At 74.8% G+C, this 115,343-nt stretch carries 83 protein-coding genes (2 of these 83 running past the window's edge); 36 read left to right on the plus strand and 47 right to left on the minus strand.

What is annotated here, in order from left to right; translation table 11 throughout:
* On the minus strand, positions 1-1,914 hold the 5' portion of the coding sequence (locus rosag_RS09510) for a DUF5916 domain-containing protein (protein WP_284349864.1). The gene continues 696 nt to the left of window position 1, outside the view; the window shows 1,914 of its 2,610 coding nt (coding positions 1-1,914); the start codon lies at positions 1,912-1,914; its stop codon lies beyond the left edge, outside the window.
* Positions 1,915-2,160: 246 nt separating this feature from the next.
* Here rosag_RS09510 and rosag_RS09515 point away from each other — a divergent pair, with 246 nt between their 5' ends.
* Positions 2,161-3,006 (plus strand): HipA family kinase, encoded by an 846-nt coding sequence (locus rosag_RS09515; protein ID WP_284349865.1) that lies wholly within the window; start codon positions 2,161-2,163, stop codon positions 3,004-3,006.
* Between the two features lie 5 nt (positions 3,007-3,011).
* Positions 3,012-3,416 carry a DUF3037 domain-containing protein gene (locus rosag_RS09520; RefSeq protein ID WP_284349866.1) on the plus strand — a complete coding sequence of 135 codons (405 nt, stop codon included), beginning with the start codon at positions 3,012-3,014 and terminating at the stop codon, positions 3,414-3,416.
* Positions 3,417-3,446: 30 nt separating this feature from the next.
* Here rosag_RS09520 and rosag_RS09525 read toward each other — a convergent pair whose 3' ends face one another.
* The 3 genes from rosag_RS09525 to rosag_RS09535 form a co-directional block, all read right to left on the minus strand.
* Positions 3,447-3,728, minus strand: coding sequence for a DUF4342 domain-containing protein (locus rosag_RS09525; protein ID WP_284349867.1), 282 nt, complete (start codon positions 3,726-3,728; stop codon positions 3,447-3,449).
* Positions 3,729-4,196: 468 nt separating this feature from the next.
* Entirely contained in the window at positions 4,197-4,511 is a 315-nt protein-coding gene (locus rosag_RS09530) for a GNAT family N-acetyltransferase (RefSeq protein WP_284349868.1), read from the minus strand.
* A 51-nt stretch (positions 4,512-4,562) separates the two neighbouring features.
* Positions 4,563-6,581 (minus strand): gamma-glutamyltransferase family protein, encoded by a 2,019-nt coding sequence (locus rosag_RS09535; RefSeq protein ID WP_284349869.1) that lies wholly within the window; start codon positions 6,579-6,581, stop codon positions 4,563-4,565.
* Between the two features lie 147 nt (positions 6,582-6,728).
* Between rosag_RS09535 and rosag_RS09540 the strand changes: the two genes are divergently transcribed.
* The gene (locus rosag_RS09540; RefSeq protein WP_284349870.1) at positions 6,729-6,989 is read left to right on the plus strand and encodes a hypothetical protein; all 261 of its coding nucleotides are present in this window, start codon (positions 6,729-6,731) and stop codon (positions 6,987-6,989) included.
* Complete coding sequence (locus rosag_RS09545; protein ID WP_284349871.1) at positions 6,986-7,531, plus strand: DinB family protein; 546 nt, start codon at positions 6,986-6,988, stop codon at positions 7,529-7,531. Before rosag_RS09540 ends, rosag_RS09545 begins: the two co-directional genes overlap by 4 nt.
* A gap of 250 nt (positions 7,532-7,781) precedes the next feature.
* Here the strand turns inward: rosag_RS09545 and rosag_RS09550 are convergent, their stop codons facing one another.
* A complete protein-coding gene (locus rosag_RS09550) occupies positions 7,782-8,645 on the minus strand; it encodes an SDR family oxidoreductase (protein ID WP_284349872.1) in 864 nt (287 codons plus the stop codon).
* A gap of 88 nt (positions 8,646-8,733) precedes the next feature.
* Between rosag_RS09550 and rosag_RS09555 the strand changes: the two genes are divergently transcribed.
* Complete coding sequence (locus tag rosag_RS09555; protein ID WP_284349873.1) at positions 8,734-9,144, plus strand: winged helix-turn-helix transcriptional regulator; 411 nt, start codon at positions 8,734-8,736, stop codon at positions 9,142-9,144.
* Positions 9,145-9,354: 210 nt separating this feature from the next.
* Here the strand turns inward: rosag_RS09555 and rosag_RS09560 are convergent, their stop codons facing one another.
* Both rosag_RS09560 and rosag_RS09565 read right to left on the minus strand, forming a co-directional pair.
* Positions 9,355-9,894: a hypothetical protein gene (locus rosag_RS09560; protein ID WP_284349874.1), complete on the minus strand. Its 540-nt coding sequence runs from the start codon at positions 9,892-9,894 to the stop codon at positions 9,355-9,357.
* 103 nt (positions 9,895-9,997) lie between these two features.
* Complete coding sequence (locus rosag_RS09565) at positions 9,998-10,915, minus strand: hypothetical protein (protein WP_284349875.1); 918 nt, start codon at positions 10,913-10,915, stop codon at positions 9,998-10,000.
* A 259-nt stretch (positions 10,916-11,174) separates the two neighbouring features.
* On the opposite strand from rosag_RS09565, the gene rosag_RS09570 reads away from it, so the two are divergent.
* On the plus strand, positions 11,175-11,876 hold the full coding sequence (locus rosag_RS09570) for a deoxynucleoside kinase (protein ID WP_284349876.1): 702 nt from the start codon (positions 11,175-11,177) through the stop codon (positions 11,874-11,876).
* 133 nt (positions 11,877-12,009) lie between these two features.
* Here rosag_RS09570 and rosag_RS09575 read toward each other — a convergent pair whose 3' ends face one another.
* The 3 genes from rosag_RS09575 to rosag_RS09585 are packed head-to-tail and all read right to left on the minus strand — an operon-like array spanning position 12,010 to position 15,414.
* Entirely contained in the window at positions 12,010-13,563 is a 1,554-nt protein-coding gene (locus tag rosag_RS09575) for a phospholipase D-like domain-containing protein (protein ID WP_284349877.1), read from the minus strand.
* A 4-nt stretch (positions 13,564-13,567) separates the two neighbouring features.
* Positions 13,568-14,878 carry an alkaline phosphatase family protein gene (locus rosag_RS09580; protein WP_284349878.1) on the minus strand — a complete coding sequence of 437 codons (1,311 nt, stop codon included), beginning with the start codon at positions 14,876-14,878 and terminating at the stop codon, positions 13,568-13,570.
* A gap of 8 nt (positions 14,879-14,886) precedes the next feature.
* Positions 14,887-15,414: a methylated-DNA--[protein]-cysteine S-methyltransferase gene (locus rosag_RS09585; protein WP_284349879.1), complete on the minus strand. Its 528-nt coding sequence runs from the start codon at positions 15,412-15,414 to the stop codon at positions 14,887-14,889.
* Between the two features lie 125 nt (positions 15,415-15,539).
* Here rosag_RS09585 and rosag_RS09590 point away from each other — a divergent pair, with 125 nt between their 5' ends.
* Positions 15,540-16,535, plus strand: coding sequence for a DUF4349 domain-containing protein (locus rosag_RS09590; RefSeq protein ID WP_284349880.1), 996 nt, complete (start codon positions 15,540-15,542; stop codon positions 16,533-16,535).
* A 172-nt stretch (positions 16,536-16,707) separates the two neighbouring features.
* Here rosag_RS09590 and rosag_RS09595 read toward each other — a convergent pair whose 3' ends face one another.
* Both rosag_RS09595 and rosag_RS09600 read right to left on the minus strand, forming a co-directional pair.
* Entirely contained in the window at positions 16,708-17,847 is a 1,140-nt protein-coding gene (locus tag rosag_RS09595; protein WP_284349881.1) for a hypothetical protein, read from the minus strand.
* Between the two features lie 95 nt (positions 17,848-17,942).
* The gene (locus tag rosag_RS09600) at positions 17,943-19,865 is read right to left on the minus strand and encodes a diguanylate cyclase domain-containing protein (protein WP_284349882.1); all 1,923 of its coding nucleotides are present in this window, start codon (positions 19,863-19,865) and stop codon (positions 17,943-17,945) included.
* Between the two features lie 334 nt (positions 19,866-20,199).
* Here rosag_RS09600 and rosag_RS09605 point away from each other — a divergent pair, with 334 nt between their 5' ends.
* Positions 20,200-20,637 (plus strand): hypothetical protein, encoded by a 438-nt coding sequence (locus tag rosag_RS09605; protein ID WP_284349883.1) that lies wholly within the window; start codon positions 20,200-20,202, stop codon positions 20,635-20,637.
* A gap of 265 nt (positions 20,638-20,902) precedes the next feature.
* Here the strand turns inward: rosag_RS09605 and rosag_RS09610 are convergent, their stop codons facing one another.
* Both rosag_RS09610 and rosag_RS09615 read right to left on the minus strand, forming a co-directional pair.
* Positions 20,903-21,394 (minus strand): hypothetical protein, encoded by a 492-nt coding sequence (locus rosag_RS09610; protein ID WP_284349884.1) that lies wholly within the window; start codon positions 21,392-21,394, stop codon positions 20,903-20,905.
* Between the two features lie 107 nt (positions 21,395-21,501).
* Positions 21,502-22,629: an NAD-dependent epimerase/dehydratase family protein gene (locus rosag_RS09615; protein ID WP_284349885.1), complete on the minus strand. Its 1,128-nt coding sequence runs from the start codon at positions 22,627-22,629 to the stop codon at positions 21,502-21,504.
* Between the two features lie 112 nt (positions 22,630-22,741).
* Between rosag_RS09615 and rosag_RS09620 the strand changes: the two genes are divergently transcribed.
* From rosag_RS09620 to rosag_RS09660, 9 genes are all read left to right on the plus strand, one after another.
* Entirely contained in the window at positions 22,742-23,938 is a 1,197-nt protein-coding gene (locus rosag_RS09620; protein ID WP_284349886.1) for a dipeptidase, read from the plus strand.
* A gap of 122 nt (positions 23,939-24,060) precedes the next feature.
* Entirely contained in the window at positions 24,061-25,200 is a 1,140-nt protein-coding gene (locus rosag_RS09625; RefSeq protein ID WP_284349887.1) for an alpha/beta hydrolase family protein, read from the plus strand.
* Between the two features lie 176 nt (positions 25,201-25,376).
* Complete coding sequence (locus tag rosag_RS09630) at positions 25,377-26,066, plus strand: hypothetical protein (RefSeq protein WP_284349888.1); 690 nt, start codon at positions 25,377-25,379, stop codon at positions 26,064-26,066.
* Between the two features lie 91 nt (positions 26,067-26,157).
* Positions 26,158-28,773, plus strand: a complete 2,616-nt coding sequence (locus rosag_RS09635; RefSeq protein WP_284349889.1) for a protein kinase domain-containing protein — start codon at positions 26,158-26,160, stop codon at positions 28,771-28,773.
* A gap of 96 nt (positions 28,774-28,869) precedes the next feature.
* Positions 28,870-30,228: a hypothetical protein gene (locus rosag_RS09640; RefSeq protein ID WP_284349890.1), complete on the plus strand. Its 1,359-nt coding sequence runs from the start codon at positions 28,870-28,872 to the stop codon at positions 30,226-30,228.
* Between the two features lie 190 nt (positions 30,229-30,418).
* A complete protein-coding gene (locus rosag_RS09645; protein WP_284349891.1) occupies positions 30,419-32,719 on the plus strand; it encodes a protein kinase domain-containing protein in 2,301 nt (766 codons plus the stop codon).
* 36 nt (positions 32,720-32,755) lie between these two features.
* Positions 32,756-34,570 carry a GAF domain-containing sensor histidine kinase gene (locus tag rosag_RS09650; protein WP_284349892.1) on the plus strand — a complete coding sequence of 605 codons (1,815 nt, stop codon included), beginning with the start codon at positions 32,756-32,758 and terminating at the stop codon, positions 34,568-34,570.
* A 123-nt stretch (positions 34,571-34,693) separates the two neighbouring features.
* The gene (locus rosag_RS09655; protein WP_284349893.1) at positions 34,694-35,371 is read left to right on the plus strand and encodes a response regulator; all 678 of its coding nucleotides are present in this window, start codon (positions 34,694-34,696) and stop codon (positions 35,369-35,371) included.
* A gap of 276 nt (positions 35,372-35,647) precedes the next feature.
* A complete protein-coding gene (locus rosag_RS09660; protein WP_284349894.1) occupies positions 35,648-38,752 on the plus strand; it encodes a serine/threonine-protein kinase in 3,105 nt (1,034 codons plus the stop codon).
* Between the two features lie 443 nt (positions 38,753-39,195).
* On the opposite strand, the gene rosag_RS09665 is transcribed toward rosag_RS09660, so the two are convergent.
* Both rosag_RS09665 and rosag_RS09670 read right to left on the minus strand, forming a co-directional pair.
* On the minus strand, positions 39,196-40,656 hold the full coding sequence (locus rosag_RS09665) for a sensor histidine kinase (protein ID WP_284349895.1): 1,461 nt from the start codon (positions 40,654-40,656) through the stop codon (positions 39,196-39,198).
* Positions 40,656-42,029: a sigma-54-dependent transcriptional regulator gene (locus tag rosag_RS09670; protein WP_284349896.1), complete on the minus strand. Its 1,374-nt coding sequence runs from the start codon at positions 42,027-42,029 to the stop codon at positions 40,656-40,658. The genes rosag_RS09665 and rosag_RS09670 overlap by 1 nt, the downstream gene beginning before the upstream one ends.
* Before the next feature lie 150 nt (positions 42,030-42,179).
* Between rosag_RS09670 and rosag_RS09675 the strand changes: the two genes are divergently transcribed.
* On the plus strand, positions 42,180-42,743 hold the full coding sequence (locus tag rosag_RS09675; protein ID WP_284349897.1) for a Uma2 family endonuclease: 564 nt from the start codon (positions 42,180-42,182) through the stop codon (positions 42,741-42,743).
* A gap of 14 nt (positions 42,744-42,757) precedes the next feature.
* Here rosag_RS09675 and rosag_RS09680 read toward each other — a convergent pair whose 3' ends face one another.
* The 14 genes from rosag_RS09680 to rosag_RS09745 form a co-directional block, all read right to left on the minus strand.
* Positions 42,758-45,220 (minus strand): ADOP family duplicated permease, encoded by a 2,463-nt coding sequence (locus rosag_RS09680; protein WP_284349898.1) that lies wholly within the window; start codon positions 45,218-45,220, stop codon positions 42,758-42,760.
* Between the two features lie 45 nt (positions 45,221-45,265).
* Positions 45,266-47,695: an ABC transporter permease gene (locus tag rosag_RS09685; protein WP_284349899.1), complete on the minus strand. Its 2,430-nt coding sequence runs from the start codon at positions 47,693-47,695 to the stop codon at positions 45,266-45,268.
* Positions 47,696-47,697: 2 nt separating this feature from the next.
* Complete coding sequence (locus tag rosag_RS09690; RefSeq protein ID WP_345784833.1) at positions 47,698-48,369, minus strand: ABC transporter ATP-binding protein; 672 nt, start codon at positions 48,367-48,369, stop codon at positions 47,698-47,700.
* 106 nt (positions 48,370-48,475) lie between these two features.
* Positions 48,476-49,504: a serine/threonine-protein kinase gene (locus rosag_RS09695; RefSeq protein WP_284349901.1), complete on the minus strand. Its 1,029-nt coding sequence runs from the start codon at positions 49,502-49,504 to the stop codon at positions 48,476-48,478.
* A 179-nt stretch (positions 49,505-49,683) separates the two neighbouring features.
* Positions 49,684-52,095 carry an ABC transporter permease gene (locus rosag_RS09700; protein WP_284349902.1) on the minus strand — a complete coding sequence of 804 codons (2,412 nt, stop codon included), beginning with the start codon at positions 52,093-52,095 and terminating at the stop codon, positions 49,684-49,686.
* Positions 52,096-52,424: 329 nt separating this feature from the next.
* On the minus strand, positions 52,425-54,848 hold the full coding sequence (locus tag rosag_RS09705) for an ADOP family duplicated permease (protein WP_284349903.1): 2,424 nt from the start codon (positions 54,846-54,848) through the stop codon (positions 52,425-52,427).
* 10 nt (positions 54,849-54,858) lie between these two features.
* The gene (locus tag rosag_RS09710) at positions 54,859-57,282 is read right to left on the minus strand and encodes an ABC transporter permease (protein WP_284349904.1); all 2,424 of its coding nucleotides are present in this window, start codon (positions 57,280-57,282) and stop codon (positions 54,859-54,861) included.
* Positions 57,283-57,319: 37 nt separating this feature from the next.
* The gene (locus tag rosag_RS09715; RefSeq protein WP_284349905.1) at positions 57,320-59,725 is read right to left on the minus strand and encodes an ABC transporter permease; all 2,406 of its coding nucleotides are present in this window, start codon (positions 59,723-59,725) and stop codon (positions 57,320-57,322) included.
* A gap of 11 nt (positions 59,726-59,736) precedes the next feature.
* Positions 59,737-60,492: an ABC transporter ATP-binding protein gene (locus rosag_RS09720; RefSeq protein WP_284349906.1), complete on the minus strand. Its 756-nt coding sequence runs from the start codon at positions 60,490-60,492 to the stop codon at positions 59,737-59,739.
* A 114-nt stretch (positions 60,493-60,606) separates the two neighbouring features.
* Positions 60,607-61,851, minus strand: coding sequence for an efflux RND transporter periplasmic adaptor subunit (locus tag rosag_RS09725; RefSeq protein WP_284349907.1), 1,245 nt, complete (start codon positions 61,849-61,851; stop codon positions 60,607-60,609).
* A gap of 180 nt (positions 61,852-62,031) precedes the next feature.
* Positions 62,032-62,583: a DNA/RNA non-specific endonuclease gene (locus rosag_RS09730; RefSeq protein WP_284349908.1), complete on the minus strand. Its 552-nt coding sequence runs from the start codon at positions 62,581-62,583 to the stop codon at positions 62,032-62,034.
* A 317-nt stretch (positions 62,584-62,900) separates the two neighbouring features.
* A complete protein-coding gene (locus rosag_RS09735) occupies positions 62,901-65,312 on the minus strand; it encodes a S9 family peptidase (protein ID WP_284349909.1) in 2,412 nt (803 codons plus the stop codon).
* Positions 65,313-65,392: 80 nt separating this feature from the next.
* A complete protein-coding gene (gene ung, locus rosag_RS09740; protein WP_284349910.1) occupies positions 65,393-66,076 on the minus strand; it encodes a uracil-DNA glycosylase in 684 nt (227 codons plus the stop codon).
* A 240-nt stretch (positions 66,077-66,316) separates the two neighbouring features.
* The gene (locus tag rosag_RS09745; protein WP_284349911.1) at positions 66,317-67,585 is read right to left on the minus strand and encodes a dicarboxylate/amino acid:cation symporter; all 1,269 of its coding nucleotides are present in this window, start codon (positions 67,583-67,585) and stop codon (positions 66,317-66,319) included.
* A 128-nt stretch (positions 67,586-67,713) separates the two neighbouring features.
* Between rosag_RS09745 and rosag_RS09750 the strand changes: the two genes are divergently transcribed.
* The 4 genes from rosag_RS09750 (at position 67,714) to rosag_RS09765 (ending at position 73,094) form a co-directional block, all read left to right on the plus strand.
* Positions 67,714-68,493 carry a sulfite exporter TauE/SafE family protein gene (locus tag rosag_RS09750; protein ID WP_284349912.1) on the plus strand — a complete coding sequence of 260 codons (780 nt, stop codon included), beginning with the start codon at positions 67,714-67,716 and terminating at the stop codon, positions 68,491-68,493.
* Entirely contained in the window at positions 68,472-69,977 is a 1,506-nt protein-coding gene (locus tag rosag_RS09755) for a DASS family sodium-coupled anion symporter (RefSeq protein ID WP_284349913.1), read from the plus strand. The genes rosag_RS09750 and rosag_RS09755 overlap by 22 nt, the downstream gene beginning before the upstream one ends.
* 282 nt (positions 69,978-70,259) lie before the next feature.
* Entirely contained in the window at positions 70,260-71,327 is a 1,068-nt protein-coding gene (locus tag rosag_RS09760) for a hypothetical protein (protein ID WP_284349914.1), read from the plus strand.
* Between the two features lie 240 nt (positions 71,328-71,567).
* Positions 71,568-73,094, plus strand: a complete 1,527-nt coding sequence (locus rosag_RS09765; RefSeq protein ID WP_284349915.1) for a protein kinase domain-containing protein — start codon at positions 71,568-71,570, stop codon at positions 73,092-73,094.
* A 372-nt stretch (positions 73,095-73,466) separates the two neighbouring features.
* On the opposite strand, the gene rosag_RS09770 is transcribed toward rosag_RS09765, so the two are convergent.
* The 7 genes from rosag_RS09770 to rosag_RS09800 form a co-directional block, all read right to left on the minus strand.
* Positions 73,467-74,330, minus strand: a complete 864-nt coding sequence (locus tag rosag_RS09770; protein ID WP_284349916.1) for a HEAT repeat domain-containing protein — start codon at positions 74,328-74,330, stop codon at positions 73,467-73,469.
* A complete protein-coding gene (locus rosag_RS09775) occupies positions 74,327-75,982 on the minus strand; it encodes a HEAT repeat domain-containing protein (RefSeq protein WP_284349917.1) in 1,656 nt (551 codons plus the stop codon). The genes rosag_RS09770 and rosag_RS09775 overlap by 4 nt, the downstream gene beginning before the upstream one ends.
* A gap of 134 nt (positions 75,983-76,116) precedes the next feature.
* The gene (locus rosag_RS09780) at positions 76,117-77,148 is read right to left on the minus strand and encodes a hypothetical protein (RefSeq protein ID WP_284349918.1); all 1,032 of its coding nucleotides are present in this window, start codon (positions 77,146-77,148) and stop codon (positions 76,117-76,119) included.
* On the minus strand, positions 77,145-77,906 hold the full coding sequence (locus rosag_RS09785; RefSeq protein WP_284349919.1) for an RNA polymerase sigma factor: 762 nt from the start codon (positions 77,904-77,906) through the stop codon (positions 77,145-77,147). Before rosag_RS09785 ends, rosag_RS09780 begins: the two co-directional genes overlap by 4 nt.
* A 61-nt stretch (positions 77,907-77,967) precedes the next feature.
* Positions 77,968-78,201: a DUF3072 domain-containing protein gene (locus tag rosag_RS09790; protein WP_284349920.1), complete on the minus strand. Its 234-nt coding sequence runs from the start codon at positions 78,199-78,201 to the stop codon at positions 77,968-77,970.
* Positions 78,202-78,320: 119 nt separating this feature from the next.
* Positions 78,321-81,800, minus strand: a complete 3,480-nt coding sequence (locus rosag_RS09795; RefSeq protein WP_284349921.1) for a CPBP family intramembrane glutamic endopeptidase — start codon at positions 81,798-81,800, stop codon at positions 78,321-78,323.
* A gap of 68 nt (positions 81,801-81,868) precedes the next feature.
* On the minus strand, positions 81,869-82,735 hold the full coding sequence (locus rosag_RS09800; protein ID WP_284349923.1) for an aldo/keto reductase: 867 nt from the start codon (positions 82,733-82,735) through the stop codon (positions 81,869-81,871).
* A 118-nt stretch (positions 82,736-82,853) separates the two neighbouring features.
* Here rosag_RS09800 and rosag_RS09805 point away from each other — a divergent pair, with 118 nt between their 5' ends.
* On the plus strand, positions 82,854-83,660 hold the full coding sequence (locus rosag_RS09805; protein ID WP_284349924.1) for a nitrilase-related carbon-nitrogen hydrolase: 807 nt from the start codon (positions 82,854-82,856) through the stop codon (positions 83,658-83,660).
* 198 nt (positions 83,661-83,858) lie between these two features.
* Here the strand turns inward: rosag_RS09805 and rosag_RS09810 are convergent, their stop codons facing one another.
* Complete coding sequence (locus tag rosag_RS09810; RefSeq protein WP_284349925.1) at positions 83,859-85,034, minus strand: pyridoxal phosphate-dependent aminotransferase; 1,176 nt, start codon at positions 85,032-85,034, stop codon at positions 83,859-83,861.
* A 132-nt stretch (positions 85,035-85,166) separates the two neighbouring features.
* Here rosag_RS09810 and rosag_RS09815 point away from each other — a divergent pair, with 132 nt between their 5' ends.
* Together rosag_RS09815 and sugE are read left to right on the plus strand one after the other, a co-directional pair.
* On the plus strand, positions 85,167-86,051 hold the full coding sequence (locus tag rosag_RS09815) for a hypothetical protein (RefSeq protein ID WP_284349926.1): 885 nt from the start codon (positions 85,167-85,169) through the stop codon (positions 86,049-86,051).
* A 428-nt stretch (positions 86,052-86,479) separates the two neighbouring features.
* Positions 86,480-86,800 (plus strand): quaternary ammonium compound efflux SMR transporter SugE, encoded by a 321-nt coding sequence (sugE, locus tag rosag_RS09820; protein WP_284349927.1) that lies wholly within the window; start codon positions 86,480-86,482, stop codon positions 86,798-86,800.
* A 10-nt stretch (positions 86,801-86,810) separates the two neighbouring features.
* On the opposite strand, the gene rosag_RS09825 is transcribed toward sugE, so the two are convergent.
* Complete coding sequence (locus rosag_RS09825; RefSeq protein WP_284349928.1) at positions 86,811-87,506, minus strand: PEP-CTERM sorting domain-containing protein; 696 nt, start codon at positions 87,504-87,506, stop codon at positions 86,811-86,813.
* Between the two features lie 141 nt (positions 87,507-87,647).
* On the minus strand, positions 87,648-89,009 hold the full coding sequence (locus tag rosag_RS09830) for a dipeptidase (RefSeq protein WP_284349929.1): 1,362 nt from the start codon (positions 89,007-89,009) through the stop codon (positions 87,648-87,650).
* A 132-nt stretch (positions 89,010-89,141) separates the two neighbouring features.
* Between rosag_RS09830 and rosag_RS09835 the strand changes: the two genes are divergently transcribed.
* The 6 genes from rosag_RS09835 to rosag_RS09860 all read left to right on the plus strand — a co-directional run bounded on the left by rosag_RS09835 (position 89,142) and on the right by rosag_RS09860 (position 95,707).
* Complete coding sequence (locus rosag_RS09835) at positions 89,142-89,393, plus strand: hypothetical protein (protein ID WP_284349930.1); 252 nt, start codon at positions 89,142-89,144, stop codon at positions 89,391-89,393.
* 110 nt (positions 89,394-89,503) lie between these two features.
* Entirely contained in the window at positions 89,504-90,190 is a 687-nt protein-coding gene (locus rosag_RS09840) for a DsbA family oxidoreductase (RefSeq protein ID WP_284349932.1), read from the plus strand.
* Between the two features lie 282 nt (positions 90,191-90,472).
* Positions 90,473-90,820, plus strand: coding sequence for a PadR family transcriptional regulator (locus rosag_RS09845; RefSeq protein ID WP_284349933.1), 348 nt, complete (start codon positions 90,473-90,475; stop codon positions 90,818-90,820).
* Positions 90,817-93,519, plus strand: coding sequence for an ABC transporter permease (locus rosag_RS09850; RefSeq protein ID WP_284349934.1), 2,703 nt, complete (start codon positions 90,817-90,819; stop codon positions 93,517-93,519). Before rosag_RS09845 ends, rosag_RS09850 begins: the two co-directional genes overlap by 4 nt.
* 225 nt (positions 93,520-93,744) lie before the next feature.
* On the plus strand, positions 93,745-94,311 hold the full coding sequence (locus rosag_RS09855; RefSeq protein ID WP_284349935.1) for a sigma-70 family RNA polymerase sigma factor: 567 nt from the start codon (positions 93,745-93,747) through the stop codon (positions 94,309-94,311).
* A 10-nt stretch (positions 94,312-94,321) separates the two neighbouring features.
* Complete coding sequence (locus tag rosag_RS09860; RefSeq protein ID WP_284349936.1) at positions 94,322-95,707, plus strand: carboxypeptidase-like regulatory domain-containing protein; 1,386 nt, start codon at positions 94,322-94,324, stop codon at positions 95,705-95,707.
* 18 nt (positions 95,708-95,725) lie between these two features.
* Here rosag_RS09860 and rosag_RS09865 read toward each other — a convergent pair whose 3' ends face one another.
* The 3 genes from rosag_RS09865 to rosag_RS09875 form a co-directional block, all read right to left on the minus strand.
* Positions 95,726-97,873 carry a tetratricopeptide repeat protein gene (locus rosag_RS09865; protein WP_284349937.1) on the minus strand — a complete coding sequence of 716 codons (2,148 nt, stop codon included), beginning with the start codon at positions 97,871-97,873 and terminating at the stop codon, positions 95,726-95,728.
* Between the two features lie 81 nt (positions 97,874-97,954).
* Positions 97,955-99,724: a serine/threonine-protein kinase gene (locus rosag_RS09870; RefSeq protein ID WP_284349938.1), complete on the minus strand. Its 1,770-nt coding sequence runs from the start codon at positions 99,722-99,724 to the stop codon at positions 97,955-97,957.
* A 102-nt stretch (positions 99,725-99,826) separates the two neighbouring features.
* Complete coding sequence (locus rosag_RS09875; protein ID WP_284349939.1) at positions 99,827-101,557, minus strand: protein kinase domain-containing protein; 1,731 nt, start codon at positions 101,555-101,557, stop codon at positions 99,827-99,829.
* 177 nt (positions 101,558-101,734) lie between these two features.
* Between rosag_RS09875 and rosag_RS09880 the strand changes: the two genes are divergently transcribed.
* From rosag_RS09880 to rosag_RS09900, 5 genes are all read left to right on the plus strand, one after another.
* The gene (locus rosag_RS09880) at positions 101,735-103,852 is read left to right on the plus strand and encodes a YfbK domain-containing protein (RefSeq protein ID WP_284349940.1); all 2,118 of its coding nucleotides are present in this window, start codon (positions 101,735-101,737) and stop codon (positions 103,850-103,852) included.
* Positions 103,853-104,103: 251 nt separating this feature from the next.
* Positions 104,104-104,607, plus strand: a complete 504-nt coding sequence (locus tag rosag_RS09885; protein WP_284349941.1) for a cupin domain-containing protein — start codon at positions 104,104-104,106, stop codon at positions 104,605-104,607.
* 283 nt (positions 104,608-104,890) lie between these two features.
* Positions 104,891-106,942 (plus strand): Ig-like domain-containing protein, encoded by a 2,052-nt coding sequence (locus tag rosag_RS09890; RefSeq protein ID WP_284349942.1) that lies wholly within the window; start codon positions 104,891-104,893, stop codon positions 106,940-106,942.
* Positions 106,943-107,287: 345 nt separating this feature from the next.
* On the plus strand, positions 107,288-109,309 hold the full coding sequence (locus tag rosag_RS09895) for an Ig-like domain-containing protein (protein ID WP_284349943.1): 2,022 nt from the start codon (positions 107,288-107,290) through the stop codon (positions 109,307-109,309).
* Between the two features lie 293 nt (positions 109,310-109,602).
* Positions 109,603-111,105, plus strand: a complete 1,503-nt coding sequence (locus rosag_RS09900) for an Ig-like domain-containing protein (protein WP_284349944.1) — start codon at positions 109,603-109,605, stop codon at positions 111,103-111,105.
* A gap of 413 nt (positions 111,106-111,518) precedes the next feature.
* On the opposite strand, the gene rosag_RS09905 is transcribed toward rosag_RS09900, so the two are convergent.
* The 4 genes in view from rosag_RS09905 to rosag_RS09920 are tightly spaced (at most 33 nt apart) and all read right to left on the minus strand, a layout consistent with a single transcriptional unit that may run on beyond the window.
* Positions 111,519-111,968 carry a hypothetical protein gene (locus rosag_RS09905; RefSeq protein ID WP_284349945.1) on the minus strand — a complete coding sequence of 150 codons (450 nt, stop codon included), beginning with the start codon at positions 111,966-111,968 and terminating at the stop codon, positions 111,519-111,521.
* A gap of 33 nt (positions 111,969-112,001) precedes the next feature.
* A complete protein-coding gene (locus tag rosag_RS09910; protein ID WP_284349946.1) occupies positions 112,002-113,201 on the minus strand; it encodes a hypothetical protein in 1,200 nt (399 codons plus the stop codon).
* Between the two features lie 2 nt (positions 113,202-113,203).
* On the minus strand, positions 113,204-114,055 hold the full coding sequence (locus rosag_RS09915; RefSeq protein ID WP_284349947.1) for a CsgG/HfaB family protein: 852 nt from the start codon (positions 114,053-114,055) through the stop codon (positions 113,204-113,206).
* Positions 114,055-115,343 carry the 3' portion of an Ig-like domain-containing protein gene (locus rosag_RS09920; protein WP_284349948.1) on the minus strand. It continues 823 nt past the right edge of the window, so the window shows 1,289 of its 2,112 coding nt (coding positions 824-2,112); the start codon falls outside the window, past its right edge; its stop codon occupies positions 114,055-114,057. Before rosag_RS09920 ends, rosag_RS09915 begins: the two co-directional genes overlap by 1 nt.

Consider the following 115,343-nt stretch of genomic DNA (forward strand, 5'->3'; position numbering starts at 1 on the left):
GTCGTAGACGCCGCCGAAGCCGCCCACGTTGGTCCCGAAGTGGCCCCACATCATGTTCTTGAACTGCAGGTGCCAGTTCGTGTTCAGGTTCCGCTGCAGCGCGAGCCCGTCGGTCGTCCACGAGCCCATCGCGTTGAAGTTGAAGAACGCCATCCGGAACAGCGCCGTCGGCTGCTGGATCTGGTAGGCGAACCAGTTGCGGAACAGCTGCTCGTCGGCGCGCTGCTGGAACCCGAGGTCGTTGATCTCGAAGCCCGGCGAGTAGCGCTGGTAGACCGACTGAAAGCGCGTGCGCCCGCCGCCGAACTTGCTGAACGAGACGCGCTGCGCGTCTCCGACGAGGCTCGTGCGGTTCGGGTCGAGCGTGACGTCGTCGTCCGGGCGCTGGTAGCGGTGCACGCCGTCGCGCTGCAGCGCCGTGATCGCGTCGCGCGTGCCGGCCACGTGGCTCCCCGACAGCGACGTGTGCAGCTCGTAGTTGCGCTTGAAGAAGCGGTAGCGGAAGTCGAGGCCGCCCGTGTACGCGTTGCGGCGCAGGAAGCGCGCGGTCAGCGTGTCCACGTCGCGGTTCACCGCCGTGATCATGGCGCCGAAGTCGCCCTGCCCCTTGTTCAGGTCCTGCTGCGCGCGCGCGGCGAAGTAGTTGGTGCCGGGCTCGATGGTGCGGTCGCGCGTGCCGACCTCGCGCTGCGTCACCGCGTCCAGCACCCCGATCGACAGCCCGCTCGGCAGCCGGCCGGTGATCTTCGCGGCGCCGAGGATGGTCGTGTTGAGCGGGCTGGAGGCGTCGCCGTACGAGCCGCCGAGCTGCGGCGAGCGCCCGATGCGGCGCGAGTAGAACAGGCCGCGGCAGCCCGTGTCGATGTCGTTGCAGGAGTTGCGGAAGGTGAAGATGCCCGCGCCCTCCAGGAAGAACGGGCGCCGCTCCTCGAAGAACTGCTCGAACGCGCCGAGGTTGAGCACCGCGGGGTCGGCCTCGACCTGGCCGAAGTCCGGGTTGATGGTCGCGTCCACCGTGAGGTTCGACGTCAGGCCGTACTTCAGGTCCGCGCCGATGGCCTGCTCCTGCGGGTGCGTGTAGCCCGCGTTCGTGCCCGGGCGCGCCTGCGTCACGTTCTTGGTGACGACGTACGGCGAGACTTCGAGACGGCGCGGCGTCGCGAAGCCCGCGAAGCCCGAGATCTCGCCGGCCTGCGACACGTAGCCCTGCACGTCGCGCCGGTACAGCGGCCAGCTGATGCGCTGCCCGGTGCGCGCGACGTCGCGCACGATCAGGAGGCCGAACGTGTGGGCGTCGCCCTTCGGGAAGCGCAGCTGCGACAGCGGGATGCGGAACTCGGCCACCCAGCCGGCGGAGTCGACGCGCGCCGCGCCGTCCCACACCGCGTCCCACGTCACGTCCTCGGTGGCGTCGTTGTAGACGTAGAAGTCGCGCTTCACGCCCGCCGGGTTGAGGATGAACTGGTAGGCGGTGCGGCGGTCGTGGTAGCTGTCGATGACGAGCTTCAGCTGCTCGCTCTGCGTGCGCACGTCGCGGCGGCTGAGCAGCGAGATGATGCTGTCGGGCGCGGGGTCGAACATGCGCGCGCCGACGTAGAGGTACTTGTCGTCGAACAGCACGCGCACCTCGGTCTTGAAGCGCGGCACCGCCGCCGGCGTCGGCTCGTACTCGAGGAACTGGTCGATGACCTGCGCGCCGCGCCACGCCGCGTCGTCGTCGCGCCCGTCGATCGTCGGCGCGCGCTCGGCGCGGCGCGCGATGGCGGCCCGCGCGGTCGCCCGCGACTCGCCCGCGTCGGCGGCCGGCGGCACCGGCAGCTCGCGGCTCACGGGACGCGTGGGGGTGTTGGTCTGCGCGCCGGCGGCGCTCGCGAGCAGCAGGGCGGCGAGCGCGGCGACGCGGCGGGGCGACACGACGGCCTGGAGGGAGGACCGGGTGGGACGACGCATGGCAGGGGTTGAGCGGGCGCTCCCGCGCGCATCCGGAAGGGACGCGCGCCCGGAGGCGCGACCGAGCGTTGGGACAGCGGCGCTCCCCAAAGGGTTTGCACGCGGGTTCCGCCGATGGGTCAGCGCGATGTCAACGAATCGTTCGCGGATCGCGGTCACGGACTCCGACTGGCGCCTACACGTGAGCCCGCGGGCGCGTTACTCTGCGGCGTGCCGCTCCCCGCCCTCGTCGCCACCCGCTACGTCCAGCCCCTGCGCGAGGGGGGCTCGCTGCCCGCGGTGGTGGACACGGCCGACGACGGCGGGCTGTGGGTCGCGAAGTTCCGCGGCGCGGGCCAGGGCGCGCGCGTGCTGATCGCCGAGCTGGTGGTGGGCGGGCTCGCGCGTGCGCTGGGCCTTCCGGTGCCGGAGCTCGCGCTGCTCGAGCTGCCGCCCGAGTTCGGCCGCATGGAGCGCGACTCCGAGATCCAGGAGCTGCTGCGCAAGAGCGTCGGGTGCAACATCGGGATGCGCTACCTCGACGGCGCGTTCAACTTCGACGCGATGGCCGCGGGCGACCTGATCGACGCCGACCTCGCGGCGCGCATCGTCTGGTTCGACGCGTTCGTGACGAACATGGACCGCACCGCGCGCAACCCGAACCTGCTCGTGTGGCAGCGGAAGCCGTGGCTCATCGACCACGGCGCGGCGCTCTACGTGCACCACGACTGGCGCGGCGTGGACGAGGCGCGCACGCGCGCGCCCTTCCCGCTCGTGAGGCAGCACGTGCTGCTGGCGAGGAGCGGCGACCTCGCGGCCGCCGACGCCGCGCTCGCGCCGCAGGTGACCGAGGCGCTGCTCGCCGGCGTGCTGGCCGACGTGCCCGACACGCTGTTCGACGATCCGTCGGGCCCCGTGGGCGCGGGTGAGCTGCCGGGCGCGGAGGCCGCGCGCGCGCGCTACGTGGAGTACCTCACGACGCGCGTGCGCGCGCCGCGCGCGTTCGTCGAGACGGCGATCGCCGCGCAGGCCGACGCGCGCCGCGCGCCGCCGCAGCGGCTGCAGGCGCGCCGGTGAGCCCCGTGTCGCATCACGCGTCGCCTCCGGCCACCTGGGTGGCGTACGACTTCGCGGTGCTGCGCGCGGTCGCGCATCCGCACCTCGGCACCTTCGTGCCGGTGGGCGTGGTGGTGCACGCGCGCACGGCGGAGTACCTGGCGCTGCGCACGCTGCGCGACGCGGCGGCGCTCCGCGCGCGCGTTCCCGACGTGGACTCGGAGCTGCTGGCGCGCTACCTGGACGCGTGCGAGGCGGTCTGCCGCGGCGACGCGGCGGCGGGCCCGGTCGCGCTGGCGCCGCCGTCGGAGCGCTTCCACTGGATCACGGCGCCGCGCTCGGACGTGATCCAGTCGTCGCCGGTGCACGGCGGGCTGTGCGATGACCCGGCGCGCGCGCTGGAGCGGCTGTACGCCGAGTACGTGGGCTGACGCCGCCTGACGGCGCCAGCGCCGCCGCGCTCAGTGCGGGATCGGCGCCGGCGGCCCGGCGTCGCGCTCGACGACGATCGTCCAGCGCGCCGCCATCGCGGCGATGCTGCCGATGGTCGCCCAGAGCGGGAGCAGCAGCGCGCCGACGATGCCCGCGGTGAGCGGCACGTCGAGCACGGTGCGCCCCTCGCTGTTCTTGATGACGATGCGCCGCACGTTGCCGGCGCGGATGATGTTCTTGACCGTCTGCAGCAGCTCGCTGCCGGTGGCCTGGATCTCTTCGATGATGGGGGGGCGCTGGCCGGTCGTCATCGCATGCCTCGGGTCGGGTCGGTCGGGGACGTGAGGGCCCTACGGACGGGGGCGGGCGGAGTTGCAAGCAGGGCCCTGCGGGCTGCGGACTGCGGTTCCAGGGCCGCTCGGGACGCGTCGGCCCGCCGGATCCTCCAGCCTTTGGAGAGGATGCGGATGCTCCGGATGGGAACGGATCATTCGGATCGCTCCTCGCGGGTGCACGGCACATCGCCGCCGCGAGGAGCAGATCCGGAGCCTGACCGTTCCAGATCCGGAGCATCCGCACCCCTAGGTCGCCGACCCGTGCCCGGCCCGCCGGACCCGAACGGCAACGGCAGCAAGGATGAAGTCCGAGAAGATCGGATAAGAGCGGATGGCTCCGTGTGGCGGCGAGGGATCTCGCGCTCCACCGGAGCCATCCGTCGTTATCAGACCTTATCAGATCTTCATCCTTGCCAATGCCGTTCGCGGTTCGGGTCCGGCGCGTCACCGCACCCGGATGTCCCGCTCCTCCGGATGCGCCTCCAGCCACGCGTGCACGAACGGGCACGAGGGGATCACGTGCTGCCCCTCGCGGCGTGCGTGCGCGAACGCCGCCCGCACCAGCGCCTCGCCCACGCCGTCGCCGCGCGCCGCCTCCGGCACGTACGTGTGCTGCAGGTCCAGCACGTCCGGCCCCGCGTGCACGTACGCCAGCTCGGCCTGGCCGTCGGGCGTGTCGGCGACGAAGCGGTGGGACTGGGGCTCGTGCCGCACGGCGGGCGTGTCGGCGGGCGTGTCGGCGGGCGTGGCGTCGGTCATGAGAGAACGGCGAGGGGGGTGATCGGCGCGGTCACCACGCGTCACCACGCGTCACCACGCGATGCCGTGGTCCTCGCCGTGGTGGGCGGACGCGCCCCAGAGCGTGCGGTGCTTGCGGTCGAACCAGATCGCGTTGATCGGCCCGTTCGTGCGCGACTCGAACTCGAGCGTGTAGCCCATGTTGCGCAGCGCCGTGCGCACCGGGTCCGGCGTCGAGCTGTTGACCAGGATGCGCCCCGGCCGCGACTCGTGCGCGCCGAACGAGCTGCGCATCTGGTACGTGTTGACGTTCGGCGCCTCCGCCGCCTGCTGCGGGGTCATCCCCCACTCGACGACGTTGAGGAAGTACTGGAGCAGGTTCTGGTCCTGCGAGTCGCCGCCCTGCACGGCAAACGCGAGGAACGGCACGCCGTCCTTGAGCGCGAGCGTCGGCGTCAGCGTCACGCGCGGCCGCTTGCCCGGCTGGATGACGTTGAACGGCCCGTCCTCCTTCGCCGTGACGAAGCTCTGCGCGCGCTGCGACAGCCCGATCCCCGTGCGCCCCGCGATCACCGCCGGCACCCAGCCGCCGCTCGGCGTGATCGACACCACCCAGCCGCTCGTGTCGGCGGCCTCGATGGAGGTCGTGCCGGCGTGGAACTGCGCCGTGAACGCCGAGTCGTGCGTCGCCATCTCCGTCGCGAACGCGCCGGCTTCGTCCTTCGCAGCGTTCGCGTCCTCCTGCGGCACCACGCGGTCCTGCTGCCCGCTGCGCTTCAGCGTGTCCGGCGCCGGCTGCACCGTCCACCGCGCGAGCAGGTCGCGGTACGGGTTCGTGCCGCCCTGGAACGGATACGGATCCCCCGGCTTGATGGTCGAGTCGTTGCGCGCCCAGTCGATCTGCGCGTAGCGCTGCTTCGCGTACTCCTTCGACAGCAGCCCCTGCGTCGGCGGCGCGGGCTCGTACGACGGATCGCCGTAGTAGAAGTCGCGGTCCGCGAACGCGAGGCTCATCGCCTGGTACACCGCGTGGATGTAGCGCGGCGAGTTGTAGCCCATCGCCTTCAGGTCCGCGTTCTCCAGGATGTTCAGCGCCTGCAGCATCGCCGGGCCCTGCTGCCAGATCGGGAGCTTGTAGACCTCGATCCCCTTGTAGCTCACGCTCACCGGGGTCTCGATCTTCACCTTCCAGCTGGCGAGGTCCTGCAGCGTGAACAGCCCGCCCTCCTCGCGCGTGCCGCGCACCAGCTCCTGCGCGATGTCGCCCTTGTAGAAGCGGTCGTACGCCGCGTAGATCGCCGCCCTGCGGTCCTTCCCCGCGCGGCGCGCGGTGCGCTCGGCGTCGACCAGCTTGCGGAACGTCGCGGCGAGGTCGGGCTGCCGGAAGATCTCGCCCGGCTCCGGCGCCTCGCGGCCACCGGCGAGCGGCGCGTCGCGATGCGGCAGCATGATCGTCGGCGCGACCTTCCACTTCTTGATCTCGTTCTTGTCGCTCTCGATCTTGTTCGCCGTCTGCGCGTCGATCGCGTAGCCGTCGGCCATCTCGATCGCGGGCGCGAGCACCTGCTCCAGCGTCATCGTGCCGTACTCGGCGAGCATCGTCATCAGGCCGCCGGGCGTGCCGGGCGTGACCGCCGCCAGCGGCCCGTACTCGGGCGGATAGCGATAGCCCTTCGACCGGTAGTACGCCGCGGTCGCCCCGCTCGGCGCGACGCCGAGCGCGTTGATGCCGATGACCTTCTTCGTCTTCGGGTTGTAGATCAGCGCCTGCGTCTCGCCGCCGCACGACAGCGTGTCCCACATCGTGCACGTCGCCGCGAGCATCGCGGCCGCCGCGTCCACCGCGTTGCCGCCGCGCTGGAACATCATCGCGCCCGCCGTCGCCGCGATCGGCTTGCCCGTCACCGCGACCCAGTGCCGCCCGTGCAGCGGCGGCTTGTTCGTGCGGCGTGGCGGCAGCGGCCACTCGGCCGACGTCGCGCGCTCGGGCGCGGGGCGGTCCTGGGCGGCGAGGACGGCGGGCGTGAGCGCGGGGAGGGCCAGCGCGAGGGCGAGGCGGAGGCGCGGGAGCGGACGCGAGAGCGGCGGCATGGCGGCGGAAGTGGGGGAGCGCGGCGGGCCGGGACGTCGGTCGGAAGGTATCGCCGGACCACGCGACCGGAACGCGGGCGCTCTGGACGCCCCGGCCCACGCGCGCGAGGTTGGGACGGCCACCGCCGCTGTCACGCCGAGGGAGCCATGGAAGAGTCGCTCACGCCCGTGCCGGATCCGTCCGGCGCGCTCGTCCCGCCGGGGAACCGGCCGCCCACGACGACCACCACCGCGCTGCTGCCGAGCCCCGAGCCGGGCCCGCGCCGCCTCCCGCCGGCCGAGCGGTCGCGCTGGCAGCGGCTGCTCGCCAGCACGAAGGCGCTCGTGAACGCGGTCCTCGACCTGACCGACGACGCGGTGGACCGCGTGGCGGAGACGGTGGGGCTGCGGCGGGGGCCGACGCCGTGACGCCGGCGAGGAGCACGGCGACGAACGCCGCGAAGAAGACGCCCGCCGCCAAGGCGCCGCCCGCGCCGTTCGATCCGGCGGCGGCGCTGCTGGAGGCGTTCGCGACCAGCGACCGGATCAACCACTACCTGCTGGCGCACCTGCCGGCGGAGGCGTGGGCCGCCGCGCCCCCGGGCGGGAAGGGGCGCACGATCGCCGCGATCGTCGCCCACATGCACAACGTGCGGCTGATGTGGCTCAAGGCCGCCGGCGCGGCCGCGCTCCCGGCACCGCTCGACCGGGCGACCGTGACGCCCGCGCAGGCCGCCGACGCGCTCGCCGAGAGCCGCGCCGCGCTGGCCGACGTGCTGGCCGCGGCGCTGGCGGGCGACGGCCGGGTGAAGGGCTTCAAGCCCGACGTCGTCGGCTTCTTCGGCTACCTGGTGGCCCACGACGCCCACCACCGCGGCCAGATCGCGATGCTCGCGCGGCAGGTCGGCCACCCGCTCCCGCAGTCGGCGATGTTCGGGATGTGGGAGTGGGGGAGTCGGGGGAAGGACTGACGGCAGCTGCGTGCTGCGTGCTGCGTGAACGGCCTCGGGACGCGTCAACGCGCCGGGGCCGTTCGGCCTTTGGGGAGGCTACGGATGCTCCGGATGAAACGGAGCCTTCGGATCGCTCCGCGTCGCGGCGACGCTCCCTGCGCCCAAGCGGAGCGATCCGTTTCATCCGTTCAGGTCCGGAGCATCCGTATCCCTCCCAACGGGCACAGGGGGTTCGGCGCGAGGGCGCAGGTCACGCCACCCCCGGCGGTCACACCGTCGTCGCATGCGCGGCGAGCGCCTCGGCGACCGCCGTCGCCAGCGGTGTCGTCGGGCGGCCGATGAGGCGCGACAGCTGCCGCGAGTCGTCGAACAGCGCGCCCCGCGCGGCGGCGGCGTCCCACCCCGCGATGGCCTGTGCGAGCCGCTCCGGCAGGCCGAAGCTCGTCAGCGTCGCCGCGTACTCGGCCGGCGGCAGGTCGCGGTACGGGATGTCGCGCCCCGTCTGGCGCGAGAGCTCGGCGGCCAGGTCGGGGAGCGTCCAGGCCTCGTCGCCGGCCAGCTCGTAGGTCCGCCCCTCGTGCCCGGTGCCCGCGAGCACCACCGCGGCCGCCTCGGCGTAGTCCGCGCGCGTGGCCGACGAGATCCGCGCCCCGTCCGCGCTGCCGAGGAGCGCCCCGCCGGCGAGCGCGCCGGGGATCGCGCCCGTGTAGTTCTCCGTGTACCAGCTGTTGCGGAGGATCGTGTACGCCACGCCCGACGCCTTCAGGTCGGCCTCCGCGGCGCGGTGGTCGGCCGCGAGGTCGATCGGCGAGTCGTCCGCGCGGAGGATGCTCGTGTAGACGACGCGTCCCACGCCCGTGCGCCGGGCCGCCTCGATCACCGCGCGGTGCTGCGCGACGCGCTTGCCGGGCACCGTCCCGGAGACGAGGAGCAGCGTGTCGACGCCGGGGAGGGCGCGGTCGAGGGTCTCGGGCCGATCGTAGTCCGCCTCGCGGACGGCGACCCCGAGGTCCGCGGCCTTCGCGGGCGTGCGGACGAGGGCCACGAGGTCGGCCGCAGGGACCTTCCCCTTGAGCGAGTCGAGGACGAGGCGGCCGAGGTGGCCGGTCGCGCCCGTGATGGCGATGGTCATGTGACGTGTCTCCGGGTGAGGCGAGAGGTGACCCGGAGCAGCCTAGGCGCCTTGCTTACTTTTCGTAAGTACGTACATTTCTGTAAGTATGGCGACCTCCTCCACGACGTCCGACGCCCCGGCCACGCTCTCGGCGCAGCTGCAGCGCGGCGACCTCCTCGCCGTCGACTGCCCGTCGCGCGAGGTGCTCAAGCACGTGACCAGCCGCTGGGGCGTCCTCGTGCTGATGACGCTCGAAGGGGGCACGCACCGCTTCAGCGAGCTGCGGCGCACCATCGGCGGCGTGAGCGAGCGCATGCTCGCGCAGACGCTGCAGTGGCTGGAGGGCGACGGCCTGGTCGACCGCGTCGCCTACGAGGTGGTCCCGCCGCACGTGGAGTACAGCCTGACGCCCCTCGGCCGCGAGGCGGCGGAGCGGGTGCGCGCGCTGGCGGACTGGATCGAGACGAGCCTGCCGCGCATCACGGAGTCGTGGAGCACGCGCGAGCTGGACGGTTAGTGCTCCGTCTGCGGAACTGCAAACGGCAGCAAGGATGAAAGTCCGACAAGATCTGATAAGTGCGGATGGCTCCGGTGTGGCGCGACCGACATCGCACCCACGCGGAGCCATCCGTCGTTATCCGATCTTGTCAGATATTGTCCTTGCAATTGCCGTTCGGCGTTCGAGTCCGGCGCGTCGATGCAGGTCCGCAGCACGCCGCACGCAGCGTCAGTAGTTCCGCTGCTGCTGCCGCGCCTTCACGGCCGCGACGAAGCGCTCGCCGTCCTCCGGCGTGAAGCGTGCGCCGCTCTTGCCGTCGCCATCACGGTCCGTGTTGCCGTGGCCGCTCATCGAGAACTTCGTGTTGCCCTTGCTCTCGAACTGGATGCGGCCGTCCTCGTAGCGCACGTTCTCGACGTCCTGCACCGGCACGCGCACCACGAAGCCCATCGCGCCGCCGACGATCTTGCCGACCGAGCTGCCGATCAGGTTCCCGATCGCGCCGGCCTCCTTGTCCACCGACGAGTCGACCTGCGCCTTCACCGACTGGCGCAGGCTGTCGGAGAGCTGGAAGCGCACCGTGTCGCCGACGAGCATCAGCACCACGGCGCCGTCGGTGCTCGTGACCGACACGTCGCCCTCGCCGAGTTGCACGGCGCGCGCGGTGTCGCCGCTGGCGAACGAGACGCCGCCCTCGTCGTGGTCGCCGAACGAGCAGGCGGCGAGGGCGATCGGCAGCGCGAGGAGAGTGAGGCGAGCGAGGCGCATGGTCGGTTCGGTGGAAGGGGTGCGGCCTATCGTACTCCACGCACTACGCCCCCGCCACGACGTTGGTGTCGTGACGGGGGCGTTCGACCTGCCGAGCGTGCGTTCAGCGCGCGGCGGTTCGCTTCGCGACGGTGATCTGCTTGATCATCCCGTGCGCGACGTGCGGCTTGCCGTCCTTCTTGTCGGGGAGGAAGCAGAGCAGCGCGTAGTCGCCCGGCGTGAAGTCGGCCGTGAACTGCATGCCGCGCCCCTTCGCGAGGCCCGTGGCGCCGCCCACCAGCTCCATCGGCGGCGGGCCCTGCATCCCCGTCTCGACCCACTTGAGCGCCTCGGCGGCCGTCTTGCCGGGCAGCAGGCGGGCGATGAACGCCTCGTGGAACTGCTCGGCCTCGTTGACGATGCGCACCGTCTGGCGGCCCGCCGTGAGTGGCGCCGAGAAGGCGAAGTCGTAGTCGCGCAGCGTCATCGTGACGTCGGCCTTCGGCTCGGCCGCGGGCGCCGCGTTCGGCGTCACGGTGAGCGCCTTGTACATCCCCTTCGCGCTGTGCGGCACGCCGTCGGCGGCGGGGATGTGGCAGACCACGACGTAGTTGCCCGCCTCGAGGTTCACGGTGCCGTCGGCGAGCGCGCCGGGCATGCCCATCTGCGGGCCGCCCATGTCGATCGCCCACGCCGGCGGCGGCGCCTCGCCCTTGGCCAGCGCCTGCATCGCCTGCATGTAGTCGCCCACCGTCTTCCCCTGCTCGAGCTTCACGAACCAGACGTGGTGCAGCTCCTTGCCCGCGTTGACGATGCGGAAGGTCGTCGGGCCGGCGGGAATGCTGGCGGGCGCCTCGAACGCGTAGTCCATCGTCTTGATGGTGACGACGCGCGGCGCGCCGCCGCTCTTCGCGACGCTCTTGGTGACGCGCGCGGCGGGCGTCGCGGACGCGAGGGAGGGAGCGGCATGCGTCGAGTGCTGCGCCATCGCGGCGCTGGGCAGCAGGGCGCACAGGCCGAGCAGCAGGGCGGGCTTCCGCATCGGAACGATCTCCTGGGTGCTGAAGGAACGGCGACGGTCCGGCGGGCGCGTCTCGCACGCGGCGCCGCGGGCCGATCGATGGGTCGGGTGACACGCCAATCATCGCCGCGCCGCGGCGCGCCCGAATGGGTACAACGACCCAGCGTCAAGACCTTGCCGCGGCCGCGGGCGTCGGCGAGCGTTCGCGCGTGCCGTTCCTCCGCCGCCCCTCCCCCGCCCACCCGCGCGCGTCGCGCGCCCGACCCGCTCGGATGCGCGCATGCTGATCGGCGTCGCCGGCATGGTGGGCGCCGGCAAGAGCACGCTCACGCGCGCGCTGGCCGCCCGCTTCGGCCTGCAGCTCGCGCCCGAGAGCATCGGCGACGAGAACCCGTGGCTGGAGCCGTTCTACGCGCGCGGCGAGGAGTCGCGCCGCGAGTACGCGCTGCGCCTGCAGCTGCACTTCCTCGCGACGCGCTTCGAGAGCATGCGCCGCATCCGCGGCATGGGCGGCAGCTGGGTGCTGGACCGCACCTGGTACGAGGACGCGGAGGTGTTCGCGCGCGGCCTGTTCGACGAGCACCTCATGAGCGCCGTCGAGTGGGAGCTGTACCAGCGGCTGTACGGTGAGCTGCTGCACTCGCCCGCGGCGCGCCCGCCGAAGCTGCTCGTGTACCTCCACGGCCCGCTCGACGTGATCGTCGCGCGCATCGCGCGCCGCGGCCGCGCGGCGGAGAAGGACACGGACGTGGAGTACTGGGCGCGCCTGCACCGCCGCTACGAGCGGTGGATCGCGGGCTTCCGCCGCTGCCCCGTGCTGGCGATCGACGTGCGCGACTACGACCTGTTCGCCGATCCGGACGCGATCGAGGCGGTGGCGGCGCGCGTGCGGCGGCGGCTGGAGCCGGACCTGCCGCAGACGGAGCTCTGGCCACCCGCCGAGCCGGCACGCGCGAGCCGTGCACTGGAAACCGCGCGATAGGGCGGAGGACGGAACCGCGGAAGACAGAACGGCGGAAGACGATGAAGCGTGAAACGATGAGGCGGACCCTTCGAGCTTGACGCTTCAAGCCGAGAGGTCCGCCTTTCCGTTTCACGCCCTTCCGTCCTCCGCTTCATCGTTCTCCGCCGTTCCGTCCTCCGCCGTTCCGTCCTCCGCCGTATCGTTCCGCCGGCGCGCGCGACAGCGCCCACGCCCTCCCCAGCAGCCCGATCGCCAGCCACGCGCCGAGCGCCGCGAGGGGCAGCGCGACGACCCACGGCCAGAGCACCGCGACGACCGCCAGCGCGAGCAGCGCGCCCGCGACGCCCGCGAACAGCGACGCCTCCGCGCGCCCGAGCACGCGCGTGCCGGCGATCGCCGCGCTCACCGCGTTGCCCAGTCGCAGTGCGCCGGCCGCCGCGCGCCCCACGCTGCCGTGGCCGCGCCGCCCGCGGTGGCGCCGCTCGCGCCGGTGCCGCGGTGCGCCGTCCGCGGGCGCGAGCGCGAGACGGCGCACGGGCGTCAGGCGCTGCTCGAGCACGACCTCCGTCGCGTTCCCGAGGTCGGTCGCGAACGCGTGCGCCATCGCGTCCGCGAACTCCGCGTCCTCCACCACGACGTCCAGCTCGTAGTTCCCGAGCCAGCTCGCGAGGTTGAGGTTCGTCGAGCCCACGCGCGCCCAGCGGCCGTCCGACACCGCGGTCTTCGCGTGCAGCATCGGGCCGTTCCACTCGTACACGCGCACGCCGCCCTCCAGCAGCGGGCGGTAGCCGGCGCGCGACAGGGGGCGCAGCAGCGGGATGTCGGTGCCGCCCGGCACCAGCAGCCGCACGTCCACGCCGTCGCGCGCCGCGGCCAGCAGCGCCTGCACGTACGGTGGCGTGCCCGCGAAGTACGCGTCGGTGAGCCAGAGCGACTCGCGCGCCGCGGCCGCGATCAGCTGGTCGAGGCGCAGCAGCCCGCCGGTCCACGGCTCGCCGGCCACCACGCGCACCGCCATCCCGCCCGCGTGCCCACCACGCGACGACGTCGCGTGCGCCTTCATCGGATCGTGCGGCAGCGGCGGCCCGCACGCCGCCCACACGCGCCCGAACGCGCGCTCGACGTCGGCCACCGCGGGCCCGCGCAGCGCGACGCCCGTGTCGCGCCACGGCGCCACGCCGGCCGCCGCGTCGCCCTCCCACATGCGCCCCACGCACAGCCCCGTGACGAACGCGACCTCGCCGTCCACCGTCAGCGTCTTGCGGTGGTCGCGCGTGATCCAGTCGAACGGGCGCGCGAGCCGCGGCGGGTTGAACACGCGCACCTCGACGCCCGCGTCGCGCAGCCGACGCCAGTAGCGCCGCGACGTCTTGCCGACGCCCCCCAGCCAGTCGTACAGCACGCGCACCGCGATGCCGTCGCGCGCCCGCGCGATCAGCGCGTCCGCGAAGCGCGCGCCCGTCGCGTCGTCGTGGATGATGTAGCTCTCGAAGTGCACGTACCGCTCGGCCGCCGCGATGGCGGCCAGCCACGCGGGATAGTTCTCGCCCGCGTCGCGCAGCAGCCGCACGGCGTTGCCGTGCACCAGCGGGGCACCCACCGCGCGCGTGAACGCCTGGTCGAGCAGCGTGCGCTCGCCCGCGTCGCGCGCGCCGAGCATGATGCGCCCCTCGCGCGCGTCGCCGCTCCGCAGGCGCCCGGGCATCGCGCTACGGCGCCTCGGGGCCGCTGCGATGCGCCGCGCGCAGCACCGCGTCGTCGCCGTCGCCGCCGGGCACCGGCCGCACGCCCAGCAGCCGCGCGAGGAACGGATAGACGTGCACGTTGCGGAACGCCGGCAGCTCGCCGAGCGGGCGCACGTTGGGCCCGGCGGCGAGGAAGATGCCGTCGAGGCCCGGCGCGGCGGCCGGATCCCACCCGTGATCGCCCGGGTTGATGCGCACGTTCGGCGGCACGGGGCGCGCGGTGACGAAGTGCCCCGGTCCCGCGAGCACCACGAGGTCGCCCGCGCGCGGCTGGTCGCGCAGCGCCCACTCCACCGGCGTCTCGCGGCGGCGCCACACGCGCGCCGGTACGCCCGACGCCGCGAAGCCGCGCTGCAGCGCCGCGTACGTCGCCTCCAGACGTGCCGCGTCGCCGTCGAACCAGAGCGCCATGTACGGGCCGTTGTCGACCGCGCGGACGTGCGTCATGTCGGCCCACCGCGAGAGGTCCACCACCGGCTCCGCCGCCAGCGGCAGCATGCCGTGGTCGGAGAGCACGACGACGTTCACGCGCGCCGCCACCGGCGACGCGGCGACGCTGTCGAGCAGGCGTCCGACCGCGCGGTCGGCGGCGGCGACGGCGCTGTCGGTGGCCGCCGCGGTGGGGCCGTTGCGATGGCCGATCTGGTCGACCGAGGGCACGTACACCGCGACGAAGCGCGGGCGCGTCGCCGCGGGCCGCCGCAGCCACGCCGCGATCGAGTCGACCTTGGTCTCGGTGGAGATGCGGTCGTCGTACGGCTGCATCACCGTGCTCGCGCGCACGCCGTCGGCGGTGGGCGCGGCGGAGCCCGGCCAGAAGAACGTCGCCGCGCGCACGCCCTGCCGCTCCGCCGTCGCCCACAGCGGCTCCGCCTGATACCAGCGCGCCTCGCCCGGTGCGACGGAGTCCTTGCTGACGTACATCGCGTGCAGCGCGGGGTCCCACATCTTGTTCATCACGAGCCCCGAGTGCCCCGGCACGCGCCCCGTCACCATCGTGAAGTGGTTGGGGAACGTCAGCGACGGGAAGCTCGGCGTGAGGGCGCGCGCGCGCACGCCGCGCGCCGCGAGGCGCGCGAGGTTCGGCAGCGGCAGCCCGCGCTCCAGGTACGTGCGGCCGAAGCCGTCGAACGAGAGCACGACGACGATCGGGCCCGCGGTGTCGGCGGCCGCGCGCGCGGAGGGCGCGGGCGTCGGGGCGGGCGTGACGCCGCGCGCGCACGCGGCAGCGGCGGCCGCGGCCAGCGTCAGTGGGAGGAGTCGGCGTGCGCGCATCACGACGCTCATCCCAGCGACAGCGCGAAGCCGCCGAAGCCGCCGTCGGCGCGGTTGCGCACCGCGTCCTCGTGGCGGAGCAGCCAGCGCTTCCGGTCGAGCCCCCCCGCGTAGCCGGTGAGCGAGCCGTCGGCGCCGACGATGCGGTGACACGGCACGACGATGCCGAGCGGGTTGCGGCCGTTCGCCGCGCCGACGGCGCGCGTCGCGTTCGGGTCGCCGAGCGTGCGCGCGATCGCGAGGTACGTGGTCGTCTCGCCGAACGGGATCTCGCGCAGCGCCGCCCACACGCGCTGCTGGAACGGCGTGCCCACGGGCGCCATCGGCAGGTCGAACGTCGTGCGCGCGCCCGCGAAGTAGTCGCCGAGCTGCGCACACGCCTCGGCCAGCACGCCGGGGCCGGAGGAGACGCGCTCCCAGCTCGCGTGCACCGCCGACGGCGCGGCCCCCATGGCCACGCGCGTGAGCGCGTCGCCCTCGGCAGTGAGGAGGATCGGGCCGAGCGGAGTGTCGAGCCAGGTGTAGCGAGTGGGCATGCGGGAAATGTAAGGGCGCGGGCCGCCCCGGTCGCGCCGCGGTGTGCAAGAACGCGCATGACGGTCGTCTCACGAGGAGCGGGGCCGTCGGCCGCCGCGCCGCCACCCTCCGACCGAGCGTCCGCATGTCGCACGTCCTCCGAACCTTCCTCGCCTTCCTCCTCTGCGGCGCGGCGCTGGCCTGCGGCGACAAGAGCACGTCGCGCGGGACGCGCGGGGAGGCGGCGCAGCTGCAGTCGACCGTGCGCGACGCCGCGCCGACCGCGGCGCCCTCGGCACCGCCGCCGCCGCCGGCCGAGGTGCCGCTCGTGGGCGAGGCGGGCGGCGTGGCGGGCAGGGTCGCGGGCGACGTCGCGAACGTCGCGCCCGAGCGTCGCGCCGCGCGCCCGGAGGCGATGCCGGCCCCCGCGCCCGCGGGCGCTCCCGGCGCCCAGATCGCATCCAGCGACACCGCGTCGGCCGCGCCGGCGATGCTGATCCGCACCGGCCAGGCGTCGATCGAGGTGGACTCGCTGGAGCCCGCGATCGCCGCCGTGCGAGCGCTCGCGCAGCGGATGGGCGGCTACGTCGCGAACACGTCGCTCGCCGCGGGCCGCGAGCAGGTGCGCGCGGCGACGCTGCAGCTCAAGGTGCCGTCGGCGCGCTTCGACGCGCTGGTGGGGGGGCTCGCGCCGCTGGGCCGCGTCGAGATGGTGAACGTGAGCGCGGAGGACGTGGGCGAGGAGTACGTGGACGTCGCGGCGCGCGTCGCCAACGCGCGGCGCCTGGAGGCGCGGCTGCTGACGCTCCTGGAGCGCAGCGCCGCGCGCCTGAGCGACGTGCTGTCGGTCGAGCGCGAGCTGGCGCGCGTGCGCGAGGAGATCGAGCGCGCGGAGGGCCGGATGCGCTTCCTGCGCACGCGCGTCGCGCTCAGCACGCTCGACGTGACGGTGCACGAGCGCGCGCCGATCCTCCCGGGCGCGCCGTCGCGCAACCCGCTGCTGGAGGCGCTGCGGCAGGCGTGGCGCAACTTCGTCGCGGTGCTCGCGTTCGGGATCGCGTCGCTGGGCGTGCTGATCCCGCTCGGCGTGGTGGCGCTGGTGGTGTGGCGCTTCGTGCGGGCGCGGAAGGCGAATCCCTGAGAGCTGCGGGCTGCGTGACACCGTGATGTCGTCCCGATCCTGAGCGCAGCGAAGGAGAGGGACCTGGCATGCGCCACACGCGGGATGCTCCTCGGCGTGGAGAGCGGATCCCTTGCTGCGCTCGGGATGACACTTCAACGGCCCACACGCAGCACGATGCACGAAGCCGTCGTCAGCAGCGCCCCGCCACCGGCAGCTCCCGCCCGTCGATCTCCGCCGAGCGCCCGCTCGCGTCCGGCCGGATGCGGAAGTAGCGCGTGAGCGCGTAGCTCGTGCCGGTGCCCTGCCAGCGCGCGCGCACCACGGGCGCGCCGGCCAGCAGCACGACGTCCCACGCGCCGCGGCGCGCGACGCTGCCGCCCATGTCGACGTCCGGCGTCGACGCGAGGTCGCTGGCGCCGTACTCGATGCGGCCGTCGGCGCACAGCGCCAGCCGCACGCGCCCGCCCACCGTCGCGCCGCGGCCGGCCGCCTGCTGGCTCAGCGCGTACACGCGGCCGCCCACCGCGCGTGCCAGCGTGGCCGCGGCCGGGCTGCCGCCCGCCTCGCGCACGAGCGGCGTGCCGGGGCGCGCGTAGCCGCTCTCCGGGCCGCGGCCGGCGAACACGAGGTACTCGCCGCGGCGGACGGCCGTCACGTCCACGCCCTGCGCGGGTGCACCGTCGGCCGGCCAGAGACGCAGGCGCACCGCCCCGCCCTGCACCGTGCCGCGCAGCAGCAGCCGGTTCTCGACCGTCGTGCGGCCCGAGAAGTAGCCGCGCGACAGCACCGTGACCGTGCCGCTCACCGCGCCGCCCGCGACCTGCAGCTCGACGACCTCCTGCGACGTGCCGTCGTCGGACGTCGCCTCCCACCGGCCGGCGAGGTCGCGCACGGCACCGGCTGCCGCACCCGTCGTCGACGATGGCATGTCCGCGACCTCCGCTGGCGCCTCGCCGCGGCGCGCCATCGGCAGCGTCACCGTCGGCTCGCCGGGCTGGACGACCGTCAGCAGCAGCACGCCGTCCTGCAGCCGCCCCGTCATCGTGCCGTTCTCGCGCGACGCGGCGACGCCGCCCAGCGACTCGACGACGAGCGTGCCGCCCTGCACGCGGCCCGTCAGCGGCGCGGTGCGCCCGGAGAGCGAGAAGGTGCCCGTGACGCGCCCGGTCGCGCGGTCGTGGCGGAGGTCGAGCTGCGCGGTCTGGTCGCCCTCCGCGTAGACCCAGCGGCCGCCGAGCGCCTGCGCGCGCAGCGGGGAGGCGTCTAGCGATGCGGCCAGCGCGAGGCAGGCGCAGGCGAGGACACGGAGCGCGGCGACGAGTCGGCGCATGGCCGACCTCCGGGCAGGGGACGCGGCGGGACCCGCCCGCGAACGTACGACCGTCCGGTCAGGTCACGCAACGCATTGCGCAACGCGTCCCGGGCTCAGCCCGCCCGGCGCGTGCCGCCGCCCGGCTTCGCGGCGTAGAGCGCGTTGTCCGCGCGCGCCAGCGCCGCCGCCAGCGTGTCGCCCGCGCGCACCGTCGTCCCGCCGACGGTGCTGCGGAGCGCGTACCCACGGCCGTTGGCCTCACCGCGCGCGTTCTCGGCGTCCAGCGCCTCGTGGATGCGCTGCGTCAGGAGGTTCACGTCGCGCCACGCGACGGCGTCCGGCCCCGCGGGCGCGTAGATCGCGAACTCGTCGCCGCCCAGCCGCGCGATCGCGTCGCCCGCGCGCATGGTGCGGCGCAGCACGCTCGCCACCGTGCGCAGCGCCTCGTCGCCCTCGCCATGGCCGAAGGCGTCGTTGATCCCCTTGAAGTCGTCGAGGTCGAGGTAGAGCACGACGTCCGGCTGGCCGCTCACCGCGGCCTCCTGCAGGCGGCGACGCACGCCCTCCTCCAGCCCGCGGCGGTTGAGGAGCCCCGTCAGCGGATCGCGGTGCGCCTCCTCGCGCAGGCGCACCTCGGCGCGCTTGCGGGCCGTGATGTCGCGCACGATGACGACGAGCGTGTCCTCCTCCCCCTCGAGCGGGAACGCCTGCAGCCGCACCCACTCGGCCGGCGTGCGCCCGGCGCTCGTGCGCCGCTCGTCCTCGAACGGACGGCCGTCGGCCAGCACGCGCCGGCCGATCGCGAGGAAGCCCGAGCTCCCCGCGTCGGGATAGAGGCCGAGCAGCGTGCGCGCCCCACCCGCCGCGCGCGGCGCGCCGAGCAGCCGCGCGCCGCTGGCGTTGAGCTCCAGCACCTCGAAGTCGTGCACCTCCCCGCCGATGCGCACCGCGCGCAGCAGCAGGAAGGCGTCGCGCATCCCGGCCATCGCCGCGCGGAAGCGCGCGTCGCGGCCGCGCAGCGCGCGCTCCGACGCCAGTCGCTCGGTGATGTCGTCGACGACCGCGAGCCGCGCGGCGCGTCCCGCGTAGTCCAGCGCGTGCGTCGTCACGAGGACGTCGCGCACCTGCCCGTCGCGCCAGCGGTGGCGCCACTGCCCCGCCGTGATGACGCTGCTGCCGGCGCCGCGCGCGGACGCGGTCACGCGCTCCGCGTCCTCCGGCGGACGCACGTCGGTGATGCGCCGCGCCAGGAACTCCTCCTCGCTCCACCCGTACTGCGCGGTCGCGGCGGGGTTCACGGCCAGGAAGCGCAGCGTCTCGACGTCGTACACCCACGCGGGGCGCGGCAGCGCGGTGAACAGCGCGCGATAGCGCGTCTCGCTCGCGGCGCTGGTCAGCAGCGCGGCGCGCATCGACTCACGCCGCGCGACCTGCCGCCGCACCAGCCGGCCGAGCAGCACGACGGCCCAGGCGGCGGTGGCGAGCGCCAGCGCGAGCGCGAGCACCGTGTGCGTGCGCGCGGCGCGCGTGCTCGCGTCGTGCACCGTCATGCGCGCCAGGAGCAGCCGCTGCTCCTCGGCGGCGAAGCGGTCGAGGAGCGCGCGGATGGTGTCGGCGTCCGCGAGCCCGGCGTGCGTGCGCACGATCGCGACGGCGCTGTCGCGCGCGCCGGCCCGCGCCAGCGCGACGGTGTGCGCGAGGCCCGCGAGGCGCCGCGGCACCACGCGCTCCAGCGTGTCGAGGCGGTGCTGCTGCGCGGCGTTGTCGGTGGTGCGGCGGCGCAGGTCGGCGAGCGCGCCGATGGCCGCGCGGTCGGCGTTGGCGCCGGCGTGCAGGTACGCGGGGTCACCCACCAGCAGGTAGCCGCGCTGCGCCGTCTCCGCGCGATCGACGGCCGTCCCGGTGGCGGCGGTGACGGCGAGGACCTCCCGCGTGTGCCGCACCCACGCGTTCGCGTCGTCGATGCGCGCGATGTCGCCCATGGCGATCCAGCCCGCGAGGCCCACCATCGCGGCCGAGGCGGCGAGGCCCGCCATGGCGCCCCGCCAGCCGCGCCACCGCAGGCCCGGGCGCGGAACGGCGCGCGGCACGGCCCAGGAGGGCGGCAGCGGCTCGGACGACGGGAAGTCGGGGGGCGGGGACGACGGATTCACGGGAGCGGCGCGTTGATCAGAGACGACGTGGCTGGGCCTGCCGCAACGCCCCACGTGGCGTCCCCGCCCCCTCGCGAGACCACGGTCGCGCGGCGCCCGCCGGGCACGATGCTCGCCTCCTGGCGACGCCAGCCGGACCTCAGCACCCCGATCCCTGACCACCCATGCGAGGCACGCGACCCCGCGATCGAGCAGAGACCCGCCGACGGAGCCGACCATGCACGCGCCACCGTACGAGCCCTATCACGCCAGCCCCGAGCGGCCGCGCGACCGCTCCCCCATCGACTCGGTGCTGCGCAGCCCGCGCGGCCGCCCGCTGCTGCTCGCCCTGGGAGCGCTGCTGCTCCTCCTGCTGATCGCCGTCGTCTGGTACGGCAACCCGGAGAATCGGGCGCGCCGCGAGCTGACCGAGGCCAACGCGCGCATCGTCGAGAAGCAGCGCGAGGTGGACGACGCGCGCCGCCTGCTGGAGCAGCGGCTGGTCGAGCTGCGCGCGGTCCGGGCGCAGGCCGACGTCCAGGCGACCGTCTATCGCGGGGTACTGGAGCGCGAGGGACGCCCGGTCGTGCGCGACACGATGGCCGTGGGCGGCGAGGTGGTGCTGCCGCCGGTGGCGGACCCGAACACGGCCCCGGCGGGGCGTCGGACGCCGTAGAGCGCTGCGGACTGCGGACTGCGGACTGCGGACAGCGGGCTGCGGATCTCGACCCCGGGACCCGTCCGTGCGCAGGACCCGAACCGCGAACGGCAGCAAGGATGAAGTTCGGATAAGATCCGATAACGACGGATGGCTCCGCGTGGCGGCGAGGTTCCTCGCACTCACACGGAGCCATCCGCTCTTGTCCGATCTTCTCAGACTTTCATCCTTGCTGCAGTTGCAAGGGCAACGGAGGGCTCGGAATCCGCAGCCCGCCGTGTGGTCAGGCGGAGTCGCTCAGGTCCCCGCACGCCGCCACGGTGTTCATGTCGCCCGGCGTGGCGTAGATGCGCACGTTGTAGGTCTTGGCCTCGTCGAGCGCCATCGACAGCTTCGCCGACGCCTGCGCGGTCCCGGTGCCGCTGACGGTGAAGTCCGGATAGGCCCCGGCGCTCCCGAACATGGGGCCCGCGCCGCCGCACTTGCCCTCGAACACGCGCCACGAGTGCGTCGCGTTGGGCGTCAGGCCGTTGAGGTTGATCGTGATCGTGCTCTGCCCGTTGAGCACGGCCGCGCGCCCCTGGCCGGTGATCGAGCCGTAGCCGCTCGTGCCGGCGATGCCGGCCTTCCAGTCCTCGCCCTTCTTCGTGGGCGACTCGACGTCGACGTCGATCTTGCCGGTCACGGGATCGGTCCGGGTCCGGATGCACGCGCCCGCCAGCAGGGCGGCGCACACGACGGCCAGACGGGACGGGCTCGGTAGACGATGCTGCATGACGCGACCTCCTCAGGCTCTCAGGCGGCGCGAATTCACCGCCGAGCGCCCGTGGAGGCAACTTCGGGACCCAGAGGCCGGGCCGGGCCGTAGCTCGGCGAGGTGCGTCAGCGCGCGCCGCGCGCCTTCCACGCGGCCAGCGCCGCGACCTCCTGCTCCGGCTTGATGGCGAAGCGCGGGCTCGCGCGGCGCGCCTCGGGCACCGTCGGCCACCACGCCAGCGTGTCGCGCACCGTCTCGGCGAGCGGCCGGAACGCGAGCCCCGCGGCCTTCGCGCGGTCGTTGCGCACGTGCGTGTGCCCGTAGTCGTTCCCCTTCAGCATCACCCACGGGATCGCCTCCGTGATCCCCTGCTGCTCGAGGAACGCGTAGTCGTCGACCCACACGAAGCGCGACGTGGAGTCGAGCGCCGCCGCGGCCTGCGTCAGGAAGTCGCCGAACGTCAGCCCGTTCGCCGGCCCCGCCGCGTTGTAGATCCCCGAGCGCCCGTCCTCCACCAGCCGCACCATGAACGCGGCCAGGTCGCGCACGTCGACGATCTGCACCGCGTCGTCGCGGCGCCCCGGCGCCAGCGTCTCGCCGCCGCGCGCCAGCCGCACGGGCCAGTACGGGAAGCGATCCGTCGTGTCGCCCGGCCCCACGATGTACGTCGGCCGCACGACGACCCCACGGTCGCCGAACGCGTCGAGCGTGATGCGCTCGCACCGTGCCTTCGCCACGCCGAACGTGGCCGAGCCGTCCTTCGGATCCTCGGCCTCCGTCCTCACCGGGACCGACTCGTCGACGCCGCGCGCGAGGTACGGGTAGTAAACGCCCGTGGACGACGTGAACAGGTAGCGGCCGACGCTGTCCTTCAGCAGCGCGGTCGACTGCCGCACGTAGTCCGGGTTCGTGGCCGAGTCGTCGATGACGGCGTCCCACTTCCGCCCGCGCAGCGCGTCGAGCTGGCCGTTGCGGTCGCCCACCAGCCGCTCGACCGACGCCGGCAGGTCGGCGGTGCGGCGGCCGCGCGTGAAGATCGTCACGCGGTGCCCGCGCGCGACGGCGTGGCGCACCAGGTGCGGCCCGATGAAGCCCGTGCCGCCGAGGATCAGCAGGTCCATCGGGCGGCCGGCACGCGTGGCGGCGCTGGCAGCGGGCGACGCGGCGGTGCCCGCGGCACGCGCGCAGCCGGCGACGAGCGCGCCACCGAGGGCGCCCGTCGTGACGCGGAGGAAGTCGCGGCGAGTGGTCATGCGCGGATCATACGCGCCGCCGCGACCGTCGGGCAGCGTGGCCTCACGCCGTGCACCGAACGTTGACGCCCGTCGTTGACGGCGGGCGTGCGCCGCGGGATCGTTCCGCGCCATGCCCCCATCCACCGCCCGCCGCGTCCGCGTCGTCTCGCTGTCCGTCCTCGCGCTGCTCGCGATCGTCGCCGTCGCGGCGCTCGCCATCGGTCCCGGCCAGGTGGAGCGCGGCATGAACCGCGTCGACGCGTCGCGGGCGGGCCCCGTGTCCGACGCCGCGCGCCGGCTGCACGACTCGCTCCTCGTCGCCGACCTGCACTCCGACCTGCTGCTCTGGCACCGCGACCCGCTGGCGCGCGGCACGCGCGGCCACACCGACGTGCCGCGCCTGGCCGACGGCAACGTCGCACTGCAGGTCTTCTCGACGGTCACCAAGACGCCGCGCGGCATCAACTACGAGCGCAACACGGCGGAGACGGACAACATCACGCTGCTCGCGCTGCTGCAGCGCTGGCCGTCGCCGACGTGGCGCTCGCTGCGCGCGCGGGCGCTGTACCAGGCGTCGCGGCTGCGCGACGCGGCTGCGCGCTCGCACGGCCGGCTGACGCTCGTGCGCAGCGCCGCGGACCTCGACGCGTTCATCGCAGCACGCGCCGCGGCGCCCGCGAACGCGCGGCCCGTCGCCGCGCTGCTCGCGTCCGAAGGCCTGCACCCGCTCGAGGGCGACGCGCGCAACGTCGACACGCTGTACGCCGCGGGCTTCCGCATGCTCGGCCTCACGCACTTCTTCGACAACGAGGTCGCGGGCTCCGCGCACGGCGTCTCGCGCGGCGGCCTGACGCCCCTCGGCCGCGACGTGATCCGGCGCATGGAGGCGCTCGGCATCCTGGTGGACGTGGCGCACGCGTCGCCGCAGGCGATCGACGACGTGCTGGCGATGGCGACGCGGCCGGTGGTCGTGTCGCACGGCGGCGTGCAGGCCACCTGCCCCGGCCCGCGCAACCTCACCGACGACCAGCTGCGCCGCATCGCGGCGACGGGCGGCGTGATCGGCATCGGCTACTGGGACGGCGCGGTGTGCGCCATCGGGCCGGCGTCGACGGCGCGCGCGATCGTCCACGCCGTGCGCGTCGCGGGCCTCGCCCACGTCGCCCTCGGCTCCGACTTCGACGGCGCCACGACCACGCCGTTCGACGCCGCGGGGCTGGCGCAGGTGACGCAGGCGCTGCTGGACGCGGGGATGACGCCGGCGGACATCGCGCAGGTCATGGGCGGCAACGTCCTGCGGCTGCTGCGGGCGACGCTGCCGCGCTGACGCCCGGCGGGTGGCGCCGCGTCAACGCGCGCGGGGGCCAACGCGTTCACGTGGCAGAGACGGCAGCGGGCCCCCGGGCGCCGGTGCTCGTGACCCGTTGCCGCCGTCCTCACGGAGGAAGCATGCTCGAGATCCGTCGCCGTCACGCCGGCCGCACCGTCCTCGCCGCCGCCGCCGTCGCCCTGTGGGCCGCGCCGGCCGCCGCGCAGGAGGGGAACGAGCCCGGCGGCCGTCGCCCGCGCCAGGTCGTCCCCATGGACTCGGCCCGCGCCGCGATGCTGTACGTCAGCAACCGCCACGAGGACCACCCGCAGGCGGACTTCGAGGCGCAGCTGAAGACCAAGGCGCGCACCGACAGCATCTTCGCCGCGCGCAGCAAGGGCGTGATGCAGTACCGGAAGACGACGTACAAGAGCCCCGTGGACGGGATGGAGATCCCGGTCTACCTGTTCTCGCCGCTGCAGACGCGCGGCGCGCGCGGGCACGCGGCGCTGGTGTGGGTGCACGGCGGCGTGCACGGCAACTGGGACCAGAACTACCTGCCCTTCATCATCGAGGCGACGCAGAAGGGCTACGTCGTCGCCGCGCCCGAGTACCGCGGCAGCACCGGCTACGGCGCCGCGCACTACAACGCGATCGACTACGGCGGCAAGGAGGTGGACGACGTGCTGGGCGCGTACGACTTCCTCAAGGCGCAGTCGTACGTCGACCCCGATCGTGTGGGCGTGATGGGGTGGAGCCACGGCGGCTTCATCACCGCGCACCTGATGTTCCGCGGCGAGACGCCGTTCCAGAGCGGCGCGGCGATCGTGCCGGTGACCAACCTGCTCTTCCGCCTCTCGTTCAAGGGGCCCGGCTACCAGCGCAGCTTCTCGACGCAGAAGGAGCTGCAGGGCCTCCCGTTCGAGCAGCGCGCGGCGTACGTGAAGCGCTCGCCCTACTACGGCGTGGACAGTCTGAAGAAGCCGATCCTCGTGCACATCGCGTCGAACGACGAGGACGTGAACTTCGAGGAGGCGCGCCCGCTCGTGGACGCGCTGATCGCGCGCAAGCCGCAGCTCGCGGAGACGAAGATCTACTGGAACCCGACCCCGGGCCCGGTCAGCGTCGGCCACACGTTCAGCCGCCGCGTGAACCGCCAGACGCTCCTCCGCGACGACTCGCCGGAGCAGATCGACAGCTGGAACCGCACGTGGGCGTTCTTCGAGCGCACGCTGAAGCCGGGTGGCGGCACCGCCAGCGGGATGCCGGTGCGGAAGTAGGGCGACGCGGCACCCGAGGCAACGCACGGGGCGGCGGACCGAGTGGTCCGCCGCCCCGTGCGCGTTGGCGACGACGCGAAGCGCGGCGTGGTGCGTTCGACCCTGGTCGGCGCGCCCCGGACTTCCTACCGTGGACGCGCACCCGCTGCCGACCACCGCCCGCTGCCGCGCCACCGATGACGACGTCCACCTTCAAGATCCCGCTCGCCGAGTTCATCGACCACTCGCGCGTTCGCCTGTACCGCGAGCAGGGCGTGCCCGAGTCGGACATCGCGCTCTCGACCGCGAGCGGGATGGACGCGCGCGACGTGCGCCGCCTGCGCGAGACGACGGCGGCGCGGTCGCTGCTGATCATCGTGCGCTGCCCCAAGCCGGAGGGCCGCGCGCTGCAGGGCGAGCTGCCGCCCAAGCCCGTCACGGTCCATCACAAGTCGAAGGACTTCGGCCTCGTCGAGGCGAAGGACCGGCGGCCGGGCGATCCGTCGGTCTACCTCTCCGACTACGACCTGATGGGCCTCTGGCGCTACGAGGGGAGCCGCTACCGCCCGCTGCCGCTGAAGAACTTCCCCGGCGCGTTCGACCGCACGACGTCGTTCGAGGCGTGGACGATCGTGAAGCGCCTCAACCAGCAGCTGAAGGCGCCCTTCCAGCACGGCTGCCAGGACGACCTGGGCTCCACCTGGATGCACCCCGGCGTCTCGGCGCGCGACCACTTCGCGCTCTTCGACCGGGGCCGCGCGCTCCACGTGGACGCGTTCACGGACCTCGCGCGGTGGTACCGGCAGCGCGGCATGGCCTGGCACTACCTGCCGTCGGGCCGCCACCCCTGGCCGCCGCTGCCGGAGCGCGCCGACGGCCGAGGATGACGACGTGAACAGGCGGGTGTGGCGCACGCACCCGTCTGGCCGGCTCGGCAGGTGAGCGTTAAGGTAGCCGCTCCCCGTCGAGCCCAGGTGCATGACCGGTCCGGACCACGCCCCGCCCGCCGATCCCACGACCGCCGGCATCACGGTGCCCGGCGCGTCCGAGCCCGCGCCGGCGTCGGGCACGACGCCGGGCACGACGCCAGGCACGGTGACGCAGCTCTCGGAGGCGCTCGCGGAGCGCTACCAGGTGGAGCGCCCGCTGGGACGCGGCGGGATGGCCACCGTCTACCTCGCGCGCGACCGCAAGCACGACCGCGCGGTCGCCGTGAAGGTGCTGCACCCCGAGCTCGCGGCGTCCATCGGCGGCGAGCGCTTCCTGCGCGAGATCCGCCTCGCCGCGACGCTGCAGCATCCGCACGTGCTCGGCCTGTACGACTCGGGCTCCGCGGGCGGGCTGCTGTACTACGTGATGCCGTTCGTCGACGGCGAGTCGCTGCGCGACCGGCTGCGGCGCGAGAGCCAGCTCCCCATCGACGACGCGCTGCGCCTCGCGGCCGAGGTGGCGAGCGCGCTGGGCTACGCGCACGCGCAGGGGATCGTGCACCGCGACGTGAAGCCCGAGAACGTGCTGCTCGCCAGCGGCCACGCGATCGTCGCCGACTTCGGGATCGCGCGCGCGGTCACCAGCGCCGGCGCCGAGAAGCTGACCGAGACGGGGATGGCGCTCGGCACGCCGCAGTACATGAGCCCCGAGCAGGGCACCGGCGGTGAGACGGGCCCCGCGAGCGACGTGTACGCGCTGGGCTGCGTGCTGTTCGAGATGCTGGCGGGCGAGCCGCCGTTCACGGGCCCGAACGCGATGGCCGTCATCGCCAAGCACGCGATGACCGAGGTGCCGTCGCTGCGCACGGTGCGCGGCAGCGTGCCGCCCGACGTCGAGGCGCTCGTGCGCCGCGCGCTCGCCAAGAGCCCCGCCGACCGCTGGCCGAACGCCGCGGAGTTCGAGAAGGCGCTGCGGCTGGCGATGGCGCGCACGACGACCACCGACTTCCGCGTGGACGACGCGGGCGCGCGCGCCGCGTCGCGTGCGCGCGGCCTGCCGCGCTGGGCGCTGCTGGCCGTGGGCGCGGGCGTGGCGGCGACGGCGGCCGGCGCGGCGGTGGTGCTGCGCGCGCGGACCGATCGACCCGCGGCCGCCGCGGCGGGGCTCGACGCGCGGCGGCTGGCCGTGCTGCGCGTGGACGCGCCCGCGGGCGACGCCGAGCTGCAACCGGTCGCCGACGGGCTCACCGACGCGCTGGCCGACGCGCTGCGCACGGTGCCCGGGCTGACGGTGCCGTCCGCGAACGCGACGCGCCCGCTGGCCGGCGTGCCGGTGGACAGCGCGGCGCGCGCGCTCGCCGTCGGCGCCGTGGTGACCGGGCGGCTGGAGCCCGAGGCGGGCGACCGCCTGCGGCTGACGCTCACGCTGCGCGACGCGAGCGGCGCGGCGTTCGCCGACACGTCGCTCGTGCGCCCGCGCGCGGAGCTGCTGGCGCTGCGCGACGACGCGATCGACCAGGCGGGCGCGATGATCCGCCAGCGGCTGGGCGCGGAGGTGGCGCTGCGCGCGACGCGCGCGGGCACTACGAGCGCCGACGCGTGGGCGCTCGTGCAGCGCGCGCTCGGCGAGAGCCGCCGCGCGGCGACGCTGCTGCAGGCGGGCGACACGGCGGGGCGCGTGCGCGCCGACGCGGCCGCCGACGCGCTGTTCGCGCAGGCGGCCGAGCGCGACCCGCGCTGGGCGGTGCCGCACGTCGAGCATGCGCGGCACCTCTACCGCGCGATGCGCCGCAACCGGGCCACGGGGCTCGATCCCGCGCCGCTCCTCGTGCGCGCGATGGCGGAGGGCGATGCCGCGGTGGCGATCGACTCGTCGGCGGCGGCGTTCGGCGCGCGCGGCATCGCGCGCTACTGGGCCTGGCTGATCCGCGTCGGCTCGCCGGACCTCGGCGCGCGGCAGGTGCTCGCCTCCTCCGCGCAGTCGGACCTGGAGCGCGCGACGCGCCTGGATCCCGGCCAGGCGGACGCGTGGCGCTGGCTGAGCCACTACTACGTGAACTTCCGCACGCTCACCGACGCGAAGCTCGCGGCCGTGCGCGCCTACGACACCGATCCCTTCCTCAGCGACGCCGAGGGGCTGCTCGACGCGCTCGCGAGCCAGTCGTTCGAGCTCGGGCAATTCGAGGATCTGCGTCGGTACTGCACGGAGCTGCAGCGCCGCTTCCCGACCAGCGCGCGCGGCGCCGAGTGCGAGCTGAAGGGCCTCGCCGCCGACGACGCGCCGCGCCCGTCGGCAGCGCAGGTGTGGGAGGCGCACGCGCGTCTGGTGGAGCTCACCGCGCTGCCGACGCGGCCTGCCGCCGCGCGCCTGGGCAGCCTGTACGCCGCGATGGCGCTCGGCCGCGCTGGACTGACGGACAGCGCGCGCGCGGTGATCGCGCGCGTGATCGATGATCCCGCCGCGCGGGAGGACGCCGGCCTCCAGATCGTCGCGGCATTCGCCTACCTCAGCACCGGCGACCGCGCGCGCGCGCTCGAGCGCTTCCGCGTGTTCGCGGGGATCGCCCGCACGTCGTCGGACCAGATGCGGCGCACGTCGAGCGAGGTCTGGTTCTATCGCGACGTCAGGAGCGATCCCGAGTTCCGCCGCATCTTTGGCCTGTAGGAGGCGGCGCCGCGTGCCGCCCATGTCGTTCGTCACCCTCGAAGCGAGGATCGCGTCGTGAGAGTCAACGTGCTTGGCAGGCTGTCGCTTCTGACAATGATGGGCGTGCTCGCCGCGGGCTGCGCGGATCCCGCGCGCTCGGTCGCACCGAACGCGACGCCATCGCTGCTCACCGAAGGAACGATCACTTACACGACCGACGGGCCGCCCCCCGCACCCGAGCCGCTCCGCCTGCTCATTGGGACGGCGATGCTGAAGCCGTACTACTACCCGAGCCAGACGCTCGACCAGGCGTATCAGGACGCGACGCTCGATTGCGACAAGGCGGCGTTGCTCATCGGGGCCGCGCTCGACGCCTACGCGACCATCGGGTCGTCGCAGCTCGCGCCGCCCGCCGGCACGACGTGGGAAGCCGCCGTGCAGGCCGTCGTCGCCGACCTCGGTACGCGCTGCAAGCTCTCGGTGCCCAAGGACGCCCTCGTGCCGAACGCCATCGTGCGCTGGGTGAAGGCGTCGGCCGGCGCGCAGCTGAAGAGCCCCGACGAGCTGGTGGCGCTCAACATCCCCGCCGGCGCGATGGGCGGCGACGCGCTCGTCGTCGTCACGCGCGACCCGACGGGCGTGATCGACGGCACGTCGCTGCCCAAATGGGGCCCGGCGTACCGCGTCTCGACGTATCCGGCCACGAGCCTCAGCACCGCCGCCGCGCGCTCGACGGTCGAGTTCTTCTTCGTCGGCTCGTCGCCGACGCTCGTGCGCCCACCCAGCAGCATCGAGAACTATCTCGCGATCGTGGTGGGCGCCGGGAGCGGGAGCGCGAACACGGGCGGCACGGCGGTCATCACGCGCCCCGAGTACTGCGCGGTGCTCTCCGGCCGCATCGGGCGGTGGGGCGGCGCCAGCTTCCTCAAGACGCTGGCGCCCACCGTGACCGCGCCCACCGCGGCCGACATCGCCCTCGGCGGCTTCGGCGTGGCGTTCCTCTCCGACTCCGCGGGCACGACGGGCAGCGGCTGCGGCCAGGCGCCGCCGGGCTTCGCCAGCGAGGAGGGCGCGGACGTCGCGCCGCTGGCGACGGGCACCGCGGCGTTCGACGTGCAGGCCCCGGGCATCGCCGTCGCCACCGCGGATCCGAACGCCTATGGCACCTTCGGCGTCGTGCAGATCTATGATCCTGCGCGCAGCGCCGAGGTGCGCGCGGGTCTCACGGCGACCATCTGCGGCAGGGTCGCGACGCTGAAGAACATGACCGGGCGCGACGTGGTGGCGGTCATCGATCCGGTGAACCGCGCGACCGGCCGCTGGTCGGGGTGGAAGCTGCCGGTGCTCGTGCCGCCCGGCGGCGCGACCGCGACGCTGCCGCTCACCTCGGGCGACGACAAGGCCGGCGAGGTCCAGCTGTCGTACGGTCCCGAGTCGCTGGGCCACGTCGGCCTGTGGTCGGGCTGTCAGTAGGACAGGCCGCGGCCTAGCCAGGGGAATTCCGCGCCGCCCGTCCCGTCTAACAGGGGCGGGCGGCGTGCTTGCGCCGTGCGTGCACCGCTCCGACCTTGAGCGCAGCGGCGGGCGCCGCCCGGCACGTCCTCGCGCCGGCGCGATGCGTGGAGCGGCTCCGCGCGCGAGATGGGAGGGGTCCCGGATGGAGATGGAGCGGAGCGGTCGCTGTCCGCGCTGCAACACACCGACGACGGCCGGCCTGCGGTACTGCCCCACGTGCGGGCTGCGGCTGGGCGCGCCCGATCCGGGCGCGGGCCCGGCCTCCACGGCGGACCCGTTCCTGGCGCGCGTCCGCGCCGCGCTGCTGAACGAGTACGACGTCGCGCGCGAGATCGGCCGCGGCGGCATGGCGGCGGTGTTCCTCGCGCAGGACCTGCGGCTCCCGCGTCGGGTCGCGCTCAAGGTCATGCTCCCCGAGCTGGCCTACTCGCCCGTGATGCCGCAGCGCTTCGTCGGCGAGGCGCGCACGGCCGCGATGCTCGACCACCCGAACATCGTCCCCGTCTTCCACGCGGGCGAGCAGGACGGGCTGCGCTACTTCGCGATGCGCTACATCGACGGCTGCTCGCTGGAGCGGCTGCAGCGCGCGCGCGGCCCGCTCCCGGTGACGCTCGCCTGCCACCTGATCGCGGAGATCGCCGCGGCGCTGGACTACGCGCACTCGCACGGCGTGGTGCACCGCGACGTGAAGCCGGCGAACGTGATGATCGACCGGCGCTTCGGGCGCGCGATCGTGACCGACTTCGGCATCGCGCGCGTCGCCGACGGCCATCGGCTCACCGGCACCGGGCTCGCCATCGGCACGCCCGAGTACATGAGCCCGGAGCAGTACGCGAGCGAGGACGTCACCGGCGCCTCCGACCAGTACGCGCTCGGCTGCGTCGCCTTCCAGCTGCTCACGGGCCGGCCGCCCTTCGTCGGGTCGCAGGCCGAGGTGCTGATGGCGCACGTGCGCCAGGCGCCGCCGTCGCTGCGCGCGATGCGGCCCGACGTCCCGCCGCTCGTCGAGACGCTGGTGATGCGCATGCTCGCCAAGGCGCCGGCCGACCGGTGGCCGTCGCTCGGCGAGCTCGGAGCGCGCTTCACCGAGCACGTCGGCTCGGCCGCGCTCGCGCTGCCGGCGCAGCTGATCGCGCTCCTCCCCGAGCCGACCGCCGAGGAGAAGCTGGAGCAGACGCCCGTGAGCCCGGCGGCGGGGCTCTCGCGCCCGGCGCCGTCGCTCGCCGCGCCGGTCGAGCCGGTCGCCGCGCCCGCCGCGCCCGCCGAGCCGCCCGCGGCGCCCGCGGCGCCCGCGGCGCCCGCGCCCGTGACGCCGCCCGAGCCGATCACCACGTCGACGACCCGCGATCGCCCCGCGCTGCGCGACACGGCCTTCACGCCAGGCGTCGCCGCTCCGGGCGTCGCCGCGCCTCCCGCCGACGAGACGTGGGAGGAGGTGCCCGCCCGCTCGGCGACGTTCGCGGGCTACCGGCCGGTGGCGCCCGCGGAGCCCGAGCCGGTCGAGCCGCCGCGCAGCGGCGGACGCGGACGCTGGCTGGTGGCGGGCGGCGCGCTCGCGGCCATCGTCGCGACGGTCGCGCTGATCGCCGGGGACAATGAAGCGGTGGAATCTTCGCAGACCGGCGAGGTCGCGGTGGTGCCGCCGGTCGACTCCGCGAGGCCACCGCGTCCGGACAGCTCGGACACACCGCGGCGGGATTCCCTCCTGGGTTCCGACAGCACCGGCCCGCGAGCCGACTCCACGCCGCCCGATCCCGCGACGGTGCGCCAGGTCGTGATCGCGCCGTCGCAGCGCGCGCGCCTGACGCTCCCCGCCGGTGACTCGCTGCCGCTGACCGCGCGTCTCGTCGACGGCAACCGCAACGCGGTCTCGTTCCCCGGGATCGTGCGCTGGTCGTCGAACGATCCGACGGTCGCCCGCGTCTCGGTCACCGGCGTCCTGCAGGCCGTCTCACCGGGCCGCGCCCGGATCACCGCCAGCATCGGCGAGGCACGTACGTCGGTGAACGCGTTCGTCACGGCCCCACCGCCTCCGCCGACCACGGTCGTCACCGAGACCAAGCAGGTCGAGGCGCGCCCCTCGCTTCCGTCGGACGAGGACACGCGGCGCGAGGCCGAGGGGCTGGCCGCCGCGATGCGCGAGCGACGCGTGGACGAGCTGCGCGCGCTCTTCGACGCCGTGCCGGATGCGCCCAGTGCGGGACGCCTGCTGGAGCGCCTCGCACGCGAGCGCGACCTGCGCGTCGATGCGTCCCCGAGCGGCGCTCCGGAACTCGCCGGCCCCCGGGCGACCGTTCCGATCCGCGTGCGCCTGTCGTGGAAGCGCGGCGGCGTCTCCAAGCTGATGGGCCGGGACGAGGCGACCGCGCATCTGAGCGCGCAGCTCGAGCGTGCCGGCAACAACTGGCGCGTCGTCGCGCTACGCCTCACGTCTCCGTTCAAGGGCTGACGCGGCGCGGCGGCGCGCGCCCCTTAGCTTGCGCGCATGGACTGGCAGATCCCCGCCGTCGCGCGCACCGAGCTGGCCGCCGCCGGGCTGCAGGCCGCGATCACGATCGCGCTCGCGCTCCTGTGCCTCTGGCTGCACCGGCGGCACGGCAAGCCGTACTTCGCCTGGTTCGCCGCCGCGTGGGGGCTCTACGCGCTGCGGCTCGCGGCCATCGGCAGCTTCCTGGTGACGCGGCGCTGGAGCTTCCTCTACGCGCACCAGGTCATCACCGGGCTCACCGCGCTCGCGCTGCTGTGGGCCGCGCTCGTGTTCTCGCGGCAGCTGGCGTGGCGGTGGCGCTACCTGCTGGTGGCGCTCTTTCCCACCGTGTGGTCGCTGCTCGCGATCTACGAGCTCGACTCGTTCATGCTCGCGGCCGCGCCGATGGTGGCGTTCCTCGCCGCCGCGACGATGTGGAGCGGGTGGACGTTCTGGCAGTACCACCGCAAGGTCGGCTCGACGGGCGCGCGCGTGCTCGCGATCGCGTTCGTCCTGTGGGGCCTGCACCACCTGGACTATCCGCTGCTGCGCGCGCGCGGCGCGTGGACGCCGTGGGGCTACTACCTCGACATCGCGTTCGTGCTCGCGGTGGGACTCGGCATCGTGCTGCTGGTGCTCGACGACCTGCGGCGCGGGCTCGGCGCGCTGAGCGCGCTGTCGGGCGACCTGCAGCGCTCCCCGCGCGAGCACGACGTGCTGGACGCGCTGCTCGCGCGCCCGCTGCAGCTGCCCGCGGTGCGCGGCACGGCGTTCTTCACCACGCTCGCCGGCACGAACGGCGCGTCCGACGAGACGGTCTGCGTGCGCGGCGCGGGCGCCTGCGCCGCGTGGGCGGGCACGCACCCCGACGGCGAGCTGGCCGCGCGGCTGGCCGAGGTGCGCGCGACCGGCCGGCCGCAGGTGGCGCAGGGCGTGGGCGGGCTGCCGTACGTGGCCGCGCTCCCGGTGCTCACGGGCGGCGCGCCGACGGGCGCGCTCGTGCTGGCGGGCGACGCGCGCGACCCCTTCACCGCGCTCGACGAGAGCTTCCTCCACGCGCTCGGCCAGCAGGTGGGCGCGGCGCTGCACTCGGCCGCGCTGTACCGCGCGCTGGAGGCGCGCACCACGGAGCTGGAGCGCCTGTCGCTGCGCATGGTCCGCCAGCACGAGGAGGAGCGCCGCCGCCTGTCGCGCGAGCTGCACGACGAGACCGCGCAGGTCTTCACCGCGGTGAAGATGCAGCTCGGCATGCTGCGCGAGGGGGTGGACGGCGCGCAGCGCCAGCGCTTCGACCGCGTGCTCGCGCTCATCGACACGGGGATCGGCAGCATCCGCAGCGTCACCAACGACCTGCGCCCGTCGCTGCTCGACGACCTGGGGCTGCTGCCCGCGCTGCGCTCGCTCGGCGCGGAGTTCAGCGAGCGGACGGGGATCGCGGTGTCGCTCGCGCTGCCATCGGCACCCCTCCCGCGCCTGCCCGAGGACGCGGACCTCGCGCTCTTCCGCGCGATGCAGGAGGGGCTGTCGAACGTCGCGCGCCACGCCCGCGCGCGCACGGTGCGCGTGCAGCTCGCGCCGGACGCCGGCGGCCTGCGCCTCACCGTGACCGACGACGGCGGCGGCCTCCCCGCCCCCGCGGACCCGGCGCGCTGGGAGCGCGAGGGCCACATGGGGCTGGTCGGCATGCGGGAGCGCATCGGCGCGCTGGGCGGGTCGGTGGTGCTGGAGAACGTGAGTGGGGGCGCGGCGCTGACGATCCGACTGCCGGCAGAAAGCGACAAGGCGGACGACGGAACCGCGGAGGACGATGCAGCGGAGGACGGAAGGGCGTGAAACGGAAGAGCGGACCTTCGAGCTCGTAGCTTCAAGCCGAGAGGTCCGCCGTTCCGTCTCACGCCGTCTCGGTTTCCGCCGTTTCGTTCTCCGCCGTCCCGTTCTCCGCAGTATCTTGCCCCCATGACTTCGCCCATCCGCGTCCTCGTCTGCGACGACCACGCCGTCGTCCGCGAGGGCATCCGCCACGTGCTGGAGGCCGAGCCGGGGGTGACGGTGGTGGCCGAGGCGGGGAACGCGGCGCAGGCGCTGGCGCTGGCGGTCGAGCACCGGCCGGACGTCATCGTGCTCGACGTCTCGATGCCCGGCGAGAGCGGGCTGCGCGCGGCGCCGCGCCTGCGCGAGGCCGCGCCCGAGTCGCGCATCCTGATCATGAGCATGCACGACAACGCCGAGTACGTGCGCGAGGGCGTGCGGGCGGGGGCGAGCGGCTACCTGCTGAAGGACAGCGCGGCGGCCGAGCTGCGCATGGCGGTGCGCGCGGTGCACGCGGGCGGGTCGTACTTCAGCACGCCCGCGGCGCAGGGGCTCACCGGCACCGGGACGACGGCGGGCGACGGCCGCGACGGACCGGACGAGGGCACGGCCCCGCCGATCGACGTGCTGACGGCGCGCGAGCGCGACGTGCTGGAGGGGATCGCGCGCGGGCTCACGAACAAGGAGATCGCCGCCGAGCTGGGGATCAGCCACCGCACGGTCGAGACGCACCGCGAGAGCCTGATGCGCAAGCTGGGCATCCGCACGGTGGCGGGGCTGACGCGCTACGTGATGGACGTCGGAGGCGTGCGGCGGGACGCCTGACGACGCTGCGGGCTGCGGACCGCGGATCGACGGCCGCGGGGACGCTCCGTCGTCCGGATCCGCAGCCCGCAGTCCGCAGCACACGGTCCGTCATCGGCCGCCCGCGCGTTGCGTCGTTCGTCCCTCACGCGTTCGTGACGTGTTGGCCCGGCGTCGCGAGTAAACCAGCGACACCTCGCCGGCATCCAAGACGTACGGTCGTACGTGCCGAGTCGCGGACCGGGCCCGGTCCGTCGCGCCTCCCCGGCGCTCCCCCTCCCCCCCGAAGTTGCCGTCGTGACCGAGCCGCTCGCTCCTGGCGCCCTGCGCGCCCACCTGGACCGTGCGCTGGGCGAGCAGTACGTCATCGAGCACGAGCTCGGGGGCGCCGGCATGTCGCGCGTCTTCGTGGCGCGCGAGCTGGCGCTCGGGCGCTCGGTCGTGCTCAAGGTGCTGCCGCCGGAGCTGGCCGCCGGGCTGAACGTCGAGCGCTTCCGTCGCGAGATCCAGCTGGCCGCGGGGCTGCAGCACCCGCACGTGGTGCCCGTCCTGAGCGCGGGGTCGGCGGGCGGGGTGCCGTACTACACGATGCCGCTGGTCGAGGGCGAGTCGCTGCGGGACCGGCTGGCGCGCGAGGGGGCGCTGCCCATCGGCGTGGCGGTGCGCGTGCTGCACGACGTGGCCGACGCGCTGGCGCACGCGCACGGGCGCGGGATCGTGCACCGCGACGTGAAGCCCGACAACGTCCTGCTGAGCGGGCTGCACGCGCTGGTGACCGACTTCGGCGTCGCCAAGGCGCTGCGCACCGCGTTCGCGACGCCGGGCGCCGGCGGCCTCGATCCCGACGCGACGGGCGCGGGGCTCGCGATCGGGACGCCGGCGTACATGGCGCCCGAGCAGGCCGCGGCCGACCCGATGGTGGACCACCGCGCCGACATCTACGCGTTCGGCGTGCTGGCCTACGAGACGCTGGCCGGCGTGCCGCCCTTCCGCGGGAAGGCGCCGGCGGAGATCCTCACCGCGCACCTGGCCGAGGCGCCGGCGCCGCTGCAGGAGCACCGCCCGGACGTGCCGCCGGCGCTCGCCGCGCTGGTGATGCGGTGCCTCGCCAAGCGCCCCGAGGAGCGCCCCGAGGACGCGACGCTGGTGCGCGACGGGCTGGCCGCGGTCGCGACGCCGGTCGCCACCACGCCGGGCGCCGGGCTGCCCGGCGTCGATGGTGCCACGTCGTGGGAGGGCGCCGCGGTCCCGCGCCGCCGCGCGCGCCGCACCGCGCTGCTGTCGGCGGGCGTCGGCCTCGTCGCCGTGCTGGCGGCCGCCGCGGGGCTGTTCTGGAAGCGCGACGCGCCGCTGGACGAGCGCGTGGTCGCCGTCGCGCCGTTCCGCGTGACGGGGAGCGATCCGTCGCTGCGCTACCTGCGCGAGGGGATGCTCGACCTGCTGTCCGGGATGCTGACGGGCGAGGGCGGCCCGCGCTCGGCCGATCCGCGCGCGGTGCTGAGCGCGTGGCGCCGCGCCGCCGGCCGCGAGGATGCCGACCTGCCGCGGGATCGCGCGCTGGAGGTCGCGGAGCGGCTCGGCGCGGGACGGCTGCTGCTGGGCGACATCGCGGGCGCGCCGGGTGGGCGGCTCGTGCTCACCGCGACGATGCTCGCCGTGCGCGACGGCCGCGGGCGCGCGCCCGTGCGCGTCGAGGGCTCGGCCGACTCGCTGCCGCAGCTCGTCGAGCGGCTGGCGGTGGCGGTGCTGTCGGGCGACGCGCCCGGCGCCGACCGCGCGAGCCCGATCATGACGTCGTCGCTGCCGGCGCTGCGCGCGTACCTGAACGCCAAGTGGCTGTACCGCCGCTCGCGCTACCGCGAGAGCGCGACGGAGTTCGACCGCGCGCTCACGTTCGACTCGACGTTCGCGCAGGCGGGGCTGGGGATGGCCACCGCGGCGCAGTGGTTCGGGCAGCCCGACCAGGAGTACCGCGGGCTGCAGGCGGCGTGGCGCCAGCGCGCGCGGCTGTCGCCGATCGACCGCGCCGCGCTCGACGCCGCGGGCGGCCCGCGCTTCCCGGTGTTCCCGACGTACCGCGAGCTGCTGACCGCCAAGCAGCGCTACGCGAGCGTGGCGCCCGACCGCCCCGACGCGGTCTTCCAGGCGGGCGACGCGATGTTCCACTTCGGCGCGCTGGTGGGCGAGCCGGACGCGCACGCGCGCGCGGCGGCGCAGTTCCGGCGCGTGCTGGCGCTCGACTCGACGTACCTGCCGGCGCTGGAGCACCTGCTGCTGATCGCGGCGCGTGCGGGCGACACGGCGACGGTGCGGCACGCGGGCCGGCTCTTCCTGCAGACCGACTCGACGGCGGAGGGCGCGGACGGCGTGCGGTGGCGCATGGCCGTCGCGCTCAACGATACCGCGGAGCTGACGCGGCTGGAGCGGCGCGCGCCGACGATGCATCCGCTCAGCACGCACCTGATCGACGAGATCAGCCTGCTCGACGGCGTGGACCTGGAGCGCGCGGCGCGCATCGTCGCCACCAACGTCGAGGCGACGCGCGCGGAGCGCAGCACGGCCGACCGCCTGGCCTTCGCGACGATGGCGCACGACTTCGCGCTCGCGCGCGGCCAGCCGGCGCGCGCCGCGGCGATGCTGGAGGCGATGCGCGAGGCGGGGCACCCGCCGCACCTGGTGGACGTGGGCTACGTGCTCGACGCGCTGTTCGGCGACGGCGACACGACCGCCGCGCAGACGGCGCTGCGCGCGCTGGCGCCGCTCGCCTACGGCCCCGAGCCGACGACGCTGCCGCGGCGCTACCACCAGGAGTCGGCGCTGTGCGCGTCGGAGCTGTGGCGCGTGGCGCGCGGCGACACGCGCACGGTGGCGCAGAGCGTCGCGCGCCTGCGCTCCCCGTACAGGGGCCCGTCGCCCATGCCGCAGGGCGCCGAGACGCCGACGCGCCCCGCGCGCGCGTGCGCGGTGCTGCTGGAGGCGACGGTGGCCGCGCGCGCCGCGCAGGCCGCCGCACAGGGCGCGGCGCAGGGCGCGGCGATCCCGCCCGGCACGCTGCAGGCCGCCGAGCGCCTGGACTCGCTGCTCAAGCTCGGCGAGGCGGGGCTGGTGCAGCAGGCGGGCCCGCTGGTGCTGGCGCGGCTGCGCGAGACGATCGGCGACGAGCGCGCGGCGCTGACCGCGCTGCGGCGCCGCTCGTACCTCTACGGCCGCCAGCCGTACCTCGCGGCGATCCTGCGCGAGGAGGCGCGGCTCGCGCTGCGCGTGGGCGACCGTCCGGGGGCGGTGCGGGCGGCGCGGCACTATGCGGCCTTGCGCGCCGGCGCCGAACCCGCGCTGAAGGACGACGCGCGCCGCGCGGCGATCGATCTGTCGCGGCTCGAGGGGCCGGGCGACATCGATTGAGGGTTGCGGGTCGCTTGCGGGCATCGGTGCGCGAGCGCGTGGGGCATGCTGGGGCGCCGGCTCCGGGCGATCGCGGCCGCTGCGTGGATAACCCCGGTCTTCCCTCGCTTCGCTCGGGACAAGCCTTGCTGCGATCGCGGCGTCGCTCGGCTCCCCAGCATCCCCCACGCGCTCCGAGCCTCGTCGCCATGCACGCGACGCGCGCTCTTCGAAGCCGCGGCTCCTCAGCCGGCGGCGTCACCGCGATGCGTCACGTCGTTGAAGGTGACGCACGCCTGATGTGAGGCGTGGGGTGAGCGGGTGCGGGCGGAGGCGACCTGCGACCGTAGCAAGGAGACCCGATGCGTGCCGCGCGATCGGGGGCTCCGCAGCGCAAGGTCGCTGGGAGCCGGAGCCCGCGCCCGCTCGCCCCACGCGGCGCGACAGACCAATCAAGCGACCGATCAACGCGGCAACGTCACCGTGGCCCGTGCGCCGCGCGCATCGGGGCGGTTCTCGAGCGTGATCGTCCCCCCGTGCCCCTCGACGATCTGTCGGCAGAGCGCGAGGCCGATGCCACTTCCCTCGGGCTTGGTGCTGTAGAACGGCACGAACAGGTTCGACGTCTCCGCCAGCCCCGGCCCCTCGTCGTCCACGAACAGGCGCAGCGCGCCGCGCGGCGCGTCCCACCACACCGTCACGCCGCCGTGCGTCTCCGTCGCGGCGTCGGCCGCGTTGCGCAGCAGGTTGATGAGCAGCTGGTCCAGCTGGTCGGCGTCGGCCGGCACGACGACCGCGGGCCCGCCCACGACCGTCAGCGGCACGCGCGACTCCAGCGTCGCCACGCGGCGCACCCAGTGGTCCACGTCCACCGCGCGCTTCGACGGCGCGGGCAGCCGCGTCAGCCGCGCGTACGCGCCGATGAACCGCCCCAGCGACTCGGCCCGCTCGGCGATGACGCCGAGTCCGTGCGCGAAGTCGTCGTCGGCGCTGCCGTAGGCGGCCAGGACGCCCGAGGCCGTGGGTGGATGCGCGGTGCTCGCGTCGCCCGGGAGCGCGGGCACGGCGGGCGCCGCGCGCAGCGCCCGCTCGCGCGCGCTGCGCACGCGGCGCAGCAGGCTGCCCGCGATCGTCTTGATGGGCGCCAGCGAGTTGTTGATCTCGTGGCTCAGCACGCGCACCAGCCGCTGCCACGCCTGGCGCTCCTCGGCGCGCAGCGTCTCGCTCAGGTCCGTCACCAGCAGCAGCGCGTGCGGGCGCCCGCCCTGCCGGAACTCGCCGCGCCGCACCTCCCAGCGCCCGGTGCCGCCGGGGAAGCTGGCCGACAGCACGCGCGGCGCGGGCAGCACGCCGGGGAGCGCGCGCTCGACGTCGCGCAGCAGGTCCGCGACGCCCAGCGCGTCGGCCGTCTCGCCGATGAGCCGCTCCGCGGGCCGCGCGAGCAGGCGTTCGCCCTGCCGGTTCACGAGGCGCAGCCGCAGCGCCTCGTCGAACGCGAACACCGCGACGTCGATCTCCGCCATCACGCGGCGCAGCAGCGCGGCGCTCTCCAGCGCGCGCAGGCGCTCCTCGCGCAGCACCGCGGTGAGCAGGTTGGCCTCGTGCAGCGCGAGGCCCAGCGCGTCGTCGGGGCGCGCGGCGCGGGCGCGGAAGGAGAAGTCGCCCTCGCGCAGCGCCGCCAGCACGTTGGCCAGCGTCTGCAGCGGCCGCACCACCTGCAGGCGCGCCACCAGCGCGGCGACGATCCACACGAACACCGCGATCCCCACGAGCCAGCCGCGCGCGAGCGGCGCGAGACCGGCGCGCGGCGCCAGCCACGCGGTCGCCGCGACCGCCGGCGCCCCCGCCAGCAGCGCGAGGAGGAGGACGCGGCGGTCGTGGCGCACGACCAGGCGCCCCCTACGCTCGACGCGCGGCGCGGGCACTACAGGCCATAGTCCGCCATCCGCCGATAGAGCGCGCTGCGGCTCAAGCCCAGCGCGCGGGCCGCGTGGCTGACGTTCCCGCCCCAGCGCGCGAGCGCCTTCTGGATCAGCACCTTCTCCACGGCCTCCAGCGTCATGTCCTCGAGCGCGGCCTGCCCCTGCCCGTCCACGCGCAGCGCGAGGTCCACCGCGCGCACCGTGTCGCCCTGCGCCATCAGCACCGCGCGCTCTACCGCGTGATCCAGCTCGCGCACGTTGCCGGGCCACGGATGCGCCAGCAGCACCTGCAGCGCGTCCGGCGCGAAGCCGTGCAGCGGCTTGCGGTAGCGCGCCGCGTGGCGCGAGAGGAAGTGCGCCGCCAGCACCGGCACGTCCTCGCGGCGCGCGCGCAGCGGCGGCAGCTGGATCTCGACCGTGTTCAGGCGATAGAGCAGGTCCTCGCGGAAGCGGCCCGCGGCCACCTCGCCGCGCACGTCGGCATTCGTGGCCGACACCACGCGCACGTCCACGCGCCGCGAGCGCGACGAGCCCACGCGCTCCATCTCGCCCGTCTGCAGCACGCGCAGCAGCTTCGCCTGCTGCGGCATCGACATGTTGCCGATCTCGTCGAGGAAGAGCGTGCCGCCGTCGGCCAGCTCGAAGCGGCCCACGCGGTCGGTCTTCGCGTCGGTGAACGCGCCCTTCACGTGGCCAAACAGCTCGCTCTCGAACACGCCCTCCGAGAGCCCGCCCATGTTCACCGTCACCAGCGCGCGCGAGGCGCGGCGGCTGGCGGCGTGCAGCCAGTGCGCGACCAGCTCCTTGCCGCTCCCGTGCTCGCCGGTCACCAGCACGTTGGCGTCGCTGGGCCCCACGCGCTCCATCAGGCGCAGCACGGGCTGCATCGCCGCGCTCTCGGCGATCATCTCGACCTTCTTGGCCGCGTCGCGCCGGAGCGTGCGGTTCTCGCTCTCCAGCCGCTGCGTGCGGCGCAGCGCCTGGCCCAGCTCCACCTGCGTGCGCAGCGTCGCCACCAGGCGCGCGTCGTCCCACGGCTTCTCGACGTAGTCGCGCGCGCCGCGGCGCATCGCCTCCACCGCGCCCTCGACGCTCCCCCACGCGGTCATCACGACCACCGGCAGCGTGCCGTCGGCCGCCTGCAGCGCGGGGAGCAGGTCGAGCCCCTCGCGCCCGCTCGTCGTGTCGCGCGCGTAGTTGAGATCCATCAGCAGCGCGTCGAACTCGCGCGCCTGCACCGCCTGCAGGATCTGCGGCGGCGTGCGCGCGACCTCCACCTCGAAGCCCTCGTCGGCCAGCAGCAGGCGGAGGGCGTCGAGGATCGCGGGCTGGTCGTCGGCGACGAGGAGGCGCGGGCGGGTGGCGGCGTCGATCACGGAGGAAGCTTAGAGCTGGGGTGGCAGACCGAACAGGGCGCGTCGGTCGGAGCCGGGATGCGTCGGAACGGTACGGGCCTGAGCGGCGCCGGGAGCGACCGTGTCCCGGCACCCTTGCGACCCGCGCCGAGCCGAGACGATGATATGCGCATGGCCACTCCCGAGCCGATCTACCACACCGCCGACATGGTGCGCGCGCTCAACGAGGCGAATCCGCACTGGACGCCGCGGTACGAGACGGTCTACGGGGAGCTCCTCGTGACGCCAGCGCCGCGCGTCTGGCACGAAGTCGTCGTGCTGCGTCTGGTCACGGCGCTCACCACGTTCCTGCGAGATGACCCGACATGGGTGGTGTTCGGCTCCCTCAGCGATCTCACCTGGGGGCTCCCGGACACGCTCGTATCGCCCGACGTGTTCGTCGTCTCGCGTGCGGAAGCCGCGACGGACTCGTGGGACCGCTTCCGCACCGTCCCGCTTGCCGTCGAGGTGCTGAGCCCCAGCTCGCTGCGCGCGGATCGCTTCACCAAGCGGCGCCTCTACCAGGATCGCGAGGTCGGACTGTACTGGATCGTGGACGCGGATGCCCACACCGTGGAAGTGTGGACGCCCGACGTGCACTTCCCGAGCGTCGAGCGCGAGACGCTGACCTGGCAGCCCGCGCCCGACGCCGCGCCGTTCGTCTACCCGCTGGCCGAGTTGTTCCAACCGCTCTGACGGCGTGAAGGCGCTCAGTCCGCGCGCAGCGCCACCGCCGGGTCCACCTGCGCCGCGCGGCGCGCCGGCAGCCAGCTCGCCACCACGGTCACCGCGGCCAGCAGCGCCGCCACCGCGAGCAGCGACACCGGGTCCAGCGGCTCGACGCCGAACAGCCGCCCGCGCAGCGCGCGGCCGATGCCCACCGCCGCCGCGCCACCGAGCGCACCGCCCACCAGCGCCGTGCGCGCGCCCTGCCGCAGCACCAGCCGGCGCACGTCCGCGCCGCGCGCGCCGAGCGCCATGCGGAGCCCGAACTCGCCGGTGCGCTGCGTGACGGCGTAGGCGATCACGCCGTACAGCCCCACCGCGGCCAGCAGCAGCGCCAGCGCGCCGAACGCAGTGAACGCGGTCGCCGCCAGCCGGTATGGCGCCAGCGCGTCGCGCATCATCCCGTCGGCCACCGGCGCGACGTTCGCGAAGCGGATGCGCGGCTCGGCCGCCAGCAGCGCGGCGCGCACCGCCTCCGCCGTCGCGCGCACCGCGGACTCGTCGCCCCGCGCGCGCACGAGCATCGCCGCGACCTCGTCGCTCGCCGGGCCGGCCGCGCCGTAGAAGATCGGCGCCGGCGGCCGCGTGACCGACAGGTAGCGCGCGTCGCGCGCCACGCCGACGATGCGCATGCACGTCGAGTCGGTCGCGTCGCGCGTGAGGCACTGGCCCACGGCCTCGCCGTTCGGGAAGACGCGCCGCGCGAACGTCTCGCTCACCACCACCTCCGCCGGCGCGCCCTTCGCGGCCGCGACGTGCGCGCGCCCGCGCACGAGCGGGATCCCCATCGTGCGGAAGTACGACGAGTCGACCGCGTTGGTGAAGAACAGCCCGCCCGGCACGTCCGACACGTCGCCGATCGACGGGCGCCCGGGCACGTGGAGGCTGCTCATCACGGCGCCGCTGAACGGCGTCAGCATCACCAGCGAGCTCGCGGCGACGCTGGGCACCCCGCGCAGGCGCGCCTGCGCCCGCACCAGCGCATCGCGTGCCTCGGCCGGCGCGATGCCGAACGCCTGCCAGTCCACCTGCACGGCGAGCGCGTGGCGCGCGTCGAAGCCGACGTCGACCGCGTCCACCTTGCGCAGGCTGCGCACGAACAGCCCGCCCGCGCCCAGCAGCGCCAGCGACGCCGCGAACTGCACGACCAGCAGCGTGGCCCGCAGCGGCGCGCGCCGCGCGGTGCCGCGCACGCCCGTGCGCAGCAGCGCCCGCGCCCCGTCGCGCGTGCCGAGCAGCGCCGGCGCGAGCGCGAAGCCGAGCGTCGTCAGCACGGTGACGCCCAGTCCGAACCAGACCGCGCGCGCGTCGATCAGGTGGTCGACGGGCGGCATGTTCGGCACCAGGCGGTAGAGCCGCGCACCCGCCGTCGCCAGCGCGAGACCCAGCGCGCCGCCGATCAGCGCCAGCAGCGCACCCTCCGCGAACAGCTGCCGCGCGACGCGGGCGCGCGCCGCGCCGATGGCCAGACGCGTCGCGATCTCGTGCCGGCGCCGCTCGGCGCGCAGGAGCAGGAGGTTGGCGACGTTCGCGCAGACGACCAGCAGCACCGCGGCCGTCGCGCCCAGCAGCCACGCGGGCACCGGGCTGCGCATGCCGGTGCTCGAGAAGTGCGCGTTGAGCGGCAGCGCGCGCACCTCGCGCGTCGACTTCTCGAAGCCGAGCACCGGCGACGGGCGCGAGGCGTCGAGCGCCTTCAGCACGCCGGTCGCCACCACGTCCGCGCGGCGCGGCTCGACGCCCGGCGCCATGCGAGCGACCGCCGTCAGCCACTTCATGTCCGGCGTCCCGAGGTGCCGGCGGTCGTAGCCGATCACGGTGCCCAGGCCGAGCGGGAAGAAGACCGCCGTCGCCGACTCGATCTCGGTGCCCGTGAAGCCAGGCGCCGCGACGCCGACGACCGTGAGCGGCCGACCGTTCACGCGCAGCGTGCGTCCCACGACCGACGGATCGCCGCCGAGCGCGCGCCGCCAGAACGCGTGCGACAGCACCGCCACCGGCGCCTCGGAGCTCGCGCCCGCCTCGGAGCCGGCGAGCAGGCGTCCCAGCGCCGGCCGCACGCCGAGCGTCGCGAAGTAGTCCGGGCCCACGACGGCGACGTCCACCTTCTCGGCCACGTCGCCGACCTCGACGAACGACTTGCCGTGCGCGAACGCGGCGATCGACGCGAAGAGCTCGCGGCGCGCGCGCAGCGCGTCCACGTCGCCGACCGAGTAGCCCATGTTGAGGAAGATCTGCTGCCCGGGCGTGCGCGGCACCTCGACGCGCAGGCGCCGCAGCGTCCCCTCGTCGCGCACGCCGGCGGGCGGCCGATACAGCAGCGCGTCCACCGCGCCGAACGTCGCGACGTTCACGCCGATGCCGAGCGCGAGGCACAGCACGACGAGCGCGGTGAAGCCGGGCGACCGCGCCAGCTGGCGGAGGGCGTACTGCAGATCCGGGATCATGCGGACTCCTTCGAGTGGTCGAACGCGGACTTCGCTACTCGTGCGTCACTCGGCGCGCAGCGCTTCGAGCGGGTCCACGCGCGCGGCGCGGCGCGCCGGCACCCACGCCGCCAGCAGCGCGACGGCGCCCAGCACCGACGCCACCACGAGGTACGTCGCCGGGTCGGCCGCGCCGACGCCGTAGAGCTGCGACGCGATGAGCTGCGTCACGCCCGCCGCCAGCGCGAGCCCGACGCCGAGGCCCACGAGCGCCAGCCGCACGCCCTCGCCGACGACCAGCCGCTCGACGTCCGCGCCGGCGGCGCCCAGCGCCATGCGCACGCCCATCTCGCGGGTGCGCTGCGCGACCGCGAAGGCGACGACGCCGGCCAGCCCCACCGCCGCCACGCACAGCGCGAGCACGCCGAACGCGGTCATCAGCGACGCCATCAGCCGCGCGGGGAACATCGCCAGCGTGCGCACCTCCTCCAGCGTGCGCACCTCGCCCGTGGGGAGGTTCGGGTCGAGCGCGGCGAGCTCGCGGCGCACCGCGCCGAGCACCGCGTGCGGCGCGCCCGCGGCGACGCGCACCTCGAGCACCATCTGCGACGTCCACTCCTGCGCCATCGGGAAGTAGAGCATCGGCTCGGGCGCCTCGGTCAGGCCCTGCACGCGCGCGTCCCGCACCATGCCGACCACCGTCGCCTCGCCGGCGCTGTCGCCCTCCAGGCGGATGCGCTGCCCCACCGCGCGCTCGCCGGGCCATGCGCGGCGCGCGAACGCCTCGTTCACCACGACCGTGCGCGCCGCGCCGGCGCGGTCCTCGTCGCCGATGGCGCGGCCGTCGGCCAGCCGCATGCCGAGCGTCGGCAGGAAGTCCGACGTGACGACGTCGTACTGCGTGCGCTGTACCGCGTTGTTCTGGGTGGGAAGGCGCACCTCGGTGCCCATCCCGTTGCCGCTGAGTGGCACGATCGCGTGCATCGTGGCCGCCTTCACGCCCGGCAGGCCGCGCACGCGGTCCAGCAGCCCCTCGTACAGCGCCACGCCGCGCACCCGGTCGTAGCCGCGCGTGCCCGCGTCGAGCGTCACCGCCAGCACGCCCGACGGCTCGTAGCCGACGTCCGCGCTGCGCAGCGCGCTCACCGTGCGCAGCAGCAGCCCGGCCGCCACCAGCAGCACCATCGAGACGGCCATCTGCCCGACGACCAGCGCGCCGCGCAGCCGCGAGCGCGAGCGCCCCGAGCCGGCGGCGCCGTCCTTGATGCTCGTCACCAGCGAGCCGCGCGTGACCCAGAGCGCGGGCGCGAGCCCGAACAGCACGCCCGTGGCGAGCGACAGCAGCGCCGTGTAGCCGAGGATGCGGCCGTCCGGCGTGAGGTCGATCATCGGCGGGAGGCCGAGGCGCGGCAGCAGCGACGCGCCCACCGAGCCGATGGCCGCGGCCAGCACGCCCGCGATCACCGCCAGCACGACGCTTTCGCCGAGCACCTCGCGCACCAGCCGCCAGCGGCCGGCGCCGAGCGCGACGCGCAGCGACACCTCGCGCCGGCGCGTCGCGGCGCGCGCGAGCTGCAGGTTGGCGACGTTGGCGGCGGTCACCGCGAGCACCAGCAGCGCGAGCACGCTGAGCGCGCCGAAGACGATCATCACCGGCGTGTGCTCCGACGGATCCGCGGCCAGCAGCGTGCCGCCCGCCGCGAGCCGCAGGCTCCAGCCGCGGTGCGTGTCGGGATACGCGTCCGCCCATCCCTTCGACAGGCGCGCCACCGCCGCGTTCGCGGCGGCGCGGTCCACGCCCGCGGGCAGCCGCGCGAGGCCGTGCAGCCACCGCGACCCGCGCTCGAAGCCGCGCGGCCCGGTGACGCCGAGCGCCTGCGCCTGCGACAGCGGGACCCACAGCTCGGGAACGTTCTCGATCTCGGTGCCGCGGAAGGTTGGCGGCGCGACGCCCACGACCGTGTACGCGCGCCCGTTCAGCGACACGGGGCGCCCGACGACCGACGAGTCGCCGCCCAGCCGGTCGCGCCAGAGCGCGTGCGAGAGCACGACGATGGGCGACGCGCCCGGCGCGCCGACGTCCGACGCGCCGATCGCGCGGCCGATCGCCGCGCGGATGCCGAGCACGCCGAAGTACTCGCCCGTCACGAGCGCCGCCTGCACCGTGCGCGCGGCCTCGCCTTCGCCCATCGCGACCTTCGCGTTGCTGAACGCCGCCACGCCCGCGAACGTGCCGCGCTGCGCGGCCAGCTCGCGCACGTCGGGGTAGCCGAGCGCGCCGCTGTTGATCGTGCGGCCGTCCTGCCGCCACGTGCTGAACACGCGCACGAGCCGCTGCGGCTCGGCCACCGCGAGCGGGCGCAGGAACACCGCGCTCACCAGCGAGAAGATCGTCGTGTTGGCGCCGATCCCCAGCGCGAGCGTCAGCGCGGCGGCGGCGGTGAAGCCGGGCGCGCGCGCGAGACGGCGCGCGGCCAGTCGCAGGTCGTGGAACATGGTCAGTCCTCGCCCTCGGTCATCCAGCCGTCCTTCAGCGTCACGATGCGCTTGCCGGCGCGCGCGTTCTCCTCGCTGTGCGTCACCTGCACGATCGTCGTGCCCTGCCGGTTCAGCTCCTGGAACAGCTGCATGATCTCGCGCGCCTGCGCCGAGTGCAGGTTGCCCGTGGGCTCGTCGGCGAGGAGGAGCGCCGGACGCGCGATGACGGCGCGCGCGACGCCCACCAGCTGCTGCTGGCCGCCCGAGAGCTGGCGCGGGAAGAGGTCCTTCTTGCCGACCATGCCGAAGCGGTCGAGCGTGTCGGCGACCATCGCCTGCCGCTCGGACTTGCGCACGCCGCGGTACTCGAGCGGCACGTCGAGGTTCTCCGCGACGGTGAGGTCGTCCAGCAGGTGGTACTGCTGGAAGACGAAGCCGACGTGCTGGCGGCCGAACGCGGTGCGCTGCTTGGGCGAGAGCGCGTGCATCGGCTGGCCCGCGAAGTACATCTCGCCGCGCCAGTCGTGGTCGAGCAGGCCCAGGATCGCGAGCAGCGTCGACTTGCCCGCGCCCGAGGGGCCCATGATGGTGACGAAGTCGCCGGCGCGCACTTCCATCGCGATGCGGCGCAGGACGTAGTGCGTCGATCCGCCGACGGGATAGGACTTCTCGACGTCGCGCAGCGTGAGCAGCGGCGTGCCGGGCGCGAGGTCGAGCGCCGGGGGCGCCGCGGGAGACGAAGCGAAGAACGACATGGGATGTCGGAAGCGGTTCGGAGGTCGGACGGCGTGAAGACGATCAGAGCTCGTGGAGACGGCGCGCGCGGGCGCGCCGCATCCGTACGATGGCACGGCGCACGGGTGCCAGCAGCGGGGCCCACGCACCGTCGGCCAGCGCGTCGCGCAGCGCGGCGGCGTCGGCCCAGCGGCCGGCGGGGTCCTTCGCCAGGCAGCGCTGCAGCGCGGCCACCAGCGCGCGCGGCGCCCGCGGCGCGAGCGCAGCCAGCTTCGGCGTGTCGCCCATCAGGTGCGCGACCGCCACCGCGCGCGCCGACGGCCCCGCGAACGGCGGGCGCCCCGCCAGCATCGCGAAGCCGAGCGCGCCGAGCGCGTACAGGTCGGTGCGGCCGTCGATCGCGTGCTCGCCGGCGAACTGCTCGGGCGCCATCCAGAGCGGCGTGCCGACGTCGGCGGCGTTGCGGCGCGGGTCGTCGTGCGACGGGCGCGCGGCGACGCCGAAGTCGGTCAGCAGCACGCGGCCGTCGCGCGACAGCAAGACGTTCTCGGGCTTCAGGTCGCGGTGCACCACGCCCTCGGCGTGCGCGTGCGTCAGCGCGTCGAGCAGCGCGAGCAGCACGCGGCGCACCTCGTTGGCCGGCAGCGTGCCCGCGCGCGCCAGCCGATCGGCCAGCGACTCGCCGGGGACGTACGCCATCGCGAACCACGGCACTGCGCGCCCGCGCACGGTCACCTCGCCCGCCGCATGCACCGGGACGATGCCGGGGTGGTCGAGCTGCGCCTGGATGCGCGCCTCGCGGCGGAAGCGCTCGCGCGCGCGTGGGCAGGTCGCGAGCAGCGGATGCTGCAGCTTGAGCGCGACCACGCGGTGCAGCGCGACGTCGCGCGCCAGCACCACGACGCCCATGCCGCCGCGCCCGAGCTCGCGCACGAGCTGGAACCGGTCGCCGAGCGCCGCGGGCGCGAACACGTCGTCGAGGAACCACGCGTCGGCGCTCGCGTCGGCCGACGCACGCGTCCCGCGGCCGGTGCGCCGGAGGGGCGAGTCGGTCGGGACGATGGAGAGCGAGGCGACGGGGAGCGCGGACATGCCCCTGCCCAAGGCCAGTTCCGTACCCGACATCACCACGCGCAAACCATTGCACGACAACGGTTTGCCTGGAGCGACCCGGGGCGCGGTGTCCGGACGCGCGACACGGGTGTCCGGAAACGAACACCGCCCGCCGGTGGTCCGGCGGGCGGTGCGCGTCCTCCAGGGGCGGTGCGCGGTCACTCGGCCCGCAGCGCCTCGATCGGGTCCACGCGCGCGGCCCGGCGCGCGGGGAGCCACGACGCGGCCAGCGCGGCGCCGCCGAGCAGCGCGGTGACGCCGCCGAAGACCGCGGGATCGCTCGGGCTCACGCCCTGGAGCGCCGAGCCGAGCGCGCGCGTCATCCCGAGCGCCAGCACGAGGCCGACGCCGAGCCCGATGCCGGCCAGCCGCGCGCCGTCGCGCAACATCAGTCCCGCCACGTCGCGCGGGCGCGCACCGAGCGCGACGCGCACGCCCAGCTCGCGCACGCGCTGCGCGACGGCGTAGGCGATGACGCCGTACACACCGACGACCGCCAGCAGCACCGCCGCGCCCGCGAACGCGCCGAACAGCACGCCGTACAGGCGCTGCAGCCAGAGCGACTGGTGCACCATCGCCGTCATCGTGTCGAGGTTCACGAAGGGGAGCCCCGCGTCGAGCGCGCCGACCTCGCGGCGCAGCGCCGGCGCGAGCGCGCCCGCGTCGCCGCTCGTGCGCACGACGAGCGTCATCTCGCGGCGCGCCTGCCCGCCGAACGGGAGGTACAGCTGCTCCTCCGCGGCGCGGCCCAGTCGGCGCTGTCGCACGTCGCGCGTCACGCCGACGACGGTCATCCACGGCGCGTCGTCGCCGCCGCCGCCGATCGACACACGGCGGCCGATCGGATCCTGCCCGGGCCACCACCGCTTCGCCATCGTCTCGTTGACGACGACGACGCGCGCCACGCTGTCGGCCGCCTCGGCGGCGGTGAAGTCGCGGCCGGCCAGCAGCGGCAGCCCCATCGTCGTGAAGTAGCCGGGCAGCACCGCGCGCGTCTCGGCGTTCGGCTTCTGGCCTTCGGGCACGTCGCGCCCGTCGACGACGAAGCTCGACGAGCTGTTCGATCCGCTCAGCGGCGCCGAGCTGGTGGCCGATGCAGCCTGGACGCCAGGGAGCGCGGACAGGCGCTCGACCGCGCGCGTCAGCAGCGCGAGCCGCGCGGCCTTCTCGTCGTAGCGCTCCCCACCCATGCGCAGCCGCGCGGCGAGCACGCCCTCGGGCCGGAAGCCCGGATCGACGGTCTGCAGGCGCAGCATGCTCTTCACCATCAGCCCCGCGCCCGCGAGCAGCACGAGCGAGAGCGCGAGCTCCGCGACCACGAGCCCGTCGCGCAGGCGGCGCGCGCCCGCGCCGGCGCTGCTCCCGCGGCCCGACGCGCGCAGCGTGGGCGCGACGGCGCGGCGCGTGGCGCGCAGCGCGGGCACGAGCCCGAACAGCAGCCCGGTGACGGTGGACAGCACGAGCGCGTACGTCATCACGCGCCAGTCGACGTCGAAGACGAGCCACGCGGGATAGGCGACGGGCACCGCGCCGCGCATCGCGCGCACGCCGCCCTGGGCGATCAGCACGCCGAGCGCGCCGCCCATCAGTGCGACGATCACGCTCTCCAGCAGCACGAGGCGCAGCACGCGCGCGCGCCCGGCGCCGAGCGCCGCCCGCACGGCCAGCTCGCGCGCGCGGCCGGTGGTGCGCGCGAGCAGCAGGTTGGCGACGTTCGCGGCGGCGATCAGCAGCACGAAGCCCACGGCGCCGAGCATGACGGCGAAGACGGTCGCGACGTCGCCGGGCACCAGCTGCTCGCGCAGCGGCACCGCGTCGATGCCCCAGCCGCGGTCGGTGTCGGGGAACTCGGTCGCGAGCCGCGCGCCGATGGCCTGCAGCTCGGCGCGCGCCGCGGCGACGGTGACGCCGGGCCTGAGTCGCGCGACGGCGTCGTACGAGTGCCAGCCGCGCTGCGACGGGTCGCGGTCGTGCGCGAGAGGGATGAAGAGCCGCTCGCGGTCGCCCGAGAGGCCGGCCGCATCGGGCACGACGCCGACGACGGTGTGCGGCGCGCCGTCGAGCGCGATCGCGCGGCCGACGACGGCCGGATCGGCGCCGAAGCGCTCGCGCCAGAGCTGCTCGCCGAGCACCACGACGCGTGCGCCGCCGCCCTCGCTCTCCTCGGCCCGGAACGCGCGACCGACGATCGGGCGGACCCGCAGCACCTCGAAGTAGCGGCCGGAGACGGTGGCCGCGGGCAGCGCCTCGGGGCGGTCGACCCCGGTCAGGTTCACGAGCCGCGTGTCGGTGGCGGCGACGGCGGCCAGCGTGCGGCTGCGCTCCGCGACGTCGAGCACGGCGGGCAGCGAGATGTCGCTGCGGCTCTGGCCCTGCGCGGGGTTCTCGTGCGTGATCGCGATCAGGCGCTCGCTGTCGCCGTAGGGCAGCGGGCGGAAGACGAGCGCGTTGACGAGCGAGTAGACGGTCGTGTTGGCGCCGAGCCCGAGACCCAGGCAGAGCACCGCGGCGAGGACGAATCCGGGCGCTCGACGAAGCGCGCGGAGGGCGAAGCGGAGATCGGCGAGCATGTGCGGCGCTCCAGTCGTGAAGGGCGCGGGGGGAGGGTCGTGCGCGCGCGTCCGTACGCTCGGTGAGTGGCTCGGTTTCAGCGCGCCTGCGGGGAGGGCGGGCATGGACTCCGGCTCCCCCGCGATCGCGGCCGCTGCGGAGCCTCACCGCTTCGCGTGAGTCTCCTTGCTGCGATCGAGGTCGCCTCCGCCCATGCCCGCCCTCCCCGCCCCACCTGTCGTCCCGAGCGTGCGCGCAGCGCACGGCGAGGGACCTCTGGGGTTCGCGCTCCACGCTTCGCGCGCGCTGCTCGCGCGACTCCGGGTGAAGCGCGGGCTGGAACTACCGCTCAACGCTCGACGCGCAGCGCCGCCACCGGGTCCATCCGCGCCGCGCGGCGCGCGGGCAGCCAGCCGGCCAGCAGCGCCACCGCCGCCAGCAGCACGCTCACGCCCACCAGCACCGGCAGGTCCAGCGGATCGGCGCCGAACAGCAGCGCGCGCAGCGCGCCCGACGCGGCTAGCGCGCCCACGAGGCCAAGGCCCACGCCCACCAGCACCATGCGGTCCGCGCGGCGCGAGAGCAGCGTCGCGACCTGACGCGGCGAGGCGCCAAGCGCGACGCGCAGGCCGATCTCGCGGGTGCGTTGCGCGGCGGACGCGGCGACGACGCCGAACACGCCGATGGCCGCGATCAGCACCGCGAACGCCGCGAAGCCACCGAGCACGCGCGACAGCAGCCGCTGCGGCGCGACGCGGTCGCGGGCGCCGCGCGCGACCGTCACCGCGTCGTCCACCGGCTCGTCGGGGAGCACGGCGCGCAGCGCGGCGGGCATGGCGGCGCTCACGCGCTCCGCCGCGTCGGCGCTCGCGGTACGTGCGACGACGCTCAGCGGACGGCCCGGCCACTGCGCGAACGGCACGTAGACCATGCTGCCCGCCGTCGCGCGCGCCGCCCGCGGGTTCGTGACGTTGTCCAGCACGCCCACCACCGTCACCCAAGGCCGGTCGGAGTCGGGCGGCCCGAGCTTCACGCGCCGGCCGAGCGCCGACGCGCCGGGCCACAGCCGCTCGGCCATCGCGGCGTTCACCAGCGCGACCGGCGCGGCGCCCGCGCGGTCGGCGTCCGTGAGGTCGCGGCCCGCGAGCAGTGGCAGCCCGCGCGTCGCACGCCAGCCCGGGCTCACGACCATCGCGAAGCGCGGCGACGCGCCCGCGGCGGGCGCGCGTCCGCCCTCGAGCGTCACCGGCTGGTCGCTGCCGCCGAAGCCCGCGAGGAACTCGAAGCGCGTCACCGCGGCGCGCTCGACGCCCGGCGTGCGCGCCATCGCGCCGAGCATCGCCAGCGCCGCCTCGCCGACCTGCGCGGAGTCCGCGTAGCGCTCACCGAGCAGCCGCACGTCCGCCGTGACGAGACGGTCGGCGAGCGCGCCCTCCTCGGGACGCGCGTGGCGCGCGACGGTCTTCACCAGCAGGCCCGCCGCGGCCAGCAGCACGAGCGCGCTCGCCAGCTCGGTCACCACGAGCGCGGTGCGCACGCGGCCCTGCCGCCGCGTGGCGCTCGCATTCGGTCCCGCGTCCTGCAGCGCGCCGCGCACGTTGGGGCGCGAGGCGCGCACCGCGATCCCGAGCCCGCTCGCCAGCGCGGCGACGACGGTCAGCGCGGCGCAGAACGCGGCCACGCGCCAGTCGACGGTGAGGTCGATCCAGTACGGGATGCGCCCGGCCGCGCGCGCGGCCGCCGTCTCCACCGCGAACGACGCCATCCAGAAGCCGAGCCCCGCGCCGATCGCCGCCAGCACGCCGACCTCCACGAGCAGCTGGCGCGCGAGCCGGCCGCGGCTCGCGCCCAGCGCCGCGCGCACCGCCAGCTCGCGCCGCCGCTCGGCCGCGCGCGCGAGCAGCAGCCCCGCGACGTTGGCGCAGACGACCAGCTGCACCAGCAGCACCGCGCCCAGCAGCGCCCAACCCAGCGACGCCTCCTCGCCCGCGAGGTCGTGGCGCAGCGGCGTGACGCCCGCGCTCCACTCGCGCAGCGCCTGCGGCTGCTCCTCAGCCAGCCCCGCCATGATCGACGCCATCTGCGCGTCGGCGGCGGCGCGCGTCGCGTCCGCCTTCAGCAGCCCGATCACGCCGAGGTCGCGCGCCTCGCGTCCGCCGTCTGGCGGCGCGGCGCCGATCGCCGTCCACAGCTGCGCGAACTCCGGGAAGTGGAAGCGCGGGCCGACGACGCCCACCACGGTGTGCGGCGCGCCGTTCACCAGCAGCGTGCGGCCGACGACCGCGCTGTCGCCGCCGAAGCGCCGCGTCCACAGCTCGTGGCTGACGACGACCACCGCCGCCGCGCCCGGCCGGTCGTCCGCCGCGTCGAGCGCGCGGCCGAGCGCCACCGGCGCACCCAGCATCGTGAACAGCGCCGGCGACACCGCCGCCGACGGCGCGCGCTCGGCGCCCGGCGCGCCGCCGAGCACCACGTCACGCTCCGCGTATGCGCCCATCGCGTCGAACAGCGTCGCGCGCGCGCGCCAGTCGACGAACGTCTCCCACGACGTGCCCACCGCGCAGCCCGCGCACAGCCGCGTCTCGCTGTGCTCGTGCACGTCCACCAGCCGCTCTGCATGCGGGAACGGCAGCGGGCGCAGGAGCAGCGCGTTCACCGCGGCGAAGACCGCCGTGTTGGCCGCGAGCCCGAGCGCGAAGGTGAGCGCCACCACCACGGCCAGGCGCGGCGCGCGCGTCAGCGCACGCAGCGCGGTGCGGACGTCGTTCAGCATCGGCGGACGGTCAGTCCGCGCGCAGCGCGGTGGCCGGATCGATGCGCGCGGCGCGCCGCGCGGGGAGCCAGCTCGCCAGCAGCGCCGCGCCGGCGAGCAGCGTGCCGCCGATCAGCAGCGTCACGGGATCGCGGGGACCGACGCCGAACACCAGCGACTGCAGGCTCTGGCCGAGCGCCACGTAGCCGAGCGCGCCGAGCGCGAGCCCCGCGCCCACGAGCCGCGCGCCCTGCCCCAGCACGAGCGTCGCCACGCGCAGCTGGTCGGCGCCGAGCGCGGCGCGGATGCCCAGCTCGCGCACGCGCTGCGCGACGACGTAGCTCAACACGCCGTAGACGCCGAGCACCGCCAGCAGCACCGCGACCAGCGCGAAGCCGCCCAGCACGACGACGCCGAAACGGCGCGTCCCGAGCGAGCGCGACACCACCTCCGGCATCGCGGCGACGTCGTACGTCGGCACCTGCGGGTCGAGCGCGCGCACGGCGTCGCGGATCGTGCGCGCGGCCGCCTCGTCGGCGAGCGTGGTGCGCGCGACGACCGTGAGGTTGCTCCACCAGCCCTGACGGTAGTTGTAGTAGACCGACGCCTTCTGCGGCGCGCCCAGCCCCGCCTGCCGCACGCTGCCCACGACGCCGACGATGACGCCGTCCGGGCCCTGGTTGATGCGCTTCCCGATCGGGTCCTCGTTCGGGAAGTACTTCCGCGCCAGCTCCTCGTCGATGATGAAGGTCATCGTGCCGTCGGCGGGGCGCGCGTCGTCCTGCGGCTCGAAGGTGCGCCCGCGCAGCAGCGGGATGCCCATCGTGCGGAAGTAGTGCGCGTCGACGGCGACGATGTTGGCGTGCGGCGGCTCGCCCTGGCCCGTCGTGTCGCGGCCGAGGATGGTGAAGGGCGAGCTGTTCCCCGAGCCGTCGCGCAGCGGGAGCGCGGTCGTCACGCTCACCGCCTCGACGCCCGGCGTCGCGCGCAGCCGCTCGGTGAGGTCGGCGTAGAAGCGGATGGCCGCGTCGGTCTTGGCGTAGCGCGCGAACGGCAGCGTGATGGCCGCCGTCGTGATGCGCGCCGGCCGGAAGCCGGGATCGACGGCGAGCAGCTGCGAGAGGCTGCGCAGCATGACGCCCGACGCCAGCAGCAGCACGAACGAGAGCGCGACCTGCCCCACGACCGCACCGCGCAGCGCACGGTGGCGCTCGATGCCGCCGGTGCCGCCGCGCATCCCCTCCTGCAGCATGCCGCGCAGGTCCACGCGCGCACCGCGCAGCGCCGGCAGGGTGCCCGACAGCAGCGCGGCGGTGACGGTCACGAGCGCGGTCGCCAGCAGCACCGGCCCGTCGAGCCTGAGCTCGCGCAGCGCCAGCTGCTCGGCCGGCGCGAGCGCGACCAGCAGTCGCGTCGTCGCCCATCCGATCGCGACGCCGAGCATGCCGCCCGCCGCGGCCAGCAGCGCGCTCTCGCCCAGCAGGCGCCGCGCGATCCGGCCGCGCTCCGCGCCGAGCGCCGCGTGCACCGCCAGCTCGCGGGTGCGCGCGGTGGCGCGCACGAGCTGCAGGCTGGCGACGTTGGCGCAGGCGATCAGCAGCACGAGGCCGACGGCGCCCAGCAGCACGAGCAGGATCGGCCGCAGCTGGCCCGCGTCGAAGGCGACGAAGGGCGTGACGTACATGCGGTGGTTGCCCGCGACGCCGTAGCCGCCATCCTCGGCGCCACCGCGCGCGCGCCACGCCGCCATCGTCGCCTGCAGGCCGGCCTGCGCCTGCTGGAGCGTCACGCCGTCGCGCAGCCGCGCGAACGTCGTCATGTTCAGCCGGCCGCGCATCCGCTCGCGGTACGCGGAGTCCATGCGCTCCGGCACCAGGATGCGCGCCTGCCGCGGATACTTGAAGTCGGGCGGCAGCACGCCGACGATCTCGTGCGCCGCGTCGTTCAGGCGCACCGTGCGTCCCACCACCGACGAGTCGCCGCCGAACTGCTCGCGCCACAGGCCGTACGTCAGCACCGCGACCTGGTGGCGGCCGTCGCGCGAGTCGTCCGCGGTGTAGAGCCGCCCGAGGTACGGGCGCACGCGGAACATCGCGAAGTAGTCGCCGAGCGTGCGCACGCCGTCGAAGCGCGTCGACGTGCCGCCCTGCTCCAGCACGAAGCCGCGGCCGGTGTAGCTGGCCACCGCCTGGAACAGCTCGCGCCGCTCGGCCAGGTCGAGCACCTCGGTGGGCGCGAGCTCGACGTCGAGCAGCTTGATGGGCAGCAGGTCCTGCCGGATCGCCACCACCCGATCGACGTCGGGCGTGGCGACGGGGTGCAGCAGGACCGCGCGCACGGCGCTGAAGATCGCGGTGTTGGCCCCGATCCCCAGCGCGATGCAGAGGATGGCCGCGGCGGTGAAGCCGGGCGCGCGGCGGAGGCCGCGAAGGATGCTGCGGAGCTGCGTGAGCACGGCCATCCCTCGCGGGAGAGAGTTCTGAGGTGTGCGACTACTCGGTGCGGAGGACCGTCATCGGACTGCTGCGCATCGCGCGGCGCGCGGGCACCCAGCTCGCCAGCGCGGCGACCAGCGCGACCACCAGCGATACGGCGACCAGCACCGGCGGGTCGAGCGGGCTGGTGTCGTACAGCTCGTCCGCCAGCAGGCGCGTGAGCGCCGCCGCGCCGGCGAGGCCGATCGCGATGCCGATGGCCGCGCGCCGCAGCGCGCCGCCCAGCACGTCCGTCCACACGTCGCGCGGACGCGCGCCGAGCGCGACGCGGATGGAGAACTCGCCGGCGCGCTGCGCGACCGACTGCGCGACGACGCCGTAGATGCCGACCAGCGCCAGCACCACCGCGCACCCCGCGAAGGCGCCGAGCAGCAGCGCGCTGAAGCGCGGCCGCGCGACCGACGTCTGGACCAGCCCCTCCATCGGGCGCAGCTCGGCGACGGCGAGCGTCGGGTCGAGCTCCGCCACCGCGGCGCGGATCGCGCCGGCGACCGCCGTCGGCTCGCCCACGGTGCGCAGCACCACCGACGCGGAGCCCGGCCCCACCCAGAGCGCCGGCAGGTAGAGCGCCGCGCGCGCCTCGTCGGTGAGCGCCTGGTGCTTCACGTCGCCCACGACGCCGACGACCTCGAACTTCGGCCCGTCGGTGCCCCACGGCATGACGCGCTTGCCGATCGGGTCCTCGTTCGGGAACACCTTCCGCGCCAGCGTCTCGCTGATCATCGCCGTGGGCACGGCGCCCTGGCGGTCCTGCGCGCCGAAGTCGCGGCCGCGCTGCAGCGGCACGCCCATCGCCTGGAAGTACGCGTCGCCGACCTGGTAGAAGTTGGCCATCTTCGCGTCGTCCGGCTCGCCGCCCTGCCCGTCCACGAAGTACGCGCCGATCGAGACGCCGCCGCTCATCGGGATGGGCGTGCCGATGCTGGCGCTCGTGACGCCGGGGATCGCGCGCAGCTTGGGGAGCAGCGCTTCCCAGAAGCGCACGTTGGCGGTGTCGTTCGCGTAGCGCGCGCGCGGCAGCGAGATGCTCGCCGTCATCACGCGCTCGGCCGCGAAGCCGGGCTGCACCGACAGCAGGCGCCGGAGGCTCGTGAGCGTCAGCCCCGCGCCGGTGAGCAGCAGCAGCGCCACCGCCACCTCGGCGACGAACAGGCCGTCGCGCAGCCGCGCGCGCGCGGCGCTGCCCGTGGTGGCCTTGCCGCCGTCCTTGATGACGCCGTTCAGGTCCAGCTTCGCCGTCTGCAGCGCGGGGAGCACTCCGGCGGCGACGCTCGCGAGCAGCGCCATGCCGAAGGTGAAGAGCGCGACGCGCCAGTCGACGCCCGCCTGGTCGATGCGCGGGATGCTCGTCGGCACGACGGCCGGCAGCGCCGCGCACGCCCACGACGCCAGCAGCAGCCCGAGCGCGCCGCCGGCGAGGCCGAGCAGCATGCTCTCCGCGAGCTGCGGCCGCGCGAGGTGCCACGGACGCGCACCCATCGCCGCGCGCACGGCGATCTCGCGCTGGCGCGTGGCGCCGCGCGCCAGCGTCAGGTTGGCGACGTTCGCGCAGGCGATCAGCAGCACGAAGGAGACGGCGCCGAGCAGGACCAGCAGCACCGGGCGCACCGCGCCGGTGACCGCCTCGTGCATCGGCGTGACCGGCACCTCGGTGTGGTTCCGCTCCTCCTCGTTCTCCTGCGCGATGCGGCGCATGATGCCCTGCAGCTCCGCGCGCGCGGCCTCGGGCTGCACGCCCGGCGCCAGCCGCCCCACGGCGCTCAGGTTGTGCTGCCCGCGGTTGGCGGTCCAGGCGCTGTCGCTCATCGCGAACGGCGTCCAGACGTCGCTGCGGTCGTTCGGGTAGCGCACCTCGGGCGGCAGCACGCCGACGACCGTCACCGGCCGGCCGTTGAGCTGCAGCACGCGGCCCGCCACGCGCGCGTCGGCGCCGAAGCGCGTGCGCCACAGCCGGTCGCTGACCATCGCCACCGCGGGCGCGCCCGGCGCGTCGTCCTCGGCCGCGAACGCGCGGCCCACCTGCGGCGTCACGCCGAGCGCGCGCGACAGCGTCCACGTCACGCGCGCGCCGTTCAGCCGCTCCGGCTCGCCGTCCCCGCCCAGCGTGTAGTCGGCCGTCCGCGCCGCGCCCATCGCGCTGAAGCTGCGGGCGCCCGCCTGCCAGTCGTGGAAGTTCGCCGGCGAGACGACCGCGCGCGCGTTCTGCGTGCCGCGGTCGGACTCGTACAGCACCATCAACCGCTCGGGCTCCGCGTACGGATAGGCCTTGAGGAGCACCGCGTTCACCACGCCGAACACCGTCGCGTTGGCGCCGATGCCGATGGCGAAGGTGGCCACCGCCGCGAGCGTGAAGCCCGGGCTGCGACCGAGGGCGCGGAGCGCCTGCTGGAAGACGGCGAGCATGCGCGGTGGCCTCAGACCGGGGCGACCGTCTCCTCGACCACGCGACCGTCGAAGAGATGGATGGTGCGCTGCGCGTGCAGCGCGTAGCGCGGGTCGTGGGTCACCATGCAGACCGTGGCGCCGCCGCGATGCAGCTCCTGCAGCAGCTCCATCACGCTCTCGCCGTTGGCGCTGTCGAGGTTTCCGGTCGGCTCGTCGGCGAGGAGGATGGCCGGGTCGCCGACGACCGCGCGCGCCACGGCGACGCGCTGCTGCTGACCGCCGGAGAGCTGCGCCGGGTAGTGCTTCTGGCGGTGGCTCATGCCGACCTTCTCGAGCGCCGCGTGCACGCGCTGGCGCCGCTCGGCCGCCGAGAGCGCGCCGTCGCCGCTGCGGTACGTCAGCGGGAGCTCGACGTTCTCGTAGACCGTCAGGTCGCCGATCAGGTTGAACGCCTGGAAGACGAAGCCGATCTGGCGGTTGCGCACGCGCGCGCGCTCCGCGGCATCGAGCGTCGTCACGTCCTGGCCGCCCAGCTCGTAGCGCCCGCCCGAGGGCGAGTCGAGCAGCCCGAGGATGGAGAGCAGCGTCGTCTTGCCGCAGCCCGAGGGGCCGCCGATGGCGACGTACTCGCCCTGGCGGATCTCGAGGTGCACGTCGGCGAGGGCGTGGGTCTCGACGTCCTCGGTGTAGAACACCTTCTTGACGCCGTCGAGGCGGATGAGGGCATCGGACGAGCGCTGGGCGTCGAGCGTCGAGCGTCGCGTGTCGGGAGTGGCGGTCGTCATCGGGGCGGCCGTTGGAGGGAGTGGAAGAGGTACGGGGTCAGGCGTGTTGGACAGTCGCGGTCCGCAGAGCGTTGCAGCGGATCCCTGCGACGCTCGACGCTCACCGCTCGACGCTCACTTGATGCGGAGCCGCTCCTGGCCGTCCCACTGCGAGACGTCGGAGATGATCACCTTGTCGCCGGGCTTGAGGCCCTGCACGACCTCGATCGCGTTCACGGAGGCGCGCCCCAGCTTCACCTGCACCCGGCGCGCGTGGCTGCCGTCCGGCTCCACCACGAACAGGCCGACCGTGCTCTCCGGCTGGCCGTAGGCGGGGCGGCCCACCGACAGCACGTTGGGCAGCCGCTCGATCTCGATCGTGCCGTCCACCGAGAGGTCGGCGCGGGCGCCGCGCGGCAGCGTGCCCTCCAGCCCCACCTCCACGGTCACGGTGCCGTTCTGCACCGCGGGATCGACGCGGATGATGCGGCCGGCCACGAGGCCGTTGCGGGTGTCGACGCTCACCGGCTGGCCGAGGACGATGTCCTTCGCCTGCGTCTCGGGGACGCGGAGCACGGCCTTCAGCTTCCCCGGCTGCGCGACGCGCGCCAGCAGCTGGCCCGGCACGACCCACTGGCCCAGCTCGAGGTCGAGCTGCTGCAGCACGCCCGCCTCGCCCGCGGTCACCCGCATCGATGCCACGCGGTCGCGCTGGAACTGCGCGACGGCGCGCATGCGCTGGACGTTCGCCTGCTCCAGCGCCAGCTGCTGGCCGAGCGACTGCTGCAGCATCTGCAGGCGGCGCTGCTCGATCTGACGGCGGCTGGAGAACTCGTCGGCGCGCTCGCGGGCGCGGGCCACCTCGTTGGCGCTCGAGAGCCCCTTCTTGTCCAGGGCCTCGAACACCTCGGCGTTCCGCTTCGCGTCGTTGTACTCGGTCGTGATCGTGGCGACGGTCGCCTGCTGCTGCAGCCGCGCGGTCTCCAGCTGGTTGCGCAGGCTCACCAGGTTCGCCTCGGCCGCCGTCAGCTGGCGCTCGGCCTCGAGGGCCTGGAGCTGCACGTCGGGGTTGGTCATCTCCAGCAGCACGGTGCCCGGGGTGACCGTGGTGCCGGCGCGCGTGACCAGCTGCTCGACGCGGCCCGCGGTCACCGCGCTGACGATGCGCACGTGCTCGGGGACCAGCGTGCCGGGCGCGCGGACGTTGCGCTCCAGGGTGCCCTGGCGGACGGTGTCGATCCAGAGCGTCGCGCGCTCGACGGACGGCGCGGCGGGCTCGAGGCGGGTGAGCGCGACGCTGGCGGCGACCAGGGCGACAGTGCCGGCGGCGATCAGGGCGTTGCGGCCGCGCTTCGACTTCTTGGGGCGTGCGATGTCCACGAGAGCTCTCTCGGACAGGGAAGGCGTGAGGGAAGACGCCCGGTCCTAAGACAAGCTCCGTGCCCGATTCGGACATGCACAAACCATTGCATCACAACGGCTTACACGCGGACCCCCGGACGTCCGCGTCCGGACGTGGGACGGAAGTGTCCGGAATCGGACACCGTCGCCGGCGCCGGCTCAGTTGCCGTGCGTGCGGATGTCGGGCGCGAGCCCTGGCCGCAGCAGCCCCTGGTCGACGCCGATCGGCTGCTGGCTGCCGCCGCCCTTCGCGCGCGTCGGCGGGTAGCTCCAGTAGGTGAAGTAGAGCGCCCCGGGGGTCGCGACCGCCTGGCGCTCGAGCTCCCGGAACGGCCCGATGTTGATGGCCCCGAGCTGCGGCACGAGGTTGATGTCCGTCGGCCCGCCGAGCGTGTGCGGGATCGCGTGGCCGCGATGGTAGCCCGCGCCGGCGCCGAGCGGATGCCCGGCCATGCGGCCCTTGTCGCGCGGCGCGCCGTGGCGCCCCTGGCTGACGCCCCACGCGGCGATCAGGCGCTCGTGCTTCAGGTCGAACAGGAAGCAGAAGCCCCCGACCGCGATCTCCATCACGTCGCGCGACGGCGAGCGCGCGTTGTACTCGAGGAGCCACGCGTCCACGAGCGGCGGCACGACGCGGTCGGTGAACGCCGTCTCGGATGCGTCGGCGGCCAGCGCGAGCGCCGCGGTCTGGACCAGGGAGTAGTCGGGCATCGGAGCGCCACTCCTGCGAGGGATGGGGCGACGATAGGACGGCCGTGGCGACCTCGCAAGCGAGAGGAACCGCTCGTCGCGCGGGCCCCTCAAGAGCGAACTGCATTAGACAGGATTGGGCAGATTAAACGGACAAGAGCCGGATTACGCTCCGCGCGGTGCAGGGGACGTCGCCACCACGCGGGAAGCAATCCGGCACTTGTCCGTTCAATCCGTTGTAATCCTGTCTAATGCAGTTCGGGTCCGGCGCATCGACGCCGGCCACGCAGCACGCAGCACGAAGCACGCAGCTGGCGCGGATCCGCAGTCCGCAGCCTCTACCTCGTCCCACTCCCCGTCGTCGCGGCCCCACGCGCGCCGGGCTTCCCGATCGTCCGCTCGAACAGCGCGAAGATGCGGCGGTACTCGTCGGTCCACGACGACGGACGCACGAAGCCGTGGTCCTCCACCGGGTACGACGCCAGCTCCCAATCGGTCTTCCCGAGCTCGATCAGCCGCTGCGTCAGCCGCACGATGTCCTGGTAGTGGACGTTCACGTCCACCATGCCGTGCGCCATGAGAAGGGGGTCTGCAAGACCCTCTGCGAAATAGATCGGCGACGAGCGGCGGTACGACACCGTGTCCGCGTCCGGGAAGTTCAGGATGCGCGCCGTGTACGGGTGGTTGTAGTGCGCCCAGTCCGTCACCGACCGCAGCGCCGCGCCCGCGCCGAACATCTTCGGCTCCGTGAACAGCGCCATCAGCGTGATGAAGCCGCCGTAGCTGCCGCCGTAGATCCCCACGCGCTCCGGATCGACGCCGTACGTCTTCTGCAGCCAGCGCACGCCGTCCACGTGGTCCTGCAGGTCGCGCCCGCCCATGTGGCGGTAGATCGCCGTCCGCCAGTCGCGCCCGTAGCCCGCCGAGCCGCGGTAGTCGATGTCGAGCACCACGTACCCCCTGGACGCGAGGTAGTGGTTGAACATGTACTCGCGGCTGTACGTCGACCACCAGTTGTGCACGTTGTGCAGGTAGCCCGCGCCGTGCACGAAGATCGCCGCCGCGCCGTTGGGCTGCGCGCCCATCTCCTGCGGGCGGTAGACGCGCGCCGGCACCGGCACGCCGTCCGAGCCCGGGATCATCACGATCTCCGGCGCCCGCCACCCGAACGCCTGCCAGTCCGCGCTCGGCGACGTCGTGAGCTTCGCGGGCGCGGCGTTCGCGCGCGCGGGCAGCACGTACAGCTCCGGCGGCCGGTTCGCCGTCGAGTAGACGTCGGCCAGCAGGCGCCCGTCCGGCGACGGCGTCACCTGATGCCCGCCGGCGTCGCGCGTGAACCGCGTGCGCGCGCCGCCCGCCACCGGCATCGTGTAGTAGTCGCGGTCGAACACCGAGCGCTCGCTCGTGTGCAGCTGGAAGTGCGTGCGGTCGGGCGAGAGCTCCGCCTGCAGCACCTCGAACTTCCCCTGCGTCAGCTGCCGCTTCCCGCTGCCGTCGGCGGCGACGGTGTAGAGGTGCGCCCAGCCGTCGCTCTCGTTCACGAACCACGCGCGCCCGTCGGGCAGCCAGCCCGCGCAGCCGCCGCACGGCCCGCCCACCCACGCGCTGTCGCGCAGCGTCTCGATGGGACGCACCGTGCCCGAGTCCGCGCGCACCACGCTCAGCACGCGCTCCTTGTAGTCGCGCCGCTCGGCCGACACGAGCGCCATCGTCCCCGCGTCGTTCCACCCCAGCAGCTGCGCGCCGCTCGGCGCGCGCACGGTGTCGGACGGGATCACGCGCAGCCACTTCGCGGCGCCGCCCGACACGCGCACGAACGCCACGCGCCCGTTCGACTGGTCGTCGCCCACCTTCGTGCGCGCGGGCAGCTCCTCGACGTACCCGCTCTTCGTCACCCACTCGGGCACCTGCGCGGTGCGGGCGCGCGGCGCCGCCGACGTCGTCGCCAGCAGCAGCGCGTCGCCCGTGGGCGCGACGGAGAACGTGATCACGCGCTCGCCCGCCTGCAGCCAGAGCGGCGTGGGACGGCCGGCCTCGCGTGCCTTCCGCTCGGCGGCCTGCACGCTGTCGCGCAGCACGCGGTCGCGGATGACGTCGAACAGCGCGCGCTGGTCGGCCTCCAGCGCGCGACGCTGCGCGCCGGCGCGCGCGCTATCGGGCTGCGGGCCCGCGCGCACGTCGGTCAGCTGCCGCACCAGGCCGCCGTCCAGCGCCAGCGCGAACACGTTGTTGTCGCGCACGAAGAACACGCGCCGCCCGTCGCCCGAGAACCGCGGCGACGACTCGACGCCGAGCGTCTGCGTGAGCCGCCGCGCGCTGGTGGCGCCGCGCTCGACCAGCCACAGGTCGCCGTCGTACGCGACCACGCGCCGACGCCGGTCGGGCGCGTCGTCGCCGTCGGCGAGCAGCGGCCCGACGGAATCCAGCTGCGCGTCGGGCACGCGCTCCGGCCTCGCACCCGCGACCGGCCGCACGCGGTACACGCGCAGCGGCTCGCGCCAGTCGGTGCCGGCCTCGTTCCAGCGGAAGTAGATCCAGCGCGCGTCCGGCGACCAGCGCACGTCCTGCGGCTCGCGGCCGTAGAGCTCCGGGCCGCGCATCATGTTGGCGATCGTGAAGTCGAACGCGGGAGCGCTCGCGGGAGCGGTCGCGGGTGCGCTCGCGGACGGGCGGGCCGCGGGCTGCGCGGCGGCGGCCGCCGGCGCGAGCACGGCCGCGGCGAGCGCGGCGCGGAGACGGAGCTTCGACACGGGAGGGAGGCGGTGGGGTGACGCGAGGGGTGCCATCGAGCTACGCGGCGGCGCCGCGCATCGTTCGCGATCGGCCGGCGTCAGTCGTCGGCGCTCGGCAGCCGCCAGTCGACCTCGGAGCGGCCGGCGTCGCGCAGCGCGGCGTTCGCCTTCGAGAACGGGCGGCTGCCGAAGAAGCCCTTCTTCGCCGCCAGCGGCGACGGATGCGCGGCCGCGAGGATCGCGTGCCGCGACGTGTCGACGAGCGCCGCCTTCTTCTGCGCGTACGCGCCCCAGAGCACGAACACGACGCGCTCCTCCTTCGCGCTCACGGCGCGGATCACGGCGTCGGTGAAGCGCTCCCACCCGCGGTCCTTGTGCGAGTTCGGCTCGCCGGCGCGCACGGTGAGCACCGCGTTCAGCAGCAGCACGCCGTGGCGCGCCCACGGCACCAGCGAGCCGTCGCGCGGCTTCGGGAGCTTGAGGTCCGCCTGCAGCTCCTTGTGGATGTTGCGCAGCGACGCGGGGATCGGCACGTCGGGCCGCACCGAGAACGCGAGCCCGTGCGCCTGCCCCGGCCCGTGGTACGGGTCCTGGCCGAGGATCAGCACCTTCACGTCGTCGAGCGCGGTGAGCCGCAGCGCCGAGTAGAGGTCCTCCTGCGGCGGATACACCTCGTGCGCCTGCCGCTCGGCGTCCACGAACGCGGCCAGCTCGGCGTACCACGGCTGCTTGACCGTGTCGGCGAGGGCGGACTTCCAGGCGGTCGGGATCTTGGGGAGCATGGGTTCGTCTCGTGAGGCTGCGTGCTGCGTTGCCCTCTCGCGCCGGCCCCCTGTGGCTCTTGGAGAGGTTACGGATGCTCCGGATGAAGCGGATGCTGCGGATCGTTCCGCGTGGCGGCGACGTCCCATGCGTTCGGGCGGAGCGATCCGAATGATCCGTTCAGATCCGAAGCATCCGTATCCCCCCAATAGGCCAACGGGTCCGGCGCATCGACGCGGACCATGCAGCACGAACCGTGGTCACGCCGCCGCCCGCGCCGCCCGCGACTCCTCGACCGCCAGCCGGTGCTGCGTCTCGTCGAACGCGCCCTCGCTGCGCGCGATGACCACCGTCGCCACGCCGTTGCCGATCAGGTTCACGATCGCGCGCGCCTCGCTCATGAAGCGGTCCACGCCCAGCAGCAGCGCCAGGCCCTCCACCGGCACCACGTGCAGCGCCGACAGCGTGCTCGCGAGGACGATGAAGCCCGACCCCGTCACGCCCGCCGCGCCCTTGGACGTGATCATCAGGATGCCGAGGATCGTCAGCTGCTGGCCAATCGAGAGGTCCACGCGGAACGCCTGCGCCAGGAAGACCACCGCCATCGACAGGTAGATCGACGTCCCGTCGAGGTTGAACGAGTAGCCCGCCGGCACCACCAGCCCCACCACGCTGCGCGCGCAGCCGAAGCGCTCCAGCTTCTCCAGCATCCGCGGCAGCGCCGCCTCGCTGGACGAGGTGCCGAGCACCAGCAGGATCTCCTCGCGGATGAACGAGAGGAACGGCAGCAGCCGGAAGCCCGAGAGCCGCGCGATCGCGCCCAGCACGACGAAGACGAAGATCGCCATCGTCAGGTAGACGTCGAGCATCAGGCGTCCCAGCGGGAGCAGCGTGCGCAGGCCGAAGTTGCCGACCGTGTACGCCATCGCGCCGAACGCGCCGATGGGCGCCACCACCATCACCATCGCGGTGATCCGGAAGAACACCTCCGCGATGCGCTCCAGCACCTCCGTCAGCGCCCGCCCGCGCGCGCCGAGCGCCGACAGCGCGACGCCGAACAGCACGGCGAAGAAGACGATCTGCAGCACGTCGCCCTTCGCGAACGCGTCCACGACGCTCGACGGCACGACGTGGGTGAGGAAGTCCACCCAGTTCATCTGCTCGCCCGCGGTCGCGTAGCGCGACACGTCGCCCTTCGCCATGCGCGAGACGTCGAGCCCCGCGCCCGGCTTCGTGACGTTGACGACGATCAGCCCGATCGCCAGCGCGAACGTCGTCACGACCTCGAAGTAGAGGAACGCCTTGCCGCCGACGCGCCCGACCTTCTTCAGGTCGCTCATGTTCGCGATGCCCAGCACGATCGTCAGGAACACGATCGGCCCGACGACCATCTTCACCAGGTTGACGAAGGTGTCGCCGAGGGGCTTCATCGCCTTCGCCGTGTCGGGCGCGGCGAGGCCGAGCGCGATCCCCAGGCTGATGGCGATGAGGACGCGGACGGTCAGATTACGCGGCAGGAGACGACGCATCCTTCGCTCGGGACTGGCAGGGGGCGGGGCACGCGGGCGCATGCGGTCACAGCGCGGGGCCGCGCGGCGCCGTACGCTAGGCCGGCGCGCGCGCCGCCGCCACCGCCCCGCCTCCCCCACCCCGCCACATGCCCCAACCGCCGCAGCTGCCGGTCATCCTCCTCGTCTCCGCCCTGGGCGGCGCTATGAACGCGATCGCGGGCGGCGGCACCCTGCTCGTCTTCCCGGCGCTGCTCGGACTCGGCGTCCCGCCCGTCGCGGCCAACGCCACCTGCACCGTCGCCCTCTGGCCCGGCGCGCTGGGCAGCATGTGGGGCTACCGCCGCGAGCTGTCCGGCACCGGCGGCTGGGCCGCGCGCCTGGTCCTCCCGTCGGTGCTCGGAGGGCTCGTCGGCGCCGGGCTCCTGCTGATCGGCGGCGACGCGGTGTTCGCGCGCCTCGTCCCCTTCCTCGTCCTCGGCGCGACGCTCCTGTTCGTGGTCCAGCGCCCGCTCGTGCGCCTGCTGGCCGCGCGGCGCCCGGCCGAGGCGCCGCCCACCGACACCCTCCCCGCACCGACGCTGGCCGCGCTCGCGTTCCAGCTCGTGGTCGCGATCTACGGCGGCTACTTCGGCGCCGGCGCCGGGATCCTCACGCTCGCCGTGCTCGGGCTGCAGGGCTTCGTCAACATCCACCAGATGAATGGCCTCAAGAACTGGGCGGCGCTCTGCTTCAACGCCGTCGCCATCGCGACGTTCGCGCTCAACGGCGCGGTGCAGTGGCCGCTGGCGGCGGTGATGGCGGTCGGCACGACCGTCGGCGGCTACGCGGCGGCGGGCGTGGCGCGCCGCGCGCCGCAGCAGCTGGTGCGCGGCGCGGTGGCGCTCATCGGCTTCGCCAGCGCGGCATGGCTGCTGGTGCGCCGGTGACGGCGCCGCCAGTCGCACGCGTGAAGGGCGCCGCCCTCGTCGTCGCGGCGATCGCGCTGCTCGTCGTCGTCGCACTGCCCACGCCCGCCGGCCTCTCGGTCGCCGGCCAGCGCGTGCTCGCGGTGCTCGCGTTCGCGATCGTCGTCTGGATCACCGAGGCGGTGAGCTACGCGGTGAGCGCGGCGCTCGTCGTCAGCCTGGGCGCGCTGCTGCTGGGCGCGGCGCCGCCGTTCGCGAAGGGCGCGAGCACGGCGGCCGGCGCGCAGCTCGGCACCAGCAAGGCGCTCGGCCACATGCTCGAGGGGTTCGCGTCGCCGGCCGCGGCGCTCGTGGCGGCGGCCGTCTTCCTCGCGGCGGCGATGCGCCACACGCAGCTCGACCGGCGGCTCGCGCTGCTCGTGCTGCGCCGCACCGGCACGGGGCCGCGCGGCATCCTGCTGGGCGCGATCCTCGTCGGGATCGTGCTCGCCTTCTTCGTGCCCAGCACCACCGCGCGCGTCGGCGCCATCGTCCCCATCATGGGCGGCATGGTCGCGGCGTTCGGGCTGGCGCGCGACAGCCGGCTGGCCGCCTGCCTGATGATCACGACCGCGCAGGTGGCGACGATCTGGAACGTCGCGATCAAGACCGCCGCCGCGCAGAACCTGCTCGCGGTGGGCCTCATCCAGCAGTCGCTCGGCGTCACGATCTCGTGGGCGATGTGGTTCCGGCAGGCCGCCCCGTGGGCGGTGGTGATGACCGGCGTGCTCTACGTCGTGATGCGCGTGATCGTCCCGCCCGAGCCGGTGGGCGGCCCCGAGGCGCGCGCCGCGGTGCAGGCGCAGCTCGCGGCGCTGGGCCCCGTGCGCGCGGCCGAGTGGCGGCTGATCGCGGTCGCCGTCGCGCTGCTGGCGCTGTGGAGCACCGAGGGCTCGCTGCACGCGTTCGACACCAGCACGACGACGCTGGCCGCGGTGACGCTGCTCCTGCTGCCGCGAATCGGCGTGCTGTCGTGGGAGGAGGCCGAGCGGCTGGTGCCGTGGGGCACCGTCGTGCTGTTCGCGGTGGGCATCTCGATCGGCGCGGTGCTGATCGCCACCGGCGCCGCCGCCTGGCTCGCGCGCGCCACGCTCGGCGCGCTCGGCGTCGCGTCGCTGTCGCCGCTGGCGATGCTCGCGGTGCTGTCGGCCATCAACGTCGTCGTGCACCTGGGCTTCGCCAGCGCGACCAGCCTCGCGGCGACGTGGATCCCGATCGTGCTGGCGTTCGTGGCCGCGCTGCAGCGGCCCGACGTGCCGGCGCTGGGGATGGTGCTGGTGCAGCAGTTCGTCGTCAGCTTCGGCTTCCTGCTGCCGGTGAACTCGCCGCAGAACATGGTCGCGTACTCCACGGGCGCGTTCACCACGCGCGACTTCCTGCGCACGGGCGTGTGGATCACGCTCGTCGGCTACGCGCTGCTGCTGGCGCTCGCGGCGACCTGGTGGCGCTGGACGGGGCTCCTCTAGCAGCGCCGGCGTCCCCTCACCGAACCCGTTGGCCATTGGAGAGGATGCGGATGCTCCGGATCGGAACGGATCGTTCGGATCGCTCCGCATGGCGTCGACGCTCCATGCGCCGGTGAGGAGCGATCCGCAGCATCCGCCACATCCGGAGCATCCGCGTCCTCTCCAAGAGGCAAGGGGCCCTGCGGATCGGCGGCCTCCGCTGCCTTCGCTCTGGACGCGGGGGGCGAATCCCTGCACTATCGGCAGCACCGCTGCGCCCTGCCTCCCGCCCCGTCTCCCGCGATGACCGCCCCCTTCAAGCCCGCCGCCCCGCTCTCGCGCGCCGAGTTCACCGCCCTCGGCACCATCGCGCAGGCCCGGCGCGACAACCTGCGCACCATGTTCACGGGCGCGCAGATCGTGTACGGCAAGATGTCCGCGGCCGGCACGGCGAAGACCGTCGTCACCGCGGGCAAGCAGGTCCACGACAACGCCCAGAAGCTCCTCTCGACGGGTGGCGCGGTGGCGGCGCAGGCGGCGCGGTCGGGCGGCCTGCGCGCGCAGGCCGAGCGGCTGATCGTCGAGACGGTCGGCGTCGACGGCATCGGCGACCTGCTGGAGGCCATCACGAGCCACGCGGTCGAGGAGCTGATCAAGGAGATGCTGCCGTACGTCGGCATCATCACCTCCAGCTACAAGGCGGGCATGGCGTGGAAGCAGGTCGTCGAGCAGGCGCGCAAGGAGCTGGACTGGGACTCGTACACGAAGGTCGTCCTCCCGGGCGATCCGGTCGCCGCCTGCGCGGCGGTGCGCAAGATCCTGCGGCGCAACATCGCGCGCGACACGACGTCGGCGACCATCCACACCGCCGCCGTCGCGTCCAAGATCGGGTCGCTCGCAGGCGACTTCGGCTCGGGCGCGGGCGGCGCGGTGATCGGCCTCGCGTCGGGCCTCGCGTCGCTGGCCGTCCAGCTGACGCAGCTCGGCATCGACATCCGCGAGATGCGCGCGGGCAACAAGCGGCTCGCCACGCCCGAGTCGCTCGACGCGTCGATCTTCAAGGAGTGCCCGCTGCTCGGCTCCTACCTCATCGCGTACTCGCCGACGTCGATGGTGCTCGGCTTCTTCGTCGCCGAGATCGGCCTGCCGGGCTGGATGAACAAGATCGAGCAGTTCAAGAAGCAGGGCCTCGATCCGCTCGTCGAGACCGCGGAGGACCAGATCGCGCGGTCGAACATCACCGTCACCGGCTTCCACAGCGGCAAGGGCGCACCAGTCGAGAAGTCGATCGGGCAGAAGGTCTCCTCGCTCAGCTACAAGAACCTCAAGTTCCAGTTCAACCGGCTGGTGCGCTCCAAGCTGCCATTCTGACGCCGTGCCGACGCCGGCCGCGCGGGCGTGCGACGATACACCCGCGACCACCGGCGTGACGTGCAGCATGAAGGGGCGGCACGCACGCGTGACGTGCCGCACACGGCGGGGCGAGATGCGTGTCCCGCCGCACGATCCTCCGTGACCGCGCCCGCGCGCGGCTCGTCGTTCGGATGCCCGGGTGCGTCGGCATCGCAGGCGACGACGGCCCGAGGCGACCAGCCTCACGGAGGAGGCGCGATGGACGACGAGACCCGGCACGCCAGCACCGCGCACGACACGGCCCACGCCGCGACGGACGCGCTCACGCTCGGGGACTACGTGCTGAGCGCGCGGCTCGCGCGCCGCCCGTCCGCCGACGTCTACGAGGCGACGCACGCGCCCACCGGCGCCCCGCGCCTGGTGTACGTGCTGCGCCCCGGCGCGATGCAGGACCATCCGCTGGTGCACCGCGTGGTGTGCGAGGTGGACGCCGCCCGCTGGCTGCGGCATCCGGCCATCGCGAAGGTCGACGGCTACGGCGACACGCCGAGCCGCCGCCTGTACCTGGGCGTCGAGCGCGCGCCGGGGCGCACCCTCCGCGAGCTGCTGGCCGACGGCGAGCGGATCGCCGCGTGGCGCGTCGCGCGCCTGGCCTCGCGCCTGGTGGAGGCGCTGGACGAGGCGCACGCGGTCGGGCTGACGCACGGCCACCTGACGCCCGACGTCGTCGTGCTGGCGCCCGAGGCCGAGGCCGCGGGCAGCCCGCCGCTGGTGACGCTGGTGGGGCTGGGCGCGGGCGCGGTGGCGTTCGACGGGCCGGTCGCGGCGGCCGACCGCCCCTACCTCAGCCCCGAGCAGCTCGCGGGCGGCGACGCGGACGCGCGGAGCGACGTCTTCGGGCTCGCGTCGCTGCTGCACCACCTGCTGGCGGGTCAGGCGCCCGCCGAGGTCACGGTCGACGGCGCCGACGCGCACACCACCCCGTCGGACGGCGGCCATCGCCCGACGGCCGCGGTGCTGGCCGCTGCCCGCGCCGCCGACCCGCGCCGCCGGCCGGCGAGCGTGAAGGCGTTCTGGGAGGAGCTCCTCGCCGCCCTCGTCGCCGACGCGGCCGCCGCGGCCTCGCTCGGCCCCCACGCCCCGGTCGCGACGCCGCGCGCCGCCGCGCCCGCGGTGCTGGACGCGGACGTGCTGCAGGCGCTCGAGCTCGAGGTGCTGGACCTGGAGGTGGAGCCGGCGGTCTGGAGTGAGCCGACGCCGGCCGCGCTCCCGGTGCCCGCGCCGGTACCCGTGCCCGTGGCGGTCGCGCCCGTCCCGGCGCCCGTCGCGCCACCCGCGCCGCCCGTCTACCCGACCGAGCGCCCCGCGCCGCTGCGCCCGCGGCAGTATGACCGGGACGACCACGTCGCGCCCCCCGTCGTCTCCGCCATCCCGTCGCGCCGCCGGCGCGTGCTGGTGGCGATCGCGTGGTGCGTCGCGGTCCCCGCGGTGGCCGCGGCCGTGGGCTGGCCGCTGGCCTACGGTGGCTCGCCCGCGCGCGACGCCCGCATGGGCGAGACGGCGGTCGAGATCCTGGCCGACGCGCCGCCGCCGCCCGCGGTCCCGTCGTCTACCGACTCGCTCGTCGGCCCGGCGCCGAAGGCCCAGCGCCCGGCGCTGCCCGCGGTGCCCACCGTCGACATCCCGGCGGTCGACCTGCCGACGGTGGACGTCGCGTCGCGCCGCCCGCTCGTGCGCGCCGAGGAGTTCACGAAGCGCATCACGTCGGCGGACAGCCTGCGATAGGGACGCTCGGACTGCGGGCTGCGGATCTCGAACCCGGGACGCGTCGGCGCGCTGGGGTCCTTTGCCCATTGGGGGAATGCGGATGCTCCGGATCTGAACGGATCATTCGGATCGCTCCTCCAAGTGCGTGAAGCGTCGCCGCCATGTGGAGCGATCCGCAGCATCCGTCTCCATCCGGAGCATCCGCATCCCTCCCAACGGCAACGGGGCCCGGCGCACCGGACCCTGAACGACATTGGACAGGATGACAGGATGACGAAGAGGCTCCGTGCCGGCGCTCGGAATCACGCGCCATACGGAGCCTCCTGGTCATCCTGTCATCCTGTCGAAGCGGTTCGTCGTTCAGACCCGAGCCCGCAGTCCGCAGCGCTCCTATCGCTTCGCGACCAGCAGCTCCTCGAACAGCGCCACCGCGCGCGGGTCCTCGGAGCGACCCAGCCAGTGCATCGCCTGCCGCCGCATCGCGGGATCCTTGTGCGTGCGCGCGATCCTGATGAGCGCGGGCACGCCCTCGTTCGCGGGACGACGCGACAGCGCGTAGACCGCCTGCAGCCGCACCTCGCGGTCGGCATCGTCCACCAGCTCCGTCAGCCCGGCCGTCGCCGCCTCGCCCGCGCCGACGCCGAGCCAGAACAGCGCCTGGCGGCGCGCCTCGCGCGGCCGCTGCGTGTCCTTCGCGATCCGCAGCAGCGCCGGCCACGCGACGACGTCCGCGCCGAGCGTCGCCGGGAAGATCGCCGACCGCTGCGCGTTCGGCTCCGCGCGCAGGTCGTCGCCCTGGGCGAGGCGCAGCAGCAGCCCCGCCGCCTCCGCCGCCGGCACCTCGCCGAGGTCCAGCACGCGCTCGTCGGCCGGCCGCCACTTCCCGCCGACGTAGAAGCGCACCTGCTGCACGCTCCCACCCGAGACGTCGAGCACCACGCGGCCCGGACCCGTCTCGCACTCGCGCTCCCACTCCACGTCGCGGCCGCGCAGCGCGTTGCCGCTGAACTCCCCGTACCAGTTGTTGCCCACCCAGCGCTGCTCGCGGCCCACGCGCACGCTCTCGCCCACGCCGCAGACGCCGGGGCGCAGCGGGAAGGTCAGGCGCACGTAGCCGTCGCGCATCTCGCCCACGCGGGCCGCCAGCGCGCCGCCACGCGACGCGAGATCGGCCTGCGCCGCGGCCACCGTCGGCGCGGCGACGCACAGCGCCGCGCCGAGGAGGGCCGCCCGGAAGGTGGCGGCGGCGCTCATTTGTCGATCAGCTCCGTCAGGAACGCCAGCGCGCGCGGCTCACTGGAGCGCGACAGCCAGAACACCGCGCTCTTGCGCACGTCGCGGTCCTGATCGTTGCGCGCGATCGCGATCAGCTTGTCCAGCGCCTCCGGCTCCTTGCGGCGCGACAGCGCGAGGATCAGCGACTCCTTGAGCTCCTTCTCCTTCGTGGCGTCCCACATCTCGATCAGCTGCGGCGCCGTCGCGTTGCGCGCCGCGTAGCCGAACGCCGACTTGCGCACCTCGAGCGACTCGCGCGAGTCGCGCGCGACCTGCATCAGCCACGCGGAGCTGCCGCGCTGCCGCGCCAGCGAGCTGATGACGCGCTCCTTCAGCTCGCGCGTCTCGAGCGACGGGAAGAGGCGGCGCGCCCACTCGGCGTCCGTGCTGTCGCCGCGCGCGATCGCCCAGTAGAGCGCCTCGCCGCGCACCTCGGCCGTCGTCTCGCGCGCCGTCGCCAGCGCGCGCAGCGTCTCGCGGGCGCGCGCCTCCTTGCTCTGCGAGAGGGCGAACACCGCGCGCTTGCGCAGGCTGACGCTCGTGTCGCTGCGCGCGACGTCGCGCAGGAAGTCGATCGCGCGGTCGCCGCCCACGCGCGACAGCCACTGCACCGCCTCCTCGCGCACCTCGGCGTTCGGGTCGTTGCGCGCCGCGCTCACCAGCAGCTCGGCCGACTCCGGCGACTTCTTCTGCGCGACGATGAACACCGCGCGGCGGCGCAGCATCTCGCTGCACTCGTCGCGGCGCGCCAGCACCTTGCGCAGCAGCGGCATCGCGCGCTCGGCGTCCATCTGCTGGAGAGCGTTGAGCGCGATCACGCGCTCGTCGTCGTCCGCGTCGCGGCAGTTCGGGTTGCGGCGGCTCGACGACGACATCTTGGCCGAGCCGCCGATCGAGATCGACACGTCGCGCAGCGCCTCGGCGCCGGCGCGCATCCCTTCCTGCGCGGCGCGCGCGGCCTCGCGGCCGGCGTCGGCGATCGCGCGCTGCACCTCCTGGCTCTGGATCGCCTCCGCCGCCGCGCGCGTGCCCTCGCGCGCCGCCTCGGCGGCCGCGACCTGCGTCTCGCTCAGCGCGCGGGCGACCGCGGGGCTCGTGATCGCCTCGGTCACGGCGGCGACGGTCGCGTCCACCACGCCGGTCACGGCGTTGCCGAAGCCCGAGCTGTCGGCGCGCTGCCGCAGCACGCGCGCGCACGCCTCGTCGCCGCGGCGCGCCAGCTCGCCGCAGATGCGCGTGTCCAGCGACAGCGCGTCGCGCCGCAGCGCGCGCGGCACGTCGCGCGACGTGTCGTTCACCGTGCGCAGCACGTCGCGGGCGCGCTGCAGGTCGCTCGTGCCGCCGGCGCGGAAGAGCGAGTACGCCTGGAAGTAGACCGCGTCGTTGTAGACGCCCGACTTCGGGTACGTCGCGGTTATCTTGCGGAAGAGCGACTCCGCCTGGCGGTACTCGCCGCGCCCCATCGCCGCGCGGGCGGCGCGGTACAGGGAGTCGGCGGGGTCCTGGCGACGGACGGTGGGGTCGGCCGCGCGCGCGGCGCCCGCAGTGGGCGACGCGACCGCGCGGGCCGGCGCCGCACCGCCCACGAGGGCGATGCCGGCGAGGAGGGTGGCGAGACGAAGGGCCTTCATGGGACGAGCCTCCAGGCGGAGGAAGGAGAACGAGAGACGGAAGGATCCAGGAGCGACGGGCGGCGACGGGATGTCGGACGGCGCGCCCGATGATCGGTTCGGAGAGAGCGTGCGACGGTGGGTCATGTGTCCTGTCATGTGCCGACTCCCGCGGGGATCTCGCGGCGCAGCCGCGGCAGCACGCGCGCGTCGCGCATCGTGCCGTCGATCAGCGCGCGCTCCTCGCGCTCGCGCCGCAGGCGCGCGGGGCTCGAGGTGGAGTCGGCCGGCGCGAGCCGCGCCATCTGCACGAGCACCAGCTCGAGGTCCTCGAACAGCCGCCGCCGCACCGGCGAGCTGGCTGCGGGAGAGTCGAGCAGGAGCCGCGTGTCCTGCAGGAGCGTGCGCGCCCACTGCGCCACGCGGGCGTCGGCGAGCGAGTCGAGCGGATCGGCGCGGTACGACACGAGCAGCGCCTCGACCGACGTCAGGTGCCGCACGGTGGCGACGTCGTACGCGAGCCGGTCGGTGTCGAGGCGGCGCGCACCGGCGCGGGCCGGCGTGCGGACCGTGCGCGACGCGACCTCGCGCGTCGGCGTGCGGTCGGCCGGCTCCAGCGACGGCGTGGACGAGGGCGTGGACGACGGCGCCGGCTCGGCGGTCGGCGCCTCGGCGACCATGCTCGGCGCCGCGGTCATCGAGTCGGCGCGGCGCGCGTCGGGCGTCGCGCTGTCGGGCGTGCTGCCGGTGACGGCGACCGCCGGCGCGGGCGCGCCGACCTGCGCGCGCCCCTCCCACCAGCGGCCGCCGGCGACGCCGACGGCCAGCAGCAGCGCCGCCGCGGCGGCCATCGACCAGCCGGACGACCAGTCGGAGCGCGTGAAGCGGGGCGCGCGCGCGCGGCGCGCGGCGCGCGCGGCGTCCAGCGAGACGACGGGCGTCTCCGCCACGGGCGTCGCCACGACCGGCGCGACCGGCGCGATCGGTGCGGCGCCGGCGCGCGTGCCGCGGGCGGCCATGATGGCCTCCCACATGGCGTCGCGCGGCACCTGCGCGGGCGGCCGGTGGTAGTCGCGCGCCGCCTCGGCGATCAGGCGGTCGAGCGCGGCCACCTCGGGCGCGTCGTCGTCGTGGTCGGCCGGGCCGTGGCCAGAGCCATGTCCGGGCGGCAGGATGCGATTCGTCATGAGACCCACTCCCCGGCGAAGTCCTTCAGCGCCTCGCGCAGCTTGGCGCGGGCGCGGAAGAGCTGCGCCTTCGACGTTCCGGTCGCGACGCCGAGCGCCGTGCCGATCTCCTCGTGCGTGAAGCCTTCCACGTCGTGCATCAGGAACACGGTGCGATACCCATCGGGGAGCGCGGCGATGGCCTTCGCCAGCCGCTCCTTGAGATCCGGTTCTGCCTCGCGCGTCGCGACGCCCACGGTGAGCGCATCGTCGAGCGGGGCCTCGCGGCTGCGGTGGCGCTTCAGCTTGCGCAGCCCGTTCAGCGTCACCGAGACGCCGATCGCGTGCAGCCAGGTGCCGAGCGCGGAATCGCCGCGAAAGTCGCCGAGCCGGTCGAAGGCGCGCACGAACGTCTCCTGGGTGAAGTCGCGCGCCAGGTCCTCGTCCCCCGCCATGCGAAACGCCAGGCGGTAGACGCGGTCGACGTGCTGTTCGTAGATCCAGCGCTGCGCGGCCATGTCGCCGGCGGCGGCGCGGGAGATCAGGGACGGTTCGGTCACGGGCTCCAGGCTCGGGCCACGCAGCTCGGGGCGGGTGCGGCCGCCGCGCGCTCCGTGGTGCCCTTCGGACACGGGGGGCGGCGAAACGGTTGCGCGGGGAAGCGCGATGAAGCGGAGGATGGAACGGCGGAGGGCGATACCGCGGGAAACGATACGGCGTGATACGAAAGGGCGGACCCCTCGAGCTTCGCGCTCGGTTGGTCCGCCCCATCGTTCCACGCCGTACCGTCTTCCGCCGTTCCGTCCTCCGCCCCACCGTCCTCCGCCGTTCCGTGCCCTGCTAGTGATCGATCCCCCGCCCCGTCCGCTCCCGCAGCTCATCGATCTTCTTCGACGCCTCGGCCTTCGTGAGCTCGGGCTCGAACTCCTCGCCCGCCTCCTCGGAGAGCGTCTGGAGGTAGGAGGCCTGGGCGCCGGTCATGGTCTCGTCGCCGGTCACCCACTGATCGGGGTCCTTCCGCGTGTTGTCGGGCGTCTCGGGGGTCTCGCGCGTCTCGGGCTTCTGCTTCGCCATCGTGTCCTCTCGGTCCAGGCCAACCGGCGCGGAGCCCCTTCGCCCCGCCGCCATGCCTTGAAGGAAGGCAGGATGCGTACCGAAGATACACCGAACCAACGACCAGCCGACGGATGCGTTCAGCCCGATGCGCCCGCCTCCACTGGTGCGGGCGCGTCGTCCACCTCCAGCGACTCCTCCGGTCGCATCGCGCCAGCAAGGCGCCAGATCAGGACCATGAGGGCGCACGCGGTGGCCGCGCCGACGATCGCCGCCGCGAGGTCCGCCGTCGTCGTGGCGTCGCGCACGCCGCGCAGCGCGCCGACGCCCGCGCCGAACAGCCCGCCGAACGCCCACGCCGCGACGCTCCCGCGCCCGAACGCCCACACCAGCGCCGCCGCCCCGGCGACGCCGAGCAGGGCGAGGCCGACGGTCGGGGCCAGGCCGCGGTCGCCCTGGAGGGCCGGCGCCAGCAGCACCGCCACCGCCGCCAGCACGGCCACCCGCGCCCACACCGCCCGCAGCGCCAGCACGATCCCGAGCACGACGATAAGGCCGAGCGGCTGGAGCAGCATCGCGGACGGCGCGTCGAGCAGCTGTGAGAGCCAGGGGAGCCGCTCGCCCAGCCCCGTCGCCGGCATCGCCGGCCAGCCGTCGGGGCGCACGCGGTCGGCCAGCAGCGAGAAGAGGAGCGGCGTCGCCGCCAGCCCGAGCCCCGCGATCGCCGCCTCGCGGACGCCGTCCGGGCCGTCGGGGACCCAGGGGAGCGCGGCCCGCCGGCGGAGCGCGTCCAGCAGGCTCCACCCACCGGCCACCATCCCGCCGAACACCGCCGCGCCCAGGATCGCGCTCAGCGCCGCGGCCGACAGGTAGACCGACCAGGGCTGCTCGGTCGGCCAGTTGGTGAACGTCGCCTCGAGCCCGTTCGCCTGGGTGCCGAGGGTGACCAGCGCCGCCAGGCCTCCGACCGCCAGCGCCCCGCGCCGCCCCAGGCGCGTCCGGCCCGCCGCCACGTCCTCGCGCGGCGCTCGGCGCAGCGCCCGAAGGGCAAGTCCGAAGGCGAGGCCCAGCGCCAGCAGCCCGCCGCCGACCGAGAAGGTGAGGCGGCGGCTGGCGCGCTCGCGGTTGGCGCGCTCGACGGCCTCGGGGAGCTTCACGTCGCGGCGCACGTCCACCAGGGCGTCGCCCACCACGTCGGCGCGGAGGCGGGCGCGCGCACCGCCGGGGAGCGCGACCGCCGGATCCTCGTACTCCACCGTCGCGTCCACGCGGCGCGGGCGCGGCACGAGCGTCACCCCCACCTCGCGCAGCCGCGTCGGGTCGGCGCCGCGCGCGCGGAGCGCCGCCGCGGCGACCGTGCGCGCGCGGTCGGCGGTGAGCGTGTCGCCCGGCGCGGCCTCGGGCAGCTGGTGCATCAGCTTCCGCACGCGCCCGTCGGGCTGCACCAGCACGCGCCACGACTCCGCGCGTTCCTGCAGCGTGCCGTTGCGGCGCACGTAGCGCACCTCCCACACGGGGCCGGGCGCGTAGCTGGTCGCGATCGACTGCAGCGCGGCCACCGCGCGTGCGCGGCTCCTCAGCGAGTCGCGCAGGAAGCGGCGCAGCTCCGTCTCGCGGTCGGCGTCGCGCACCGCGAGCGTGCGCGTCCAGCGCGCGGGCTCGCCGCCGGCGGCGCGCAGCGCGGAGTCCGCGACCGTCGCGACGCGGGCACGCGACGCGGTGAACGGCGGGCCGAGCGTGGCGCGCGGCGGCAGCGCGAGGGCGAGCAGCACGGCCGCGGCGCCCGCGGCCAGCGCGGCCAATCGGCGCGCGCCGCCCGCGCGGTCGGGCACCACCGTCTCGGGCGGCGCGTCGTCGATCACCGGCAGCACGTCGCCGCGGCGCCAGTCGGCGAAGCGCGGCGGCACCTCCGGCATTGCGGCGCGCGCACGTCGCCGCGCCAGCGCGCCCTGCGCCACGAGCAGCGCGGGCAGCAGCCCGGCGCCCACCACCACCGCGGCGGTGACGCGATACGCCGCGCCATCGCCGTGCAGCGCGAACAGCCCGAACCACGCGAGGTCGTAGAGCACGTGCGCGACGATGGTCGTCGGCAGCCCCACCGTCAGATAGAGCACGGCCCACAGCGACGCCTCGAGGAACAGCTCGACGCCGCGCGCGTACGCGGGCCACGACGGGTAGTTCGCGTGCCCGAAGCCGAACACCAGCGCCGTCACGATCACACCTGCGGCCATCCACCAGCGGCGCGACGCGCGGCGCCCCACCCACAGCGACAGCAGCGCGAGCGGCACGGCGCGGAAGACCGCCTCCTCCCACACGCCCGCGAACAGCGCGGTGCCGATCGCGCTCACCCACGGCAGCGGCGTCGCGATCTGGTCCGGATCGTCGAGCGTCCCCGTCGGCACCCACCAGCCGAGCGTGCGGCGCGTCGTGAGGTAGAAGAGCGACACGTACGCGAAGCCGAGCGCGGCGAGCGCGTAGCCGCCCATGACGTGCGCCGCGACCTCGCCGGTGCCGCGATGGCGCAGGTACGCGTACCAGTCCACCTGCCGCGGGAAGGCGCGCCGCGTCAGCACCTCCGCCGCGGCGACGGCGCCGCCCACGAACAGCGCGACCGCGACGCCCGCGGCGATGGCGCCGAACACGTTGAGCGCGACGAAGCTCGCCGTCGGCGTCGCGGTGTCGTACCCGAACCACGCGAGCGGCAGTCCGTTCAGCGCGCCGAGCAGCATCAGCGCGCCGACGGTGCTCCCGACGAGCATCGCGGGGCGCCAGCGCACCGCGTCGCGCAGCTTCACGAGCGCCACCAGCGCGCCTGCGAAGAAGATCAGCATGCCCGGCAGCGAGAGCTGCGCGTACAGCTCGTTCGACGCGCGCATCTCGCCGTAGCGGCGCGTCCAGCTCTCGGGCACGTCGACGTACGTGCGCACGCCGAGCACGTCGACGCCGCCGGCGGCGCGCGCCGAGTCCATGCCCGTCACCACGACGTCGGCGCGGATGGGCGCCTCGCCCACCGTGCGGCCGACGCGCGTGTAGCGGTACGTGCGGTCCACGCGCCCGCTGCGCGGCTGCGTGATGTACGACGCGGCCGTGAAGCGCCACGCGTCCGCCGGCAGCCCACCGGCCCACCGCGGCAGCGCCGCATCCGCCGCCGCGCGGCCCGCGGCCTCGCTCACCGTCGGCCGGCGGTCCGTCTCCGCGAGCGTGCGCAGCAGCCCCACCACCCGGCCGTCCGGCGCGAAGCGCAGCCGCGCCTCGCGCGTGTTGCCCGGCGCGAACAGCCGCACCTCCCACGCGTAGAGCGCGACCTCGCGCCCCTGCGCCAGCGCGCGCACCGAGTCGGGCCCGCCGGCGGCGAGGTCCACGTAGGTCGCGAGCTCCTCGTCGTTCGCGAAGCGCGCCGCGGCGCGCGCGCCGGCCGGCGCGAGCCCGTCGCGGGCGGCCAGCGCACGGGCGCGCGCGATCGCCTCCTCGCGCGACAGGCGCAGCCCGACGTCCACCAGCGGATAGGCGCGCTCGAAGACGGCCAGCGTGACGAGCGCGAGGACGAGCGCGGTGACGACGGCGGCCGCGGCGGCGCGCCACGCGCGGCGCGCGGTGGGTTCCGCGGGAAGTTCGGTCATGGCAGGGAGCGGACGGGACGAGGGATGGCCGACGATGCCCCGCGCGACCGCCCGCCGCAACCGCGCGGCTACGCCGGCACCGCCTCGCTCAGCTCCGCGAACGTCGCGTCGTCGAGCGTCAGCGCCGCGGCGGCGACGTTCTGCTCCAGGTGCGCGACGCGCGACGTGCCCGGGATCGGCAGCATCACGGCCGAGCGGCGCAGCAGCCACGCGAGCGCGACCTGCGCGGGCGTCGCGTGCAGCCGCGCGGCGGCGCGCGCCAGCGGCCCGCCCTCCTCCGCGAGCCTCCCGGTCAGCAGCGGATACCACGGGATGAAGCCGATCCCCAGCCCCTCGCAGTGCTCCAGCACCCGCTCCGCCTCACGCTCCGCCAGGTTGTACCGGTTCTGCACCGTGACGATCGGCACCACGCGGCGGGCGGCCTCGATCTGCTCGACGCTCACCTCCGACAGCCCGAGGTGCCGCACGAGCCCCTCGCGCTGCAGCTCGGCCATCACCCCGAACTGCTCGTCGGCGGGCACCTTGTGGTCGATGCGGTGCAGCTGCCAGAGGTCGATGCGCTCGAGCTTCAGCCGTCGCAGGCTGCCCTCGCACTGCGCGCGCAGGTGCTCGGGGCGGCCATTGGTGATCCAGCTGCCGGGGCCGGGTCGCTCGAAGCCGGCCTTGGTCGCGATCACGAGCCCCGCGGGATACGGATGCAGCGCCTCGGCGATCAGCTCCTCGCTCACGTTCGGGCCGTACGAGTCGGCGGTGTCGATGAAGTCGACGCCGAGCGCGACGCAGCGCCTGAGGACGCGGATCGCCTCGTCGCGGTCGCGCGGCGGGCCGAACACGCCGGGGCCGGTGATCTGCATCGCGCCGTAGCCCAGGCGGTGCACCGGCAGGTCGCCGCCGATGGCGAAGGTGCCGCTCTCGGCGGCGGAGACGTGGGGCATGGTCATCGGGCGCGACGGTGTGCGGGTGCGGACGCGACGGTCGTGGGCGGTGCTCGCCGCGCAAGAAGCGGACTGCTTATGTTGCGCGGCGACGCCTTCCCCGACGCCGCCCCGAGAGATGACGCTGCGCCTCGCGCTCGTGCAGATGACCGTGACCGACGGCGCGCCGGACGAGAACGTCGCGCGCGCCGCGGCGCTCGTGACCGCGGCGCCGCCCGCCGACGTGTACCTGCTGCCCGAGCTGTTCACGACGGGCTACGCGCACGACACGTGGGCCGACGCGGCGCGCGGCGCCGCGCGCACCCTCGACGCGCTGCAGCAGCTCGCGGACGCGCGCGACGCGTGGATCGGCGGCAGCTTCGTCGCCGCGACGGCGGACGGCGGGATCGCGAACCGGATGCACCTGCTGTCGCCGCGCGGCGCATCGCCATCGTCGGCGCTGGTGACGTACGACAAGGCGCACCTCTTCCCGCCGATGGGCGAGCCGGAGCGGCTGGTGGCCGGCACGACGCGCGTGCGCACGCGCGTGGGGCGCGGCGACGCGGCCGCCGACGCGGCGCTCAGCATCTGCTTCGACCTGCGCTTCCCCGAGCACTACCGCCGCGACGCTGCCGACGGCGCGACGCTCTTCCTGTGCGTCGCCGAGTGGCCGCATCCGCGCGGCGAGACGCTGCGCCTGCTGGCGCGTGCGCGCGCGGCGGAGAACCAGGCGTGGCTGGCGCTGTGCAACCGCGTCGGCGCGGCCGCGGACGGGAGCACGTTCCCGGGCGGCTCGTGCATCGTCGCGCCCGACGGCACCGTGGTCGCTGACGCGCGCGACGCGGCGGACGTGGTGCTCATCGCGGACGTCGACGTGAATGTCGCGCTGCGGGCGCGGGCGGCGTTCCCGGTGCTGCCGCTACGCGTGCCGGGCGTCGACGTCTAGAGCTTCGCGTCGCCTGCACTCGTCATTCAGGCCCGGCGCGCCGGACCCCTGTGGCCGTTGGAGAGGATACGGATGATCCGGATGATGCGGATGCTGCGGATCGCTCCACGTGGTGCATGGGGCGTCGCCGCCACGCGGAGCGATCCGAACCATCCGTTCAGATCCGGAGCATCCGTATCCTCTCCATAGGTCAACGAGTCAGGTCGCGGCCTTCCCCAGCACGCGCGCGAACACCTCCGTCGCCGCGCGCATCTCGTCCATCGTGCCGATCGACACGCGCGCGTGCGTCGCCAGCGGCGGGAACGGGCGGCCGACGAGGATCTGCTGCGCGCGGCACGCGTCCTGGAACGCCTTCGGGTCGCGGCGCACGTCGACCATCACGAAGTTCGCCTGCGACGGCGTGACCCGGTAGCCGCGCGACGCGAAGAAGCGCGTCGTGTACTCGCGCGCCTCGCCGTTGAGGCGCCGCTCGCGCGCGGCCAGCTCGCGGTCGCCGAGCGACGCCAGCGCCGCCGTCGCGCCGAGCGCGTTGACGTTGATGCCGAGCGAGTGGCGCGCCATCGCCCGGATCGTCTCGGGGCGCGCCATCGCGTAGCCGACGCGCAGCCCCGCCATCCCGTGCGCCTTGGAGAACGTGCGCACCACCAGCACGCCCGGCGTCTCGAGCGCCAGCGGCAGCGCGGTCGCATAGGCGGGATCGTCCACGTACTCGTGGTACGCCTCGTCGATCAGCACCGCGGCGTCGGGCGCGTCGCGCTTCACGCGCCGCACGAAGACGGCGATCGCCGTCGCGGGGTACAGCGTGCCCGTGGGGTTGTTCGGGTTGCAGACGAACACGAGCCCCGCGCCGCCGGCCTGCGCGGCCATCGTCGGCAGGTCGAGCCGCAGGTCGCCGAGCACCGGGATCGCGCGCACCGGCGCGCCGAGCACGCGCGCGCGGTCGGCCGCGTCCTCGAACGTCGGCGCGGCGGTCACGAGCGCCTTCGCGGGCGACGTGAACGTGTCCACCGCCACGCGCAGCACCTCGCTCGACCCGCAGCCGAGCAGCACGTGGTCGACCGGGACGCCGTTGGCCTTCGCGATCGCCTCGCGCAGCGCGGTAGCCTGCGCGAACGGGTAGCGCGACGAGCCGGCCAGCGCCTCGCGCAGCGCGCGCAGCGCCACCTCCGACGGGCCGCGCGGGTTCTCGTTGCTACTGAGCTTGATGACGTCGGGCAGCGCGAGCCCCGCGTGGTCCGCCGAGTCGAGCGAGCCGGCCCGCCGCAGCTCGGCCGCCAGCGCCTCGCGCCCGCGTCCGCCGATGAGCGAGGCCGAGACCACGCCCGCTCCGGAGAGCCCGAGCGAGCGGACGAACGAGCGGCGCGAGAGCGGCATGGGCGGAGCGGCGAGGGTTGAAGCCGGACGGCGCGACGACAGTACGGCGTGGGCACGGGCCCGGCAACCGCTCGGCGGGAGCGCGCCATGCTCGTGCTCGCGCGCCACCGCGGCCCGTCGTACGTTGGCGCCATGGACTCCGTGACGACGTCGCCCACCGGCGCGGGCCCCGTGCTCGCCCCGCCCGCCCGCAGCGGCGCGCCGCTGGCGCCGACGCGCGTGCAGGTGACCGGCCCGCTGCACGGGCTGCGGATGCCCGCGGACTGCGCGGCCTGCGGCACGCCCGCGCGCGGCACGCTGCGGGTGGAGAAGCGGTTCCGGCGCACGAGCGACGACGCGCCGTCGCGCTACCTCTTCCACGCGCTCGACGTCCCGTTCTGCGACGACTGTCGGGGGGCACACGCGCGGGAGCTGGCGCCGGTCGATCCCGCGGTGCTGCGCAGGATGCGCTGGACGTTCGTCCTCCGCACGACGCCCTACTGGATTCCGCTCGCGGTCATCCTGTGGATGATCCCGAAGGTGCTGGCGCCGTTCGCGCGCGGGCTGACGCGCGAGACGCTCGCGCTGCGCACGCCGAGCGGCGAGTGGAACTGGTGGCTGCTGATGGCCGCCGGCGTCGTCGGCTTCTTCGGCTTCTGCCTGTTCGGGTTCCTGACGCTGGTGAACCGGGCGCGGCACGACCTCGTGGCGCCGTACGCGGGCGCAGGCGACGACACGTACGTCCGACGCGAGCGCGTGCTGCTGGGACCGAACGCCGTCTTCCTCGGCCCGCCGACATCGGTGCTGACCGCGGCCGACTTCACCGACGACGAGTCGGAGCTGTTCGAGCCGGAGCGGCGGACGTACCGCTTCCGCGATCCGGTGTTCGCGGCGCAGTTCGCGGCGCTCAACGCGAACCGACTGTGGAATGCGAAGGCACCGCGCGCGCGCTGGGCGCGCAAGGCGCGCAAGCTCCTGACGATCGCGTTCGTCGTCGTGCTCGCGGTGGCGTGGGTCGTGGACTGGTGGATGAGCTGAGGCTGCGTGCTGCGTGCTGCGTGCTCTGCCTCGGGACGCGTCGGCGCGCCGGATCCTCTCACCTGTTGGGGAGGACGCGGATGCTCCGGATCGGAGCGGATCGTTCGGATCGCTCCGTGTAGCGCGTGGAGCGTCACCGCCACGCGGAGCGATCCGCAGCATCCGTCTCATCCGGAGCATCCGTAACCCACGGTTCGCCGACCCGTGCCCCGCGCGCCGGACCCGAACGACAACGGCAGCAAGGATAAAAATCTGAGAAGATCGGATAACCGCCGATGCTCCGCGTGGCGCGACATACCTCGCACTCACACGGAGCCATCCGTCGTTATCAGACTTTGTCCGATCTGCATCCTTGCAAAGGCAGTTCGATCTTCGCGCGCCGCCACGCGCTACATTGCTCCTCGCCAGCACCCAGGAGAGGAGAAGCGATGGCGTGGCTCGTCCTGATCGTCGCCGGCCTGTTCGAGGTCGGCTGGGCCGTGGGGCTCAAGTACGCGGAAGGCTTCACCCGCCTCTGGCCCTCGGTCGGCACCGCCGTCGCGCTCGTGCTCAGCATGGGCCTCCTCGGCGTCGCGCTGCGCACGCTGCCGCTGGGCACCGCCTACGCCGTGTGGACCGGCATCGGCACCGTGGGCACCGCGGTGCTCGGGATCGTGCTGTTCCGCGAGCCGGCGACGGCCGCCCGCCTCGCGTGCATCGGGCTGATCGTCGCCGGCATCGTGGGCCTCAAGGTGCTCGCACCGCGCTGAGATCCGGCACTCAGCGCGCGCGACGCCGCGCGCCGACGCCCGCCACGCCGAGCAGCCCCGCGCCGAGCAGCACGGCGGTCGTCGGCTCGGGCACGGTGCTCGTGGGAGTCGCGACGAGGCCGAACTGCGTCACCAGCCCCGTCTCGTCGCCGCCCGCCGTGCCGCCCTGCACGTACGCGCGGCTGGTGACCGTGCCGCTGTTGTCGGACGCGTAGCTCGCCCAGCCGCCGACGTCCGCGCCCACCTGCCCGTCCACCAGGATGTCGAGCAGCAGGTTGCCGGCCGCCGGATCGAAGGCGAACGGCGTCAGCCCCGTGAAGGTCAGCACGGGCGGCGCCGCCGGCCCGATGCCGAAGCTGCGCGTGGCGAACGTCGTCAGCCCGCCCGCGACGTTCGCGTCGAGCGCCGCGTTCAGCCCACCCACCGCGGCGTTCGTGTACCCGAGCCGCACCGTGTACGTGACGGGCGAGAGGAACGAGTTCGGCGCGGAGCCGAGCAGGAACGAGAGGGACGTGATCTGCGCCGCGCCGCCGAACGCGCCGCCCGCGTACACCTGCTGGTAGCGCGAGACGTCGAAGTCGCAGCCGAACGGGATGCAGTTCGCGTTCTGGACGGTCCCGACGGTCACCTGCTGCGCGCCCGCGGGCGCGGCGGCGAGGACCGGAGCGAGGACGGCGAGCGTGGCGAGGAGCCGTAGCGTGCGCATGGCGTGAGGTCGGTGTGGGGACGTCGGCGCGCGACGTCCGCGCGCCGACGCATCATGTCCACCCCGTCACGCGCTCACATGGGTCGAAATCCCCGTGGCGCGCCCGCCACGCCCCGCGCCTTCCGTCGCTCGCGGGTGCGCTCAGCTGCCGGTCGCCGCCTTCTGCACCCGCGGCACGACGCCCCGCTGCAGGCGCGCCGCCGTCGCCTCGGCCCCGCGCAGCGCACGCAGCACGTTCTCGCCCGCCAGCTTGCGCAGCTCCGCCTCCGTCCAGCCGCGGCGCGCCAGCTCGGCGAACAGCGCGGGATACTTCGAGACGTCCTCGAGGCCGACGATCGTCTCGGTGATCCCGTCGAAGTCGCCGCCGATGCCGACGTGGTCGATGCCCGCGACCTTGCGCACGTGCTCGATGTGGTCGGCCACCTGCGCCAGCGTGACCTTCGGACGCGGATGCGACGCCTGCCACGCCGTCACGCCCGCGCGCACCGCCGCCGTGTCGGTGCCCGCCTGCGCGCGCAGCCGCGCGATCTCCGCCTGCTGCGCGCGGTCGTGCGCGACCAGCTCGGGCGAGATGAAGCCCGGCACGAACGTCACCATCACCACGCCGCCGTTCCGCGGCAGCCGCGCGAGGATCGAGTCGGGCACGTTGCGCGGGTGGTCGGCGAGCCCGCGCGCCGCGGAGTGCGAGAAGATCACCGGCGCCTGCGCGACGTCGAGGGCGTCGCTCATCGTCCCCGGCGACACGTGCGACAGGTCGACGAGCATGCCGAGGCGGTTCATCTCCCGCACGACGTCGCGGCCGAAGTCCGTCAGGCCGCCGTGGCGCGCGCTGTCCAGCGCCGCGTCCGCCCAGTCGAGCGTCACGTTGTGCGTCAGCGTCATGTAGCGCACGCCGAGGTCGTAGTACGTGCGCAGCGCGCCGAGCGAGTTCTCGATCGCGTGGCCGCCCTCCATGCCGAGGAACGACGCGATCTTGCCGGCGCGCCGCGCGGGCGCGACGTCGGCGGCGCGGGTGGCGAACGCGAGGCGGTCGGGATACCTCGCGATCACGCGGCGCGCGATGTCGATCTGCTCCAGCTGCACGCGCGCGTAGCCCGGCGTGCTGGCGACCTTGCCGTGCCGCCCGTACGCGCCGTCGACCGGCTCGCCCGGGATGTAGACCGACCAGAACTGCGCGCCGAGCATCCCCTGGGCGAGGCGCGTGAAGTCGGTGTGGCCCTTCGTGCGCGTGCGCAGGTCGTACGCGTCGACGTCGAGCGCCGCGGGGAGCGAGTCGCCCCACGCGCCGCGCGCGTCCTCGACGTTGGCGTTGGGCGTCGCCTCGCGGATGGCCCACGGCAGGTCGTTGTGCCCGTCGGTGAGCGGCGCGGCGCGCAGCGCCCGCTCGGCGCGCGCGCGGTCGGCGGCGGACGGCGCGGGCGCCGCCGCGGGTGCGGCGGGCGCCTGCGCGCCGAGGACGGAGGGCGCGATCAGCAGCGCGGCGACGAGCGGGAGGCGACGCATGGCGGGGCGGGCGGTGGGAGCGATGGGCCGTGGCGGCCCCGCAAGATAAGGAAGGCGCGGGGCACGAGAACGCGCGGGGCGCGGATCGTGCGACCCACGCGCGTCCCCAACCCGATCTCACGGAGGCACACGATGGCGCACGACGAGCACCGCCCGCTCCGGGCCGACGAGACGTCCGACGAGACCGAGGGCGGCGCGCACGTCCCCAGCAGCGACGCCGCCCGCCGCTCCGCGAGCCGCCTGGACGCCGACGACCGCGCGGATCCGCACCCCGACCAGGTGGCCGGCGCCGACGACGCCGGCGCGCAGGGCCGCGACCGCGACAACGGCGGGTGGGGCGATCGCGGGATCGGGGGTGGGCGGGCGGGTGGCACCGGACCGTGAGGCCCGGCTGCGTGCTGCGTGAGGGGCGTCCCGAGGCCGTTCACGCAGCACGCAGCACGACGCACGCAGCCGCTAGGATCCGCAGTCCGCAGCCCACGACGCTCATGACGATGCCGACCGCCGCAACGACGCTCACGCTCGACCTCTGGGCCGACATCGCCTGCCCCTGGTGCTGGATCGGCGAGACGCGCCTCAAGGCGGCGGTCGCGCGGCTGCGCGGCGAGCGGCCCGACGTGCGCGTCGAGTGGAGCTGGCGGCCGTTCCAGCTGCAGCCGCAGCTCCCCCGCGAGGGCGTGGACTTCGCGACGCACATGCGCGGGAAGTTCGGGAGCGACGCGCGGCTGGCGACGATGTTCGGGCACGTGGCCGACGCGGGCGCGGGCGACGGGCTGGGGTTCCGCTTCGACCGGGTCACCGTCGCGCCCAACACCACCGACGCGCACCGGCTGGTCCTGTGGGCGCAGGCGCAGGACGACGACGCCGCGGTCGGCGAGCGCGCGCTGGCGACGGCCGACGCGCTCTTCCGCGCATACTTCGCCGAGGGGCGCGACGTGGGCGACCGCGCGGTGCTGACGGAGCTGGCGGTGGCGCAGGGGCACGACGCCGACGCCGTGCGCGCGATGCTGGCGTCGGACGCGTACGAGCTGGACGTGCGCGACGGTCAGCGCGACGCGGCGCGGCTGGGGATCCAGGGCGTGCCCTTCCTCGTGCTCGACCAGCGGCTGGCTGTCTCCGGAGCGCAGCCGGCGGAGCTGTTCGACCGGGCGCTGCGGGCGGCGCTCGACGGCGGGTCCTGAGTCTGGATCCTCGCGCCGGCCCCTTCGCCTGTCGGGGGGGATACGGATGCTCCGGATGATGGCGGATGCTTCGGATCGCCCCGCGCGGCGGCGACGTCCTGTGCGCTACACGGAGCGATCCGAACGATCCGTTCCGATCCGGAGCATCCGTATCCCCCCAACAGGCAAACAGCTCTGGCGTGAAGGACTGAAACCGGCGCGCGCGGCCAGCCCGTAGTCTTCCCTTGACACCTTAGGGAGCGGAGACCTACTGTCGCTCCCCTAAGACCTCATGGGGAACCGATGACCGAGCCCGCCGACAACCTCGACCTCCTCCAGGGCACGCTCGACGTGCTCATCCTGAAGACCCTCTCGTGGGGACCCCGCCACGGCTACGCCGTCGCGCGCTGGATTCACGACGTCTCGGGCGACGTGCTCCGGGTCGAGGAGGGGGCGCTCTACCCCGCCCTCCACCGCCTGGAGCGGCGCGGCTGGATCGAGAGCGAGTGGGGGCTCTCCGAGAACAACCGCCGCGCCAAGTACTACCAGCTCACCTCCCTGGGCCGGCAGCAGCTCGGCACCAAGACGACCGTATGGGCGCAGTACGCCGCGGCCGTCTCCCGCGTGCTCGCCGTCGGAGCCGAAACATGACCACGCGCCGCTTCCGCGGCGTGCGCCGGCTCTTCCGACTCCCCAGCGCCGAGCAGGACGTCGGCGCCGCGGTGGACGAGGAGCTGGCCTTCCACGTCGACATGGCGACCGACGAGCTGATCGCCGCCGGCTATCCGCCCGACGACGCCCGGCGACTCGCCATGGCCCGATTCGGCGACCTCGAGGCGGTGCGTGCGCGCTGCCAGGACATCTCCTCCCACCGCGTGACCGAGATGCACCGTTCCGACCGCTGGGCCAGCGTCGCCCAGGACCTCCGCTTCGCCGCGCGCGGGATCCGCCGCTCGCCCGGCTTCTCCGCCATCGTCCTGCTCACGCTCGCGCTCGGGATCGGCGCGACGACGGCGATGTTCTCGGTCGTGCGCGGCGTGCTGCTGCGCCCCCTCCCCTTCCCGGAGACCGAGCGGGTCGTGCGCCTCTGGCCGGCCAACCCCGCCGCGGACGTCGCGAAGGGAGAGGTCAGCCACACCGAGATGCGCGACTGGGAGACCGACCTCACGCGCTTCACCGCCGTCGGCGCGTTCCGCGTCCTCGGCAACGGGATGGTGTTCGGCGAGGCCGGCGCGGAGCCGACGTTCGCCCGCACGGCGTACGTCACGAAGGGCTTCTTCCCCGCGGTCGGCACGCGGGCCGCGGTCGGGCGCACGCTCTCGACCGAGGAGCACGTCGCCGCGGCCCACGCGGTCGTCGTGAGCCACGCCTTCTGGGAGCGCCAGCTCGGCGCCGACAGCGGCGTCGTCGGGCGCCAGATCCGGCTCGGCGGCGAGTCGTACACGGTCACCGGCGTGATGCCGCGCGACTTCGCCTACCCCGAGGCCGACGTCGCCGTCTGGGTCCCGGCGACGCTGCTCGGCGACGACGACGTGGGCGCGGGGCGCGCGGCCCGGTGGCTGACGCCGATCGCGCGGCTCAAGCCCGGCGTCACCCTGGAGCAGGGGCGCCAGGAGGTCGAGACGTTCCTGAAGGGGCTGGCCACGCGCTTCCCCGAGAGCAACGGCGGCTATGTCAGCGCGGTCGCGGAGCCGGTGCGCGACACCATCGTGGGCTCGGTGCGTCGTGGGCTGCTGGTGATGCTCGGCGCCGTGCTGCTCGTGCTGCTGGTGGTGTGCGCGAACGTCGCGAACCTGTTCCTCGTCCGCGGCACCGCGCGCACGCGCGAGATCGCGCTGCGCGGCGCGCTCGGCGCCAGCCGCGGGCAGGTCGTGCGGCTGCTCGTGATCGAGAGCCTGATGCTGTCGCTCGTCGGCGGCGTGCTCGGCGTGCTGACCGCGTGGTGGAGCGTGCGCACGCTGCTCGCGCTCAGCGGCGACTTCCTCCCGCGTGCCGCCGACGTGCGCCTCGACGCGGGCGTGCTCGCGTTCGCGCTCGGCATCTCGCTGCTGACGGGCGTCGTGGTCGGGCTGTGGCCCGCGCTGCGCGCGTCGCTGACGACGCGCATGGCCAGCACGCTGCGCGAGAGCGGCCGCGGGAGCGTCGGCGCGGGCGGCTCGGCGCACCGCGCGCGCGCCGCGCTGGTGGCGGCCGAGGTGGCGCTGGCGGTCGTGCTCGTGGTGGGCGCGGGGCTCATGCTGCGCAGCTTCCAGCAGCTCACGTCGGCCGATCCGGGCTTCCGCGCGGAGAACGCGCTGCTCGCGCGCTTCTCCATCCAGATCGACGACAACGACGCGAACCGCGAGGCCGCGATCGCCCGGCGCATCGCCGTGCGACAGAGCATCATCGACCGCGTGCAGCAGGTGCCGGGCGTGATCGCCGCCGGCGCGACGAAGAATGCGCCGCTGACGCAGGACCCGGGCGAGTCGGTGCCGTTCACCGTGCCGGGCCGCCCCGCGCCGCCGCAGGGCGAGGAGCCGCGCGTGCTGCTGATGCCGGCGACGCAGGGCTACCTGAAGGCGCTCGGCGTGCCGCTGCTGGCGGGCGAGGACGTGGGCAGGACCGCGGGCGACAGCACGGCGCCGGCGAAGGCCGTCATCAGCCGCCGCATGGCGGAGCAGGTGTGGCCGGGCCGCTCGGCCATCGGCGAGACGTTCGAGTACCGCGGCATCACCTTCCGCGTCGCGGGCGTCGCGGGCGACGTGCGCAGCGCGCGCCTCGACTCGATCGCGGGCTTCACGGCCTACGTGCCCGACGCGGTGATGCCGCGCTCCGCGATGTCGCTGGTCGCGCGCACGTCGGGCGATCCGGCGCGGCTGGCGGGCCCCATCCGCGCGGCGATCCGCGAGATCATCCCCGGGCAGGCGTTCCTCGAGGTCGTGCCGCTCACCAACAAGGTCTCCGACGCGGCGTCCACCCAGCGGCTGTTCACGGTGCTGGTGACGGTGTTCGGGTCGATGGCGCTCATGCTCGCCGCGATCGGGCTGTACGGCGTGGTCGCCTACGTGGTGCGCCAGCGCGAGCGCGAGATCGCGGTCCGTGTCGCCCTCGGCGCGCCGCCGGCGCGCGTGATGGGCCTGATGCTCCGCCAGGGGATGACGCCGGTCGCGGTGGGGCTGGCGGTCGGCCTGGGCGGCGCGCTGGCGGTGACGCGGCTGCTGCAGTCGCTGCTCTACGGCGTGAGCACGACGGACCCGCTGACGTTCGTGGGCGTGGCGACGCTGCTGGCGGCGGTCGCGCTGCTGGCGTCGTGGCTGCCGTCGCGGCGGGCGACGCGGGTGCAGCCGGCGCTCACTCTCAGAGAGGAGTAGCGGCGAGCGGCGAGCGGCGAGCGGCGAGCGGGGCTCCTCGGCGCAAGGTCGCTGGGAGCCGGAGCCCGTCCCCACCGGCCCCGCCGGCGCGAAAGACCGTACAAACGGCGAGTCCCCACACCGGGCCTCGCCGTTTCGCGGTTTCCGTGTGCAAGTTCGGGCGGCTCGAGCGTCTCCCCTCTCGCATGCCGCGACACTCACCTCTCCGCCCGGCCCGCTGACGCCATGGACGACGTCGAGCGGCTGTTCCGGGAGTATCACGCGCCGCTGGTGCGGTACCTCACGCGCCGGCTGGGCGACCGCGACTGGGCCGAGGAGGTCGCGCAGGAGACCTTCCTGCGCGCCCTGCGGCACGGCCCGGTCGCGCAGGAGCGCGCGTGGCTGTTCGCGGTGGCGACCAACCTCGTGCGCGACGAGGCGCGGCGCGACGCGCGCCGGCGCCGGCACCTGTCGCTGCTGCGCGAGCAGGAGCCCACGCACGTCGAGCCCGAGCCGACGACGCTGGAGCGGATGCAGGAGATGGCGCTGGCCCGGCGCGCCGTGGACGCGCTGGCCGAGCGCGACCGGCTCGCGCTGCTGATGCGGGAGGAAGGATTGGACTACCACGAGATCGCCGCGGCGCTGGGGCTGGCGGTGGGGTCGGTCGGGACCACGCTGGCGCGGGCGCGCCGCCGCCTCGTCGAGGCGTGGGAGGCGATCGCGGGCGAGGAGCGGGGCGGCGTCGCCGCGCCGTCCGTCACGCCCATCCCGCCCGCGGGCCCGCGGCCGCGCACGGGAGGCACGCATGCATGAGGAGCGGCCGATGACCGCCGACGGCTGGGACGGCGTGCACCTGGGCGAGGCGACCGCGCATGCGTGGCTGGACGGCGCGCTCCCGCCCGACGAGGCGGCGCGCGCGGAGGCGCACGTCGCGACGTGTCCCGACTGCACCGCGCTGGTGGCCGAGGCGCGCGGGCTGATCGCGGGGGCATCGCGGATCCTGGGCGCGCTGGACGCGGTGCCGGCGGGCGTGGTGCCCGCTGCCGCGCCGGTCGCCGTGCCGACGATCCGTCCGCCCGCCACGCGGCGCTGGTGGACCGGTGCGCCCGCGCGCGCCGCGGCCGCCGTGCTGCTGCTCGCGGGTGGATCGGCGGTCGTGCTGCGCGACCGTGGCGTCAAGTCGGCGTCCACGGAGGTGGCGCAGCCGGTCGAGATGCTGGAGTCGCGCGCGATGGCCGATCAGGTGGCCGACAGCACGGCCCTCGCGTCCGAGCCCATGGTCACCCCGGCGCCGGCCGTCGCGGCCGCGCCCGAGCCCGCGCGTCGGATGGCTGCGCGCACCCGTGCAGCCGACGTCGCGCCCGCCCCGCCGTCGCCGGCGGCCGAGCTCGCGTCCGCGCCCATGGCCGCGCCCCCGATGGCGCCGGCACCCATGCCGGCGCCCGCGGCTCCCGTCGCCGTCGGCGAGTCGCGGCGCGAGCTCGCGCCGTCCGCCGCGAAGTCCGTGACCGCGGACGCGATGGCGCTCGCAGGCAACGTCTCGGGAACGGCGAGGGGCCTCGTCTCCGGTCGCGTCGTCACGCCCGACGGGCGCCCCATCGCTGGTGCGCAGGTGCAGATCGCCGGCACGACCGCGGGCGCGGTCACCGACAGCATCGGCGCCTTCCGTGTGCAGAGTCCCCTGCGAGGGGCGGCGACGCTGCTCACGCGGCGCGTCGGCTATGCCATGGACAGCCTGCGCGTGCTCACGCGTGGAGAGGATACGTCGTCCACGACCATCGTGCTCAAGCCAAGCGCGCTGGCGTTGGAGGCGGTCGTCACCGGCGTCGCCGGCGGGACCGCGCGGCCGCTGACTGGGCGGCGCGACGCCGTGAGCACCGTCGCCGGCTGCTGGGTCGTGCGTCCGGAACGCGCATGGACGGCGGCGGCGCCCGCGCTGCCGGACACGCTGCGTCTCGATCGTGCGGGCACCGCGAGCGTCGGCGACGAACGTGGACGCGCGGCGTGGCGCGACGGCCGCTGGACGGCCGTCGACACCGCGACCGTCACGGTCACGATGCCGGCCACCGGCGGCGAGATGACGCTCGCGCTGCGCCGCGCGGCGGGCGACTGGCGCGGCACCGCGACGTGGACGGCGACGCCGCCCGCGACGCGCGACGTCGCGCCCGCCGACGTCCGACTGGTCGCGACGCGCTGCTCCGCGCGCTGAACGCGACCGCGCGCGACACTACTTCCGGCAGCGCCGGTCGGTCAGCCCCAGGTCGCACGCGCGCTGCATGAGCGTCTGCGCGCGCGTGGGGTCCGCGGGCACGCCGCGGCCCGCCTGCACCTGCTCGGCCAGCAGCGCGCAGGCGCGCGCCTCGCCGCCGTCGCAGCTGCGCGCGAGCGCGTCGGCGCCCTTCGCCTCGTCCTTCGGCACGTCGTCGCCCTTCACCAGCCGCTGCCCGTACTGCCAGCACGCCGCCGCGCCGTCCACCGCGCAGCCGCGCTGCCAGAGCACCACCGCGCGCGCCCGGTCGCGCGGCATCGGCTTCCCGTTCCAGAACATCTCCGCCAGCGCGCTGCAGCCGTCGCCGTCGCCCAGCGTGCAGCTCTTCTCGTAGCTGATCACCGCGCGCGTGTGGTCCGTGGCGACGCCCGTGCCGGTGGCGAACGCCTGGCCCAGCTGCGCGCAGCCGTGCGAGTCGCCGGCCTCGCACGCGCTCGCGAACAGGCGCGCCCCGCGCACCGGATCGGGCGCCACGCCGCGCCCCGACTGCAGCGCGACGCCGAGCCAGCCGCAGCCGCGCGGCTCCTTGCCGTCGCATGCGCGCTGATAGAGCGCGACCGCGCGCGCCGCGAGCGAGTCCGGCGCGCCGTCGCGCACGAGCAGCCGCGCCAGGTCCACGCAGTACGCCACCGCGCCGCCCTCGCACGCCGTCGTGAAGCGCGCGCGGGCGCGCTCCAGGTCGCGCGGGGCGCCCAGGCCGCGCACCACGAGCAATCCTTCCTCACCGCACGCCGCGGTCTCCCCGCCCGCGCACGCCTGCTCGAACAGCCTGAACGCCGCCTGCGGCGACTTCGGCTGCCCCTCGCCGCGCAGCGCCATGTGGCCGAGCGCGAGGCAGGCCGCGGCCGCGCGCGCGTCGCAGGCCGCGCGGTACAGCCGCGTCGCCTTCGCGAGGTCCGCGGTGACGCCGCGGCCCGCGACGTACGCCGACGCCACGCGCACGCACGCGGTGGCGACGCCCTTCGTGCACGCGTCCTCCCACAGCGCCACCGCGCGCGCCACGTCCTTCGGCACCGCGGTGCCCTCGGCCAGCAGCGTGGCGAGCGACGCGCAGTCGGCCGCGCGGCCGGCGGTGCAGCTCTTGTCGTAGAGCACCGCCGCCTGCGCCACGGGCCGGTCCGGCACGCGCCCCGCCTGGATGAGCCCCGCGAGCTCGCCGCACGCGCGGGCGTCGCCCGCGTCGCAGCCGCGCTGCAGCAGCACGACCGCGCGCGCGTCGTCCGCCGGCACCGCGCCGCGCGCGAGCGACGCGCCCGCGGCCGCGCAGTGCTGCGCGGCGATCGGCGCCGCGCCCTTCTCGCACGCCTTCACCAGGTAGCCGAGCGCCGCCGCGCTGTCGACCGCGACGCTCTTCCCTTCCATGAGGAGCGCCGACGCCTCCACGCATGCCTCGGCGTCGTTGCCGTCGCACGCGCGGCGATAGAGCGCGACCGCGCGCTCGCCGTCCTTCGGCACGCCGCGCCCCTCCGCGTACTGCCCGCCCAGCCGGCGGCAGCCCGCCAGCACGCCGACGTCGCAGCGCTGCGTCAGCACCTGCGCGGCCTTCTGGTGGTCGCGCGCCTCCGCGCTCGCCTCCAGGATGTCGACCGCGCGCACGCACGACTCCTCGCGGCCCGCGCTGCACGCGACGAGGAGGAAGTCCGCCGCCCGGCTGCGGCTCTTCGGTGCGAAGATCCCCTCGATGTAGAGGTCGGCCACCGAGTCGCACACCGCGACCGCGCCGCGCTCGCACGAGCGCTGCATCTGCTGCACGCGCGGCGTGATCATCCCGCCCGACGAGTCGACGATCGCGACCATCTGGTTGGACGCGACGCACGACGCGCGCACGTCGGCGATGAACTTGTCGTCGGCGCCCGCGGTGCGCAGCCGCTGCTCGTCCGCTCCCGTCAGCGGCGCGGCGAGGCAGTTGGCGCGCACCTGCGCGATGACGCGCATCGTCGGGAAGCGCAGGCGGAGGAACTCCACCAGCTCGCTAACCGCGATGGGGCGCGTGGACGTGGTGCTCGGCGCCGGCGCGACCTGGGCATCGGCGCGGCGCGCGGCAACGGGCAGCGCGAGGGCCAGCGCGAGCGTCAGCGCGACGGTCGATCGTGAGAGCGCTTGCACGGGCGCATGCACGGACGCTTGCACGGGTGGTCCCTCAGGTGATTGCGACGGAAGGGCGGGCCGCGCGCCGCGCGGCCCGGCTCACTCGCATCCGAGCTGTTCGTCGAGACGCCGGATCTCGCTCCGCTGCGCGGCGCGGCGGGCGGACGCGGTGGCGGTGCGCAGCGCGCTGCACGCGGCCGTCACGTCACCGGCGAGGATGTGCGCCCGCACCAGGCCGATGTTCGCGCGCACCTGGTCGTCGCGGCCGAGCCGCGGCAGCAGCGCGCGCATGGACTGCGCGAGGCTGCGCGCGGTCGGCGCGTCCACGCCCGCGCCGTCGAGCGCGCGCACCAGCGAGTCGAGCGCCGACGCGGCGGTGCGCGCCTCGGATGGCGGCTCGTCGTCCGACGTCTCACCGCCCGCCGCGCCCGACACGCGCGCCGCGTCGTCGCGCGGCCGCTCGGCGGACCTCGGCGCCGGTGTCGACGCGGGCGCGGCGACGCCAGGCGGCGTGGCGGGCGGCGCGACGGAGTCGGCGACCGGCGGCGCCGGCGGCGTCAGCGCCGCGAGCTGCGACGTCGGCTCGGCCGAGGTGCGCGGACGGGTCGCGAGCAGCGCACCGGCCACGAGCACCGCGACGACGACCGCCGCGCCCAGCCATCGCGTCCGCGATCGGCGCGCCGGCGCCTCCATCGACCGCACGTGCGGCATCCGCGCGGCCGGCACCGGCGCGTCGGGCGTCGGCATGTCGGGCGCGATCGCGGGCATGGATGCCGGCATGGATGCCGGCATGGGTGCGGGCATCGGCGTGGACGGCGGCGTCGGCGACGGCCGCGCGGGCGGCGTGTCGGCGCGTCGCTCCGCCGGCGTCGGCAGCCCCACGCGTCCCGTCGTCGTCGGCACGGGTCCCGGCCACTCCTCGTGGATCGCGAGCATCAGCGCCTGCGCGAACTCGCCCGCGCTCGCGGGGCGGCCCGTGCGATCGCGCGACAGCGCCGACTCGAACAGCTGCTCCATCGACTCCGGCCAGGTCACGCCCGGCGTGCTGTCGAGCAGGTGGTGCGGCGACTCGACGAGCCGCGCCATGCGCGCGCGCTCCGGCGTCGTCATGTCGAACGGCAGCGTTCCGGTGAGGCACTCGAACGCGACCAGCGCCAGCGCGTACACGTCGCTGCGCGGATCGAGCGGCTCGCCGAGCAGCTGCTCGGGGCTCATGAACTCGGGCGTGCCGACGACGAAGCCCGTGCGCGTGAGCGCGTGGTCCTCCGAGCCGAACGCCTTGGCGATGCCGAAGTCCACGACCTTCACGCGATCGCGGCCGCTCGCCGACGTGACGACGAGGATGTTGTCGGGCTTGAGGTCGCGGTGGATGAGCGGCGGCGTCAGGTCGTGCGCAGCGTCGAGGCCGGCGGCGATCTGCCGGATCAGCTCCGCCGTGCGCCGCGGCGGCAGCGGCCCTTCCGACTCGATGATGCGGCGGAGCGTCTTCCCGGGCACGTACTCCATCGCCAGGTAGACGAGGCCGTCGCGCGTCTCGCCGTAGTCGTACACGCGCGCGACGTGCTCCGCCTCGATCTGGCTGGCGTTCGACGCCTCGCGGTTGAAGCGCGCGACGGCCATCGGATCGCGCACGAGGTCCGCGCGCAGGATCTTGATCGCGGCCTGCTGCGGCAGCCGGACGTGGCGCGCGAGGTAGACCTTCCCCATCCCGCCCTCGCCGAGCAGGGCCGTGACGAGGTAGCGGTCGGCGACGACCGATCCGACGACGCTCTCGGCGGACTCGACCACTCGGAGCGTGCTGCCGTCGATCGAGCAGAACGAGTTCTGATCGTCGTAGGACGTCCCGCAGACCGGGCAGACCTTCGGCATCGGGCGACGGCGCCTCGCGCGCGTTCGCGGCCACTACGCGCCTTCACAGCGGCGCATCGGGCGAAGGTACGGTGCGTCCGCGCGGCCAGCAAGCAACGCCGATCAGTACCCGGATTCGCCGGTGCCGACGCGTCGCCGCGGCGCCGATGCACGCGGTGCCGACGCACGCGGCGTCGCCCGCGCCTCGAGCGCCGCCGCCCGCTGCTCGGCCAGCTGCTCGAAGCACGGCACGCGCGCGGCGGCCCACAGCGGCCCCTCGGTCGCCCGGGTGCGCTCGCGGCATACGCGGTCGCGCGTCGCGAGCCACGCGCGCTGCTCCGCGCGCAGCGCGCGCACCGACGCCGGCTCGCGCACGCCGCCCGCCGCGCGGCGGTAGCGCGCGATCACGCCCTGGTAGACGCGGGTCAGCCGCGCGTCGGTGCGCTCCAGGTGACCGAGCAGACAGCTGCGCTGGTCGGCCGACGCGGGCGACTGGCACGTCTCGGCCAGCGTGCGCGCGACGCCCGGCGCGCTCGGCGTGCTCGGGCGCGGAGATTCGGGCGCCGCGGGCGGAGCATTCGGGACCGCGGCGCGCCCGGAGTCCAGCCGCACGTCGCCCGCCGCGCTGTTCGCGGTGCGCGCGGATGCGGCGAGCAGCGAGTCGAGCGCGGTGTCGCGCGCGACGGGAGGCGCCGGCGCGACGGACGGGGCCGACGTCGCGATCGTCGGGTCGATGCCGTCGTCCGAGCGCCGCGACGACACGAGCGCCAGCAGCAGCACGAGCATCACGGCCACCGCGCCCGTCGCGAGGAGCACCGGACGGCGTACGCCGCGGCGCGTCGCGCGCACGGGCGGGGTCTGCCGCAGCGGCGGATCGACCGCGGCGGGAGCCGTCGCGGGCGCGGGCGCGATCGGCGGTGCCTCACCGGCCGACACCGGCACGACGCGCCGCAGCGTGGTCGCATCGATCTCCGCCGTGCTCGGCGCCGGCGGCAGCGGCGTCGCGCGGGGCGTCAGGCGCGCGAGCAGCTCGCCCGCGTCGCGCCAGCGCGCGGCGGGATCCTTCTGCATCGCCCCCTCGATCGCGCTCAGCAGGAACGCGGGGATGTCGGGCCGCAGCGCCGCGAGGTCGGGCAGCCGCTCGTGCTTCTGGTTGTGCAGCACCGTGTAGAGCGTCTCGCCCTGCCACGGCCGCCGGCCCGCGACCATCTCCCATCCCACGAGGCCCAGCGCGTAGACGTCGGCGCGCTCGTCGGCCGTGCGGCCGTCCACCTGCTCGGGCGCCATGTACGTCGGCGTGCCGAGCGAGCTGCCGGTCATCGTCAGCAGCGTGTCCGTGTCGAGCGAGCGCGCGATGCCGAAGTCCGCGAGCAGCGCGCGGTCGCTGCCATCCTCCAGGAAGATGTTCTCGGGCTTCACGTCGCGGTGCACGATGCGCGCGGCGTGCGCGTGCGCGAGCCCCGCCGCGACGTCGCGCAGCACGCCGATCACGACGTCGAAGCGCAACGGGCCGGCCTCGCGCAGGATCGCGCGCAGCGTGCGCCCGTGCACGTACGCGTTGACGATCGCGAACGCGTCGCCCGTCTCGTCGAGCGCCTCGACGCCGAGGGTGCGCACGAGGTTCGGGTGGCGCAGGCCGGCGACCGTGCGCGCCTCACGCGCGAAGCGGCGCAGCGCCTCCTGGTCGGCCGAGTAGCGCGTCGCGATCAGCTTGATGGCGACGTGCTGCCCGGACTGCCGGTCGCGCGCGAGGTAGACCACCGCCATCCCGCCGCGCCCGAGCTCCGCGAGGATCTCGTACCGGCCGGTGAGGCGCCGGGCTTCGGGCGGGAGCTGGTCGGGGAGAATCGGCACGGCAGCTGGGAAGGAGACGCGGCTCACACCGGCATCCCCCGTGCCCGCGCCGCGGCCCGGGCCGCCACACGCCTTCGCGCCGGACGTGTGCAAGTCGCGCGGCGGCTGGCGTCTCCCGTTCGACGGTCCCGCGATCGTCCCACGATCCAGCAGGCCAACGCCCGACAGGAGAGCTGCATGTCCCGCTCGCTCCGCCGCGCCGCGCTCGTCCCCCTGGTCGCCGTGCTCGCCGGCGGGCCGGCGCTCGCGCTCACCGCCCCCGACCTCCTCGCACGCGTCGCCCCCGGCACGCGCATCGGGGCCCCCACGCGCGCCGCGCCCGTCGTCGCCGGCGAGGTGCGCGACGCGCGCAGCGCCGCGCCCGTCCCCAACGCCTCGGTGCAGGTCGTCGGCACCAACCTCGGCGCGCTCACCGACGCGCAGGGGCGCTTCGCGATCCGCGCCACGGGGCTCGCGCCCAACGCCACCGTGACGCTGGTCGTCCGGCGCATCGGCTACGAGGCGCAGACGCGCCCGCTGCAGCTGACCGGCGACACGGTGCGCGTGGCGTTCCGCCTCAAGCCCGCGTCGATGAATCTGGAGGCGGTGGTGGTCGCGACGGAGCAGGCGCGTCGGGAACGGCGCCTGCCGACGACCGCCGACGCGGCGGCCGCACAGTCGGTCGTCTCCGCGCCGCTCATGGCGCCGCCGCCGACGTTCGTGGCCGGCGGGGTCGCGCGCGGGGTGAACCGCAAGGCGGTCGGCCTGCAGCGCGGCACCGCGCGCGCCGACGACGGCTTCCGGCGCCAGCCGAGCGACTCGACCGCGTTCCAGCGCGAGGGCTACGACCGCATCGAGGACAACCCGTTCCTCGCGGTCGCCGGCAACCCGCGCTCGACGTTCTCCATCGACGTGGACCGCGCGAGCTACGGCAACGTGCGCCGCTTCATCACGCGCGGCCAACGCCCGCCCGCCGACGCGGTGCGCATCGAGGAGCTGGTGAACTACTTCCCGTACGCCCTCCCGAGCCCGCGCGGCGAGCATCCGATCGCGATCGCGACCGAGGTGATGCCCGCGCCGTGGCAGCCGAAGCACCGGCTGGTGCGCGTCGCGCTGCAGGCACGCCGCATCGAGACCGCGCAGCTGCCGCCGAGCAACCTCGTGTTCCTGCTCGACGTCAGCGGGTCGATGGCGAGCCCCGACAAGCTGCCGCTCGTGAAGCAGGCGTTCCGGCTGCTGGTCGAGCAGCTGCGGCCGCAGGATCGCGTGGCGATCGCGGTGTACGCGGGCGCGGCCGGGCTGGTGCTGCCGTCGACGTCGGGGCGCGAGAAGGCGCGCATCCTGGAGGCGATCGACCGGCTGGAGGCAGGCGGCTCGACGGCCGGCGGCGAGGGGCTGCTGCTGGCGTACCGCACGGCGCGCGAGGCGCGCGCGGAGATCGAGGGCAACGGCCGCGTCAACTCGCGCGTCGTGCTGGCGACCGACGGCGACTTCAACGTCGGCGTCTCCAGCGACGCGGCGCTCGAGCGGCTGATCGAGGACCAGCGCGCCTCGGGCACGTACCTGACGGTGCTCGGCTTCGGCACGGGCAACTACCAGGACGCGAAGATGGAGAAGCTCGCGAAGCGCGGGAACGGCAACTACGCGTACGTCGACGACCTGGCCGAGGCGCGCAAGGTGCTGGTGCACGAGCTGGGCGCGACGCTGCACGTCGTCGCGCAGGACGTGAAGCTGCAGGTCGAGTTCAACCCGGCCGCGGTGCGTGCGTACCGGCTGATCGGCTACGAGAACCGCCTGCTGCGCGACGAGGACTTCGCCGACGACAAGAAGGACGCGGGCGACGTCGGCGCGGGGCACAGCGTGACGGCACTGTACGAGGTGGTGCCCGCGGGCGTGACGGGCACGGTCGCCGTGCGCGACGCCGAGCCGCTGCGCTACGGCTCGAGCACCGGCTCGAGCACCGGCGCGACCGAGGCGCGGCCGGCCGCGGCGGGGCGCGACGAGCTGCTGTTCGTGCAGCTGCGCTACAAGCGCCCGGGCGAGGACACGAGCCGCCTGATGCGCCAGGTCGTGCGCAACGACGACGCGGTCCGCAGCGTGGCCGCGGCGAGCGCCGACTTCCGCTTCGCCGCATCGGTGGCGGGCTTCGGGATGCTGCTGCGGGACTCGGAGCACAAGGGCGCCGCGACGGTCGCGGACGTGCTGGCGCTGGCGCGCGGCGCGGTGGGCGACGATCCCGGTGGGCACCGGGGCGAGTTCGTCGGACTCGTCGAGCGCTGGCGTCGCCTGGACGCGGAGATCGCGACCAACAGATAGGGCGGAGGACGGAACGGCGGAGAACGGAACGGCGGACGACGATGGAGCGTGAAACGGAAAGGCGGACCCTTCAGGCTTGCAGCTTCGAGCTAACGGGTCCGCTTCTTCGTCTCACGCCCTTCCGTCCTCCGCTTCATCGTCCTCCGCCGTTCCGTCTTCCGCGTCTTCGATCCCAACTACGGGTCGATCGACCCATGTCTTTCGCGCCATCCCCACGTACCTTCCCGCCCATGCCGCCGCGCCCGCGTCCCGTGCCCACGCTCCGCCCCCCCAAGGTGCTGCCGCCGGGCGGAGGCGAGACGCTGCACGTGCTCGACGAGGTGGCGACGTTCAAGGTGACCGCGGGCGACGGCCAGGGCGCGTTCTCGCTGGTGGAGCTGGACTGCCCGCCCGGCGGCGGCGTGCCGCTCCACACGCACGACGTCGCGGACCACGTGCTCTACGTGCTCGAGGGCACGTTCGCGCTGACGCTCGACGGGCGGCGCGAGACGGTGACGCCCGGCGCGTGCGCGATGATCCCGCGCGGGCATGCGCACGGCTACGCGAACGTCGGCGACGCGCGCGGCCGGCTGCTCGTGATCGCGACGCCGCCTGCGAGCGAGGAGCGCGTCTTCCTCGAGCTGGCCGCGATGCTGGCGACGGGCCCCGACGGCTCGACGGAGCTGACGTCGGCCATCCGCCTGCTGGGCGCGCGGCACGACCTCGCGCTGCCGCTGGCCGAGCAGCCGCCGACGGATCCGCCGCCCGCATCGTGAGCGGCGTTCCATAGAAGTCTGCATCGCATGCATGCGGGCGCGCACCGAATCGGTGCGCGCCCGCTTCGCATTCGTACCTCGCATGCATGCGATCGACGCGGGCGATCTTCGACTGGTGCGAAGTTTGGGTCATGCGACCCACGACGCACCCGTTCGGCGGCGGCATCATCGTGCACACGAAGGTCGTGACACACCGCTCACGCCCACTCAACATCGACGACCCGCTGCGACGTGCGTGCTCACGCACCTCACGCACGCGCGGGCGCTGCCCGAGGATCGCGCCATGTCCCGCAACGTCTTCTCCGCGCTGGCCGCCTGCGTCGTCGTGACGCTCGCTGCATGCGGCGGCTCCGATAGCGTCACGTCGCCCGGCACGAACACGCCGCCCGGCAACACCCCACCCGGCAACACGCCCCCGGGCAACACGCCGCCGACCTCGACGCCCGTCGCGACGGTCGCGATCACGCCCGCCGGCGGCACCGTGTTCGTCGGCCGCACGCTGCAGCTCTCCGCCGCGGCGCGCGACGCCGCGGGCGCGACGCTGAGCGGCCGCGCGATCACGTGGACGTCGTCGGCCGACAGCATCGCGCGCGTCGACGCGAACGGCCTCGTGACCGGCGCCGCCGCGGGCAACGTCGTCATCACCGCGGCGAGCGAAGGGAAGACGTCGACCGCGACCGTCGCCGTGCAGAACGTGCCCGTGGCGAGCGTCGTCGTGACGCCGGCGACGGCGAACCTCCGCACCGGCGACACGCTGCGCCTCGCCGCCAGCGCGCGCGACGAGAGCGGCGCGACGCTCGCCGGCCGCCAGGTGCGCTGGACGTCGAGCTCCAACAACGTCGTCACCATCGACAGCGTCAGCGGCCTGCTGCGCGCGATGGGCCAGGGCTCGGCCACCATCACCGCGACCAGCGAGGGGAAGACCGGCACCGCCACCGTCGCCGTCATCGCGCCCGTCGCCACCGTCAGCGTCAACGCGGCGCTCGACACGCTCGAGGCGTGGGACGTCGTGCAGCTGACCGCCACGCTGCGCGACGCGGCGAACAACGTGCTCACCAACCGCGTCGTGCGCTGGACCAGCAGCAACACCGCCGTCGCCACCGTCGACAGCCTGTCGGGCATGCTCACGGGCCTCGACCGCGGCACCGTCACCGTGACCGCCACGAGCGAGGGCAAGGTCGGCACCGCGACGCGCGTCGTCGTGATCAAGTACCGCTCGATCACCGCCGGCACCGAGCACGCCTGCGACATCGCGTCGGGCGGCATCGTCTGGTGCTGGGGCCGCAACGGCACGCAGCAGCGCGTCGGCATGGCGCAGAACGCGTCGGAGTCGTACAGCAACGTGCCCTTCCAGCTCAACACGACCCTGCGCTTCACGCAGATCAGCACCTTCGGCACGACGACGTGCGGCATCGCGCGCGACGGCAAGGCGTACTGCTGGGGCTACAACGGGTGGGGCAACCTGGGCAACGGCAGCAGCGTCACGAGCCCGACGCCCGTCGCCGTCGCCGGCGGCCACACCTTCAAGTCGATCTCGCTCGGCGGGCAGCACAGCTGCGGCGTGACCACCGACGACAAGGTCTACTGCTGGGGCTTCAACCAGAGCTCGGAGTTCGGCAACAACACGTCGGCCAGCAGCAACGTGCCGGTGCTCGCCGCGAACGGGATGTCGTTCGCCAAGGTCAGCGGCGGCAACGACGTGACGTGCGGCGTGACGGCGGGCGGCCAGGGCTACTGCTGGGGCCACAACGGCGCCGGCCAGCTGGGCGACGGCCTGCGCATCACGGGCGGCAACACCTACACGCGCACCCCGTCGGCGATCGTCGGCGGCCTGACCTTCCGCTCGGTCCACGCGTCGCAGAGCTACAGCTGCGGCCTGACCACCAGCGGCGAGGGCTACTGCTGGGGCTCGGGCGGCAACCGGTTCGGCAGCGGCTTCTCGGGCGAGACCTCGACGCCGCGCGCCATCCCGGGCTACAGCTGGAAGCAGATCGCCCCGGGCTCGCGCCAGGCCTGCGGCATCACGACCTCGGACGAGATCTACTGCTGGGGCTCGAACGGCTCGGGCCAGCTGGGCAACGCGGTCGGCACCAACGGCAGCACCACGCCGGTCCGCGCCGGCGGCTCGATCAAGGGCGCGGAGGTGAGCGCCGCGAACATCGCCACGGGCTCGGCGGCCTACACCTGCGCCATCTCGGCGGACCGCCTGACGACCTGGTGCTGGGGCCGGAACGACTACGGCCAGCTGGGCAACGGGGCGACGACGCCCTTCGAGACGGCGAACGTGAATCCGCAGATCGTGGTGGGGCAGAAGCCGCTGCCGGTGACGCGCTGATCGCATGGCCTCCATGTGGGGTGGGTGCCGCGACGCGACCCATCCCACGCGAAGCGGCGGAGTGAGCGGCGAGCGGCGAGCGTCGAGGGGATCCCTCTCGACGCTCGCCGCTCGCCGCTCGACGCTTCCACTTAAGCGCCCCCCGCTTAAGCGCCTTTCCGCCCGCCTAAGCACCCGTAAGCGCCGCTCCAAGCACCCGCCGCGAGACTGGTGGCGCGTCCCGGGGCGGTCTCCGCACGGCCTCGGGACCCGGAACCGCCGGCGCGCCGTCGCGCCGCCGCGGCCTCTCCCCGTCACAGGTCCGACTCCGCGCCGAGCGCGGGCCGGTCACCCGAGGATCGCTCCATGCTCCGTCGCCTGCTCCTCCCCGCCCTCGCCGCCGCGTCCGTGACGCTGGCCGCCTGCGGCGGCTCCGACTCCCCCGGCTCGCCCATCACCAACCCGCCGCCGCCGGCCGCCGTGGCCACGGTCGCGATCACGCCGAGCACGGGCACCGTCTTCATCGGCCGCACGATGGCGCTCGCGGCGTCGCCGAAGGACGCCGCCGGCAACGCGCTCTCCGGCCGCACGGTCACCTGGAGCTCGTCGGCCGAGTCGGTGGCGCGGGTGGACGCGAACGGCGTCGTGACCGGCGTCGCCGCGGGCAGCGCCACCATCACCGCCGCCAGCGAGGGCAAGAGCGCCAGCACGACGCTGCTCGTGCAGGCCGCGCCGCCGGCCGCCGTGGCCACGGTGTCTATCGCCGCCGCCAGCGGCAACCTGAAGGTCGGCGACACGCTGCGCCTCGCGGCCACCACGCGCGACGAGAGCGGCGCCGTGCTCGCGGGCCGCACCGTGCGCTGGACGTCGAGCGCGCCGATCGTCGCCACCGTCGACTCGGTCAGCGGCCTCGTGACCGCGCTCCGCAGCGGCGCCGCGACGGTCACCGCCACCAGCGAGGGGAAGACGGCGACGCACGCGCTGGTCGTCACCGCGCCCGTCGCCACGGTCAGCGTCAACGCGTCGATCGACACGCTCGAGGCGTACGACATGCTGCAGCTCTCGGCCACGCTGAAGGACGCCGCGGGCAACGTGCTCACCGACCGCACCGTGCGGTGGAGGAGCAGCAACGACGCGGTCGCGACCGTCGACAGCCTCACGGGCGTCATCAGCGGCGTCGATCGCGGCACCGTCACCGTGACGGCGACGAGCGAGGGGAAGTCGGGGACGCGCCAGCACACGATCGTCATCAGGTACCGCTCGCTCACGACGGGCAGCGAGCACGCCTGCGACATCGCGTCGGGCGGCATCGCGTGGTGCTGGGGCATCAACGGCACCGAGGGGCGCCTCGGCTCGGGCGCGGCGGGCGCGTTCGGCTCGTACAGCAGCCAGCCGGTGCAGGTGGCGGGTGGCCTGCGCTTCAACCAGCTCAGCACCTACGGCAGCACCACGTGCGGCGTGACGCGCGCCGGGAAGCTGTACTGCTGGGGGAGCAACAGCGCCTTCGCGCTGGGCGCGGGCAGCAGCGCGGCGCAGAGCCCCACGCCGGTCGCGGTGGCGAGTGGCCTGATCTTCAAGCAGGTGTCGGTCGGCAGCCAGCACGCGTGCGCCGTGACCACGGACGGGCGCCTGTACTGCTGGGGCCCGAACAGCAGCGGCCAGCTCGGCACCGGCAACACGACGTGGGCGCAGACGCCGGTGGCGTCGGCGACCGCGCTGACGTTCGCCAGCGTGTCGGCGGGCACGGACTACACCTGCGGCGTCACGCCGGCGGGCGAGGCGTGGTGCTGGGGCGCGAACGGCCTCGGGCAGCTCGGTGAGGGCAACGCGCCGTCGATGGGCAACACGCAGAGCAACAGCCCCGTGAAGGTGACGGGCGGCCTCTCGTTCGTCTCCATCTCGGCCAGCAACCAGGTGACGTGCGCCATCACCACCAACCCGGCCGCCTACTGCTGGGGGCGCGGCATCGACGGGCGCCTCGGCACCGGCAACACGGGCGTGACCTCGACGCCGTCGGTGGTCGCCGCGGGGACGCAGTTCCGCAGCGTCGCGACCGGCTTCACCGCGGTGTGCGGCGTCGACCTGGCGAGCGCGGTGTGGTGCTGGGGCATGGGCGCCAACGGGCAGCTCGGCCAGGTCGTGACCAACCAGGCGCCCACGCCGATCCGCGCCGGCGGCACGCTGAAGGCCGCGGACGTCAGCACGGCGAACGTCTCGGGCGGCTCGGGCAACTACAGCTGCGCCATCGCCGCCGACCGCCTCACGACCTACTGCTGGGGGCGGAACGACAAGGGGCAGCTGGGCAACGGCACCACGAGCGACGCGACCGCGGTCAACGCGACCCCGTCGATCGTCGTCGGCCAGAAGCCGCTCCCGGCCACGCGCTGACCATCCGCGCGAACACGCACACGCAGCACGCAGCACGCAGCAATCAGAGATCCGAGTGCCGTCATAGATCCCAGTGCAGTGATAGATGCCGGACCTCCGACGCCCCCGCGCTCCTCGAGCGCGGGGGCGTCGGTGCGTGATGGCCCGCCTGAGCGGTCCTTAAGCGCCCGACCAAGCACCCCGCGCGAGAGTGGTGGCGCGTCGCGGCGCTCCCGCGGCCGTCGCCTTCCCTGGTCATCCGCTGCCGCCCGACGCGCGGCGCGGCCACTCAGAGTCCGATAGAGGATCGCCCCATGCTCCGTCGCCCGCTCCTGCCCACCCTCGCCGCCGCGGCGCTCGCGCTGACCGCGTGCGGCGGATCGGACGCGCCCACCGGCACCGTGACGCCCGCGCCCGCGCCGCCGCCGGTCGTCTCCACCGTGGCCTCCGTCGTCGTCACCACCGCGCTCGACACGCTGGAGGCGTACGACGCCGTGCAGCTGCGCGCCACGGTGCGCGACGCGCAGGGCAACGCGCTCACCGACCGCGCGGTGCGCTGGACGAGCAGCAACCCCGCCGTCGCGACCGTCGACGCCGCGACGGGCGTGCTGACCGGCGTCGATCGCGGCACGGTCACCGTCACCGCGACGAGCGAGGGGACGTCCGGCACCGCGTCGCGCGTCGTCGTCATCCGCTACCGCTCGATGACCGCGGGCAGCATGCACGCGTGCGACATCGCGAGCGGCGGCATCGTCTGGTGCTGGGGACTCAACGGGCGCGAGGGCCGGCTCGGCGGCAGCACCCTGGGCGAGACGGTGCAGAGCAGCGCGCCCGTGCGGCTCCCCGGCGAGCAGCGCTACGTGCAGATCAGCAGCTACTCCGCCACGACCTGCGGCGTGACGCGCGAGGCCGACGTCTACTGCTGGGGCTACAACGGCTGGGGGATGCTCGGCAACGGCACGTCGGCCCCGCACAGCTACACGCCGGTGCTCGTCTCGGGCGGGCTGAAGTTCCGGCAGGTGAGCGTCGGCTCGGACTTCGTGTGCGCGCTCACCACCGCCGGCAAGGTGCACTGCTGGGGCGACAACGGTGACGACAACTTCGGCACGACGACCCCGCGCTACAGCACGACGCCGGTCCCCGGCGCGCAGGGGATGACCTTCGCCAGCCTGACCGCGGGCAGCGACTACGCGTGCGGCCTCACCGACGCGGGCGCGGCCTTCTGCTGGGGATGGAGCGGCGTCGGCAACCTGGGCGACGGCGCGCGGCCGACGATGGGCAACACCAGCATCGCGACGCCCAACGCCGTCGTCGGCGGGCACGCCTTCCGCTCGCTCTCCGCGTCGAGCTCCGTGACCTGCGGCGTCACCACCGCCGGCCAGGGGCTGTGCTGGGGCCGCGGCGCGTCGAACCGCCTGGGCACCGGCAGCACGGGCGAGTTCTCGGTGCCGGGCGTGGTGCTCGGCGGCCACGCGTTCCGCAGCATCGCCGTCGGCTACGGCGCGACGTGCGGCATCGCCACCGACGCGTCGCTCTGGTGCTGGGGCTCGGGCGAGCTCGGTCAGCTCGGCCAGGTGGTGCCCGGCACCGCCGCGCAGCCGGTGCGCGTCGGCGGCGGCGTGACGGCCAGCGAGGTGAGCCCCGCGAACGTCGCGGGCGGCTTCGGGAGCTTCACCTGCGCCGTCGCCGCCGACCGCCTCACCAGCTGGTGCTGGGGACGCAACGACGTCGGCCAGCTCGGCAACGGCACCACCACCGCGGCCACCGCGAGCAACGCCACGCCGTCGGTCGTCGTCGGGCAGAAGCCGCTGCCGTGACGGGCATGCAGTAGCTGCGTGCTGCGTGCCGCGTGCTGCGTGCTGCGTGCTGCGTGCTGCGTGCACGACCAACTGCTTCAGACAGGATGACAGGATGACCAGGAGGCTCCGCGGTGCGCATGGAACCACGCGCCACAGGGAGCCTCCTGGTCATCCTGTCATCCTGTCCGATGCTGTTCGCACCTCAGCGTCCGGCGCGCTGGATCCCTTTGCCTTTTGGAGAGGGTACGGATTCTTGGGATGTAGCGGATGCTCCGGATCGCTCCGCGAGGCGGCGACGTGCCGTGCGCCACACGGAGCGATCCGAAGGATCCGTTCAGATCCGGAGCATCCGCACCCTCCCCAACAGCCACCATCCCCGCGGCGCGACGAGGCGTCCGGAGGCCCTCACGCAGCACGCAGCACGCAGTGGTCTATTCGAGAATCCGCTTCTCGATGATCTCGAACAGTCGGTCGAGTCCTCCCTTCCCGTTGCCCGCGGAGCCGTTGCCCGAGCCGTTGCTGTTCGACGGGAAGAGATCCCGGATGCCGCCGAAGAGATCGGGAAGCCACGGGTTCGCCGCGGCCGGGCCGTTCTCCTCCACCCGCACGACGCGGCCCGAGCGCGCGGCGAGCATCGCGATGTAGTGGATGCGCCGGCCGTCGACGTCCTCGTGCCAGTACCGGTAGATCTCGGTCCGCTTGATCGCGAAGCAGAAGCAGTCGCCCGACGGCACCTGCTCGATCACCGCGTCGATCAGCGCCTCCGCGCCGCGCTCGTCGGCGACGTCCAGCCCGAACACGCCGGCCGTCGCCCACAGGTACACCGATCGCGAGCGGACGACGTGCGGGTTGAGCGCGGAGCCCAGCGGGGCGTCGTACATGCTGCTTCCCTCGTGAGGGCGTGAGCCGTGGGATCAGAACCGCGTCGCGACGTTCAGCCCGAGCCCGAAGCCGCCGACGTTCGTCGCGCCCGCGCCCGTGTCGATCGTGCCCGTGCGCAGCCGCAGGTACGGCTGCACCGCGTACGTGCCCACGCGGCGCTGCACGCCCACCGTCAGCGCCGCGCTGCTGGTGGCCGCGGTCACCAGCGACTGCTCCACGGACAGTCCGCTGTGCCGCCAGAGCTCCAGGCTGCCGCTCACGTCGCCCAGGCCGCGCACCGGATAGACCGCGCGCGTCCCCGCGCTCAGGTAGTTCGCGCTGCTCCCGTCGACCGACGCGCCGTCGCGCGTGAACGCCGCGCGGTAGCGCTCCGCGGCGAACACCACCAGCTCGCGGAAGCGCGTCGTCGGCGCGCGCCACTCGGCCTCCAGCCCGACGGTCGGGCCGAGCTTGACGTCCACCGCGGTCGCCGCCTCGCCGCCGGCGACCAGGCGGTCCTGCGTGTAGACGTCGGCCGTCAGCGCGAGGCTCAGCGCGCCGTCGTGCACGAAGCGGTCGGCGCCGAGCGACAGGTGCAGCGCGGTGCCCGGATCGAACGTCGTCGCGTCGATGCCGGCCGCGAGCGCCGCGACGGGCGCGTAGCTGCCACGCAGCTCGACGCTCGTGCCGGCGGCCCACGACCAGCCCCCGCGCTGGAACGCGTACACGAGTCCCGTCGTCGCGCTGTTGCCCGCGGTCGCCGCCGGCGTCACGCTCCCCAGCGCCGGCGCCGCCAGCACGCCGAGCGCCGCGACCTGCTCGCCCGACAGCTTGCTGCGTCCGGTGCCGAGGTTCGCGCCGAAGGTCACGAGCAGCGCGTCGCCGCGCAGGCGGCCCGTCGCGCGCAGGCGGACGTCGCCCAGCCCCGTGAGGCTCGCGGTGCGCTCGCCGTCCAGGGTGCGGAACGTCGCGCTGCCGCTCGTGACGAGCGTCGCCGCGTCCATGCTCCACCGGTCGCCGATCGACATCGCGTAGGAGAGCGGGAGCACGAGCTGCGACGCGCCGGTGACGATCGACCCCTCGCCGGACGCGCCGGACTGCGCGAGCCCGGTGCCGAAGCCGTACGACTCGAAGAACACGCCGCCGCTCGCGGTCCGCGTGCCGGTCAGGCGCTCCTGCGCGTCGGCGCGCGACGCGAGCGAGACGATCAGCAGCGCGGCGCCGAGCGCGCGCGTGGGAAGACAGGCGCGCATGCTCACGGCGTGGTGATGGTGATCGTGATCTCGGCCTGCTGCGACCCGCCGAGCGAGGGGTCGACCGCGAGTCCGGGGCGCAGCGTCGAGGGCGTCAGCTCGAGCGGCTTGTTGACGCGATCCAGCGCGGTGCCGCTCGCGCGCACTGCCTGCGCGCGGGCCGCGTCGGCGCGCGACAGCGCCTGGCGGAAGCCGGGATCGGCGGCGGCGGCGCGCCGGAAGGCGCGGCTGGCGGCGGCGTACTGTCCGTTGACCTCCGCCTGCACGCCCTGCCCGTAGGCGAGCAGCGCGGACAGGTTGCGCGTGGGCCGCTCCTCGATGAGCGCGCGCTCGCGCGGCGTGAGCTGCACGCCGAGCTGCTCGAACAGGCGGAACACCAGCGACTTCTCGGCGTCGAGCACGTTGGCCAGCGAGGCGCGGCCGGACAGCCCGCTCGTGACGCGGCCCGTGGGCGCGTCGGTCAGGCGCGCGTCGAACACGATCTCGCCGTCCACGCGGCGCGTGAGCGCGCCGGTGATGAGCGTGCGCGCCTGCAGCAGCCGGCCCGCGCGCGGCGCCGTGGCGCTGTCCACGAGCCCCGACGCCGCCAGCGCGAGCTCGCGCAGGATGGCGCCGAGGCGCGCGCGCTCGACGAGCGTCAGGCGCTGGCTGCGCGCGAGATCGGTGGAGAGGAAGTCCGCGAGCGCGAAGCCGAGCGGCGCCAGCACCGTGTCGCGCGCGGCGACGTGCAGCGGCAGCACGGCCACCACCTGCGGCGCCGACGTCTGCGGCGCCGACGTCTGCGCGCGGGCCGCGAGCGGAGCGAGGAGGGCCGCGGCGAGCGCGCCCGCCGCGATGAGGGGACGGGCGGGCATCAGCGCGCCTCCGCGGGGATCGGGGTCTTCGTGAGGCGCGCGCCGCTCGTCGGCACGCGCATGAGCGTCGGCTGGCTGTTGCCGTACGTGTTCACCGGCACGATCTGGCCGCCGACGATGTCGAAGACGTTCCACCACTCGCCGCTGCCCGCGGGCGGCGTGAACGTGCGCAGCAGCCGGCTCCCGACATACACGGCCACGCGCGCACCGGAGGTCGCGATCGTGCCGTCGGACGAGAACTGGTTCACCGCGTAGTGGTACGTGCCGGTCTGCTGCCGCACGATCGTGATCGTCTCCGGGCCGCCGCCGTTCACGTCGTCCACGTCGAGGCACACGAACGGGTCCGCGGCGCAGTTGCCGTCGTTGGCGAACGAGATCGTCGTGCGTCCGCCCGACGGCGTCGGCGCCGCCAGGTACGAATCGAGGTCGCTCGGCGAGCTGCCCCACGTCAGCACGATGCGCACGACGTCCGGCGCGCCGATCGGCGAGAGCACGATGTCCTGCGTCGCCGACGTGGCGCCGCGCGAGGCGACGTACACGATCGCGTCGACGAAGCCCGCGGCGCGCGCGCGCAGCGTGGCCGTGCCGGCGGTGGGGGCGGAGTAGAGCGCGCTCGGCTGGACGGTGGTCGACGTCGTGCCGGTGGCCGCCGCGAGGCTGTCCACGCCCGACGAGCTGCCCACGACCCCGAACGTCGGCGCGATCCGCGTCAGCGTGACCGGCACCGTGAGCGGCTGCCCCGTCGTCGCGTCGATGAAGCGGCCCACGACGGTGCTGGCGGGCGCCTGCACCGCGGCGAGCGGGATCGTCGCGAGGTCGAGGTCTCCGTCGATCACCGCGGCGCTCACGGTGGTGGCCTGCAGCCCGCTCGTCGCGGGCGGGGTGATCGTAGCCGACACCGTGCCGCCGGCGAGCGACGGCGTGCTCCAGCCGCCGTCGCTGCCCGAGACCACCGTGGCCAGGGCGGCGCCCGGCGTCGCGCCGACCACGCTGCCCGCCTGCACGCGGATCGTCGCGCCGGCGACCGCGACGCCGGTGCGCGCGTCCACCAGGCGCCCGGTGAGCGCGCCCGCGCGCGTGCGCGGCGCGACCGTGACCGGCACGTCGACGCTGATCGTCGCGCCGTTCGGCCCTTCCGTGGTCGACGCCGTGATGACGGCCGATCCCGCGCCGACGGCGGCCACCGCGCCCGTCGCGCTCACGGTGGCGACGGCCGTGTTGCTCGACCGGAACGTGATGGCGCGTCCGGTCAGCGCGTTGCCGCGCGCGTCGCGCGCCGAGATCTGCA

This window comes from Roseisolibacter agri, from assembly GCF_030159095.1.
Classification (GTDB): Bacteria; Gemmatimonadota; Gemmatimonadetes; order Gemmatimonadales; family Gemmatimonadaceae; genus Roseisolibacter; species Roseisolibacter agri.

What these genes read in the sequence shown, in the direction of transcription:
- rosag_RS09910 (WP_284349946.1), bottom strand. Translation starts at nt 113,201, where the DNA reads ATGCGCGCCTGTCTTCCCACGCGCGCGCTCGGCGCCGCGCTGCTGATC.
- rosag_RS09800 (WP_284349923.1), bottom strand. Translation starts at nt 82,735, where the DNA reads ATGCCCCACGTCTCCGCCGCCGAGAGCGGCACCTTCGCCATCGGCGGC.
- rosag_RS09900 (WP_284349944.1), top strand. Translation starts at nt 109,603, where the DNA reads ATGCTCCGTCGCCCGCTCCTGCCCACCCTCGCCGCCGCGGCGCTCGCG.
- rosag_RS09695 (WP_284349901.1), bottom strand. Translation starts at nt 49,504, where the DNA reads ATGTCCGCGCTCCCCGTCGCCTCGCTCTCCATCGTCCCGACCGACTCG.
- rosag_RS09810 (WP_284349925.1), bottom strand. Translation starts at nt 85,034, where the DNA reads ATGCCGCTCTCGCGCCGCTCGTTCGTCCGCTCGCTCGGGCTCTCCGGA.
- rosag_RS09905 (WP_284349945.1), bottom strand. Translation starts at nt 111,968, where the DNA reads ATGTACGACGCCCCGCTGGGCTCCGCGCTCAACCCGCACGTCGTCCGC.
- rosag_RS09715 (WP_284349905.1), bottom strand. Translation starts at nt 59,725, where the DNA reads ATGCTCGCCGTCTTCCAGCAGGCGCTCCGCGCCCTCGGTCGCAGCCCG.
- rosag_RS09610 (WP_284349884.1), bottom strand. Translation starts at nt 21,394, where the DNA reads ATGCAGCATCGTCTACCGAGCCCGTCCCGTCTGGCCGTCGTGTGCGCC.
- ung (WP_284349910.1), bottom strand. Translation starts at nt 66,076, where the DNA reads ATGCTCCCCAAGATCCCGACCGCCTGGAAGTCCGCCCTCGCCGACACG.
- rosag_RS09620 (WP_284349886.1), top strand. Translation starts at nt 22,742, where the DNA reads ATGCCCCCATCCACCGCCCGCCGCGTCCGCGTCGTCTCGCTGTCCGTC.
- rosag_RS09720 (WP_284349906.1), bottom strand. Translation starts at nt 60,492, where the DNA reads ATGACGACCGCCACTCCCGACACGCGACGCTCGACGCTCGACGCCCAG.
- rosag_RS09530 (WP_284349868.1), bottom strand. Translation starts at nt 4,511, where the DNA reads ATGACCGACGCCACGCCCGCCGACACGCCCGCCGACACGCCCGCCGTG.
- rosag_RS09845 (WP_284349933.1), top strand. Translation starts at nt 90,473, where the DNA reads ATGACCGAGCCCGCCGACAACCTCGACCTCCTCCAGGGCACGCTCGAC.
- rosag_RS09685 (WP_284349899.1), bottom strand. Translation starts at nt 47,695, where the DNA reads ATGTTCCACGACCTGCGACTGGCCGCGCGCCGTCTCGCGCGCGCGCCC.
- rosag_RS09595 (WP_284349881.1), bottom strand. Translation starts at nt 17,847, where the DNA reads ATGCGCCGACTCGTCGCCGCGCTCCGTGTCCTCGCCTGCGCCTGCCTC.
- rosag_RS09570 (WP_284349876.1), top strand. Translation starts at nt 11,175, where the DNA reads ATGCTGATCGGCGTCGCCGGCATGGTGGGCGCCGGCAAGAGCACGCTC.
- rosag_RS09535 (WP_284349869.1), bottom strand. Translation starts at nt 6,581, where the DNA reads ATGCCGCCGCTCTCGCGTCCGCTCCCGCGCCTCCGCCTCGCCCTCGCG.
- rosag_RS09795 (WP_284349921.1), bottom strand. Translation starts at nt 81,800, where the DNA reads ATGACCGAACTTCCCGCGGAACCCACCGCGCGCCGCGCGTGGCGCGCC.
- rosag_RS09730 (WP_284349908.1), bottom strand. Translation starts at nt 62,583, where the DNA reads ATGCCCGACTACTCCCTGGTCCAGACCGCGGCGCTCGCGCTGGCCGCC.
- rosag_RS09780 (WP_284349918.1), bottom strand. Translation starts at nt 77,148, where the DNA reads ATGACGAATCGCATCCTGCCGCCCGGACATGGCTCTGGCCACGGCCCG.
- rosag_RS09605 (WP_284349883.1), top strand. Translation starts at nt 20,200, where the DNA reads ATGCACGCGCCACCGTACGAGCCCTATCACGCCAGCCCCGAGCGGCCG.
- rosag_RS09790 (WP_284349920.1), bottom strand. Translation starts at nt 78,201, where the DNA reads ATGGCGAAGCAGAAGCCCGAGACGCGCGAGACCCCCGAGACGCCCGAC.
- rosag_RS09700 (WP_284349902.1), bottom strand. Translation starts at nt 52,095, where the DNA reads ATGCTCGCCGATCTCCGCTTCGCCCTCCGCGCGCTTCGTCGAGCGCCC.
- rosag_RS09615 (WP_284349885.1), bottom strand. Translation starts at nt 22,629, where the DNA reads ATGACCACTCGCCGCGACTTCCTCCGCGTCACGACGGGCGCCCTCGGT.
- rosag_RS09675 (WP_284349897.1), top strand. Translation starts at nt 42,180, where the DNA reads ATGGCCACTCCCGAGCCGATCTACCACACCGCCGACATGGTGCGCGCG.
- rosag_RS09560 (WP_284349874.1), bottom strand. Translation starts at nt 9,894, where the DNA reads ATGCGCCTCGCTCGCCTCACTCTCCTCGCGCTGCCGATCGCCCTCGCC.
- rosag_RS09895 (WP_284349943.1), top strand. Translation starts at nt 107,288, where the DNA reads ATGCTCCGTCGCCTGCTCCTCCCCGCCCTCGCCGCCGCGTCCGTGACG.
- rosag_RS09640 (WP_284349890.1), top strand. Translation starts at nt 28,870, where the DNA reads ATGATGGGCGTGCTCGCCGCGGGCTGCGCGGATCCCGCGCGCTCGGTC.
- rosag_RS09630 (WP_284349888.1), top strand. Translation starts at nt 25,377, where the DNA reads ATGACGACGTCCACCTTCAAGATCCCGCTCGCCGAGTTCATCGACCAC.
- rosag_RS09565 (WP_284349875.1), bottom strand. Translation starts at nt 10,915, where the DNA reads ATGCGGAAGCCCGCCCTGCTGCTCGGCCTGTGCGCCCTGCTGCCCAGC.
- rosag_RS09680 (WP_284349898.1), bottom strand. Translation starts at nt 45,220, where the DNA reads ATGATCCCGGATCTGCAGTACGCCCTCCGCCAGCTGGCGCGGTCGCCC.
- rosag_RS09770 (WP_284349916.1), bottom strand. Translation starts at nt 74,330, where the DNA reads ATGAGCGCCGCCGCCACCTTCCGGGCGGCCCTCCTCGGCGCGGCGCTG.
- rosag_RS09815 (WP_284349926.1), top strand. Translation starts at nt 85,167, where the DNA reads ATGGACTCCGTGACGACGTCGCCCACCGGCGCGGGCCCCGTGCTCGCC.
- rosag_RS09575 (WP_284349877.1), bottom strand. Translation starts at nt 13,563, where the DNA reads ATGCCCGGGCGCCTGCGGAGCGGCGACGCGCGCGAGGGGCGCATCATG.
- rosag_RS09600 (WP_284349882.1), bottom strand. Translation starts at nt 19,865, where the DNA reads ATGGCGGGCCTCGCCGCCTCGGCCGCGATGGTGGGCCTCGCGGGCTGG.
- rosag_RS09650 (WP_284349892.1), top strand. Translation starts at nt 32,756, where the DNA reads ATGGACTGGCAGATCCCCGCCGTCGCGCGCACCGAGCTGGCCGCCGCC.
- rosag_RS09835 (WP_284349930.1), top strand. Translation starts at nt 89,142, where the DNA reads ATGGCGCACGACGAGCACCGCCCGCTCCGGGCCGACGAGACGTCCGAC.
- rosag_RS09550 (WP_284349872.1), bottom strand. Translation starts at nt 8,645, where the DNA reads ATGACCATCGCCATCACGGGCGCGACCGGCCACCTCGGCCGCCTCGTC.
- sugE (WP_284349927.1), top strand. Translation starts at nt 86,480, where the DNA reads ATGGCGTGGCTCGTCCTGATCGTCGCCGGCCTGTTCGAGGTCGGCTGG.
- rosag_RS09625 (WP_284349887.1), top strand. Translation starts at nt 24,061, where the DNA reads ATGCTCGAGATCCGTCGCCGTCACGCCGGCCGCACCGTCCTCGCCGCC.
- rosag_RS09645 (WP_284349891.1), top strand. Translation starts at nt 30,419, where the DNA reads ATGGAGCGGAGCGGTCGCTGTCCGCGCTGCAACACACCGACGACGGCC.
- rosag_RS09765 (WP_284349915.1), top strand. Translation starts at nt 71,568, where the DNA reads ATGGACGACGAGACCCGGCACGCCAGCACCGCGCACGACACGGCCCAC.
- rosag_RS09825 (WP_284349928.1), bottom strand. Translation starts at nt 87,506, where the DNA reads ATGCGCACGCTACGGCTCCTCGCCACGCTCGCCGTCCTCGCTCCGGTC.
- rosag_RS09705 (WP_284349903.1), bottom strand. Translation starts at nt 54,848, where the DNA reads ATGCTGAACGACGTCCGCACCGCGCTGCGTGCGCTGACGCGCGCGCCG.
- rosag_RS09870 (WP_284349938.1), bottom strand. Translation starts at nt 99,724, where the DNA reads ATGCCGAAGGTCTGCCCGGTCTGCGGGACGTCCTACGACGATCAGAAC.
- rosag_RS09850 (WP_284349934.1), top strand. Translation starts at nt 90,817, where the DNA reads ATGACCACGCGCCGCTTCCGCGGCGTGCGCCGGCTCTTCCGACTCCCC.
- rosag_RS09745 (WP_284349911.1), bottom strand. Translation starts at nt 67,585, where the DNA reads ATGCGTCGTCTCCTGCCGCGTAATCTGACCGTCCGCGTCCTCATCGCC.
- rosag_RS09540 (WP_284349870.1), top strand. Translation starts at nt 6,729, where the DNA reads ATGGAAGAGTCGCTCACGCCCGTGCCGGATCCGTCCGGCGCGCTCGTC.
- rosag_RS09755 (WP_284349913.1), top strand. Translation starts at nt 68,472, where the DNA reads ATGGCTGCTGGTGCGCCGGTGACGGCGCCGCCAGTCGCACGCGTGAAG.
- rosag_RS09655 (WP_284349893.1), top strand. Translation starts at nt 34,694, where the DNA reads ATGACTTCGCCCATCCGCGTCCTCGTCTGCGACGACCACGCCGTCGTC.
- rosag_RS09805 (WP_284349924.1), top strand. Translation starts at nt 82,854, where the DNA reads ATGACGCTGCGCCTCGCGCTCGTGCAGATGACCGTGACCGACGGCGCG.
- rosag_RS09590 (WP_284349880.1), top strand. Translation starts at nt 15,540, where the DNA reads ATGTCGCACGTCCTCCGAACCTTCCTCGCCTTCCTCCTCTGCGGCGCG.
- rosag_RS09855 (WP_284349935.1), top strand. Translation starts at nt 93,745, where the DNA reads ATGGACGACGTCGAGCGGCTGTTCCGGGAGTATCACGCGCCGCTGGTG.
- rosag_RS09775 (WP_284349917.1), bottom strand. Translation starts at nt 75,982, where the DNA reads ATGAAGGCCCTTCGTCTCGCCACCCTCCTCGCCGGCATCGCCCTCGTG.
- rosag_RS09525 (WP_284349867.1), bottom strand. Translation starts at nt 3,728, where the DNA reads ATGACGACCGGCCAGCGCCCCCCCATCATCGAAGAGATCCAGGCCACC.
- rosag_RS09840 (WP_284349932.1), top strand. Translation starts at nt 89,504, where the DNA reads ATGCCGACCGCCGCAACGACGCTCACGCTCGACCTCTGGGCCGACATC.
- rosag_RS09890 (WP_284349942.1), top strand. Translation starts at nt 104,891, where the DNA reads ATGTCCCGCAACGTCTTCTCCGCGCTGGCCGCCTGCGTCGTCGTGACG.
- rosag_RS09585 (WP_284349879.1), bottom strand. Translation starts at nt 15,414, where the DNA reads ATGCCCACTCGCTACACCTGGCTCGACACTCCGCTCGGCCCGATCCTC.
- rosag_RS09555 (WP_284349873.1), top strand. Translation starts at nt 8,734, where the DNA reads ATGGCGACCTCCTCCACGACGTCCGACGCCCCGGCCACGCTCTCGGCG.
- rosag_RS09860 (WP_284349936.1), top strand. Translation starts at nt 94,322, where the DNA reads ATGACCGCCGACGGCTGGGACGGCGTGCACCTGGGCGAGGCGACCGCG.
- rosag_RS09880 (WP_284349940.1), top strand. Translation starts at nt 101,735, where the DNA reads ATGTCCCGCTCGCTCCGCCGCGCCGCGCTCGTCCCCCTGGTCGCCGTG.
- rosag_RS09830 (WP_284349929.1), bottom strand. Translation starts at nt 89,009, where the DNA reads ATGCGTCGCCTCCCGCTCGTCGCCGCGCTGCTGATCGCGCCCTCCGTC.
- rosag_RS09635 (WP_284349889.1), top strand. Translation starts at nt 26,158, where the DNA reads ATGACCGGTCCGGACCACGCCCCGCCCGCCGATCCCACGACCGCCGGC.
- rosag_RS09750 (WP_284349912.1), top strand. Translation starts at nt 67,714, where the DNA reads ATGCCCCAACCGCCGCAGCTGCCGGTCATCCTCCTCGTCTCCGCCCTG.
- rosag_RS09915 (WP_284349947.1), bottom strand. Translation starts at nt 114,055, where the DNA reads ATGCCCGCCCGTCCCCTCATCGCGGCGGGCGCGCTCGCCGCGGCCCTC.
- rosag_RS09580 (WP_284349878.1), bottom strand. Translation starts at nt 14,878, where the DNA reads ATGCGCGCACGCCGACTCCTCCCACTGACGCTGGCCGCGGCCGCCGCT.
- rosag_RS09760 (WP_284349914.1), top strand. Translation starts at nt 70,260, where the DNA reads ATGACCGCCCCCTTCAAGCCCGCCGCCCCGCTCTCGCGCGCCGAGTTC.